The following is a 115,343-nucleotide window of genomic DNA, read 5'->3' as shown; positions in this document are numbered from 1 at the left end:
ACTTCCTTCCGTGATGGGGGTAACTCCCGTGATGTAATCATTTTGTTGCAGCGCGTTGACAATTGTCTGCATGGACGAGATGTTCGTGTTCATCTGCGCACACAATTTTTCGAGGGAGGTTAACCGCCCGTCGAGGTCTGCGATTTGTTTGCGTAGTTCACTGTCATCGAAATCGTCTTTGCATCCTGCCAAAGTAACGCATAGGACCGGAAGCCATATCAAGTGCCGGCATTTGAAAAAATGAGTAAATAAATTCCACATACAACCATGCTTTTGAAACCCTGATTCCCTGAAGGTAAATTATATAAAAAGAAATAGCGTGGGAACTCTCAGTTTATCCATCTTGAGGTATCGCCAAACACCCTTGCAGAAATAAACAGTCACCCCACGCTAAACCATATATAGTGTAGATAACTATATGGCAAGCATGAGCGTTTGTACCGTTCATCCTTCTGCATAAAAATTGGCGATTTTCAAGATAAGGATAAAACTAAACGCCTTTCATTAAATTGTCTTCGTCCCGATTTCTCTAAACGAATTACAAATATAAAGAATAATTAGCATTTTACAAACACTCACGGAGGTGACCGTATTACAAATTTATAATAAACGTTAGAATAAAAAGAAGGAAACCGTGTATTTTTAATTTTATGCTAATGTGAAATACGGTGATTCTCTTGCTTTTTCAGTTGTCACGAGCGTACGAATTCCCGTTCATCTGCCTGTCATGTATTGTATGATGCGATAGATGATCGAAACATGATCAGTAGGTGATCGATAGGTGTTTCCCGGAAGGGGAAAAATAAGGAAGGAGAAATGTTGAATTTTTCGGTGTGATAATGTGTGTATATTTCCCGAAAAAATATATCTTTAGCAAATTAAAAAATTTATTATGGAATGGTTGATCGTATTGATGCTGATTCTGATCGGGGCAATCCTGGTGGTATTGGAGATTTTGGTTTTACCGGGGATTAATGTCGCCGGAATTCTGGGATTTATCAGTATTATTGCCGGAGTATATTTCGGATACGCGTATTATGGCGGAGTGACGGGCCATCTGATTTTGGCGGGTACGGTTGTCTTCGGCTTCGGGATGACCTGGTATGTCCTTCGGACAAAAACCTGGAAAAGGCTGAGCCTGGATACCCGTCTGGAAGGGACGGTAGAGGGGATTGGGGATTCGGTTAAGGCCGGAGATTGCGGAGAGACGTTAGGACGCTTGGCACCTATGGGAAATGTAAAATTGGGGGATATGGTCGTGGAAGCCGAATCCAGATCGGGCTATATCGATGCCCATCGTCCGGTCGAGGTCGTTAAAGTATTGAGAAATAAAGTAATTGTACAATTAAAAACAGTTTGAAATGGAAAACAGCAGTGTTATTTTGTTGGTGGTCGCCATAGCCGGAGGATTGTTCCTGTTATGGATTATTTTGTATCTGATTCCTGTCGGTTTGTGGTTCCAGGCATTAGTATCGGATGTGAAAATATCTTTATTACAATTGGTGTTGATGCGTTGGAGAAAAGTGCCGCCTACGGTGATTGTCAGTGCAATGATCGAGGGGAAAAAGGCAGGTATCGAATTATACCGGGATTTGCTGGAGGCTCATTATCTGGCCGGAGGCCATGTGGCCCAGGTGGTGCATGCTTTGGTATCTGCTTCGAAAGCCAATATCGATCTGACTTTTCAGATTGCAACTGCTGTGGATCTGGCCGGTAGGGATGTATTCGAAGCAGTACAAATGAGTGTAAATCCGAAAGTGATCAATACACCTCCGGTTACGGCTGTCGCTAAAGACGGTATCCAGTTGATCGCTAAAGCGCGGGTGACTGTCCGGGCCAATATCAAGCGTTTGGTCGGTGGTGCCGGTGAAGAGACGGTGCTGGCCCGGGTAGGAGAAGGGATCGTGTCGTCGATCGGTTCGTCGGAATCCCATAAAGCGGTGATGGAAAATCCGGATTTTATCTCCAAAGTGGTGTTGGATAAAGGTTTGGATTCCGGTACGGCTTTTGAAATCCTTTCCATCGATATTGCCGATATCGATGTGGGTAAAAATATCGGGGCAGGTTTACAAATCGACCAGGCCGAAGCTGATCTGAAAATCGCTCAGGCGAAAGCGGAAGAGAGGAGGGCGATGGCTGTGGCCAGAGAACAGGAAATGAAAGCATTGGCCCAGGAGATGAAAGCGAAGGTGATCGAAGCCGAAGCCAATGTGCCTCTGGCGATGTCGGAAGCCTTCCGTTCCGGTAATTTAGGCGTGATGGATTATTATCGCATGAAAAATATAGAAGCCGATACACAAATGCGGGAATCGATCGCAAAACCGGCTGATGGTTCAAAAAAGAAACCGGATAAGATCGGATGATGAGAAAAACGTAAAATTTCGGTTGAGATCAATCGTTTGGTATAGAGTGACCATTGGAAAACAAAATTCCTTTGGTCACTTTGGGTATTGAAAAACACTACCGGGCAGATCGCGCAGATTATAGCGGGAAGCCATTGCTTCGCCGTAGGCACCGCAGGAATGGATAGCGATGAGATCTCCCCGGCGGGTTTCGTTTAAGACGACGTCTTTCCCGAAACAGTCGGCAGATTCGCATATCGGTCCTACCACGTCGTATTTCTCTTCGGGTCGGTCGGAGCTGATATTTTCTATCTTGTGAAAGGCCTGATAAAGGGCCGGGCGCAACAGATCGTTCATGCCTGCATCGAGGATTACGAATTTTCTGTTTTTCCCTTCTTTGACGTACAATACTTTAGAGATCAGATCTCCGCAGTGTGCGACGATCGAGCGTCCCAATTCGAAATGAATCTGCTGATGAGGTTCCGGTTCGAAAAATCGGGCGAAAGTGGCAAAGTAAGATTGGAAATCGGCAATGGGTTTTTCGTACGGTTCGTTGTAGTCGATCCCTAACCCTCCGCCGAAATTGATATGGGGCAGAAGGAGTCCGCGTTCTTTCATCTGCCGTTGGATCTCATTGGCCCGGATACATAATCCCCGGAAAACGGTCATGTCGGTGATTTGAGAACCGATGTGAAAATGCAGACCGATGAGTTCGATCTGTTCTAATTTCGCTACTTCCGTGATGACATGTTCCAGATCGTACAAATAAATACCGAATTTGTTTTCTTCGATACCTGTAGTGATATAGTGATGGGTATGGGCATCGACATTGGGATTGATGCGAAGGGCGATCCGGGCTTTTTTGCCCAGCCGGGCCGCGATCCCGTCGATCACCTGTATTTCCGGCAGGGACTCACAGTTGAAACAAAAGATATCGTGCTGTAAGGCAAGTTCTATCTCCGCATCGCTTTTGCCGACACCGGCATATACAATAGTATCGGCCGCGAAGCCGCATTCCAGTGCCTGCCGGATTTCATTTCCGCTGACACAGTCCGCTCCCAGTCCCTGCTGGCTGATCAGTCGCAGTAACACCGGATTGGCGTTAGCTTTGACGGCATAATGAACCCGGTAACCGTAAGGGGCTGATTCGGACTTTGCCGCTTGTACTGTTTTTTTCAATAGCTCTAAATTATAATAATAGAAGGGCGTCGGTGTTTGAACCGGTATCTGAGATAACTGCATAATAAAGTGTGTTGTTGCTGAGTGAACTATTTTCAATGCTGAAGATCTTCCAGTTTATGACTGAGGTCTGTCATGGCTTTTTTCTTGTCTTCTTCTTTTACCAGGACCGAGATATTGTGTGCGCTGCCACCGTAAGAGATCATCCGGAGCGGAACTTCTTCGAGGGCTTTCAGAACCTGGGCTCCCAGTCCGGATTTACCGGCTGAAAAATCGCCGACGATACATACGATCGCCATATTGCGGTCGACCTCGATCGTACCGTATTTTTCCAGATCCTTGAGGATTTCTTCCAGATGTTCCGTACAGTCGATAGTCAGAGAGACTGCCACTTCAGAAGTTGCGATCATATCGATCGGGGTCTTCCAGGCTTCGAATACTTCGAATACTTTCCGGAGGAAACCATAGGCCAGCAGCATATTGGTCGATTTGATCTTAATCGCGGTAATCCCGCTTTTGGCAGCGACAGCTTTCACATTTTTGGCCGGACTGTCTTCGGTGATCAGTGTACCTTCGTCGTCGGGGCATAAGGTGTTTTTCAGGCGTACCGGGATATTTTCTTTTTTCGCCGGTTGTACGCTGGACGGGTGAAGGATCTTCGCCCCGAAATAAGCCAATTCGGCAGCTTCGTCGAATGACAGATGCCGGATAGCCTTCGTCCCTTCGACGATACGGGGATCATTGTTATGAAAACCGTCGATGTCCGTCCAGATCTGGATCTCTTCAGCCTTGATGGCTGCCCCTACCAGTGCGGCGGAATAGTCGCTGCCTCCTCTTTTCAGGTTGTCGATTTCGCCGTAAGCATTCCGGCAGATAAAGCCTTGGGTAATGATCAGGGGGTGGGTGTCCGGTTTGGCCAGTTCGCGTTTCAGGTTTTGCCGGATATAAAAATAATCCGGTTCGCAGTCTTTATCGATACGCATATATTCCAGGGCTGACAAAAGCGTGTTGCTCACTCCGCATTCTTCCAGGTAATAATGCATCAACGTGGTAGACATGATTTCCCCCTGTGCCAATACAGCCTTTTCCTGAAGAGGATAGAAATCCTTGTTGATAAAAGAACGCAGATAGGTGAAAATGGTTTGAATGAAGGTTTTACCTTTCTGAATATAAGCTTCTGTTTCGAATAATTCTGTGATAACGATATAGTAGTTTACTTCCAGATTCTGAATGATATGGAGAGCAGCCTGTTTTTCATTCCGGTATAAACAGTTAGAAATTTCAACCAAGGTGTTGGTGGTTCCGGACATCGCCGATAATACCACGATCTGAGATTCTCCGTTATTGATCAGTTCGGCCACTGCACGAATTCTGTCTGCACTTCCGACGGAGGTCCCTCCGAATTTTAAAACTTTCATATTTGTAAACTTTATAAACTCCAGTGTTTTCTTATTTCCGGCTGCAAAGGTGCTATATTCAAATTGATAAAACAATACTTTGTTAAGAATTAAACAACGTGATTAATTTTTGTAGAAGCTGGCTGCCACCCAATTCTTGTCTTCCCGGTAGATCGTGAAAGTCAGACCTGATTGTGCCGCTCTTTCCTGGATGAGAGGAAGGTCTTGCAGATAGAATCCGCTCATGATCAGGAGGCCCTGGGGATGAAGTTTGGCGACGTAATGGGGCATGTCTTCGAGGAGGATATTTCGGTTGATATTAGCCAGGATCACATCGAAAGGTTCTTCTGTTTCCAGCAACCGGGCATCTCCGATTTTGATGGTGATGTTGTTCAGACCGTTGGCCCGGATATTTTCCATTGCATTGTTAAAAGCCCATTCGTCGATGTCTATGCCAGTGATTTCCCGGGCTCCGGTTTTGGCAGCCATGATAGACAGGATGCCTGTTCCGCATCCCATATCGAGTACCCGTTTGCCTTCGATCCGGTCCTTGTTGTCCAGGATGGTGCGCAGCATGAGGGCAGTGGTGGAATGGTGTCCGGTGCCGAAACTCATTTTGGGTTCGATCAGGATCTCATATTCGATACCGGGGATCGGATCGTGGAATCCGGCTCTGACTAAGATCCGGTCGTCTACCGTGATGGGAGTGAAATTTTCTTCCCATACCTTGTTCCAGTCCTGGTCTTCGATTTCCTGCACCGAGGTTTCGATGTGATAGTTCCGGGTGAAAAAATCGAATACTTCCAGCCGGGTGATGGCTTGTGCATCATAATCTTTGGCAGGAATGTAGGCCGTGAATCCCTGGTCGGTATAGGAGAAACCATCGTAACCGATCGTACCCAGTTCGGAAATTAAAGCATCTGCAACCGCTTCTTCGTAAGGGTTGATGTCGAAAGTAACTTCAATATAATTCATGATTTGTTTTTTTTATTCGATAGTCATTCTGATTCTCCATTCTTTGGGGTAATAGTTATTGAGTCGGTTTCCCAGGTGTTTACACCACCCGAGCCCCTGTTCGCGATAGGTAACCAATAACCATTCTGCGGTCTTGGGCGGCACCGGGATATCTTCTTTTTTCAGGAAGGTCAGGGCGGTCATCCGATCGGTATCCAGTAGAGTACAGTTTGCTTTATTCAGTCCCTGCCAGAGGGCGAGCGAAGGCAGAAGTTTACTCTTCCGGTTGATGATTTCTGCTATTTCACAACCCTGGTAGAGGATACGCAGATTGGACTCCAGCAGTTGTATAAAGTCACTGTGCTGTTCGGGGATGACTCCTACGATATTGTCTTTGGCATAGGGCCGGTAATATTCGGGTGTTCGGATATAAGCCCGGATGTCGCCGGGGAGGAGGAGGTTTTGGGTTTTTGTATTTTTCTTCCTTTTCCCGGCCCTGAATTCTTCTCCTTCGTTTTTTTGTACCACTCCGGTAAAAAATCCTTCTCCCGGAATCCGGTGAGGATAGAAATGATAACAGTGGGCGTTTGAGTTTCCCGGGACGATTCCTGGAAAAAGAGGTGTGATTTCAATGGAACGGGCTCCGTATTTTCTGATCAATAGTTCCAGGATGGCTTCGTTTTCTCCGGGATTGTAAGTACAAGTACTGTACACCAGGAAACCACCGGGTTTGAGGCAAGGCCAGATGTCTGCCAGAATCCGTTGCTGGCGTTCACTGCAAAGTTGCAGGTTGTTTTCGCTCCATTCCTGAATGGCATTGGGGTCTTTTCTGAACATCCCTTCTCCCGAACAGGGAGCATCTACGACGATGATATCGAAAGCACCTTTCAGATTGTGAAAATCTGCCGGATCGTTGTTGGTGACGACTACATGGGAAGCTCCCCATTTGATCATATTTTCTTTTAAAATACCGGCCCGGGAACGGATAACTTCGTTGGATACCAAGAGGCTGTCGGAGGAAAGCCGGGAAGCGATCAGGGTAGATTTGCCACCTGGTGCGGCACACAGATCCAATACTCTTACCGGATGAGCCGGCAGGATCTGTCCGAATATATGATGTAAAAACATCGAAGAAGCTTCCTGTACATAGTAGGTCCCGCTATGTAAACAAGGGTCCAGGGTGAAAACGGGGCGGCTCTTCAAATAATAAGCCGATTCGCACCAGGTTACAGGTAAACCGATTTGCTCGTCGGAGAATAACCGGGAAATAGGGACGGGTTTACCCGGGTTCAGCCGGATACTGACAGGAGGCTCTGTTTGCAGGGCTGTAAAGAAAGCTTCTGCCTCTTCCGGTAGAAGTTTTCTCATGCGTTCTTCGAACAGAGCGGGTAAAGTGTTCATGTTTTTACGTATATTTGCAGATAGTTGTATCCTATAGGATGTGGTTCGGCAAAATCAATCAAACCCGTTTGTTTGTTTTTGCACTCACCTTTCACTATAGCGGTGTACAAAGATAATTGATTTTAGGTAAGTTATGATTGAAGTTAAAGAAGATTATAGTCTGAAAGCATATAATACGTTTGATATCGATGTCAAATGTAAATATTTTGTCGAAAGTGACGAGGAAGAAGTGCTTCGGGCTTTTGTGGCCGATTATGAATGGGAGCCGTCGGAGGTGTTGATTTTGGGAGGAGGAAGTAATTTCCTTTTCACGGAGGATTTTGCCGGTACTGTTTTTTATCCGGCCATGCGGGGAAAAGAGAAGATAAAGGAAAATGAGGAAGAGGTGTGGGTGAGGATAGGTGCTGGAGTAGAATGGGACGATTTTGTGGCCTGGACAGTGGAACAGGGATGGGGGGGAGTAGAAAATCTTTCTTTTATTCCGGGGCATGTCGGAGCAGCTCCTGTGCAGAATGTCGGGGCCTATGGCATGGAAGCCGGCGAGCGGATCGACCGGGTGGAAGCGATAGCCCTGGATAAGGCTACCCGGGTGGAAATTGCAGGGAAAGATTGCCGTTTCGCTTATCGGGATAGTATTTTTAAACGAGAGTGGAAAAATCAATATATCATTACCCGGGTGGTATTCCGGTTGTCTAAAAAGCCGGAGTTTCGCCTGGATTACGGAGCCTTGCGGAGCGAGCTTGAAAAGATGGGGGGAGAAGTGAATTTGACGAATATCCGGCAGGCGGTGATCCGGATTCGCCGTTCTAAATTGCCGGATGTGGCGGAGATTCCCAATGCAGGGAGTTTTTTTAAAAATCCTATGGTCAGACGGGAGCAGGCCGATCGGCTTTTGGCGGAATATCCCGGAATGCCTGTCTATGAGGTCGATGATGCTTGTTGTAAGTTGGCTGCCGGCTGGCTGATCGAACAATGTGGCTGGAAAGGACGTACCTTGGGGAAGGCCGGGGTACATGACAAACAGGCTTTAGTATTGGTGAATCAGGGGGGAGCCAGTGGTATCGAGATTACCCGTCTGGCGAATGAAGTCCGGAAAAGTGTATTCATGAAATTCGGAATCTGGATAGAACCCGAAGTCTATGTGATTTGATGAATACCGGAAACAGGAAATGAATGAAGTGAAAAACAAAAAGCTATGGTGACAAAGTATGAAGAGAAAGTAAAAATCTACAACCACTATACCAATTATAAAGGCAGGTTGTTTGTGAAAACTTTGTGTGATTTGTTCAACGATGCGGCCGAGGTACAGACCGAACTATATAAGGTGGATGTGGATACCTTGAATGCACAAGGGTTTACCTGGATGTTGCATCGTCTGCATATCCTGCTCCATAAGATGCCTTTAAAGGAAGAAATCGTGACTATCGAGACCTGGCCTTCGGGGATCGACCGGCTGTTTGCCCTGCGTGACTACCGGATGTTCCGGGAAGACGGGGAAGAATTGGTACGTGCCACTTCTGAGTGGATGTATATCGATATGAAACGGAGAAGACCTTTGCGTTTGCCGGAAAATGTCATTGCCATGAGTACGGAGCATAACATTCCTAAATTGGTACTGTCTCCTTTGCTGGATGAGAAGGAATTCGGTGGCGAGAGACAAGGAATGCGCCATTTTACAGCGACCTTCGATAATATCGATTTTAACGGCCACGTGACTCAGGCGTCGTATGTCCGCTGGATTACCAATTCGCTGCCTTTCGAGTTTTTAAAAAAGCATGTGTTGACAGAAATTGAAGTAATCTATGCCCATGAGATTATGCCGGATAGTCAGATTCATTCCGCTTATCGCATGGAAGAACGGGGTGAAAATGAAGTGATCGTTTGGCATGAGGTGAAAGACGAAGCCGATCACTTGACACATTGCCAGGCTAAAACGGTGTGGATGAAGCAGGGATAGAGTTGATGAGTTGAAGAGTTACTGAGTTGAAGAGTTACTGAGTTACTGAGTTACTGAGTTATAGAGTTACTGGGTTGAAGAGTTATGGAGTTAGTAAGTTATAGGGTAGTTGGGGTTTAATGGTAAGTTGTTGATTTATAATGTAAACTCGGTAGGTGGCGATGTTTTTATTTTGATTTCCCTTTCTCGTTTTGTTTTCATCTCGTCATTTCATCCCTCTCCTCATTACCTCAATACCTTAACAACTCTATAACTTAGTAACTCTATAACTCAGCAACTCAGTAACTCTTCAACTCAGTAACTCTTCAACTCAGTAACTCTTCAACTCTTAAAAAGGCAGATCGTCGGCTTCGGGCATTGGGGGGATATCCTCTACGCGATATTCCGGTACGGGAATATTTGCCGGATTCTGGGGTTCTACTTTTTCAATCCGCCAGCCTTCGAGATTGGTAAAATAAGATACTTGTCCTTTATTTTCCCATTTTCTGCCCCGGATATTGAAATATACTTTAATGTTTTCGTTTAAATCGATATTTTCGAGCAGGTCACACCGATCCTGTATCAACTGTACTTTTACGAAGTCATTCCATTGTGAGTTTTTTTCGTTCTCTACCTCGATGACAAATTCCCTTTTTTGGAACCGGTCACTGATATGTTGGGTTTCTTCTTTGAAAATCAGTTTCCCGACTATTTCGTAATTCATGTATGTGGAGTTTTTTTCTTTGATTTAGCTAATTAAAAAGTGAAACCCGGGGATATAACCTCGGGTTCACGTTGCAGTTCCCTGTAGGGAGATTATTTTTGATCAGCTTCTTTAGCGTCCGGATTGACGATATCCAGCAGTTCGACTTCGAAAATCAGGGTTTCATTCGGTCCGATAGAGCCGTTTCCTCTTGGGCCATAAGCCTGATCCGACGGGATAAAGATTTCCCATTTCGATCCGACAGGCATTTGCTGTAAAGCAGTCGTCCATCCCGGGATTACCCGATTCAAAGGAAATTCTACCGGTTCACCTCTTTTGATAGAAGAATCGAATTCGGTTCCGTCGATCAAGGTACCTCTGTAATGTACTTTAACCATATCGGTTGCAGCAGGTTTTGCACCTTCTCCTTTTTTGATGATCTTGTATTGGATACCGTTAGCTAAAGTATCTACGCCGGATTTCTTTGCATTTTCTTCCAGGAATTTCTTTCCTTTTTCTGCATTCTCCGTTGCTTTTTTCATAGCCACTTCCTGCATGAATCCGTTCAGGAACATTTGGATTTCGCGTGGGTCTTTTCCCACTTCTTTTTTAGCTATAGCTGAATTTAAACCAGCGATCAAAGCTTCGCGGTTAACGTCGGAGAAACCCATTTGTTGTAGGCCTGAGCCGTACATGTAACCGATATAAAAACTGGCTGAGTCGGCCGTTGTTTTCAAAGAAGCAGAGGTTTGTGTCATGGAACCGCTGTTGTTACAGCTGATAGCCATAGCGCCTACTGCCAGAGTAAGTAGTAAATTTTTAGCTTTCATGTTTTGAATTTTATTGAATTAAATTTTGATGTTTTAGATAATAGCCAACAGTTCGACATCGAAGATCAGGGTTTCGTTCGGTCCGATCGACTGTCCTGCGCCGTGTGCGCCATAAGCCAGTTCGGAAGGAATATAAAGCTGCCATTTCGATCCAACAGGCATCAATTGCAGGGCTTCTACCCATCCGGCGATCACTCCGCTTACCGGGAATTCTGCCGGCTCGTTTCTGCGGATAGATGAATCGAAAACGGTACCATTGATCAGACGACCTTCATAATGACACTTTACCGTATCCGAAGCTTTGGGTTTCGGGCCATTGCCAGCGGTCAGGATTTTATATTGTAATCCGCTCGGAAGTGCAACTACGCCTTCTTTTTTCTTATTTTCTGCCAGGAACTTTTCGCCTTCAGCTTTTGCCTCTTTCCCTTTTGCTTGCTGGAGTTTGTCAAAATAATCCTGTAAGATATTATTGGCTTCATCCGGCATGATTTCCGGCATTTTGCCACTGAATACGACATTCAGACCGTCGATAAATGCTTCTGCATTGATCGTGGTCACTCCGGAAGAAATCAAATTGCTGGCAATGCTAAGTCCTAAGCTGTAGCTGACTTTGTCAAGTTCGTCTGTGTATTTCATTCTTTATCTATTAATTATTAATCGCGCAAAGATACACTAAAATGGTAAAAAGTAAAAAGTTAAAACTAAAAAGTGTTTGAATAAACACTTGTCTGTTTTACGTAAACTTTTCCTCTTCAGTTTCCCTTTCCCACTCAATTCTTTTATTCCTCCCCTCTTTTCCCCCTCCTCTTTCTTTTTTCGCCTATCGCTTATAGCCTATCGCCTTTTACTTTTTACCTTTTTATCTGTCCATCGCTCAAGCAGATCTTCGAATCTGACATGTCTGCCAGTTCCGTGTCGTGAGTGACGATAACAAAAGTTTGTCCTAATTCGTCGCGTAAGGAGAAAAATAACTTGTGCAGTTCGTTTTTAGTATGGGTATCCAGATTGCCCGAAGGTTCATCGGCCAGGACCACTTTGGGTGAATTGATCAGGGCTCTGGCAACGGATACCCGTTGTTGTTCTCCTCCCGAGAGTTCTGACGGTTTATGAGAGATACGGTCTTGCAATCCCATTAATTCCAACAACCCGAGTGCTTTTTTTTCAGCCTCTTTCCGGGTGGTTCCTTTGATCCAAGCCGGCATACATACGTTCTCCAAAGCAGTGAATTCCGGTAGTAGATGGTGGAACTGAAAAACAAAACCGATATTATTATTTCGGAAATTTGCTAATTTATTGGCTGAATAGTGAGCGACGTTGTCCTGTTCATACCACACCTCTCCTTCATCCGGATAGTCTAAGGTGCCTATAATATGTAGCAAGGTGCTTTTTCCGGCTCCGCTAGCTCCGACGATTGTCACAATTTGTTTTTCGGGAATGACCAGATCGATGCCTTTTAAAACCTGTAGTGTACCGTAACTTTTTTTGATATTTTTGACCTCAATCATTCAATTTCTTTTAATTTTCGCTGTAAAGATAGGGAATAAAGTCAAAATAATATTTAATTTCGTGTGGAAAACGTCCCATTAAATTAGTCGAAAGTTTATAAAGTCCATAAAGTTTATAAAGTCCACGAACCCACGGGGAATTGACAATTGACAGATAACAATTGACAATGAGAAAATCCACTGGAAAATTCTATTATATTATCTAAAAAACAGTGCTTTATCTTTCATTCCTTTTCCCATTTATCTTTACTTATTCCTTTTTCGATGGAAGCGAAGCTTCCAAATATTTGTCAATTGTCAATTGTCATCTGTCAATTATTCTTTTGGCGGATTTTCCGCCAAAAGAATGGGACGTTTTATGATACGTTTAGTTTATTTATTAGCAGTCAGTTATCTGTTGTTTTGTGGTTTTAGTGGTAAGCAGGAGGGGGGAGCTTTGGATTCGGCTTTGTATGTCTTGAAAGACAAGGCTTATGAGCATATTTCCAGGGGCGAATATCAGGAGACGGAAAGGGTTTGTCAGGAGATTTTACAAAATACCGTTTGGGGAGGACAAGCCTGGTTGCGTACGTATGCGCTGATTTATCAGGGACAAGCGCGGATCATGCTGGGCAAAACACAGGAGGGATTACAGGATTTGCTCGAGGCGAAACGATTGGCTGAGACACAACATAATGATTCGGCACTTTGTTCGGTGTATAACGGACTTGGGTTGTACGAACAAAATGTCAATTGTGACTATTACCGGTCTTTGAATTATTACCGGGAAGGTTGTGATATCGCCGAGCGTTGCGGACACCAATTGTTGTATAGTTTGTTGGTTGCTAATATAGCAGAAGTACTGACTTTAAGAAATGAAGAGACCGGATTGGAATATGCAGAGAAATGTTATCTGCTGGGCCGGCAGAATAATGAGCCTTATCTGATCTATTGCGGGGCGATTTCTATGGCCCGGAATCTTTGTCTCAACCGGAAGATGGAAGAGGCCTGGAGATATACCCGTGAAGCGGATCGGTTGAGTAAACGTTATGACTTTGAAAATCGTTCGGATATTTATAATACTTACGGTGAGATAGCCTGGGAATCTGGAGATTATGTGAAGGCTGAACTGTATTATGAGCAGGCGATCCGGGAGCATGGCTTTTCACAGGCTGCTTATATCGTATCTACTTATGTCGGCTATGGACGGGCGCTGATCGCTCAGAAAAAATACAAGTCTGCCTTGGAAAAATTACTGACCGGGAAAGAGATCTCTGAAAAAAATATCACTTCATTATTCCGGCGTGAGGTCTACCTGTTGCTTTCGGCCTGTTATGATCGGTTAGGTGAGTCAAAAGAAGCATTGGAATATTATAAAAAGTATACGACTGAATCTTTTCGTTTGTATAACGAAGACAAAGAAAGGACAGAGAAGGAGCTGATGGTGAGGTATGAGACAGAGAAACGAAATAAGGAATTGGCTCAAAAGAGTATGTTGTTACAAAAGGAACAGAATCGGGTGATGGCTTTGGTCGGGATCACTTTTGTCGTCTTGATCATCGTTTTACTGCTCTATATCAATTATCGGAAGAAAAATCGATTATACAAACAGATTGTTCGGGAAAGTGTGGATTGGCTGGCAAAGGAAAGACAGTTTTCCAGGCAGATTGCAGAACAGGAGAAACAATTGCAGGAATTGACCGGTAAGGGCGGGTCTGCTGAAGGGGTACGTTATTCCGGTTCTTCGCTGAATAAAGATAGCCAGCAGGAGTTATTCGGCCGCTTGGAGCGTTTAATGCAAAACGACCAGGTGTATAAAAATAGTTTATTCACCCGGGAAAAAATGGCCGAATTACTGGGTACTAACCGTACCTATCTTTCGCAGACCATCAATGAACAAACCGGATTGACTTTTACGCATTATATGAATAAATATCGGATCGAAGAAGCCCGGAGAATATTGGCAGATCTACAAGACGATACTCCGATAAAAGCGATTGCTGCCGATTTGGGATTTAGTTCGGTGACTACTTTTTACACTCTTTTTAAAGCTGTCGTTCAGATGTCACCGGACCAATATCGAAAACATGCCCGCTCGCTGAGAGAAAAATAAGTCTTAAAGAAATGCAAAAATTGTCCATGTAAATTCGTACGATTTTTGCATTTTAACATTTATTTTTTACAAAAAAAGCAATTGCTGATTTTGGAATCACTTTGATAATAAGGTGTTCGTTGGATTTATTTTTCTTTGTTCTACTAAATCATTTTTAAGAATTTATTATGAAGACAATGTTAAGGACTATGAAAAATGGATTTTATCTCCTGGGCGGGCTATTCCTTTTAGCCGGAGCCTGTGCTGCGCCTGATTCGTATCGGCTGGTTGGAAATTTGAGCGGGTTGGAGGATGGCACCAAAATGCTTTTGGTGCCGGCGGCAACACATAAACAAGAGAAGCCTATCGGTGAAGCTGTGGTGGAAGATGGAAAATTTGTTTTTGAGGGGCAGTTGTCCGAGCCGCGGTTATTGAATCTGCAGGCAGAGGGGAAACAGTTATATTATGCTTTCATGCTGGAAAACGGTGAGGTTACTATAACAGGTGAAGCCGTCACTACAACCAATGGAGATCGGGAAATGGTGACACTGAATAAGGCGGTTGTTGCGGGTAGTAAGGCAGATCGGGAATTCCGGGAGAAAATAGCTTTCCGGCAGGAGTTGAATAAAGCTTATACTCGATTGCACCAAAAATATGAGGATATAAGGCGGCAGTTGGGAGAAGCCCGCCGTACCGGAAATGCTGTGAAGATAGATTCACTGAATCAAACTGAAGAGATGAAGGCTTATGCCAGAGACGAGAAGGCTTTCTTTACTCAGGTAGAAGAGCAGACTATGGCTTCGATTAAAGCGAATAAAGATAGCTATTGGGGACCTCTGTTGATGCTGTACTGCTTTAATTATTTTACCGAGGATCCTGCTCAGGTCGAACTTTACAATAGTTTTCCGGAAGAAGTACAAAATGGCTACTACGGGCAGTTATTGAAGAAAGAGTTGCTCCCGGAGAATCTGGTCGGCAAACGTTTACCGGCTTTTTCTGCTCCTGACCGGAATGGAAATGTACACTCCGACAGTGATTTGCGTAAGGGTAAAAAATGTGTTTTGATCGATTTTTGGGCATCCTGGTGTGGCCCTTGCCGGCGGGAGATTCCGAATTTGAAGAAAATTTATGATGTATATGCTGACAAGGGCCTGGAAATCATTAGTATATCTATCGATAAGGAGGATAAAGCCTGGCAGAAAGCTTTGGATGAGGAGCAGTTGCCCTGGCCTAATTTAATCGATCGGCAGGAGTTGTTCGGAGAGCAGTTTTACGGGCGTACGATCCCGGCTATTTTTCTGGTTACCGAAGACGGAATCGTAAAGTATGATAAACTGCGGGGGCAAGCGTTGTCCGATAAAATTGCCGAAATATTGAACTAACCGATGCTTACTATAAAACTTATGAAAATGAAAAAAAATGTCCAAAACAAAAGTTACCGGAGAGGGTGGCGTTTGTTGGCTGTGGTCAGTATGCTTTTGTGCTTACCTTTATTACAGCTGAAGGCCCAGGAAATGCGAACGATTACCGGGCTTGTTGTCGATCAGAAGGGAGAAATACTGCCCGGAGCTACAGTGAAGGCGGTACAAGCTCCGGGAGTGAAAACCCTGATCGCTACTTCGACCGATCTCGATGGAAAGTTTAAGTTGAATATTCCGTCGGAGGTTACTCAGATTGAAGTTACTTTTGTCGGGTATAAAAACCAACAGGTAGCCCTGAAGGGGAAGACCGATTTTAAGATTGTGCTGACAGAAGATACCCAGGAGATGGAAGAAGTGGTGGTAACCGGTATGTTCACCCGTAAAGCGAATAGTTATACCGGTTCGGTCACTACCATCAAAGGGGATGAGTTGAAAACGGTTGGGAATGGCAATGTCTTATCCAGTTTGAAAAATATAGATCCTTCTTTTCTGATGGTTGAAAATCTGGAGGTAGGTTCGAATCCCAATGCGACACCTGATTTTCAGATGCGTGGACAGACCGGATTTACCGAGGTAGCCAGTGAATATCAGGAAAATCCGAATCAACCGTTGTTTATTTTGGATGGATTCGAGACGACACTGACGAAAATTATGGACCTCGATATGAACCAGGTACAGAGTGTTACTTTGCTGAAGGACGCTACTGCTAAGGCGATTTATGGGTCGAAAGCGGCTAATGGTGTGGTGGTGGTAGAAACCATCCGCCCGGAAAAAGGGAAAATGAAGATTACCTATACCGGAAGTCTGGATATCGAAGCCCCGGATTTATCCAGTTATGACTTGTGTAATGCCGAAGAAAAACTGCGGGCGGAATATCTGGCCGGATTCTACACTTCTTCGACAGGATCTGCCACAGAACAGATGAATCTGGACAAAAGATATACGACTGTAGCCAGTGCTATTGCAGCCGGTGTCGATACGTACTGGCTGGATAAACCTTTACGGGTGGGTGTCGGCCAAAAACATTCTCTTTATCTGGAAGGAGGGGACGACTATATGCTGTATGGGATCGATCTGAGTTATAACAATGTGGCCGGAGTGATGAAAGGGTCGAACCGGAATACCCTGAGCGGAGGGATTACATTTTCGTATAAATATAAAGATTTATTGTTCCGGAATAAGTTTACGATCGACGATAATACATCGAATGATTCACCTTATGGTTCGTTCAGCGATTATGCTTACCTGAATCCTTATAACCGTTTGCATGACGAGGATGGAGAAATGGAAGATTCCTGGACGGGTTTGGTGACCGAATATAATTATCTGAAAAATGGCCTGATCAATACCCGGTTTGAAGACAGATACACGACGTTTACCGAAAATTTTTATGCCGAATACCAGGCGTTGCAAAATCTGCGTCTGACTGCCCGGTTCGGTTTGACGAAAAAGAACTCCGGTTCGGAAGATTATTATCCTGCCGGACATACCAATTTTGTCAGTTATACAGGGGATAATTTGTATAAGCGGGGTAGCTATTCCACCTATTCCCGTAAAGATAATAACCTGAGTCTGGATTTGGGGGCGGCTTATTCGATCTCAAAATTGAGGCATACGCTTTTTTTGAATGCCCAATACAGTATGAGCCGGGCGAAATATGACTATTATACGGTTGCTGTGCAGGGATTGGCCAATGATAATATGGATCATATTTCGATGGGGGTAGAATACAAGAATACCAAACCGACCGGTAGCGAAGGGATTACCCGGGACATGGGGTTCACCGGTTCTTTAAACTATTCTTTCGACGATCGTTATTTGTTGGATGTCAATTACCGGTTGAACGGTTCTTCCGATTTCGGGACCAATAACCGTTGGGGACATTTTTATTCCTTCGGTTTGGGTTGGAATCTGCATAAAGAGAGTTTCTTCAGTGATATAGAATGGATCGAGCGGATAAAATTCAGGGCCTCGACAGGTTATACCGGGTCGCAGGGTTTTAATTCTTATGATGCTATTGCAACCTTGAATTATTACCAAAGTGCTTATCAGGGCGAATTGGGGTCTTATTTGATGGGATTGGCTAATCCTGATCTGGCCTGGCAAAAGAAATACGACAATAATATCGGTGCGGATCTGAGTTTTTTGCAGGGAGCGGTGAATGTGCGTTTCGATTATTATGTTTCGACGACCAAAGGGACGATCACTTCGGTGACGACTCCGCCTTCTATGGGATTCTCTTCTTACATGGCTAATTTGGGTGAAGTGGAAAACAAAGGTTGGGAAGTGTACCTGAACGGCCGGATTTGGAGAGATACGCCAAGCCGGAGTTATGTGAATTTTTATGCGTCGGCGGCTGCCAATAAAAATATCCTCAAGAAAATATCTAATTCATTGAAAGCATTGAACGATAGCACGGATGAAGAGTACGACTCGTCTTCTGCTACCTCGGTACCTGTCCGTTACGAAGAAGGCCAGTCGATGAGTACGATCTGGGTAGTGAAATCTTTGGGTATCGATCCTCAGACCGGGAAAGAGGTGTTTGTGAAGAAAGACGGTTCGCTGACTTACGATTGGAGTAGTTCCGATTTTATTGCCGGCGGAGATACCCGTCCGAAGGTGTCCGGTAATTTCGGAATCAATATGGAGTATCATGGGTTCGGATTGAATGCGGGTTTTACCTGGCGTCTGGGTGGACAAATGTACAATACGACCTTATTGGACAAAGTGGAGAATGCTAATGTACATTATAATGTCGATCGGCGGGTTTTCACCGGACGTTGGAGCGAACCGGGACAATTGGCCCGGTTCAAGTCGATTACGGACGACTCCGATACTAAACCTACGAGTCGGTTTGTAGAAGATTATAATTTGCTGACATTCTCTTCTTTGAATGTTTATTATGATTTCCGGGAGTGTCGTTTCATGGAAAAAAGTTTTCTGCAACGCATGAAAGCCACATTTTATATGAATGATATCGCTACTATTTCGTCGGTGAAAACGGAACGCGGAACTTCTTATCCGTTTGCCCGTTCGTTCTCTTTCTCATTACAGGTAACTTTTTAAACAGGACAGCTATGAATAAATTAAGATACAATGTGAGCTTTTGGCTCGGTGCCTTGCTTCTTTTCGTGATGGGAGGATGTTCGGATTATTTCGATGTACGTCCGAAATCGCAAGTGCTCGCCGACGAACTTTTTTCTACGGAAAATGGTTTCAGTGACCAATTGATCGGCGTGTATAAAAGATTGGCTTTGACCTCTTTGTATGGACAGGAAATGACCTTCGGGTTAGCCGAAGCCTTGACACAAAATTATGATCTGACAACAGGAAGTGAGTATTATGAGGCAGGTCTTTACAATTATGAGAATACGGCGGTGAAGAATAAGATTACTACGGTATGGTCTCAGATGTATACGGCGATTGCCAATCTGAACATTATGCTGGAATATATCGATAAAGATCCATCGATGTTCAGTGGGGATAATTATCGCATATACAAAGGGGAAGCTTTGGGATTGCGTGCTTTTCTGCATCTGGATTTGTTGCGGATGTTCGCTCCTTCGTATGCCTCGAATGCACAAGCTCCAGCCATCCCTTATGTAACGACTTATTCTACAGCGGTGACTCCGCAGTCGACTGTCGATAAAGTGCTGGACTATGTCATCGCGGATGCCCGGGAAGCACTCAGTCTGCTGGAAACCGATCCGTTGTTTCTGGCGGATAGTCTGGAGGCTTATACTTATCGGAACGATCGTTCCTATCGGTTTAATTATTATGCCGTTGCAGCAACTTTAGCCAGGGCTTATCAATGGAAGGGAGGGGCCGATAATCTGGCACAGGCGTTGATCTATGCCCGGAAAGTAATCGAGGAGAAAAAATTTTCCTGGGTACATTACACTTCTATCACTTCGTCGAATGCTTATGAAAGGGATTTGTTGTTCGCTTCCGAACTACTGTTCCGTTTGAATGTTCTCGATATGGACGATATTATCGAGCCTTATTTTAAAGAACAGACCGATAAGACGAAAAAATTATCTCCTTCCGAGGAAATGTGGGACGATATTTACGAAGTTTCGACTAAAGCGTATGGGCAGGATTGGCGGCATACTTATCATTGGACTTACAGTGGCAGTACTCCTTACCTGTCTAAATTCTGGCAATATGAGAACGGTACATATAAAAATTTTATGCCTGTTTTGCGTTGGTCCGAAATGTATTATATTGCTGCCGAAGCTTCACTGAATACCGATTCCCGGCAGGCTGTCCGTTATCTCAATACCGTTCGGAATAACCGGTATCTTGATTTCGACCCGTTGGATGAAAACTTGGCGGTGACGCAGATTCAAAATGAGATCTATAAAGAATACCGGAAGGAATTGGTGGGGGAAGGACAATTGTTTTACTACTATAAGCGCTTGAATTTTGCTTCTATTCCCGGTTCGGCGGTCAGTGGTAGCGATGATATCTATGTTTTGCCGATGCCGGAAAATGAGGTTGAATTCGGTAACCGGCAATGATTGTAAAACTGATAAATAGGATTGTTATGATAAAATATATATTACTGGGAATTTTGGGATTACTCTTGTTGAATTCCTGCGAAAATGATGATTTTGTTTGGGGGGAAGAAGATTTTGCCCGGATCGTCGGCCCGGAGATCTGGACCAGAAATACGGATTCTATGACTTTTACATTTTCGGTTTATCCGGAAGAGATAAAAGAATTTGCTGTAGCGACTTGTGTCGTGATACAAGGAAAAGTGGCAGATTATGACCGGACGGTGAAATTGGCTGTCGATCTATCGAAAACTACCGCACAGGCATCCGATTATTCACTGCCCCAGGAAGTGATATTGAAAGCGGGGCAGGATTCGGTGGGTTTCGATATCCTGCTTTTCCGGACGGAAGCGATGCAAACCAAAGAGGTGCGTCTTCAGGTGAAGATAGATGGCTCCGGTGATCTGCAACCGGGAGTCGATGCGTGGTCTGCTTTGACTATCGTCTGGAACGATAAAATTACCAAACCGGGTAATTGGGAGGATTTGACCGAATTTTTCGGTGACTATAGCGAAACCAAATATCGGTTTATTATTTCGACTTTGGGTGTCAGTCAGTTCACCTATGGAGAAGCGGAGGGGATGACTTGGGGAGAAATGTGGAACTATCGTTTACAGATGGTCGCTGCGTTGGAAGAATATAACGCCACTCATTCCGAGAATATGAAGGATGAAAATGGGGCAGTCGTTTCTTTTTAAAATATAAAAATAGCATATCATGAGAAGAATGAAATATAAAATCGGGGCTTTTTGCCTTTTGGTGATAGGACTTTGGGGCTGTCTGGAGGATAAAGGCGTGTATGATTACGACTTTGATGTGGCACCTGAAATAAAGATAGATATGGTTGGAACGGATAAAACCGAACTATTCCGGACCTGGGAAATCGGGGATACCATTCATTTTACGCCCCGGGTTACCTATAGTAAACCTGAAAATCTGATATACCGCTGGTTTGTTATGGATTCCGATTATAAACCGGAAACGGTGGGTAATACGACGGTGTATCCCCCGGCCGATACTATTTCCCGTACGCTCGATCTGAATTATGTGGTGAGTCTCGAGGCTGGAAAAGCTTATCAGGTGTGGATGATGGCCAAAGATACGGTATACAATACGATGGGATTTTTTCTGGCAAGATCGTATCTGACTCTTCCTCAGGCGGGTTCTAAGAGCGGAATTTATTGTTTGCAAGAAAAAGAAGGCCGGGTGGATGTCGATGTTTTCGGCTCGAAGAGGACTTTGATTTTCAGTGGATCACAGGCTGAAGAATATTGGCACGAACAAAATTATTGGAGTGGTTTACATCCGGAACATCCTTTGGACGGTGAGGCTAAGATGATTTTTTATTCTACAACAGGAAATTGGTATTATATCCTGACCGGCCAGGAGGCTCTGCGTTGTTCACCTGCGAATATGGTGATTATGGACACCTGGAACGATATGTTTTATTCCGCTCCTGAATACGGTCCTGAGGCGATGATGTGTGTGAATAATTGTGATTTCCTGATCAATAACGGAAAGTTGCATTGTTTGTATATCCAGAGTGCCGGTGACCGGAAGTTTCCGGTGGCGATGAGCGGCACGTATGATCTGGCTCCTTACCTGGCTTCGGCTACGGTTGCGAGGTGGGGGGCTGTGACCGGGGCTATCGGGGCTTATCAGGTTGTTTTCGACAAAGAACAGAACGGTTTCCGGCCTTTCTTCAACCGGGCCTCGTCATTGAGCCGTTTTAGTGAAGCGGATGCTGAAGCGGCATTCGATGTGAACCATATGAACGGAGAGTTGGTATATTCGGCCACCGTAAACGGAGGAGAGACGATGGCGGTGATGAAACGTGACGGTGGATATTGGATGGATGTGGCTTGTTTCTACAATGTCGTGGATAATGGAAAGCTGGCTCGTTATTCCCGTTCCTTGGCCGGATGTGAAAATTTAGACCGGGCTACTTGTTTTACTTCGACTAATGCAGGTTCTGTTTTGTTTTATTCGGTCGGTAATACTTTGTATTCTTATAGTTATACTACCGGGCAAACGGAATCTGTAAAAGTGTGGAACTCGGATGACGACGACGAAGTCATTACTTGTCTGTATATGATCGGAACGGGGGGATTCCCGACAGCCGGACGTGTTTTGTGGGCTGCCGTATGGAATGAAAAAACTCAGGAAGGAAAGATCGTAGAATTTGAAGTGAGTCCTACTACCGGAAAGATTGAAGACATGTACGGACCGATGTTCGGAGGGCCGGCCAATAGTCCGAGTATCTTCCCCGGTTTCGGTAAAGTGATCTCGATGACACAAACGATTTAGGCTGGGAAACAGACGTTGGGGGAAAGGTGTGTTAGTAAACGTTACAGAGGGAGCATGAGACAGGTTATCCTCCGTAACGTTTACCCCCTCTGTAACTTATGTTTGTAAAACTGAATTTTTCAAAAAAAGTTTGACTATATGAAATTTAATATTACTTTTGCAGCGTCAAAAACCGGCACGCGGGCGTGGTGGAATTGGTAGACACGCTAGACTTAGGATCTAGTGTCGCAAGACTTGGGGGTTCGAGTCCCTTCGCCCGTACAAAAGTAGGGAAGCCACCTTATGCGAGGTGGCTTTTTTCTGATTGAGAAGAGAGTTAGTCATATATAATAACAATTGCTATAATTCAAGAATGGCATGAATATAACGAAAAACCAGATCGACGATCTGAATGCAACCATTAAGATCGAACTAGGTAAAGAAGATTACGCCGGCCGCGTAGAGAAAGCATTGAAAGATTATCAGAAGAAAGTAGTAGTAAACGGCTTCCGTCCAGGAAAAACTCCGATGGGAATTGTGAAAAAAATGTACGGAAAATCTTTATTGGTAGATGAAATCAATAAAGTTTTGGGAGAATCGTTGAATAACTACATCAAGGAGAATAACCTTCAGATTCTGGGTGAACCGCTTCCGAACGAGACTGAACAGAAGGAACTGAACCTGGAGGATGAAAATTTCGAATTCCTGTATGATATCGCTTTGTCTCCTGAGGTGAATGCCAAAATGAGCAAACGTGAAAAAATACCTTTCTATACCATCAAAGTTGACGATGAAATGATCGACAAACAGATCGAAAGCATCTGTAAAAACAACGGTAACATGATCGCTGTAGATGAGATCGAAGGTACCGAATACCTGAAAGGGGAATTGATCGAATTGGACGCTGACGGAAATGTGAAAGAAGGAGGTATCAAAAACGAAGATGCTTCGATGTCGGTATTCCACATGAAAGATGAAGAAGCTGTAAATGCTTTCAAGGGTAAAAAAGCAGGTGAGGAAGTGAAGTTCAATGCAGTGAAAGCATACCCGAACAAGACCGATTTTGCTGCTATGTTGGGTGTAACGAAAGAAGAAGCCGAACATGCCGGTGAAAACTATTGTTTTATCGTCAAAGAAATCAAACGTTATATCGATGCAGAAGTAAACGAAGAATTGTTTACTAAATTGTATGGGGAAGGAGTGGTCAAAGATGCAGCGGATTTCCGTAATCGCGTGAAGGCAGATATCGAAAATCAGCTGAAAGGACATTCTGAATACCGCTTTACCATCGATGCCAAAGAAAAACTGATAAAGAAAAATGAAGATGTCGTTCTGCCCGAAACTTTCCTGAAAAGATGGATTGTGGCTGTCAATGAAAAGATGACTCCTGAAGAAGTGGAGAAAGATTTCGAAGGCTACCGGGATGAATTTAAATGGCAGCTGGTGAAATCGGCTATCGTGAAAGATTATGATGTGAAGGTGGAAGCCGAGGATATGAAACGGGAAGGACGCCAGATCGCTGCTGCCCAGCTGCAACAATACGGGTTATACGGATTGACTGACGAACAGCTGGACGGATTTGCAGCTAAATTGCTGGAAGATGAAAAACAGCGTCAGCATCTGTATGAAAGAGCTTTAGATAACAAAGTCTTCGACGTGATCCGGGAAAACGTGAAGCTCGAAGAACAAGAGATTTCTATGGCTGATTTCGAAAAATTATTCCAGAAATAAGATTTTAGGAAATAATATGGGAAAAGCCTTGCTATGCAGGGCTTTTTTCTTTAAACACCCGGAGGGGAACGGGATATGAAGGAGGTTTGCGCGTGAGCATGTATCAGACTCATATATTGAAAAATGGATTGAAGGTCATTCATCAGCAGGTGGACGGTAAAGCTGCCTGGTGTGGATTGATTATCGGTGTCGGTAGCCGGGACGAGCGCCCGGAAGAAGAGGGGATCGCTCATTTTATCGAGCATGTGATTTTTAAAGGGACGGAGAAAAGAAAAGCCTTTCATATCCTGAGCCGTATAGAAGATGTGGGAGGAGAACTGAATGCTTATACGACGAAAGAAGATACTTGTATTTATGCTTCCTTCCTGGCCAGGGATTATGAACGGGCTTTGGAATTGTTCGCTGATATCGTGTTTCATTCGGTATTTCCCGAAAAAGAGATAGAGAAAGAAAAAGAGGTGGTGATCGATGAGATCAATTCTTACAAAGATAGTCCGGGCGAATTGATTTTCGACGATTTCGAGGAACTGATTTATCCGGATTATCCGATCGGTAGAAATATCCTGGGAAGCGAGAAGGCGGTAAAAGGCCTCCGGCGGGACGATATTATCGATTTCGTCAAACGGAATTACCGGCCGGGAAGAATGGTGATCAGTTCGGTCGGGGATATTCCTTTCGATAAACTGGTCCGCCTGATTGAAAGATATTTCGGAGATATTCCCGGGGATCCGGCTGTATTGGTTCGTGAACGTCCCGGGATATACTTGCCCCGGCAGAAAGTGATCGATATGGATACTTATCAGAATCATTGTATTATAGGAAACGTCGCTTACGATTATACCGAAGATAAACGTCTGGCTTTTTCTCTTTTGGTCAATATCCTGGGGGGGACGGGGATGAATTCCCGTTTGAACCTGAATATCCGGGAGAAATACGGACTGGCTTATAACATCGAAGCTTCCTATACTCCCTATTCGGATACGGGGATTTTCACGATATACTTCGGCTGTGATGCCGGCGATCTGGACAAGTGTCTGCGACTTTGCCGGAAAGAGATGGCGGCTTTGGGGGAGGAACTTTTGGGATATAACCAATTGCGTAAAGCCAAAAATCAGATGATCGGGCAGATCACCCTGGCGTCGGAAAATTATGAAAATATGATGCTGTCCAGTGGCAAGAGCTTTCTTATTTATGATAAAGTGGATGAACTGGAGGCGGTCTGTGAAGAGGTTGGAGGTATTACCCCTGAGTTGCTCCGGCAGGTGGCCCGGGAGATTTTTGCTCAGGATAAACAATCGGTTTTGATCTATAAATAAAGAAAGTATGTTGGACTTGGATGCTGAACTGGAAGAATATATCGGATTGCACTCCGAACCGGAACCGGAAATATTGCAACAGTTGTCGAGGGCTACTCATCAGAAGATTTTAAGGCCCCGGATGTTGTCGGGGAATCTGCAGGGGCAATTCCTGAAGATGCTGTGCCGGATGAACCGGGTCCAACGGGTGTTGGAAATCGGGACATTTACCGGTTATGCAGCCATCTCGATGGCAATGGGCATGGGAGAGAAAGGCGTGCTCCATACCATCGACATCAATGACGAGATAGAAGATTTTACGCGTAATTATATCGAACGTAGCGGACTGGCCGGACAGATCGTTTTTCATATCGGAGATGCCTGTGAGATAATACCCGGGCTGGATGAATGCTTCGATCTGGTATTCATCGATGCCGATAAAAGGCAATATGCAGCGTATTACCGGTTAATATTCGATAAGGTCCGGCCAGGAGGAATCATTGTGGCTGACGATGTGCTGTGGGACGGTAAGGTCACGGAAAAAGATACCCGCGATGCGCAAACACGCGGAATACTGGAATTTAATGAGTTGGTGCAGGCCGATACCCGGGTAGAAAATCTGTTGTTGCCTGTGCGGCATGGATTGATGCTGATCCGGAAGAAAGATTAGGAATCGGAGATAGAAATTGAGTGAATTAATTTTATCTTTGTAAGGATATAAACAGAGCATAATTATGAGACAATATTTGGATTTGCTGGACCGGATTTTGAGTGAAGGAGCAGAGAAAACAGACCGTACCGGAACAGGGACGATCAGTGTTTTCGGTCATCAGATGCGTTTTGATTTACAGGCTGGTTTTCCTTTGCTGACCACCAAAAAATTGCATCTCAAATCGATTATCTACGAATTGCTTTGGTTCCTGAAAGGAGACACCAACGTCAAATATTTACAGGATCATGGGGTGAAGATTTGGAACGAATGGGCGGATGCCGACGGGGATTTGGGACATATCTACGGTTATCAATGGCGTTCATGGCCCCGGCCCGACGGGACCCATCTGGATCAGATCGCACAGGTGGTCCACGATATAAAAAACAACCCCGACTCCCGGCGTTTGATTGTGAGTGCCTGGAATGCCGGAGACATTGAAAATATGGCTTTAGCTCCCTGCCATGCTTTATTCCAGTTTTATGTGGTCGGTGGCAAATTATCCTGCCAGCTCTACCAACGTAGTGCCGATACTTTTTTGGGAGTTCCCTTCAATATCGCTTCTTATGCCTTGCTGACCCTGATGATGGCCCAGGTTTGTGGTTTGCAGCCGGGTGAGTTCGTACATACCCTGGGGGATGCCCACATTTACCTGAATCATATCGAACAGGTCCGTCTGCAATTGTCCCGCGAGCCCCGCGCTTTACCGCAGATGCATATCAATCCGGCTGTGAAGGATATTTTCGGTTTCCGCTATGAAGATTTCGAATTGACCGGCTACGATCCCCATCCGCATATCAAAGGAGCGATTTCGGTATAAATCGTGGTTCAGTCTTTTTTCCTGAATCGGTTTTTATATTCCAAAACTTCTTTGAGTAGTTGAGGAGACATCGGATGATCGATCGGATTCAGCAGACTGTCCGTTACGACGATTCGGCCTGAATGTTTCTTTTCGTATATCGCTTCGGGGGTGACAAAGGCGTAATTTTCTTCGGTACCTGTCAGGTGAAAAAGCGGGCGCAGGCTGTCGGTGAGAAAATGGCCCATGCTGTAATCTCCGGGAGGATTCGAAACACCGAAGAGGGTATGCATCAAAGTCGGCACAATGTCGTAATGAGTGGTTGTATGGTGATAGTTCCGTGGAGCTTGTCCGGGTTCGTAATAAATGAAAGGCACGTGAATCTGTGCATCGGAATAATTACTGCCGTGACCCCAGTAATTTTTTTTATTCTCATTGAATTCCTGACTGTGGTCTCCGGTAATGACCAGGATCGAATTGTCTAAGAGTCCCTTGTGTTCGAGTTCTCCGACGATACTTCCAACCAGGGAATCTACATACCAACCGCAATTTCTGTAGAGGTTGAAAAATGGCGTGGCATCCATTTCATTATTCAGCGCCATATAATTGGCATACTCCCAGGAAGGTTCGAATTTATGACGGTGAGGAGCCGGAATGGAGATGGCATGCAACAAATCATAGAATAAAAAAGCAAAAAACGGTTTGTCGGGTTTTTGGTCCAGATATTGAAGAAAGTCGGCCGTCAGCCGGGTATCGCGGTCGAAAGGAGTTGCCCCTTGGGTTTCTGTCCGAAGGTGCGGAACTTCCCCGAAAATAATCCGGTCGAAAGGCGGATTTTGAAGAGTTGCACTCGGAAAGGTCTGAACGTCATACCCCTGTTCGAGCAGGGTTTGGATGAATAAAGGAGAGGTCCCCGATAGTTCGAAAGCTTTCCAATAGGTAGGAGAAATTCCGAAGAACAAGCCGAAAATACTTCCTCGTGTACCGCTGCTGGAACTCAGATGATGGGTGAAAACCGAACTACGGGTTGCGAAACCGGAGAGGTTCGGCATGGTCTCTGTATCGAATATCCGTGGATTCCAGGAATCCAGAAGGATAAAAATAATATTTTTCCGTGAAACGGTATCATTTGAAATCAACGGATGTAACGGATAGGTGATACCGGTATTGAGAGTGGTGTTGTCGTTCAGTTGCGGATGGGAAACCGGGTGATGGATAATTCCTAATTTTGCCATTAACTTGTTTGCAGTCAATGGATAAAATTGTGGCAGGCAGGTTGCGACATTTTGTATCGAAAATTGGTTTGAAGCAGCGGCATAGGCATGCACTAAATGTGCACTTAAAGTGCTGCATACAAAGAGAACGAGATATAAGATAATTTGCCGTCTTCTCAAACGCTGATAAAAGCGGTAGGCTATCCATATTATGCCGGAAAACAGGAATCCCACAGCCAGGATAGTCAATGCAAATCTGAGAATCAAAGACGTTTCGAAATTGAACACTTGTCCGGCATCTTGCCCGAAAACCATGTCCAGTACCAAACCGTTGATATGGAATTTGTATAGCTGAAAGACCAGGCCGTTCAGGTAGGCTATGATATTCAACAGGAAATAAAAGGTAATCAGTAGACCTTGGTTGAAACGGGGGAAAGGGCACGCCAGCGACATCAGGATATATAGCAGATAGGGAATTAAGGCAAACAGACCGGCATGTGCAAAAGCCGCAACGAGGTAGTAACCGTATCCGGCGAAATCGGTGGTCGAAGCGATATTGCTTTGCAACAGATAGAGAAAGAATTGTAAGAACAGGGTAAAAGATCCTGCAATATAGATTGCAAATCCCAGTTGGAGGCGGTTTTGTAAAGTGTTCATTTTATTTATCGATAACTTGCTGGAAAACATTTGTCAGATTCTGTACGTATTTTTCCATGGTATAATGGGTGATGATCCGCTGGTATCCGGCTTCTCCGAATACTTTCGTTTTTTCGGGATCCCGGGCCAGTGTTCCGATACTGGCTGCAATGGCTTCCGGTGAGTCGGGGCGGATGATCATACCGGTCTGTCCGTCGACCACCAATTCCCGGGCTCCGGGAATATCGGTTACGATACAAGCCACCTTACAAGCCATAGCTTCACGCAAGCTGCGGGGGGAAGCATCCCGGATAGAGGGACAGATGCAGACATCTTTACCCGGCAGAAAATGGACGGCATCCTTACGCAGACCGAGCATATGAATCCGGGCTGCTGCCGGCCCTTGTTGGGCCAGTTGGTAGTCGGCTTCATCGTAATCGCCCAAATGAATCAGATGTACCCGGGGATCCTCAATCAGATGCATACCTGCAATCAGTTGCCGGAGACCTTTGAAAGGACGGTGTTTGGTATTGGCCAGGCATACGACTTGAAAAGCATCGTCAGGAATGCCCTCGACCGACTGGGGGTGAGTGAAAGCATCCTTCATCCAGTTGACATCGTAAGGTTTGGGATTTACGGTCATCTTGGCCGGAGAAATAAATTTAGACAGCTGTTCTTTGATGTCCTGGGTGGCACACATCATGTGAGCTACCCTTGGATTTAGGGTGCCTAGATAATAAGTCAGATCACTCCTTCTGATTTTAGCCTGTGTACCCCGGTAACCGACGACTTTAACCTGAGTTCCAAGTGTTGCGAATAGGGCATTGGACAGATCGGAACTGTTAATGGCATAGATGACATGGATCTGATGGGTTTTAATAATTTTACGGATACACTGAATAGTCGGCCAATTAAATTTCTTACGGAAATAAGGCACTTCGATGCCTGTGATGTCTTTGGGAATAGCTTTATGCTCGTCTTCAGTGGTATAAGTGACATAAGTGTTGAAGCCTTTGGCCTGAATGGCTTTCAACATGCCATAATTAATAATATCAATTGTGTGGGATACACAAAGTAAATTCATCATTTTAACGGGTCGGTTACGGGATTTAGCCTGACAAAGTTGTGGAAAATTTTTATAATATGCAATCCGACTGATTTATAAAGTCTGTTTACAGCCTGAATATTCCGTTTTTTTTTCGGGATTGTCGTTTTATGTCCTATTTTTGTTGAATATTTAAGTATTTAAATTTGAAAAAATATGGAATTAGCGATTATAGTTGCTGCTGCTGAAAATCATGTGATCGGAAGGGATAATGGATTGATCTGGCATTTATCGGCAGATTTGAAGCGATTTAAAGCGCTGACGACCGGTCATGCGATATTGATGGGACGGAAGACTTTCGAATCGATGGGAAGAGCGCTGCCCAATCGAAGAAATGTGGTGATTTCCGGTAATCCCGGTTTTGTCGCCCCTGGTGCCGAGGTGGTGCCGGATATCCCGAAAGCTTTGGAACTGCTAAAAGGGGAAGAACGGGTATTTGTGATCGGAGGAGGCTCGATCTACCGCGAATTTTGGGATAAGGCTTCGCAGTTATATCTGACAGAAGTACATACCTCTCCCGAGGGAGATACTTTCATTCCTGCCATAGATCCGGATAAATGGGAATTGATCGGCCGTGAAGATCATTATGCCGATGAGAAAAATGAATTCGATTACTCATTTCTCGATTATCGTTTAAAGGCTGAATAGGGTTGAGTTATCCGAAAATCTTTTTTCGGATAGCCTTCGACCGTTCTTTCCGCTGATCTCTTCGTATGGAATAATGATTGTATTTCAACATCAGCCGGATACATGCTTCCTGATCGAAATTCCGGCATTGCGCATATTTTTTAGCCAGAAAAATATAGAGTTCGTCGCTGATGAACATGCGTCTGAAATTTTTACAACCTTCTTCGAGGTTCATCGGTTTAAAAGTCATCCGGTTGATATCCACCAGGGAAAAATGGTATTGTCCGTCTATTTGTGCGATAAGTACATTCCCCGGCGAATAGTCTTCATGGCAAACTCCTTTTTCGTGTAAAGCAGCTGTAAACTGTGCAAATGCAGTCATCAAAGCTTCATTGCCCTGTAACGGTCCCTGGTAGTATTCCCGGATTTCCCGTCGGTAAGGGCATTGCAGGCTGATATAATAACTATAATGTAGTAATCCTCCCTTAAATTCTTCGATATAAGCGATCGATTCAGGGGTTTCGAATCCCCGTTTGATGACTTCGAAAGCATTGTTGTAAGCCCGGCAAGCTTTGGATTTCCGGAAAAAAGTATAAGCGATCCGGTTAATGAAAATCGGAACCCGGTAACGTTTTACGTTTATTTCCAGACCATTCACCTTGAATTTCTTGATCGTGTTCCGTCTGTCCTGGACGATTTCTCCACCTGCGTTGAAATTTTGGGGGAGGGTTTCGATGAAGGTATAGAGAGATTTATATTGGGGATTGAGTATAATTTTCCTCATTTATTCCTTTTTATCTAATAATACGTAGATGACTTCAGGCAATAAAAACCTTCGTTTATTTGTCGGGCAAAGATAAAGAATCTTTTAGGATGTACAAATTTTATCATTCTAATACTAACCGGGATAGAATTCGCCGGCTTATCGCACCGGATGATTTTTCGCTACCAAAATAAACGAACATTTAAATTGGAGGCGATGAAAATATCCGTGGTTATTCAGACTTATAACTCAGAACAATTTTTGGAACGGGTACTGAATTCGGTGAAAGAATTCGATGAAATTGTGGTGTGTGATATGTATAGCACCGACCGTACGATTGAAATAGCCCGAAAGTTCGATTGTAAGATCGTTTATCATAAGAAAACCGATTTTTGTGAACCGGCCCGGAATTTTGCCATACACTCGGCTACTTATGATTGGGTGTTGGTGGTCGATTCGGATGAAATTGTTCCTGCGGACTTGAAGGATTATTTATATACTCTCCTTCGGGAACAGCGTGCTATCGGTGGAGTTTGGATCCCACGGAAGAATTATTTGATGGGAAAATTCATACATGGGGATTATCCGGATTATATCTTACGTTTTTTCCGTAAGCAAAATGCTTTTTGGCCTCCATATGTACATGCAGTTCCCCGGGTAGAAGGAAAGGTGATCCGGGTGCCCCGTAATAAAAAAGAGCTGGCTTTTATTCATTTAGTCAACAATCCGCTGGAATTGAAGTTGAATAAACTGAATATTTACACCAGCAAAGAGATCCCCAAACGTACCGGACAGAAATATACTTTTCTTAGTATTTTTTATGCTCCGGCATATCGTTTTTTCAAGTCTTATATTTTGAAGGGAGGTTTTCGGGATGGGAAGGCCGGTGTGATCAATGCCGGAATGGATGCCTTTTATAAATTTGTTACAATCGCTAAAATCTGGGAAAACCGGATAAAGAAACAGGATATATCGAAGGAGTTGTCGGAATAGGAAATTATATTGATTTTTATGCGTTTGCTCGGTGTTTTTCATTGTATCGATATTATAAATTACCATATGCTTCAGGCGATGAGGGGGAAGGGGATCGAAACCTATGCAACTTATACTTCTGATGAAGAACGAGAGGCCTTGCCTAAGGAATGTGTGGCTTTGAGAATACCTCATTTTAAAAGTAAATTTAAATATGCCTCTATCAAGGAGGTGCGTTCGATTATAAAGAAATATCGTATCGATGTAATCTATGCTTCGAGTAGCATCGATTTATCCATTGCATTGTTCGCTTCCTGGGGGACACCTGCCCGGGTGGTAGGGTATCGGGGCACGCAGGCTAAAATCAGAAGGAGCGACCCGACTTATTATCTGGGTATTCTCAATCCACGCATAGCCCATGTGATGTGTGCAACGGAAGATATAAAACAACAACTTGCCCGGTTTATTTCTCCGGATCGAATGACTGTGTCTCCGAAACCCTACGAGGTTATGTGGATGGAAGATGTATGGGCTCATCCTAAATCCGTAGCGGGAATACCGTCGACCGCTTTTCAAGTTATATGCCTGGCCAATACCAAGGGAAGATCTTTTAAAGGATTACGGATTTTGATCCGGGCTTTGGAGCTACTGACCGATACGGACATCCACTTGATCTATTTGGGGGAGTATGATAAAGCCGACTATAAATTGGCACAAAATGGCCCTGCTGCGAAACAAATACATATGTTAGGTCCTCATAAAGATGCTGTTTATTATTTACCGGGTAAAGATGTCTGCATCTGTCCTTCGACCCGTGATGCCTCTCCCCGTAGTTTACGTGAAGCGATGGCCTGTAAAGTGGCCTGCATCGTAACGGATATTCCGGGGGCCCGGGATTTGGTCGTCGACGGGCGGACAGGTATCATCGTACAGGCCGGATCTCCGCAAGCGATTGCCGAAGGGATCCGGGTTTTGGCTGCTGACCGTGCAAAAACCAAAATGATGGGAGAAGCCGGTTATCAGCGAATCAGGACAGATTATACCATGGAGGAGTATGTACGGAGACTGAAAGGAGTATTCGACGCAATAATGACAAAATGATATTCTAAACAAAACGGTAAGGTCTCTCACAGGAACGGGATGCTCCTCGATAAATGAACAGTTTTCAATAATGGAGTCTGCTTTAAAAGAATCTTTTTTTGAATGCCTTGAATTTCTTTTTACGATAATCTCTTTTTAAAGAGAGGTGGTTGTAATAATGGATCCAGGCCTTACATTGTTGGGGATCGAAATGTCTGCTTCGGGCATATTCCTGTGCGATGAAAGTATATATCTCTTCGTTTTCGAACATCCGCATCAGGTTTTTACATCCCTTTTTTAGGTCCATCTGCCTGAATTTCATTCGATTGATATCGATCAAAGCAAACTGAAAACAATCGCCTTCCCCGTTGACCAGGACATTCCCGGGAGAATAGTCCTGATGGCAAATACCGGCTTCATGTAAGGCTGCCGTGTAGCGGGCGAAAGCTCTGAGCAAGTCTTCATTACCCGTAAGGGGACCGAAATACAGTTCTCTCATCTCTTTATGAAAGGGACATTGAAGGCTGATATAGTAACTGTAATGAAGTAAACCACCCCGGAAGGTTTCGATACAAGCGATAGATTCCGGAGTATTAAACCCCCGTTTCCGGACTTCTAAAGAGTTGAAATAAGCTTTGACCGCTTTTGATTTTCTGAAAAAACGGTATGCGATCCGATTGATGAATATAGGAACTCTGTAACGTTTTACGTTTATTTCCAATTCCTTGTATTCGAATACTTTAATCGTATTTCTTTTGTCTTGAATGACTTTCCCTTCCGAGGCGAAACGGGTTGGAAGGTCTTGTACAAATTGTTGCAGGAATTTGTATTCCGGATTCAGGACAATTTTCATCGACGATAAGAATTTCAGTGTTTTTTGATTTTTCCGAATTTTTTGATACTGGTATATTTACGCCAAAGGTTCAGTTTTCGTTTGGCAGGTACCCCATGCCGGGAGATATAATCTTCGGCAGCGGTCAGCATCCGTTGTCCGACCTTCCCGTCGAGATAAGGATCGTAGTTGTCTATGATCCATTGGCGTTTAAGTGCGGCACTTTCGTCATGCAGGGCCTGTTCATAGGCTTCGGGGAGTTCGTCTGTCTGTTGTATATCGATCCAATAAATATCTTTGGCTACCGTCTGAAAGGTAATTACCGGTTTGTTCAGTAATAAAAATTCGTATACCGTCGATGAAGTATCACTGATCATGACATCGGCCATCAACTGATATTTGGTAATGTTATGATCGTCGATCCAGATGACATGCTGTTGAGAGGCTGCCCATTCCCGGTATTCATCAGTCCATTCCTGACGCGTCAGAGGATGGAATTTTAATAATAACAGGATATCCTTTTCCTGCACTAATCTATCGAGTCCCGCTTTCAAATGAGGAAGCGAGGTGAGAGAAGGCGAAAAAGTCGGTGCATAAAGTACTAATTTTTCACGTTGGTGTTGCTGTAACAGCCGGGATTTTTCTTCATCGAAAGTATGCAGATTCTGAAAAATCCAATCCTGGCGCGGCCAACCGGTTTCTACTATCTCGAAATCCTTGTATTTTTTTGCCAGAGCACTGAAACCTTCGGTGAAAAAAGGGCCTTGGGTAAAGTAGGTATCGAAATATCTTCGGATCACCCAATGGTCTTTCTTTTCGGCAGCATAACCATGGAAGATTTGTATTTTTACGCCCGGCAGATAATAAGGGACAATGTTGCAGGGAACGAAAATGGCTTCCGGCGAATAATCATAAATCTTTTGTATGCTGTCGGTCCACTTCACTCGGTCTTTTAAGGGAAAGTCAGGGATATTCCGGGAATGGACATACCATAAAATATCGTGTCCTCCGCTTTTCAGTGCTTCTTCCTGAATAGGAGTCAGAATATTGATGGCATATTTTTGTTCACAAAATAAAACAATACGCATAACAGATATTATAATAAATGTGCAGGAATTTTATCAATAGCTTGCTGAAAGTCAGCAACGGTATCCAGTTCCATAGAAAAAAACGAGGTCGTATCTACGATACCGAAAGTATGACCTTGGGCGATCAGACGTTCGAAGGCTGCTTCGTAAAAAATATTGACCTGATTTTCTTGCAGAATCATCCGGTCGAGTTCATCCACTAAAGCATGAGTATAACCGCCCGACATTTTTTCGATACCTATAGATTCCCCGATAGCTTTTCCGATGGAACAGGTTTTACTGATTTCGGCTACTTTACCTTGGGCATCAGGAATAACCTTGATTTCTTCTTCAGAAAGCGGGTGGTCGTTGAGAGCCAGACAAGTAGTGTCGGGACAATCCAATACGGCTTTTACCAATAACGGATCGAACAGGATGTCACTATCTAAAAGTAAGATACGTTCCCCCCGGATTTTATCTTTAGTCAACCAAAGGGAATAGATATTATTGGTTGAAGCATATTTTTCGTTGTAAATATACTCGACCTTTAAATCAGGGTAGTGTCCCTGAACGAATTCGATGATTTGTTCTTGCAGGTATCCGGTGACAATAACCACTTCCCGGATACCGTTAAAAATTAATCCCTCGATAGCTCTGCCCAGCAGACATTGTTTCCCGATTTCCAGCAAACATTTGGGTTTGTGATCTGTCAGGGGACGGAGGCGTGAAGCCATACCTGCCGCGAGTATAATAGCTTTCATTGTGCGACGACTTCTTTTATCGTAGCGATTACTTCGACATTCTGGCGATGTGTGCCCAAAGTAATACGCATGTGAGTATTGATATCCGGTTCGTTCATGAATTTGATCTGGTATCCTTTGGCTTTAAAGGCAGCCTGAAGAGTTGCTTTCAGTTCGATCGGATACTTCACCAGAATGAAATTCGCATTCGACTGGTATACTTTGAAGCCCTCGAGGGTATTCAGTTCATTCATGTACATTTGCCGGTCTTCGGCCATTTGATCGGCAACTTGCTGATAGTAGTCTGTCGATTTCAATACGGCAATTCCCAGTTCTTCCGATAAACGGTTATAACCCAAATATTTGGTACTATAGTTCAAAAAGCGGGTTAATGCAGTTCCCATGAAAGCGAAACCCAAACGTAATCCGGGAAGTCCGTAAAATTTAGATAGAGTCCGTACAATCAACAGATTCGGAAATTTTTCCAATAAAGGTTTTATATAACTGGTATCTTTGTTGGCGAAAGAAGCATAAGCTTCGTCGATAACGACCACTGTTTCCGGCGAAATAAAAGAAAGAATCTGATCGAGTTCTTCAGAAGTCAGGGAATTCCCTGTCGGATTATTGGGCGAAGCAATCAATATCATTTCCGGATTTTCTTTCCGGATAGCTTCTTTCATCGCTTCGAAATCGTATTTGAACGTATTTCCCTCTTCGTATAAAGGATAAAGTACACTTCGTCCCTCTACTTCATCGGCTATCGATTTATAATACCACCATGAAAATTTAGGGATCAATAATGTCTTTTGTTTTTCTTTACCTGATAAAAAGCAGTGTACCACTTGTTTCAGGATATCTTCTCCACCATAACCGAGAATGATTTGTTTTTCAGGAATATTATAGATCGAAGAGAGATAATCTGAGAATATACTTTTTTTACCTTCATCATATATACGGGTATAGAAACAAAGATTGTTCGGATCGAAATTCTTAAGTACTTCTCCTACTGCTGGACAAGGTCCATAGTTATATTCGTTCCGGTCAAGATAGGTGATTTTTTTTTCCATGTTGATATTTTTTTCTAAATCTGCAGGGATAATTTGAATCCCTGGAATATGCAAAAATATAAAATAAAAATATACAAAACCGATTCTGTAAAATTTTATGGCAATTATATACCTGTTAACACGAATAAAACGTAGGTTTATTTTTTTCTATCTATTCCGATTTCGGGTTTTATACCGTCAGACCGGGTCGCCTGGAACGGTCCGCTAAGGCTTTCCTTCTCTGACCGGCGGAACTCCTCACTGCGCAAAAAACTTTACGTTACGTTTCCGTCAGACACCACCGGTCGGGCGTTCGGAAAACCTAACCGGATCCTCGTTCCCGCTCCAATGGTCTTCCGGCATAAACCCCTGCATCTCACGGCAGAGCTAACCGGCAAAGAAAATACAACCGGAAATTTGCAGCAGCAGGAAGCCGGACCGTCCGGATTATTTCCAGTGAGAATAAGCTTTCTTAAATCAAGACCGGGTCGCCAATCCCGATCACCGAAGACGAATAAGTAACGACAGAATAATTCTACGTTTAATGTAAACAGATATAAGTGCCAAATCAAAATTATATTGTACTTTTGCACCATTCATCAAATTAAGGTCTGAATAAAATAATTCATATGAAGAATCTGGAAAGCAAGCTTTTTTTGCTTATTGCTTTTTTTATCGGGACTTGGGGGGCCTTGTTCCATGCTATGCAAACGGGTTTGATCGCTTTAGGATTAATTTATAACATCGTCAAATATAAAGATGATTTTGTAAGGAATATAAAAAAATACAAGTATTATGTAGCAATCCCGGTCATTTATATTTTATATTCAGCTGTTCATACCTTGATTATTGTGACTTCCGGAAAATATGCCGGGCTGAAACCGGGATTCGGAATTTTTGAAAAAGAATTTCTGGTATTTTTATTGGGAGTGCTGTATGTTATTTCGTTGAAAAGTTTTGTCAGTTTGCGGTTATTGAAGCAATTTTTACTTTGTTTTTGTATCAGTGTCCTGACTTTCAATTTGGTCATGCTTTTTCATCTTGGAGGGGAGAATTGGTTTACTGCTCCACAGACTGTCGTGCAAAATTTGTATGCCAGTCGTTTTGGGGGTACCAAGCACTTTTTAAATGGTGAAGTCTATCTGGATGCACAGGCTTTACAGATTTATGCGGCTGCTTTAATCGCTTATTTCTTCGGAATTATCCGTACGAAAATGGGCGAGAAAGTTATCGCTTTCACTGCTTTTGCTCTGTTCGTATGGTTGCTTAGCCTGACAGTCACAAAAAGTTCGATACTCTCTTTTCTATGTGGTTTCGTTATTTTCAATCTTTATTTCTTTAGAAAACTTTCCGTATGGCAGCGTTGGATGTTTATCGGGGTAATTCTGCTTGTTGGAATAAGCGGATATATTTTTCGTCCGGCGAGTTTCGATCAAAGGTGGATACAGTTGAAACAGGAGATTGAAGATGTGAATAATGGAAAATTAGATGGGGGATCTACTTTAGTACCCCGGATCGTTTTCTATCAGTCTTGTTTGAAAAATATCGATTCGTGGGGAATTTGGGGATTAGGGGTGTATACGAATGTGGTGTCGAAACAATGGTATCAGGCATCGGGAAACCGGGTTGTCGCTTCGCTGACTCATAGCCACAATTCTTATCTGCAATACTGGATGTTGATGGGTGTGGTCGGACTGGCTTTCATACTGAGTTGGTTTGTGTATCCTGTAAAAAGCATGATCTGTAGCAAAAAATATTCTTTTCTTGCCTTATCGCTCCTGGTCGCTTTTTTTATTGACAGTAATTTTGAAGTATTGCTGATCGTAAATGACGCACTTCCGGTTGTCATGTTCTTTTTAATGATGTTTTATGTCTTCCGGGATCAATTCTATGCTTTAGAACACGAAAGCGATTAAATCAATTCGGAAATGGTTTTCAGTATCAGGTCCGGGGTGATATTACGGATATAATCTTCTTCCCGGATCAGATTATTTTCTATTTTCAATATCCGTCCTAGCGGAACTTTAGGAAGGATTGTCGATGTCGGGCTGGTAGAAAGGCCCATCAGGGCGATAAAAGGAGTTTTTACGGCAGCCGCTATATGGAGAGCACTCGAATCGATGGTAATGATCAAATCGACATTGGCTATCGTATTGATAAAACCTTCGATAGTTGTGCGTGCTGTCAGATTGATCAGATGATCGATACGGGCTTCCTCGGCATATTGGGTGTGTTTGATGTTGTCGTTTTCGTCCCCGATAAGCAAGAGGTTGTAGCCTTGCCGATTCAACAGCCTGAGGAGCTGAACCGCATATTCATCCGGATATTTCCGGAATTCTTTGTTCTCGCCTCCCAAATATAAAGCGATGGTCTTATGCGAATTATCGAATTGGAAAGTCTTCTGACCGGTGTGCCGGAGCGATAATTCGGGTAAATACACGTATTTGTTCCCGATATACTCATTGAATAAAAAAGCATATCGGTTGATGTAATGTTTGTGATAATTGATCTCAGGACTGAAATCCAGCAGAAAACCTCTGCCTTCTCTATTGTAACCGATATTCTTTTTTACATTTCCTAATCTGAAAAGCAAAGCAGAAATAAAGGTATTTACAAAAATGACACCTAATTCACCGTTTTCTTTTCTTAATTCCCTGACAATTTTCCAATAGGTAGATAATTTTTTCTTCCGTTTGAGCGGGAAAGTAATATAATGAGTAATCCGGGGATCGTATTTAAATAATTCCCTGACAAAATCCGGTCCGACAATAGTAAATTCCGCTTCCGGATACTCCTGTTTTATCAACTCTAAACAAGGAGTCGTATTTATCGTGTCCCCTATGAAATTAGGGGTCCTGATAATTATTTTTTTCATTACTGGTTGTTGTTTTTATCCTTAGTTGTGTCGATAGACTATGCTTTTACATATACGATTCAAGTCATAAATTTGGTTTTGTTTTATTTGAAAAATTTAAAAAAATCCCGTTTTAAATATTTTAAGCATGATGCCGAAACTGTTCTTTAATAAATCGCCTTTATCAAACCCGACATTCAGCGCTGTATGGAAAGGAAGCTTGGTGTCCGGAGCAATGAGTTCCAAGCCCCAGCTGAATTGAGGTTTAGTGGTATATTCGCCGTTTTTGTTTATGAAATGGACCGAATGGGTCCCGTAATTCAGGGAGTAGCTCATCATGAGTTTGTAACGGATATCTCCCGGCAGATCCCCGCAAATTCCCAGATGATGGGCATAAAAACGATTATTGAGTACACCCCGGGTTATCCCGCTGGCTTCTTCCGGTTTGGGAGTGAAAAAGGGCGAACCGATCACTTGACCGTAGAATGTCCACCCCGACTGATAAATTCCGTTATTGAAATAATTATCGTTACCTCCGACGACCTCTCCGCTGACCGGATCATTGTGGAAGGGGCCACTCTGGCATTTGGTATAATAAAATTCGTAGACGAAACTTTTGAACCATTTGAAATTCTTTTTCCGGGTAAAATAAAGTCCGTAGAGTCCATCGGGACGGTTTCTGAATTTTTCACCCGATCCGTCTTCGAAAATATGATCGTAATAGAACTCAGCCCCCCAACGCTCGTTATTATATCTTATTTTCAAAAACTCATTACCGATGTGGTTCCCCAGTTTATTGATTTCATTTTCAGGAGCATCCCCTCCTCCGGCTTTAATAAGTACCACCCGGGCATAATCTTTGAAAGAGGTCGGGAGTTTACCGTCTTTTTCTGTCTCTCCTCCCCATTGGGCATAGTGGTCGAGTCCGGCTTCGATGCTGAGCTGGGGAATGATCGTAAATCTGATGTCCAGCATTTTGTGATGTAAGCGGGTACGGTTACCGGCATAACGATCGTCGATCATGAGGTATTCTCCGTACCGGGCTTTGAAAGACACCCATTTCCCTATCCAGGGAATTTTGATAAAATCCTGTGTATGGAGATTAATACCTGGCATACTCCGGGAATTGGTCGAATACAGCATGTCTCCGTTGGTAGAAGACAGACCGTCGTAAACAATTTCCGGTTTGATGATACCTAAATCCAGGATCAGGTTTTGCCAGCGTACACGACCGTAAAGCTGGTCGATGAAAATGCGGTGTTCTTTACGACCTAAAGCACCGGTACCTTCGAATCCGAATGAGTAGTCGAAAGCACGGGTATCGCTTTTACTGAAAGGAGTACCTACTCCGACAGTCCCCCACAAATAAGTGTCGTTTGTGATTTTTCCAAATGTGTTGGTATGCAGCCAGAAAGGAAGCCGGTCTGCTGTTACTCCACCACCGATTTCGGCCTGGTAATAGCCTTTCCGGTCCTGACCATAACCTTGTAATCCCCCGATAAACAGTAAAATAAGAGCTGTTAGACGTAGCATTTTCCTTCGTTTTTTAATAGTTGTTCTAGTATGATAATATCTTCTTTATAAGTGAATTTCATGTTACACGCTTCTCCTTTCACGATCTTGATCTCTTCCTGAGGGAGGTATTTCTTAACGACACTACAGTCATCGGTCGTTTTAAAATCCGGATCTTTCAATGCCAGGGCATAAGCTTCTTGTAAAGTTTGGTTGTGAAATCCTTGAGGAGTTTGTACCTGGTACAAAATATTCCGATCCGGAATGCGGGAGACATAGGCATGGGTGGGATCGACTTCGATGATTGTATCTGTGGCGGGAATAGCCACATTGACAGCTTTATAAGTTTGAAGTTCGGTGATGACCTCCTCGATTATTCTCCGGGTGACCAACGGACGTACAGCATCGTGAATCAGCAGATTACACGGGCGGCCGGCATAAAATTTCAACGCGGCTAAAACAGAATGATAACGTTCTTTACCACCGTCGAGAAGATGTTTTACCTTGGAAATACGGCAGTCTGAAAGGATATGTTCACACTCTTGTCGCCATTCGGGATGAATGACAACGGTAATTTCATCGATCGAAGGGGCTGAATTGAATTTTTCAAGGCTGTATTCCAAAATCGTTTTGTCGTTTATTTTTTTGAATTGTTTTGGAATACCCCCTCCGGCTCTTTGTCCTGAACCCCCGGCTAATATGACGGCAATATTTAGCATGATAAAGCACACTGGTAAATAATTGGAGACAAAGGTAATATTTTTTAGGAATATTCGCAGGAATAAAGCAGAAAGCAGTATTTTTGTTACATGATAATTCGAAATAGAAAGATGGTATTGTAATCTATTCTTTAAAGTGGCTGGAATGAGAAAATTTTTAGTAACAGGAGGAGCCGGTTTTATCGGTTCGAATCTGTGTGAATATCTTTTGAAGGCAGGGGAGGAAGTGACTTGTCTGGATAATTTTGCTACAGGTAAATTTGAAAATATAGAAGCTTTATTGAGGGAATATCCGGAGCGATTTAAATTGCAGGTGGGGGATATCCGCAAACCGGAAGATTGCCGCAAAGCAGTGGCTGAGGCGGAATATGTATTTCATGAGGCGGCTTTGGGTTCCGTACCGCGGTCGATCAATGACCCGCAGACCACCAATGAAGTGAATATTTCGGGTTTCCTGAATATGTTGGTCGCTGCCCGGGATGCCGGAGTCAGACGTTTTGTATATGCCGCCAGTTCTTCTACTTATGGCGATTCTCAGAATTTGCCCAAAGTGGAAGAGGTGATCGGGCGCCCTTTATCGCCTTATGCCATCACCAAATATGTGAACGAGCTTTATGCCGATGTGTTCGGACGGGTATATGGGATGGAATGTATCGGTTTACGTTACTTCAACGTATTCGGACGCCGGCAATCGCCGGACGGTGCTTATGCTGCCGTTATCCCGAAATTCGTGGAACAACTGATGCGGTATGAATCTCCGGTCATTAACGGAGACGGTGAATATTCCCGCGATTTTACCTATATCGACAATGTCTTACAGATGAACTGGCTGGCGATGAATACGGAGAATCCGAAGGCTGTAAATACGGTATACAATACCGCTTATGGGGAGAATACCACGTTGAATCAATTGGTCGGTTATCTCAAAGAGTTGTTGGGCTTTTACGACGCCCGGATTGCTGACGTGGATATTGTTTACGGCCCTGTCCGGAAAGGAGATATTCCGCATTCTCTGGCCTCTATCGATAAAGCCCGGCAGTTGTTGGGATACGATCCCCGGTTTAATATGAAACAGGGATTGAGGGAAGCGGTCAAATGGTATTGGGAGAATTTAAAAAGAAAGTGATGGAAGAGATTAAAATCGGAGTCGTCGGATTAGGGTATGTAGGACTTCCTTTAGCCCGTCTCTTTGCGACAAAATATGCTGTAGTCGGGTTCGATTTGAAAAAAGAACGTATCGAAGCCTTGAACCGAGGGATAGACAGGACACTGGAAGTGTCGGAAGAAGTGATGAAATCGGTATTGCGCCCCTCCGTTCCCAAACGGGGAGAGAAGGGGTTGTATTGTTCCTGTGACCCGGAAGATCTGAGAGATTGCAATTATTATATCATTACCGTGCCCACTCCTGTCGATAAACATAACCGGCCCGATCTCACTCCGTTGATCAGGGCTAGTGAGACAGTCGGTCAGGTGATTGTTCGCGGAGATATTGTCATTTATGAATCGACGGTTTATCCCGGGGCTACCGAAGAAGACTGTATCCCTGTGATAGAGCGGGTTTCAGGATTAAAATACAATGTAGATTTCTTTGCCGGTTATTCCCCCGAAAGAATCAATCCGGGAGATAAACAACATACGGTAGAAAAAATTAAAAAGGTAACTTCGGGTTCTACTCCCGGGGTGGCAGAGAAAGTGAACGCGCTCTATCATTCGGTTATCGTGGCGGGCACCCATCTGGCTCCTTCTATCAGAGTGGCCGAGGCAGCCAAGGTAATAGAAAATTCACAGCGGGATATCAATATCGCCTTTGTCAACGAATTGTCGAAAATCTTCAATTTAATGCATATCGATACACAAGCTGTGCTCGAAGCTGCCGCTACGAAGTGGAATTTTTTATCCTTCCGGCCCGGCTTGGTCGGAGGACATTGTATCGGTGTGGATCCCTATTATTTGGCCCAGAAAGCTCAGGAATACGGATACCATCCGGAAATTATCCTGGCAGGACGCAGACTGAACGACAGTATGGGCGAGTATGTGGCCAAACAAACGTTGAAGTGTATGATCCGGAAAGGACAATGTATCAAGGGATCTAAAGTTCTGGTGTTGGGGATTACTTTTAAAGAAAATTGTCCCGATGTCAGAAATACCAAAGTGGTCGATATTATCGCTGCTTTGAAAGAATTTGACTTGGAAGTCGATGTTTATGATCCCTGGGCATCTCCCGAGGAAGTACGGAAAGTCTACGGTTTAGAAATGAAGAATACCCTTCCCGCCGAAAAATACGAAGCGGTGGTATTGGCTGTTGCTCATCAGGAATTCCGGTCTTTGCGATTGAGGGAGTTGTGTAAAGAAAACGGTATTGTTTATGATGTGAAAAGTGTTGCCGGAGAGGCTGTAGAAGGACGGTTGTAACAGGAATTATTTATCGCTTGGCGGTTGCCGGAAGTTAAAAAATGAACTTAGGACAACCGCCTTTTTTATTTGTGTTTCTTCTTTAAGGGCGGGTAGACAGGACGAATTTCAATTCTCCGCCATTCATGATCTCTTCGTGAGTGATCCAGGTGCGGTCGAGTTTTTTCTCATTCAGATATACTTCCTGTACATAGATGTGCCCGTCCGACTCTTTGTTGGCTGTGATGACGAATTTTTTCTCCGGTCCTGTCGAGAGGGTTATTTTGTCGAACAGCGGAGCGCCCAACTGGTATTTTCCCTCGACCGGATTGACCGGGTAAAAGCCCATGGCCGAGAAGATATACCAGGCGGACATTTGCCCGCAATCTTCATTCCCGCAAAGGCCATCCGGGGTATTGTGATATAATCCGGTCAGAATTTTGTTGACATACAGCTGGGTTTTGTGTGGCTGCCCGACATAATTATATAAATAAGCGATGTGATGGGAAGGTTCGTTCCCATGGGCATATTGTCCGATAAAACCACTGATGTCGGGAGAGGCATTTTCGCCTTCCAGCCGGGCATCCAGGGTAAAGAGACTGTCGAGTTTGGTTATAAAAGCTTCGGCACCTCCGTGCAGGGCGATCAGCCCTTCGACATCGTGTTGCACCAACCAGGAATATTGCCAGGCGTTACCTTCGGTATATTCATCGTCCCGGTGGTTGGAATAGAGCGGGGAGAAGGGTGTTTTCCATTCTCCGGCAGAAGATTTGCCCCGCATAAAACCGGTACCGGGGTCGAAAAGATTGGTGTAATTGCGGGAGGCGTTTAAAAAGAAAAGATAGTCGTCTTCTTTTTGCAGGGCTTTGGCCATTTGAGCGATACACCAGTCATCGTAAGCATATTCGAGCGTTTTGGATACCGATTCGTTTTCGAGCTCATAAGGAATATAATGGTATTTCCGGTAAACACCCATACCGGCCCGGTCGGTGAGCGACGTTTTTTTCATCGCTTCGTAAGCCTTTTCGACATCAAAATTGCGGATGCCTTTCAGATAGGCTTCGGTGATAACAGGGATGGCATGGTTACCGATCATACAGAACGTTTCGTTGCCCGCTAGTTCCCAAACGGGTAGTAAGCCATAGGCATCATAGTGCTTGAGCATAGAATTGATCATATCCGATACCCGTTTCTTTTGGGTGATGGTGAATAAGGGATGTGCTGCCCGGTAAGTATCCCAAAGGGAAAATACCGAATATTGGTTGTGTTTATGAACACTGTGGATTTCTTTATCAGGGCCTTTATAATTACCGTTTACATCCGAGAAGAGATAAGGTGCTGTGTAAGCATGATACAAAGCGGTATAAAAATTTTCTAAGTCGGCTTCGTTCCGGCCTTCTGCTTTGATTTTTTGGAGCTGTCTTTTCCAGGCGTGGTTGGCATCCCTTTTCACTTTGTCAAAGCTCCAGTGGGAGAGTTCTTTTTCCAGATTGGCTATCGCTCCTTCGGTATTGGCAGACGAAATACTGATTTTGGCCAGGATTTTATTGGTCTTCTGGCCGAAATCGACATAGAGATAACATCCTTTGTCGGTTATTTTCTGCCCGTTTTCGAGAGGAGAGAATTTCTTGTATCCTGCTAATACTTCGCAATCCTGTGAAAATTCGATGATAAAGTACACCCGCTGGTCATTGGCCCAGCCTTGCGATTTCCGGTAACCTTCGAGGGTTCGGTTGTTGACTTTACGGATACTTGTTTCTGTCGTTCGGTCCCAGTTGCGGGCGGTGGTTAAATCGATAGTCAGAGCATGGGCCGAGTTGGCAGGGTATTGATAGTAATGGATACCGCATCGGTTGGTGACGGATAATTCTGTTTTTATACCGTTGTCGAATACAACACTGTAATAGCCGGGTTCGGCCTGCTCGTTGCGGTGGGAAAAACGGGCATATCCCGATTGGATATAAGCAGCAGGGCTGATCGATGTATCCGGTGTAGTGCTCACCGGAAGAAACCGGATATCTTGCAGATCACCGATACCTGTGCCGCTTAGATGAGTGTGAGAGAAAGAAGATATGATGCTGTCGGAATAATGATAACCTGAGGTCCAGTCCCAACCGTTACGGGGATTATCGGGGCTAAGCTGAATACCGCCGAAGGGCAGGATCGCTCCCGGAAAACAATGGCCGTGACCGTCGGTACCGATAAAAGGATTTACGTAGGCCGTTATTTTGAGTTCCTTTTCATTTTGACGACAACCGGTTATGCCCAGACATAAAAGAAGACTACAGACAAATAGAAGAGTTTTCATGGACAAAGTCGTAAATTTGAGTGTTGTTAATGATTTCAATGGATAAAGATAGAAAAAAATAAGAGACCGGGGAAACCGATCTCTTATTAATTACTAACTACTAACCTAAACATACAAACTTATGAAAAAAACGTGTCTTTTATTCTTCGTTTTGACATGACAAAGATAAGGCGGTTCCGAATAATTTACAGTTAATGGATCGTTAAATGTCCGGATAGATTTCTTTAAAACCGGGAAATTTCCCTAAAAAAGATAAAAATCAGACAGTTATTCCATTTTTAGATAAAATTCATGGGTCAAAGCGATGTATTCTTCGCTGTAATGATGGCGGGAAAGTTCTACGGTCAGATCTGTTTCGACCGGAGGAAGAGTTTGTCTTGTCAGTTGGATAAGAAGCCGCTTGGGGGCTTTTCCCGGATTGGGATGTACACGGGTGATTTTCCGGGGGAATAAATGGTATCGCCTGGCATAGGCGATTAACTGGCAAGCTTCTTCTACAGGGAGAATTACCTGGAACTTACCGTGAGGTGTAAGCAGGCGTTCGGCATGAACGATCAATTCGGTATGGGGAAGCGTGCCGGTATGCCGCGCTAAACTACGGCCGTTATCCGGTGCCGGTGTGGAGTGTACGAAAAAAGGAGGATTACAAAGGATACAGTCATAACCGATAGCAGGAAAGAAGGCTTGCAAGGCCTGGGGATATAACCGGATACGTTCGGCCCACGGACTGATTCGAATGTTATAGGCGGCTTCCCGGCAGGCCGCCGGTTCGATTTCCAGGGCATCGATCCGGGCTTGTGCGTTTCTTTGGGCTGCCATGAGTGCGATCAGGCCGGTCCCCGTACCGATATCCAAAATGGACGCCGCCTCTTCAAGCTCTGCCCACGCTCCTAATAATACACCGTCTGTTCCGACTTTCATCGGAGTATGTTCTTGATGGATGACGAATCGCTTGAATTGAAACATCGGTGGTCAGAAATGAAAAGAAGTTGAGATGGTCCGAAAGCCTTTCGGGGCACCCCGACTTCTTTATGTTTTAGGAGGAGGTTATGCTTCTTTTTTCTCTTCTTCTTTGGCTTCTTCATCCAGGTCCAGCATTCCCTTCTCGGTGAGCAGGTTGTACCACTGAATGATTTTTTTCATATCCGAGACATATACCCGTTCCTTATCATATTCCGGAACGATCTCTTCGAAATAAGCCAGAATTTTTTCAGTAGGTTCTTTGTGACTCAGTGCAGATTTTCCATTTTCTTTAGCAGAAATGCGTTTGAAAACTTCTTTCAAAGGCATATCTTCAGCCTCAGTATAAATAGAGATATCTTCCAGTGCAATAATTTTTGAATTTGAATAGGCGGGGAAACGCTTGCCATCGATAAGTGATTCGACGATAATGGCATTAGAAGAATTACTGATCAGTTTTTGTAAACCAGGCTTTCCTGAAATGGATAAAATTTCTTTTAACATAGTTCGTTATTTGAAGTTTCACAAAAATGAGTTGCAAAACTAGTGCATTTAATTGGAAATTGAAAATGTTCATCTTACAATCTGATACTAATTCATGCCTCTTTGTTTTTTGATCTTTTCGTAAGCGACGTTGATCCGGCTGAATTTTTCTTCCGCAGCTTTCCGGATATCTTCTCCGAGGTGCCCTACTTTATCGGGATGATTTTCCATTGCTATTTTGCGGTAAGCTTTTTTGATCTCTTCATTACTGGCACTGCTGTCGATGCCCAAAACCTGATAGGCGGATTCGATGTCATCGTAATACATGGATTTTACGGACATGAAAGTGACATGATCGATGCCCAGCCGGTTGGAAATATTTTCGAGCAGACCGATCTCGGCCGTACTGACGGTGCCGTCTGCTTTGGCAATACCGAACAGGAAATAGAGCAATTGTACTTTAGAAGCTTCAGGCATCTGAAAACGGATTTGCTGACATACATCGTCGACAGGGATATCTCGTGTACTCAGTTCTTTGATCATTTGCATGGCCTCACGTGTGGCTTCGATGCCGAAATTCCGGATGAGAAATGTTTTGACATAATCGAGTTCGGAACGCATGATCCGGCCGTCGGCTTTCATCACTGCGGTCGCCAACACGGTCAGACTGAAAGTAAAATCACCACGCCCGGTTTGGCCCGGAGGAATAGGTCCCCCGTCCGATGGGATCGCAATGGTCTGGATGTTGTCGAACATCGACCCGATAAACAATCCGAATAAAGCACCGAGAGGTCCCCCCAGTGCTAATCCTAAACCTGCACCAATCCATTTTCCATATTTTGCCATGACTATTTATTGTATTTTTAAATTCAACTTATTCAAAACATCCAGGACTTGCTGTACGACCATATGGTCCTCGTCGTTGTAAATGATGAAATCCGAATTTTTACATTTTTCTGTGTCGGCAGCTTGGTTTTGCATTCTTTCTTTTACCTTGTCTTCATTCGTCGCATCCCGAAGAATCACTCTTTTTAAACGGGTGGCTTCTGATGCTGTTACACAAATAATAAAATCAAAATGACGGGTGAGACCGGCTTCAAAAAGAATAGCCGATTCGAAGAAGACCAAAGGACTGTTCTGCTGTTCCCGCCAGTGTTGAAAATCACGGATTACCCGGGGATGAACGATCCGGTTCACCTGACTCAGGGCTTGTGGATTTTTGAAGATGATATCCGCTAATAATTTTTTGTCGAGCATTCCTCGGGGGGTATACAGATCCGCCCCGAACAGACCGGTAAGGTCGTTACGGATTTCTACAGAACGATTGATTAACCGGGAAGCTTCCGGGTCGGCGAGATAGACCGGATAACCCAGTTGTTTCAAGATACCGGCGATCGTACTCTTCCCTGAACCTATGCCACCTGTTAAACCGATAGAATGTATCATTATTTTTTTTCCAATATATATTCGACCTTTTGGGGGGTATAGGACAAGTTTTTGATGTAATCCGGTGCTTTTACAACCTTGACTTCCAGATAAGTGACATCTGCATTTTTCGGATAATCTACAGAAAAGATGAAATCGCTGGCTGTAATTTTATCGTATTTACTCAGTCCTATTTCATAACTGATATTGACATTATCCGGGAAGAGCCGGAGCGTCAAAGAATCGGGGACATGAAGGGGGGTGATCGGGATGATCTTCCTGGCCTCCGTAAATTGCTCTACTTGTATATCGACTTCCACAGCGGTTTCCTGAGGAGTGCAATAAGGTAAAGCGACTAATTCTGCTGTACGGGTTATATTTTTACTGATATTTTTCAGCTTGATAAGTTCGGTCGGGATACAGTGTAAAGTGTCCAGTATATTGACCGGTCCTTCTATCCAGGTACTGTCGGGAGCGACCGTTATCTGGTTGACGATATATTGTCTTTTCAGGGTGTAATCCACAATAGGCCGGATGGCTACCTTTTTCCGGCCCGATTGTGCGAATTGGAATACGATCTCTTCCGGAGCTACACTCTGTAATTGAATTTCCGTATTTAATTGACTGCTGATTTTGTCTTTGATGTCGTTGGTGTTCAGGATGAATTCCTGTATGCCTGCCTTGTCGGAGAGGGCATGATTACAATAACTGCCTACATTAAAAGTAATAGGCAGAAAAGAAGTGCGGATGCTATGTCCCAATAAAGCAAATCCTTTGGCTTTTACCGTGAGCTGGATTTGGGTGGGGAGTTCTGCAACGGGATATTTTCCCGCGGGGAAATTGGTGTACTTGACCGGATAGGTTATTTCTGTCAGATAATCTTTGCTCAAAGTGTTCAGAAACCATAAGATGGAAGCTATGACAACACAAATCAGGTAGGAGACGATATTCCGGTTGAGGTATTTCTCCTTAAACTGCTGGATTTGCTGAAGGTTGACTTTGGGCAAGTACATGGAATCGGTTTTTATGATAAAATAGTCACATCGATCCGTCGGTTTTCGGGGGATCGGCTTTCTTTTCAGAGACAGACCGGCGAAGAGGATTGGCAGGACTGAAGCCGCTGATCCGTAGTTCGGTCAGTGCATAGGTCTACCAATCGTTCCGGACGTCGGTCGGGTGATTTATTTTGCCGGAGTAGCGTCGGTCATGTCTTTTATAACTGCCGATTTGTCGATTTTCAGGCGGTTTTGGCCTTCCACTTCCATGATAATATAATAATCCCCGATTTCGAGTACTTTTCCATAAATACCTCCGGTCGTCACAATCTTATCTCCTTTTTTCAGTGAGTCACGGAAGTTTTTCAATTCTTTCTGTCTTTTCATCTGAGGACGAATCATAAAGAACCAGAATACGACGATGATCAGGATCAAGGGTAAGAAATTCATTAAACCGTTGCTTTGTTGTTGTAATACAATAAGTAATGTGTTCATAATTGTTGTTTATTAATTTAAAATGATTTGATTTTATTCTTTTACAGTCGCGGTAAAACTCAGGATAACCTGTTTTTCCGGAATGTTTGCAAATATACGGATTTCTTTGTATTGTTTACCGTATCTGCCTTCAGAGTTGAAGGCAATTTCTATTTTTCCTTCTTTCCCGGGGCGAACGGGAGCTTTGTCATAATCGGCTGTTGTACATCCACATCCCGTTTCCACATTTTTAATCAGCAGGTTTTGGGTCCCTGTGTTTTTGAAATAGAAGGTATGGGTTACCGTTTCACCTTGGGTGATGTTACCGAAGTCCCAGGTCTTCTTTATCCATTCCACCCGGGTGTCGGCTGGCGGAACGGAAGAATTTTGTTTTTCTTTACACGAAAAAAGAAATAGATAAAAAGTAAAAAGTAGAAAATAAGAAATTTGTTTCTTCATCTTCGATTAAAAAATCAGGTGTTTTACGGAGTAATTTTTTTCTTTGATATTATTCAGGACCTCTACGCCTATTTCCAGATGTTGTTTAACGAAATTCTGCGTGACGTGTTTGTCCGATTCGGCTGTTTTTATTCCGTCGGAGATCATGGGACGGTCGGAGACTAACAGTAAGGCACCTGTCGGGATACGATTGGCAAAACCGACAGTAAAGATCGTGGCCGTTTCCATATCGACCGCCATGGCCCGGGTACTTTTCAGGTATTCTTTAAAACGATCGTCGTATTCCCATACCCGTCGGTTCGTCGTGTAGACTACGCCGGTATAATATTCCCGCCCATGATTCGTGATGGCCTTCGAACAGGCTTTTTGAATGCTGAAAGCCGGTAGGGCAGGCACTTCGTGAGGCAGATAATCGTCGGAGGTTCCTTCGCCTTTTATCGCAGCGATGGGAAGAATATAATCACCCACGGAGTTCTTTTCCTTAATCCCGCCACATTTACCGATAAAAAGCACGGCTTCGGGCTCTATGGCCGAAAGTAAATCCAGTATGGTGGCGGCATTCGGACTGCCCATACCGAAATTGACCAGCGTAATCCCGTTACAGGAGACATTAGGCATGGTCTTGTCTGCTCCGACGATAGGTACCTGATATAATTCGGAGAATAGTTCCAGATAATATTCGAAGTTGGTGAGTAAAATATATTTTGAAAAATCTTTTAATTCTCTTCCCGTATACCGGGGTAACCAATTGTCTACAATGTCTTTCTTTGTTTTCATAACCTGATCTTTGATCTTTTTGTTATCTTTGGATAAGATTAGGATGCGGTTTGGTAGGGTCAAATTGAAAATAAATTTTCATTTGTCACTGTTCTCACCTTTCACTATCTTTGACCGATTTTGCAAAATGCAATCCCCGGCCTTTCAGAACATAAAAATAGAATATTATTGTCAAACGACAAAATGATATGGATAGAGAACTGGATAAACTCAGGAATATAAGGATTGAAGACTATACTTACAATTTGCCCGACGAACGGATAGCAAAATTCCCTTTGGCCGAACGAGAGGCTTCTAAATTGTTGATATATAGGGGTGGACGGATAGAAGAAAGTCGTTTTTCAGAGGTGCGTCACCTCCTTAGGGCTGGACAGATGCTTGTGTTCAACAATACGAAAGTCATTCATGCCCGTCTGTTTTTCCGCAAGGCGACAGGAGCTGTGATCGAAGTGTTTTGTCTCGAACCGTATCTGCCGGTCGATTATGCTCAGAATTTTGCAGCTCGTGATAGTTGTGAATGGAGTTGTATGGTGGGGAACCTGAAAAAATGGAAGGAAGGGAGCATTGCCTGTGACTTTACCTATGGCGAAGCGACCTATCGGTTAACCGCCGAAAAGGTGCGGCAACAAGAGGGGGAGTTGATTATCCGTTTTAGCTGGACGGGAGGTCTTTCGTTCAGTGAAGTGCTGGAAGGATGCGGCCGGATTCCGATCCCTCCTTATCTGAACCGGGAATCGGAAGCTTCCGATGAAGTCCGATACCAAACGGTGTATTCCAAAGAAGAAGGGTCTGTGGCAGCTCCGACTGCCGGATTACATTTTACCCGGGCGATTTTAAACGATCTGAAAGAGAAAGGTGTGCATGTCCGGGAATTGACCTTGCATGTCGGGGCAGGTACTTTCCGGCCGGTAAAAGCAGAGACGATCGGAGATCACGATATGCATACGGAACATTTGGTCATTTCCCGCGAATTGGTAGAACAATTGAAGGAGAAGACCGGTGATATCGTTGCAGTGGGAACAACCTCGGTACGTACGTTGGAAAGTTTATACTGGATGGGGGTGAAACGCCTGGCAGGACAGGAGGATTTTTTTACGCTAGGACAATGGGAAGCGTATACTTTACCTCAGGATTATTCTTTGAGGGAAGCCATGGAAGCCTTGTGCGGTTGGTTCGACACAGCTTGTCAGGAGTTGCTGAAAGCCCGTACGACGATTATTATTGTTCCCGGGTACCGCTATCGGGTGATCGATGCCATGTTCACTAATTTCCATCAGCCCCAAAGTACCCTGTTGTTATTGGTCGGTGCAGCTGTCGGAGAGGATTGGCACAAAATTTATGATTACGCGCTGGCTCATGATTTCCGGTTTTTGAGTTATGGAGATAGTAGTTTGTTGGAGGTGAAAAAGTCATAGGCTATAAACTAAAGGCGAAAATAAAGCGAGGAGAAAAATAGTGAAGGATATGTTAGAGCTTTCGTTACCGGGATTCGATTATAAGGTGAAAAAGCAAAACGGGACGGTGATGATATTCGATATCGTCCGGAAGAAGTATGTGGTCCTGACGCCTGAAGAATGGGTACGGCAACATGTGGTGCATTATCTGGTAGAAAAGAAAGGATATGCGATCTCCCGGGTTGCCGTCGAAAGAGAAATTGAACTGTATGGCCTGAAAAGGCGTTTCGATATCGTGGTTTTCGACCGGAGCGGTAATCCTTGGCTGCTGGTCGAATGTAAAGCGCCTGCTGTGGCACTTACCCAAAAAGTGTTCGACCAGGTGTTTCGCTATAATCTGACACTGGCAGCTCCCTATGTAGCCATTACCAATGGGGTTCGCCATTTTTGCGGTTATATGAATCAGGAAAACGACTTCTGTTTTCTGGACGATTTCCCGGAATTTTCCCAGGAGAGGGAACTATTGGCCTGATTCCTTATTTATACGTAAATCCCATCCAGGTATGCCTGTTATTGATAGAACAAGCTATCCGGGAAGGGATTTGTGCTGATGACGTGGTGAAGCTTTCCGTGATTCTGAATGTTATCTTTTTTTTATCACGATATTTTTCCCGCCCATGAGGTTCGTTTGGTTCTTTCTTCCACTTTTATAAGCGATTTGTGTCAACAGATTGGCTGGCCCTTCTTTTATGTTTTCCGGTATCCAGACAATAGAGTCCCGGTACGGTTTGAGCACGCCGATCAAATGATCATTATTCCAGTTTTCCCAATAGACTCTGATATCTAAGTCCTGGTTGATCACTCCCTTGATGGTTACAGGTTCATTCAGATAAACGGTATCCGAAACGGTCAACGAATAACTAATCTCTTCCGCATTCAGGTAATCTTTCTCGCAACTGTTCATAAACAGTAAAAGGCTTGCTAAAATCATACCGGTAATTACTGAGCATTTTTTCATCATTCTCCAAAATTTTCTGTTATTAAAGGCCTTATAATTTGTGGGGTTCCTGTGGTAGGAATAATAAAGGGCAAAGAAATAAATGAATCTCTTGTATAAACAACAACAGCCCCGCTATTACCTGTACCACGAGTACTAACTCTAGTTTGTACAAAACTTATATCTTTTTCATTAATGGAAATATATTTTTCTGGAATCCATAAATTTGAGGGAGATAAAAAATAGTTCATTGTCATAGTCTTTTTTTCTCCAACAGAACCTCCACCTCCTAAGCCCTCGAATCTTACATTGCGTGTGGAGTAATTTCCGTCTTCTTTCTTATAAACTCCTTTTGAGCAATAAAAACCAAGAACATCTACAGAATGGACTGTTTTGTACCTTTTATATCTTCCTAATACTCTTTTGTATGATGTAGATTCTAATTGTAATATTTGCTTTCCAACCCATTCTCCGTTAGTATTTCGAACAATTTCTCGAATATATAATACTGTAACATGTACACGTCGTTTATTACCTGTATATGTTGAAGAAGCTATGGGGTATCTTGGTTCTTGTTTTGTTCGTGTTTGGGGAGAGTTGTTAACAATATATTTTCTGCTTTCTATGTTCCTAAGTTGATTGTCTTTAGTAATAATTTCATCTGAAATCACTTGATGTTTATATTTATTGATGAAAAAATATCCCTCATTATTACAAATTAGTTGATATAATCGAGAGGGTACTTTGGCTTGAATTGTTTCATTTTCATCTAAATACACTAAATTTTCGTATTGTTTTAATTTCTTTTCAAAAGATACACTATCAGAAAAAATATCTTCCTCTGCATTTGAAATTGCATGATATAACGAATAAAAATTATTTGTTTTTTCCCATGCAAAAAATTCCTCATCAGACATTTTTTCTAACACATTTACTAATGTACTCATTGCTTCGGGAGATTTGAAATGTAGAATACCGTCTATAATTTCATAGGAATTCTGTTGGGAACAGCCTTTAGTTGAAGGAAGATCTTCTTTTTCTATTATTTTTTCTTCACAAGAAAAAAATAATAAAATTATACTAATACATTTTAATAGTTTATTCATAGTTTTAAAAATTAAAATTGATGGATTAAAATTATAGAATAAATTAAGGATTCAATTAATATACCTCTTGTTTCTAATTGTAATGTTGTTTTTTTATACACTGATTGTGAGTTTGTTATAAAAATAGTATTAAGAAAAATTGGTAAAAGGTGATAATTCGTTTATAAGGGGTGGAAACTGGAGACTTGTTATTCGGGAATCTAAACGGGGGCAGTCTGTTTTATAGGTAAATGATAGGAGTACTGCTTGCCGTATATTCCTGCTGTAGGGTTTCGGTGAGTGATTTCAGGATATTCGTCCTTTTGTTTCATTCGGGCGTATGTTTCCGGATTTTCTCCCGTATGTTTTTCCAAAAAGATACGGACGAATTTTAAAAAAGATATGTATGGATTTTAACGAAGATATGTATGGATTTTCCGGGGGAGAATGATCTTTCCCGGATCAGAGTCGGTTTGCAATTCAGTGATACATTTAGGGTAAACATATATTAACTGCCAAAATTCTATTAAATACAAATTCTAAATGGTGTAATCTGGTATGTAGGTGCCTTATCTTATTTTGTGGATTCTGTATTTGTAATTTGTGTTTTTGTAATTGTAAAACAGAAAAATGTGTGTCTGTAAATCAGTTTGTTGTGATTGGACAGGTTTGTAAATTTGGTAAAAAAATGAAATTGAATTGTAAGGTCGTATTTATCCTGCTTTTTCTTCTATGAATTGTCCAGTAAGGAGAGTATTATTGTTAAGATATCGGCCCGTTCGTCCATACCCAATTTTTTCCGGATAGCCGTTTTCCGTTTGTGGATTGAATAGACACTTTGCCGGATGACAAAAGCGATTTCATCGGTTTTGAAACCACCTCGGATCAGACAACACAATTGAATTTCTTTTTCGTTCAGGGAAGGAAACTTATCCTTCAATTTTTGCTGGAAATTGTTGTATAAATAATTTATGGTGAAATAGAGTTCATCCCAGTTTAAATCGGTCTGTCCGATGTCTCCCAGAATTTCATTATACATTTTTAAAAATGCCTGATGCTTGTCATGGGGATAGCTTGAAATAAAAGCTAATTTTTTGGATACTTCCAATTTATTCAGCAACAGTTCTTTAAATTTATCCTGACATCGGTTTTGTTCTTGGCATAAATGCTGTAGAGTTTCGATCATTTGGCAGGCGTTCAGGTATTTTTCCCGTCTTTTTTTCAATAAGATACCGATATAAGTGGCTAGTAGTATAAAAAGTAAAGCCAGAACGAGGTTACCGTTGACCAATAGCATGCGCTGGCGGACCAGCCTGCGGTTTTCGCGTTGCCATTTCTTTTGGTGGTGGCGGTTGACGATATTGTCGATACGTTCTTCGGTCTTGTTTAGTTGGTAATCTGTAATATAGGTTGTATATTTCTTATAATGATTTAATGCCGACTGATAGTCTTTCTTTAACTCGGCAATTTGGTATAGTTGTTTATAATATTGGGCTTGTAATTTTTCCGAATCGTCCGTTGACACGGATGCCTTTTTCAGATAATACCTGGCAGAATCCAGCTGCTGGCGATGTAGATAAATTTCACTTAAAAGGAGATAACCCTGTTTCTGAAACTCCGGATTCGGATCATATTTTAAGGCATTATGCGTGTAAAGAATTGCATTCGCTGTATTTTGTGTGTTCGAATAAGAAATACTGATCTGCAACATGAGGTAAGCCACATCTACCGAATCCTGTAAATTCAAAGCGTTTAGCTCGGCCTTTTTATAATATGTCCGGGCTGCTGCATATTGTCTGGTGTTGAGCAGACAGTCGCCCATTTCATAATTGCTGTATTTATTCTGGGGAGAGTGATATTCTATGGCTTTTTGGTAAGATTCGATACTCGCTTGTTGGTCACGGCGAAGTTTATATAGCTCTCCGAGGTGATAATGAATTTGAAATAAGAGCATACTGTCTTGTCGTGGTGCATTCTCTTTTGCTTCCGACAGGTTGATAGAGGCTTTTTCATAATAACCGTTCTTGCTGTCCATGATACCCGTAAATAAATGGGCCCACCCTGCTTTGGTTGAATCACCCTGTTGCTGAAAATATCGGGCTGTATTAGAAAGGGGAGGATATACCGAGATATCCTGATAGGCTTCGTAAGCAGCATGAACTTTTAATAAATATAGGTTGTGACGGGCATTCCGTTTTAATATTTTTGGGGAAATGGAATCCAGCAGCTTCAAAGCTTGTTGAGGGGAGGAATAAATCAATTGTGCAGCTTGATTCAGCATTCTTTCTGAAGGATATCGATTTCGGCAACTGCCCCAAAGGCTTGCAAAAATAAAGATGAACAGACAGCTTTTCATATTTGGTTCGAAAGGTTTGTATTCACTTTGCTAAGTTTACCTTTTTCAGTATGCTGATTGGCGAATCTGCAGTTCTGATAGATAGGTCAGTAGTTTCAGTTCCACCAATCAGCAGGGGGCCGATTTTTGAATAAGATGCTAATTACGAAAAGTCATAGATTCGACTTTTCGGGCAGTCTCGGTAATCGGGATAGCGCTCCTTTATTTGTTTGTATTGAAATAGTTGTCCAACAGTTCGAAAGCAACGGCAAAGGAGCTGACCTGATTACTCATGACCTGTTTTTCTGCTATTTTTAAATTTTCCTTTTGGCTTTGATAGAAATGGTTGCGTAATTGTTCGTCGATGGTTTCGTACATCCAGTATGTGGATTGTTCGGCACGGCGGACATCGAAATAACCGTTTTGTTGAGTTTCACTGCAATAGTGCAGGATATTTTCCCAAATAGCATCGATACCGGTGCGTTCATAAGCGGAACAAGTCATGACTTTGGGCATGACGCCGGATTCGTGGGGCGGAAAAAAGTGCAGGGCGGTCTGGAGCTGCGCTTTAGCTAGTTCTGCCCGTTGAATGTTGTTCCCGTCGGCTTTGTTGATAATGATGCTGTCGGCCATTTCCATGATTCCCCGTTTGATGCCCTGAAGCTCGTCTCCGGCTCCGGCAATTTGTACCAGCAGGAAAAAGTCGACCATCGAGTGTACGGCTGTTTCGCTTTGGCCTACACCGACCGTCTCGATGAGGATGATGTCGAAGCCGGCTGTTTCACAAAGGATCATGGCTTCGCGGGTTTTCCGGGCGACACCACCTAAGGAACCTGCTGACGGGGAAGGCCGAATGTAAGCATGAGGGTCACAGGCAAGCTCTTCCATACGGGTCTTGTCGCCCAGGATACTTCCTTTCGACCGTTCACTACTCGGGTCGATGGCCAATACAGCGATTTTATGTCCCTGGCCGGTGAGATATTTTCCGAAACTTTCGATGAAAGTACTCTTGCCGGCTCCCGGTACACCCGTGATACCGATCCGTACAGACCGTCCGGAGGAGGGCAGACAACGGTTGATCACTTCCTGGGCAACGGCCTGGTGCTCGGGTTTGGCACTTTCTACCAGCGTGATCGCCTGGCTTAGGATGTTGATGTTTCCTTTCAGAATACCTTCGACATAATCGTCGGTGGTCAGGGTTTGCCTCCGTATATTTTTCAGGCGCGCAGCAATATTGGGATTCATGGGATCGGGCTGCTCGATGCCTTTGTTCACCTTTAATCCTTCATATTCCGGAGCATTCTCCGGATGTTCTATACATTCTGACATAATTTCCCAGATTTGATTTGTTTCACGCAAAGATAGGATAAAAAGGTGGATTTTCATAAAAAACAGCCGGTAACCGAAAGTCTGGAAAGAAACGATTGATTTGCCGACTGCCTGCTGGGTTTTTGGAACTCCGCTATATAATAGGGGACAGGCAAGTTTTGTGTACTTTTTAATAAAAAAATAAGCGTGGAACTTGCACATACCCGGAATCAAGGGAACTGGTATTCCACAACAACCGGGTAAGACAAGCTCACGCTTAGAATATGTATATTTATATACGTACTCACTACGCGAGCGTTGTCAATATCCGCCTTAGTTGTTGTAAATGAATCACAATTGAAATTACCAGTTTCTTGATTCTAAGGCGCTTTTGAAAACGCTACATGAAATAAAAAAATGCCGATACCTCTTGTATCCGGCTTTACAAAGAAATATAATTTTTAGTTTATATCCAATTATTTTTAAATATTTTTTAATCGTTCGATCAATTCATCACCTAAAGCGGTTTTTGCCTTTATGTGTTCCTGGACGGTTTCCACGAAAGGATTATTTTCAAAAGCTCCCCGTACCTGTTCGAAATCGATCTTCTTTTGTTTTTGATTACCGTCGGCTCCGAAACCGGTTTGAGCTGTCATGGAAAATTCTTTTTTCGCATCTTCATAAAGCATTTTATCGAGATTGACCACAGCTTCTTTCCAGGTATTCACTATCCGGATCACATCCCCGGCTGTGATACTTTCAGGTGTGACCCGGTACCAGGGTTGCATGACTTCCCAAGCCCAGGTCCATTCGAGTTGATAATAGTCGGCATGAAGTTGGCGGAAAGTATCCGTGATCTGTCCGACAGATTCGATCTCTCCGTTTTCTATCCGGCGGATCAGGCGGATGATCCCTTGTTGGGGGACGATCAGACCGGAAAGGTCTACCCATTCGCCGCTACCTTCTGTCCGGGTAGGGGCCAGGCGCTGGCGGATCTCTTCGTTGTTGTGAAATGTCAGGTTTTCCAGCCTTTTAATGATCGAGTTCCCTAGAAATTTGTTGATAGCCATGGAATAATATTGGATACCTTTTTTCAGGGAATTACTTTTGATGTGTGCACTTTGGTATGAATATTCTTCCGAAGTTTCACCGGACACCTGTTGCAGGGTGCGGAGTACTTCTATACCGCTCAGCATTTTCTGAATGGTATAGGGACTGAGCAGGTTAAAATTAATATAATCGAGTTGATGGCTGTCTTTGCGTTTGTCACGTTTGGGCCATTTCTGAGCATCCCGGATCGTACCGACACTCCTTAGATTGACTGCCGGTACCAGATAAGTCTGGTTATTTTGTTCGATCAGATAGGAAAAAGGCAGGTCCGAAGTATCCGGATGGCTGACATGCCGCCCCATAATCAAAGAAAAAGCCCCGATTTTCGCCGGCCAGAGTATATAAGAATCACTGGTTGTTTTCGAACCGCGTTCGACGATACCTTGGTGGATGGGTCCCAATTTATAAAGATGATTGCTTTGGTTTGAACCACTACCGGCATTCAGAAAAGAGAACATACCGGCGATCAACAGACTGGATTTATGCATGGTCACCGTATAAGGACCGGCAAATACGGCACAAGCCTCTCCGTTTTCTCCCTGGCAATTGCTGAAGAATAGAGAATCATGAGCTGAGAACAGATGGCCTAAATGACAGGCTTGCCCGATGAAACACCGTACTAAAGCTGCTCCGTCGTTGATACAGGTGCCCGAAGAAAAAATGAAATCTTCAGCCATCACATTATGACCGATAAATACCGGTGCTTCTGCATTACTGTTGATGGAACCGTTTTTCAAACGGGATGTACCTTCGATGGTCGTGTAATCGCCTATGCAGACGTTACGGATCGTTCCGGTGTTGATGATTCGTACGTGATTACCGATTTTTCCTTCTGTCGAGGACACTTGCTCGGTATATCGTTCGATCAGTGCCTTGAGACGCTCGGTCAGGACAGGAAAATGGCGGTATAGGGCGATAATATAAGCCAGATGGGCCGATAATTCATTGAAAATAGGCACTTCCCGTCCTCCGGTTTCATTCAATACAGCCACTAAAGTTCCGTTTCCAAAGGACGAACGTCCTTCCGTTACGATCAGATTGGCATTCTGTATAAAACAATTTTCTCCGATCCGGTAGTTGGCGATATAATTGGGGATATTTTCGATCAGGACATTATTACCCACCCGACAGTTGTGTAAGGTGACATTGAACAAACCGGCATGTCTGGGGAGTCCTCCCTCTAAAATGAACTCGTAATCGAATATGCCTAGTTCGATATCTCCTGAAAAACGGACATTTTGTATATAATCGGTTTTAAATCCGGAAGCAACTTTTACACGTTGCCAATCTGTCGAACTGCAGCCTTGTGCTTGCAGCCGGGTGATTTCCTCCTGGGTCAGATTTCTCAATACCATACGATTTTGTTATTTTATCTGAATGCAAAGATATACTTTTTGCATCAATATTTATCCGGTGGATAGAAACGGTCGGGGAAATGAATGAACGCTTAAAAATAAATAGAAGTTTGTTTGGTTAAGTGGTTTGTAATCAGTGTAATGGGATATGAATAGCCTGAAGAAACGAATATTTTTTGCTTTTCAATAAGAAAAAAGTAATTATATTTGTTCGGTTTTACGGAAGTGATCCTAAGGAGACTTTCAGTGCTGATACCGTGGTTTTAAATATCCTGAGGTCTGAAATTGATTATTATTTTTAGCTTCGTCGGTAAAAGTTGTGCAACGTGAATGAATAAAGAAATCCTTTTTGAAGATATCAAGTGTGGGAATTTGAGTGCTTTTGAGGCATTATTTCGGCAGTATTATCCCTCTATGTGTGTGATTGCCGGAAAATTGGTCGCTAACAGGGAAGTGGCAGAGGATATTGTACAGGATGTTTTTATCCGTTTATGGGAAAAAAAGGCGGAATATGACAAAATACCGGATTTCAGGACTTTTCTTTACGTTGCAGTGCGTAATCTTTGTTATAATTACCTGAGAGATAAAAAGAAAACGATCGATTTTTCCCAGATCGAACTGCCTGATAAGCAACTTTCTTTTCAAGAACAACTGATACAGGAAGAAACATATCGCTTGATCTCTAATGCAATTGCGGAATTACCTGTACAAAGTGGAAAAATTATGCGGCTGGCTCTCGAGGGAAAGCAAAATAAAGAAATCTCGGAAATATTGGGAATCGCAGTTACTACTGTAAAAACCCTGAAATACAACGCACTGAAAATGTTGAAAAATTCCCTGAAAGGTTATTTCCCCGTGTTGTTGTATATTTTATTCCGGAAAAAATAAAAAAAATGATTCCCATTCATCCTTTTACAATCTTTGTGTGTTCTTAGGACAGAATCTTGAATGTACAATGAAATGGAGTATCAGGAAGAATACCGGATGGCAGATCTGATCAGAAGACAGTGGTTAGGTATTATCACCGCTGAAGAGCAGGCAGAACTGGAAGCTTGGAGCTTACAAGAGGAGCATGCCCGTCTTTATGCAAAAATCAGGAACCAGGCCGAGTTGCAAAAGAGAAATTTATATGTGGACGGATTGGATGTAGACGGAGTGTGGCATAAACTTCGGGAACAGATTGCTGACGTTCCTGTACGAAAACGCCGTTTCTTCACCCGTTACCGGGTGGTAGCTTGTCTGCTGTTATTGATCGGTGTCGGGACTTTACTGGTGTATAACCGGTATAGCCGTTTGCAGCCTTCAGACTTATTGGTCCAGTCCATTCATCCGGGATCTTCGAAAGCAGTTCTGATTACGAACGAAGGCAAACAGATTATTTTGCAGGATTCCCTGAACCAGGAAATTCAGGTGGATGAATCGGTGACTGTAAAGAATACCGGTCTGTTGGCGGAATATTGTCTGCAAGATTTACAGGCCGCAGAACAGGCCGAAATCAAGTACAATACGATCGTTGTACCCCGTGGTGGGGAATATGAAGTTCGGCTACCGGATGGGAGCTATGTGTGGATGAATGCTGATTCGGAAATTCGTTTTCCGGTCGTATTTACGGGGCAGACCCGGCAGGTCAGTTTAAAAGGAGAGGCTTATTTTAAAGTGGAAAAAGATAGCTTGCATCCTTTTATCGTGAATGTATACGATAAATTGAAAGTAGAGGTATTGGGGACAGAGTTCAATGTGCAGGCTTATTCGGGGGATGAGGTGGTAAAAACGACGCTGAATTGTGGAAAAGTCAGGGTTATGATGGGGAAGGAAGCTTTGGAACTGGCACCTGATCAACAGGCAGTCTGTGACTTACGGCATCGGAGATTTCACAAAATAGAGGTGAATGCAAACTATTTTTCGGCTTGGAAGGACGGTAAATTTATTTTTGAAGATGAACCTCTGGAAAATATTTTGAACAGTCTGGCCCGGTGGTATAATATTTCTGTTTTTTATCAAAACGAGGAACTCAAAAATTTTCATTTTACCGGAGATTTGGAGAGGTACGATGATTTTTCCGTCGCTTTGCGGATGTTGGAAAAAGCCACTAATATACGGTTTCTGGTGACCGGTCGCACTGTCGTAGTTCAAATAATATAACAATTACCTGATATAATGATGAATGGGGGTGAGAAAGCGGCTTACCCGGCTTTTTTCATGTCTTAACTTAACTAAAATAATCAGCTTATTTATGGGAGAAACAATCGTAGAAGCCCGGCACTTATCGCATCGTTATGCAACACAGTGGGCTATTCAAGACATTAATTTCGAAATCAGTCAGAGGGGGATTTTGGGGTTATTGGGTTCTAACGGAGCAGGTAAATCGACGACGATGAATATTATCTGTGGGGTTTTGAATCAGACCGAAGGGGAGGTTTTTATCAACGGTATCAATTTGAGGACCGATCCGGTAGAGGCCAAGAAGTATATCGGTTTTTTACCGCAACGGCCACCTTTATATCCGGAATTATCCGTTGATGAATACCTGACTTATTGTGCCCGTCTGCGGCTGATGGACGCCCGGGAAATCCGGCAGGCAGTAGATACGGCCGAAGCTAAATGCGGCATTACACATTTTAAAAAGCGGTTGATCGGAAATTTGTCCGGGGGTTATCAGCAACGGGTGGGAATTGCACAGGCAATCGTTCATAATCCGCGCTTTGTGGTACTGGACGAACCGACTAACGGGCTCGATCCGGTGCAGATCGTAGAGGTCAGACACCTGATTAAGGAGATCGCTGCTGAACGGGCAGTTATGCTTTCTACCCATATCTTGTCGGAAGTACAGGCCACCTGTGATAAGATCAAAATGATAGAACACGGTCATATGATTTTTTCGGGTACGATGGAAGAATTTAATAATTATGTAGAACCTTGTTCTTTTTTGGTGACTTTCGGTAATCCGCCGGCTCCGGAAGAATTGAAAAATATCGATGGCATTTCGGAAGTCGAACCGTTGACCCTCAGGGAGTATCGCGTATATTTCACAGCTCCGGCCGGTATTACACAACAGGTCATTGCCCGGAGTGTAGAGAAAGGATGGCAATTGGAAGAAATTTGCCTGGAGCGGGAATCGCTGGATACCATTTTTGCACGTTTATCTAAGAATAGTAAATGATATGAGGCTCAAAGATTTCAATATAGTTTACCAAATCGCCCGGACAGAATTGAGGGTTATTTTTTATTCTCCTGTAGCCTGGTTGATTTTGGTGGTATTTGCCGTACAATGTGGGTTTTCGTTTTGTGACGTGATCTGGCCGGCGATAAAGAGCCAATCTTTAGGATATGAGGTTCAGGCTCTGACGGGTAGTGTGTTTACGAGCGGAAAAGGTATTTTCCCGGTGATGCTGGAACACTTGTATTTTTATATTCCTTTGCTGACCATGGGACTGATGAGCCGGGAATTCAGCAGCGGCTCTATAAAGCTATTGTATTCTTCTCCGGTGACTAGTGCCCAGATTATCCTGGGAAAATACTTGTCGGTTATGATTTATTGTGCCGTTTTGCTGGGGGTGATTTTAGTATATGTCGGTCTGGGGGCTTTGACGATCGGGCATATGGACGGTACGCTGATTTTTTCGAATTTTTTGGGTATGTATCTGCTGATTTGTGCTTATGCTGTCATCGGGCTGTTTATGTCCTGCCTCACTTCCTATCAGGTAGTGGCTGCTATCGGAACTCTGGCTTTTTTATCTTTTTTGAATTTTATCGGCGGAGTGGGACAGGAGATACCTTTGGTCCGGGATATTACTTATTGGCTGGCTTTGAACGGTAGGGTAGGCCTTTTTGTCGCCGGCATGATCAATACGGAAAACTTAATTTACTTTTTGGTGGTGATCGCTGCTTTTCTCTTACTTTCGGTCTGGCGTTTACAGGCGGTAAGAGAAAAACAGCCGGGGAGGAAAAAAATACTGAAATTAACGGGATTGGCAGTAGGAGTCGTTGTGCTCAGTTATGTTTCGTCACGTCCTTTTCTTACCTGGTATTGGGATACGACCGCTACGCAGAGTAATACTATTTCTGTTCTTTCACAGGATTTACTCCGGCAATTGAAAGGAGAACTGAAGATCACTACATATGTGAATTTATTGGATGCCAATTATGAGAGTGGGCTGCCAGCGGCACATAAAAAGGATTTCGAACGTTTCCGCCCTTATGCCCGCTTTAAGCGGAATTTGAAACTGGATTATGTGTATTATTATGATTATGCCGGATATAAATATCTGGACGAATTGTATCCCGGGTTGTCGGACCGGGAAAGGGCTGAAAAAATCTGCCAGGCTAAGGGCTTGGATTTCGGTATGTTTCTGACGCCGGAAGAGATTCGCCGGAAGATCGATCTGAGCGGAGAATTGAATCATTTTGTCCGCCAGGTGGAATGGAACGGTGAACGGAAGACCTGGTTACGGGTGTATAAAGATATGTATGTATTCCCCAGTGAGCAGGAGATGACTGCTGCTCTGAAAAGGTTGTTGGTAAAACCGCCCAAATTGTGTTTTCTGACCGGATACGGCGAACGGAATAGTACGAATAAGAGAGAAATGGATTATAGTTTTTTTTCCTCTGAGCTGTCTTTGCGGAGTGCTTTGATCAATCAAGGGTTCGATGTGGAAGATTTCTCTCTTTCCGGAAAGGAGAGAATTCCGGATGAAGTGGATATTTTAGTAATAGCCGATGTAAGAAGTAAGATCCCGGAGGGAGATTTCCGGATGATCTGCGAATATATTGAACGCGGGGGAAATTTGTTTTTGCTGGGTGAACCGGGTACGCAGGAATTTATAAATCCGTTGGCAGAATTGATTGGGGTGAGATTCCGGAATGGGATGCTGTTACAGGCCAGGGAAGGATATTTACCTTCTTTGACAATTGCCGGAATGGATCCGGAGGGGGATGAAAAGTTCCCGGTTTTCCAGAAAATGCGGCAATATGGTTTTTGTTTTGCTTTACCTGGTTGTACAGGTCTGGAAATACAGAAAAAGGGCTTCGGGATAACACCTGTTGCCTGTGTGGGGGATTCCATCAGTTGGCAAGTGAACCGGTTGTATGCAGAAGATGCTTTGAAGGGTCTGAATCATCCGGGCCCGGCCGAAGGGAAAGTACTGCCTGTCATTGTCGCCCTGGACCGTAAGGTCGGGGATAAAGAACAGCGGATTTTAGTTGCCGGGGATGCCGATTGTATCAGTAATGCAGAGCTGACCCGGGCCCGGCAGGGAGTTAAGACTGCTAATTTCACTCTGGCTACCGAATCTTTCCGCTGGTTGGCCCGGGATGAATTTCCGGTATTGCTCCCCAGTATACCTCCCCGTGACAACGAATTGTATTTGGGACGGAAGGATATGCCCTGGCTGAAATTCGGAACCATGGGATTGCTGCCCGGTCTTTTGGCCCTGGCTTATGGAGTGGTTCACTACAGAAGAAAAAGAAATTAAGATTAAAAGAAAGTTCAAATGAAAACGATTTTTAGAATAGCACAGACAGAACTTCGTTTGTTTTTCTATTCACCGATAGCCTGGCTGATCCTGATCATTTTTGCTTTTCAGGCCGGAATGGCATTTTGTGATACTTTTAGCTATCAATTGCAGAATAAAGCTTTGGGACGGGGGCAGATTCCTTTCCAGACAGTGATTTTATTGTTGGGGGATAGCGGTTCGTTCTTCAAGGTGCTGAATAATCTGTATCTGTATATTCCTTTACTGACAATGGCATTGATGAGCCGGGAATATAGTTCCGGTTCTATCAAGTTATTATATTCTTCGCCGGTAACTAATTTTCAGATTATCGGGGGGAAATTTCTTGCTATGATGTTGTACGGTGGATTGATGCTGGTCATTTTGCTCCTGCAGGTGGTGTTTGCTTTTATTTTTGTGAAAAACCTCGATATTCCGCTGATATTGTCCGGGTTACTCGGTATTTATCTGGTTTTGTGTGCTTATTCGGCTATCGGTCTCTTTATGTCTACCCTGACTTCTTACCAGATCGTGGCAGCAGTCGGTACACTGGTGATACTTACCTGCTTGAATTTTGTAGGCGGACTTTGGCAGGATATTCCTGTCATACAGGAGATTACCTGGTGGCTGTCTTTGTCGGGACGGGCCAAAACGTTTACGGCAGGACTGATATGCAGTGAAGATGTCGTGTACTTTGGGGTGGTGATCGGATTATTTTTGACCTTGTCTGTTTTGAAATTGCAATCGACCAAGCAGCATTATTCCTGGTGGTGGCGGTGGGCACGTTACGGGGGAGTGGTTTGTATCGCTCTGGGAATCGGATACCTGACTTCGAAACCGATGTTCATGTGTTATTATGATACGACGGAAACCGAACACAATACCATCACCCGCGAAGGCCAACGGGTCATGAATCTGATCGACGATCAGCTGACTATTACCATGTATGTCAATTTATTGGATAAAAGTGCTCCGGCAGGGATGCCGGAGAATCAAATGTCGAACCTCCGGGAATTGAAACCTTTTCTACGTTTTAAACCCGATACCCGCTTGAAATATGTCTATTTTTATGATAGCACCGATCATAGCCGTTTCCGTGGGGCTACGGCTTCTTTACCTTTGAGGGAACAAATGCTGAAAATATGTGATGACGAGGACCTGGATCCGGAATTTTTTCTGTCTCCGGAAGAAATTCACCGGCAGATCGATCTGACCTCCGAAGGAAACCGGATGATTTATCTACTGGAACGGGCGAACGGCCGGAAATCTTTTCTGCGTTTTTACGACGGCATGGATATCCGCCCCAGGGAAACAGAGATTACGGTGGCCTTGAAACGGTTGGTGACCGATGCTTCCAGAATAGTTTTTCTGACCGGACACGGGGAGCGGAGCTTGTATTGGAATGATAAAGGTGGATTATATTCACTGATTCAAAGAAACGGCCGGAATGCTTTAGTGAATCAGGGGTTTGATGTAGATACCCTGAATTTGACCGGCCGGACGGTTATTCCCGAAGATATCGATATTCTGGTTATTGCGGCTCCTGAAAAAAGATTGTCCCCTCAGGAACAGGGATTACTGGATTCATATATAGCTAAAGGAGGTAATCTGATCATTACCGGTGAACCGGGTAAACAAGAATTGATGAACGGGTTGGTGAAAAATCTGGGAATCGGCTTTAAGGAAGGAATAATCCTGCAACATGAGGAGGCCGACTGGGAGGAAGATTTTATTGTCGGTGATATCGCTGAATCCGGAGCACAACAAACCGGAGTCGGTGCAGGGCTTTTAGCCCGGCAATACCAAGTCGCTTTTCCGGGTACTACGGCTTTGTCGTTCAATGCAGGCTACGGATTTCAGGGGGTACCTATCGTGGAATATGCCGGGGATACGCTTATGCTGGCTTTGAAACGGCAGCTGGGAGGAGAAGAACAACGTATTATCGTTTCCGGGGATGCCGATTGGTTCAGTACCGAAGGACTGGCTTTACGGAAAGACGATGTCCGACTGAATAATTTCGGGTTATTCATGGAGATGTTGCATTATATGACTTATCAGCAATTCCCGGTGGATAATAGCCGTCCATCTCCTACGGACGATACCCATTATCTCGATATTGCCGATATCGGATGGATAAAAGGTCTTTTTATCGGCCTGATTCCTTTACTCGTCTTGGGAGGGGCGATAGGATTCCGGCTGAAACGGAAAAGGCAATAATGTGAAAATTATCTTAAAAAAGTATCTTTTTTATTCATCCCTTTCTTGGATTGATGTGTTCTATATATCGAAAAACGGAAGATTATTGGGGATAATCTTCCGTAAGAACTCAGCAATTAACGGGGTGTCGTTACTATCATTAACTACTAAGCATGTAAAATTATGAAAAAAAAGCGAAATTTTTTACTGAAAAGTATTTTGCTGCAGTTAAATTTCTCTCTGGAAAAGGCGGGGATTTTACTGGTACTGGTGTTGGTGTTTTCCATCCAGGCAAAAGCTTATTCTCAGACGCGTATTACTGCAAAAAGGCAGGGGGTTACAATTGACGAGGTTTTAAAAGAGGTCCGGGAAAAGTCCGGTTACCGTTTTTTATACCGGGTAGAGGAAGTAAACAGATATGGCAAAAGAGATATAGATGTGAAAGATGCGGAAGTCGAAGATTTTCTAGGACAATTACTGCAAAATACGGATCTCACCTATGAAGTGGAGAATGAGGTCATTATTATCCGGCCGGAAAAACAACGGCAGGACTCCCGGGTGAATGTACAGGTGGTCAGAGGAAAGGTGACCGATGAAAATAACCTGGCTTTACCGGGAGCTACGGTTTTATTGAAGGGGACATCCTACGGAGTAGTCACTGATTCACACGGGAAATTTACGATGGAAGTCATGGAAAGGGATACGGTTACTTTACTGGTATCGTTTGTAGGGATGGAAACGAGGCTTGTAAACCTGAAAAAAGGGCAAACGGAAATATTGGTTTCGCTTAAACCGGATATCAAAGAGATGAAAGAAGTCGTGGTGACCGGGTACGGGAATGTCCGTAAAACAAGTTTTACCGGAAATTCGGTTACAGTGACCAAAGATGAATTGATGTCCGTTTCGAAATCGAATGTCATCAAGGCATTACAGACTTTCGATCCTTCATTCCGTATTCAAACCAATAACGATTGGGGGTCCGATCCGAATGCGCTGCCCGAAATGTATGTGCGGGGAAGGTCGGGTATCAGCGGTGTAAAGGAATTGGACCGTGATCCTTTGACGAAATCGGCTCTGAAGGATAATCCCAACTTACCGACCTTTATCATGGATGGTTTTCAGATCAGTGTGGAACAGTTATACGATATGGATCCTAACCGTATTGAAAGTATTACCATCCTGAAAGATGCTGCGGCTACGGCTTTGTATGGTTCCAGGGCTGCCAACGGTGTGGTGGTGATTACGACGGTGGCTCCTCAGATGGGTAAGCTGAATGTGTCCTATAATTTTACAGGGGATGTTACGGTACCCGATCTGTCGGATTATAACCTGATGAATGCACGCGAGAAACTCGAAACGGAAGTGGCGGCCGGAGTATTCGAAGATCTGGCTAAAGATAATCCTTTGGGAGCCGAACAGCAATATTACGCTAAATTGGCTTCCATTACCAGAGGGGTGGATACTTACTGGTTATCGAAACCGTTACAGACCTCTTTCAATCACAAACACAGCCTGAGCGTCGACGGCGGATCGGATAATTTCCGTTTCGGCATACAATTGAGCTACAATAATGAAGACGGGGTGATGAAAGAGTCTTTCCGGAACCGGGTGGGAGCCGGCGTATATCTGGATTACCGGATCGGTTCATTCCAGCTCAAAAATATGGTCACTTATACCAATACCCGTTCGCAGGAGTCTCCTTACGGGGCTTTTTCCGACTATACCGGTTGTCAGCCTTACGATCCTTATAAGGACGACGAGGGGAACTATCTGGAAAATCTGCCCAATTGGGACGGAAAGAATGAAAAACGCCCTAATCCTCTTTATGAGGCGACTTTATCCAATTTCGATAAATCCAAATATGAAGAAATTGTCAATAATCTGGGTATCAACTGGAATATAACTACCGGTTTGTTATGGAAAACTCAATTCAGCCTGACGCGTAAGATTACCGATACGAAACGTTTTCTGGATCCGTTGTCTTCGAAAAATACAACTCCCCAGACTGCAGAAAATCCTTCTTCCGGCGAATTGAATACCAGTAGGGGAAATGAGTTCTACTGGGATCTGAGTTCAACCCTGTCTTATAACCGTTCTGTCGAAAAACACCATATCAATTTGTTGTTGGGGGTGAATGCCCGCTCTGCCAAAACCGATAATATTTCGGCTTCTTACCGGGGATTCCCTTCCGGGGCTTTGAGTTCTCCGAATTATGCCGAAGAAATTGTTTCCAAACCGGTAAGTTCCGATAATTCCACCCGGCTGATCGGTTTTCTGGGGACCCTGAATTACAGTTATAACGATGTGTATTTGCTGGATGCTTCGGTACGTATGGACGGTTCTTCGGAATTCGGGGCGGATAAACGGTTTGCTCCCTTCTGGTCTGCGGGGACCGGTGTCAATATTCATAACTACGGTTTTATGAAAGGACAAACGGTTATTGACCAGTTGAAAATACGGGTTTCATACGGACAAACCGGGAAAGTGAATTTTCCGCCTTATGTAGCCCGAACGACTTATAAAATGTTTACGGACGGTTGGTATAAAACCGGTTTCGGTGGTACCCTCTATGCTTTGGGGAATACAAACCTAACCTGGGAAACGACGAATACCTGGGATGCCGGTGTTGAACTGAGTTTATGGAAACGCCTGCTTTATATCAAAGCTTCTTATTATCAGAAAAAAACGGTGGATCTCGTCAATTCGGTGACGATTCCGAGTTCGACAGGTTTTACCACTTATATGGATAATATCGGAGAGGTGGAAAATAAAGGATATGAACTGGAATTCCGGAGCGAAGTAGTCCGTCGAAAAGATCTGTTTGTAGCTGTTTTCGCTAACCTGGCCCACAATGAAAATAGAATCCTGAAAATATCGGAGAGTCTGAAGGCTTACAATGACCGGGTAAAAGACCATTTTGCCAACAGTAACCGGTTCGACGGTTCGAATACCCAGCCGTTTACTCAATATGTCGAAGGAGGATCCCAGACGTCGATTTGGGGAGTTCCCTCACTTGGAATCGATCCTGCTACCGGAGAGGAGATTTTTATCCGCCCGGACGGAAGCATTACCAATACCTGGAATACGAACGATCAGGTGGTCTTGGGGGATACAGAACCCAAAATACAAGGTACTTTCGGGTTGAATGCCACTTATAAAAATCTGAGTTTGTATATGACTTTTATGTATGAAGCCGGCGGCCAGATATACAACAGCACTTTACGTGACAAAGTAGAAGATGTGAATGTATACACCTCTAATGTCGATAAACGGGTGTTCTCCGAACGTTGGCAAGAACCGGGGGATAAGGCTCGTTACCGTAAGCTGACCAGCGGAGTGGGCGGCAGTATTATGCGTACCCGTCCGACTTCCCGTTTTGTCGAGGATAACAATGTATTGACCCTGAACTCTATTTCTCTGGGATATGATTTCGATGCCGGGCAGAAGTGGATGAAGACGATCGGCTTGAGTATGCTGCGTTTTGAGATCGGTGCGAACGATGTTTGCCGTTGGTCGTCGGTGAAGGTGGAAAGAGGATTGAATTATCCTTATGCCCGGAGTTTTAATTTTTCGCTGAAAGCTGCTTTCTAATTTTTAAATTTTGAATTATGAAAATATATCATTGGATAATAGCCTGTTGTTTACTGTTGCCATTGGGAGGTTGCAGTAATTGGCTGGATGTGATTCCGGAGGATTCTGTGGATGAAAAAGATTTGTTTTCCACCGGAGAGGGATACCGGAATGCGTTGAACGGTGTATACCGCCAGATGTCTCAGACTTCGATGTACGGGCAGCAGATGAGCTGGGGATTTATTGATGTTTTGGGACAGTTGTACAATACTCAAAAATTGTCGAATTATTCGGCATATGGAATCGCGGGAAAGAATTATGCTTACCGTGATGAAACAGTGAAGTCGGTGATTCAGGTTATCTGGTCGAATACCTATAATTCGATTGCAAACTGTAACAATATTGTCGGGCGGATTACCGGGGAGGATCCCTCTAAATTCAGAGGAGGTGAGGCAGAACAGCATATGATCCAGGGGGAGGCGCTGGCTTTACGGGCTTTCCTGCATTTTGATTTACTGCGGCTTTGGGCTCCGGCACCGGTGACCAATCCTTCGGGAAATTACATGCCTTATTTCGAGAATTATCCTTCTACCTACGAACCGGATAAAAGTGTACAGGAGATTTTGTCGCTGGTAGAACGGGATTTGCTCCAGGCCAAAAACTTAGTAGCTCCGTTCGATACACTACCCGACAAATCGATGTTGGTGGCTGAAAAACGGATTAAGAATAACTGGGTGAGCAGTTCGGTAACCGATTTGTTTTTCCTTTACCGGGGATTCCGTATGAATTATTACGCTGTTATAGCCCAGCTGGCCAGGGTTTATAATTATATGGGCGAATATGAAAAAGCCGCTCATTGTGCACAAGAAGTACTGGATGCCTATGCAGAAGAATATGCTGCAGTTTGTTTCCAGTTGTCAAAGAAGGAGGAGGTACAGAACAATGATCGGAAACGGTATAAAGAAGTGATTTTTGCCCTGTCGAACGAATTGAACCTGGATAATTATGAGCCTTATTATACGACGAGTTCCGACCGACTTGTACTGGCCGGATATCCCGGTATTTTCGATGATGAGGCAGATGTGAGGAAAGAGTATTTGACAGAGACTTCGGGAGCCGACCGGATCTGTAATAAATATATTTTACCGACCAACAATACCTTGGAATATACGCAAACCGAGGATTTGATTCCGCTGATCCGGGTGAGCGAGATGTATTTTATTCAAGCCGAATATCTTTACCGGAAAGGAGAGACTCAGGCCGCTATCGAACAACTGGATCAGGTACGTGTTGCCCGGGATTGTACTAAAGGACGGCTGACGGTTTCCAGCCTCGACGATTTTAAAAAGATACTGATCGATGAGGCCCGGCGTGAATTTATGCAGGAAGGGCAGTTGTATTATTATTTTAAACGTTTGAACATAAAACCCCTGGAATCTATGCCTGACGATGGTTTTGTATTTCCTCTGCCGGATAATGAAGTGATCAATTAATGTTAATCGTGAAAATTATGAACAGATACATATTTATCGGTTTGCTGTGCTTCGTGATCGGAGCCTGTACCCATCATACAACCGGATTTTACGAAGGGCCGCGGTATTTGTCTTTCGTCAATGAAAAAGGAGCCGATACTGCATTTATTTCTTTTGCCAATTATCCCGGAGCATCGACTCATGAAGTTGCTTTTGTTTTGAAGCTGACCGGAAATATACCGGAAGAGGATTTGACTTACCGCCTGGAAGTAGTGGATAGTCTGACGACTGCAGGAACGACTGACTACCAACTTCCCGAACACCTGGTTTTCCGGAAAGACCGGGTGACGGATACGCTGGTAGTGACTGTAATGAATTCGAATCCCTTGTTGACAGAACAGACTTTATCAGTTGGTTTGCGGATCGTTGCAAACGAGCATTTCCGGCCCGGTCTGGATGGGCAACAAAGAGCCAAACTGACCTTTACCGCTGTGAAGAGCAAGCCGGAATGGTGGAAGGGAGAATTGGAGTCCTTGATATTGGGAGAGTATTCATCCAAAAAAATGGAGGAGTTTATCTTGTGCACAGGGGTGAATACCCTGGAAGGGGTCGAACTTTCTGTTGCCAGAGCGTATACCTTACAATTTAAACGGTATTGCATAGAACATAATATTATGTGGGACGATAATGTGACTCCGATGGTTGATAAAATCCCTTGTTATTAATTTATAATTCCGATACCTATGAAAAATAAAATATATTTATTGTATTGGCTGCTGGCTTTTCTGTCTGTAGGGTGTTACGACGACAAAGGCAATAACGATTATCGTTTTGTAAATACGATCGAGGTGGAACCTTTCGGGCAGGATTCCTATCCCTGGGCAGCTCTGGGAGATACGGTCCGGTATAAACCGGTTCTGCATTTTGCAAGCGGGAACGGGGACGAACTCGATTTGGCATATGAGTGGACATTTGCCGGTAAAACGATCGGAGACGAACTTAACCTGGAATGGATTGTAGATACTGTAGCTACGGGACAGGTGATCCTGAGGGTAACCGACCGGGCAAACGGATTGGTATACAGCAATCAGAAATCGCTCCGGATAGATTCTCCCTATAAAAGTAAAGGCTGGATGATTTTGTCTGAGAAGAACGGTCAGTCTTCTCTGGGGTTTGTCCGGGAAATGATTACTGCTTACGAGATGGATGATTTAGGGATATATTGTGTTTTTGATAATCAGACTTTCCCGGATGTCTACGAAGAAACGAACGGGGAAGTATTGGGTAGTGGTCCGGTCCGGATAACCGAGCATTTTTCCCGGACTGCTCCGGGATCGTTGCTGATTTTACAACAGGGAGCTCCGGGCTGTATCGATATCGACGGGAATACTTTATTGCGCGATATTTATCTGTCGGAGACTTTTATGGACGGAGTATTCCCGGAACAGTTCGAACCGGTGAATGCAACCTGGATGCATTGGCTGGATGTCATTGAAAATAAAGATGGACGGTTGTATACCCGGTTGAAGTATTCCGATGCCTTGTTTAATTCGGGTTATTTTATTACCGAGCCTGTTCTGGTCGGTGAAGAAGAGGTGCGTGGACATTTGTTGGATTGTGATTGGCAGGCGGTAGGGTATACCGTGGTACACGACCGTGGAACGGCTGCAAATCCCCGTAACCGTCTGGCAGCTGTTTTTGATTTCCGTGATTTTTGGGGGGTGAACTACGCCGGATATGCAGCTGTTTTTCCGGAAGCCGACAAGGGATGGCCTGACGGTTTTGTTCCTCTGAACGATTTGGGGGATCATGAGTTGATCTATTTCAGAGGATGGGGGGATTGGAGTGGTGGATATTATTATATGATACTTAAAACTCCCGGAGGAAAATACTTACAACAGACCTTTACTTTAAAACGTTCGACAGCAGAATTGTACTATGAGGAGGGTAGCCTTGCTGTTCAGGAATTACCGTCCGGATTCGTGTATGAGGATTGTTTACCCTATGTTTTGTCGACGGATAAGTACCTGTTATTGATGAAAGGAAACGACATGTACTATTACAATTATGCTTCTCCGGGAGACGGTGTGTCGTTTTATTGGCATTTCGATGCTCCGGTAAAACATATGACTGCATCGGTTCAGGGACAACCTCAGCTGGGATGTGCTTTGGCGAACGGGCAGTTTGTTATTCTGAATGTGAAGCTCATGAAGAACAGACCGGAAGAGAAGCGCTTGTATTGGCAGACTCCTGCTGAGGTCGATTTGGGAAATCCGGTATCCTTGATTTATAAAACTTCCGGTCAGTTATAGTCCGGATCTGCATAAGACGGTTCACAGATGTCCTGGCATCTGTGAACCGTCTGTATATCGTTTGGGGAGGCTGATAAAGGGAGGAAACTGTGTTGTTTTGTGTAAATCAGATATAAAAAGCGAGTATGTTGAAAATACGATGATGCAAGAGCTGCCTGAGTTTTTTCAGAGAACGGTATTTCAGAACTTTCACCGTATTCTCGGAGATGGATAATTCCCGGGCGATTTCTTCATTTTTCAAGCCTTGAAGACTGAGTTGTATGATGGCCGCACTTTGTGGAGCTAAAGTATTTATCGCATTGAAAAGCAGACGGTTGCTTTCTTCCTCGACGAGAATGTTGAAAAAATTGTTTTCCTCTTCTTCGGGCAGGAGATGAAAGTGTTGACTTGAACGTTTGCGATTCCGGATCAGATTTAAAGACTGATTCCGGATCATAGTATATACGAAACTTCGTAAACAGGTGATGTCCTGATAGTGCCTTCTGTTTTCCCACAGGCGGATCAATACTTCCTGCACAATATCTTCCGCCTCTTGTACATCGTTGACATAACGGTTGGCTAAAGCACAAAAAAAGAGATAATTTTCTTTTGTGAATTTTTCCAGAGCTTTTTCATCTCCTTGTTTTATCCGTGTAAATAAAAAGTCATTCCCCATACCCCTCAGGTAATTCTGCGCCTAAATTAATCTTTTGGAGAGGAAACAGAAAAATAAATGAAAAAAAAATGTACAGGTGTAATCTTTTTCTTAAAAAATGGTGTCTTTCTGATAAAAGATGAAAATATGGATACGAGCAGATTGAATCATATTGCCGGATTGATTGCCAGAAAAAGATCGGGAGGGAAGCTGACCGGGACCGAACAACAGGAATTGGAGGAGTGGATACGAGCTTCCCGGATGAATAAAGAGAGTTACGATCGGATTATTTCGGGAAGGGGAGTGATACGTTTGATGGAATTGGAGAAACAGATCGATACCGACCGCTCTTTTAAGAAATTGACGGTCAGGTTGAAGTGGCGTTGCTGGAAGCGCCGTATACTGATGGCAGGTGTTGCTGCGATGGTCATGATCGGAATTATGTCGGCTTTTTGGTGGTGGGAACAGGAAGGGATAACTGTTCCGGAATCGGCCGGACAACCTGGAATAAAGCCGGGAGGAAACTGTGCTGTTTTAGTATTGGGTAATGGTTGTCGGGTGGATTTACAAAAGGATTGTGATACGTTACAGCTACCTGGAATTTCCTGGGACCACCGGAAGGGAACGATCGTATATGACGGTCGGGAAAATAAAACCGGCTGGCCGGAGAGGAATACCTTGATGGTTCCGTTACGGGGAGAATATCGCTTGGTTTTGGGCGATGGTACGAAGGTATGGTTGAATTCCGCTTCTAGCCTGAATTATCCGGTACAGTTTGCAGAAAAAGAACGGTGCGTAGAATTGGACGGGGAAGCTTACTTTGAAGTGACTCCTGATCCGGAGAGACCTTTTATCGTAAAATCCGGAGACGTACAGACCCGGGTATTGGGAACGGCTTTCAATTTTTCTGCATACCGGGGAGAAAATGCATCGACGATTACTTTATTGACGGGAAAAGTGGCTGTTTCGGCTCCGGGACATGCTGAGCGTGTGTTATTGCCCGGACAACAGTTGAAATATGATGCAGAAAACCGGAAGACTGTAATAAAAGAGGTCGATGCCGAAGACTTCGTCGTCTGGAAAGATGGTTTATTTTTGTTCAATGATTGTGGACTGGAGGAAATCATTCCCCGGTTGAGTCGGTGGTATGGGGTTACCTTTCATTATGACAGGGAGAAATTCGGCGATCTGAAATTTTATATCAAAACCCGTCGTTATGAAGATATCGGGACAATATTGAATCTCTTGAAATTAACTGAAAATGTGACTTATTCGATAGAAGGCAACGAGGTGACTCTTTATCGGACAGGGGAAAATAAATAACAAGGAGTGAGGCAACACTCCTTGTTGGATACTAATAAGCAACCCTTTAGCGGGTATTTATTAACTCTAATTACAAAATTATGAAAAAAAAGCAGATTTATTTTTCTTCCGGAGGAGGAAAATTGAGGAAAATGACGTTAATCATGAAAATGACGGTTATCTTTTTGTTGTGCGCTAATTTAGTGATGGCTACCGAATCTTTTGGACAGGAAAAGTATTCTTTTTCTTTGAATCGGGTGACATTGGAGGAAGCCTTGAATCAAATATTGCAGAATTCCGGATATTATATCGTTTATACGGTAAACGATATCCGTAAGATTGCCGATGTTTCTCTGAATATGGAACAAGTCACTATAGAGCAGGCTTTGGATCGGGTGTTGTCGCTGAATGGATTGAAGTACACGGTCAGTGAAAATGCAATCGTTATTGCTAAGGATGCTTCGGCGGTAAAAAATTTGCAGAGTGAACAGATGAAAGTGCAAGGTACGGTAAGGGATGAAAAGGGCTTGCCTTTGCCGGGGGCTTCTGTTTATTTGAAGGCAGAAAATACCTTGGGGGTAACTACCGATATCGGAGGACATTTTGAATTTAAAGTACCTGCCGGCTTGAAGGGGAAGGTGGTATTGGTGATTTCTTTCATCGGGATGGAGACAGTGGAGTTTCCTTTAGACGGGCGTGAACATTATGAGATATCGATGAAACCGGAAATAACTTCTTTGGATGACGTACTGATCACCGGCTATCAGACGATTTCCCGGGAACGTGCGACGGGAGCGTTCGATATCGTCGACAAGCGGCAGTTAGAAAAACCGGCTTCCGATTTATCATCCCGGCTGATCGGAACTACAGCAGGCGTTCAGGCCACTCTGACAGAAGATGGAAAAGCCAGTCTGGAAATCCGGGGACGCTCGAGCTTGAATGCCAACGCTCAACCGCTGATTGTCGTGGACGGTTTCCCTGTGGAAGGAGGATTCGAAACGATTAATCCGAATGACGTGGAAAGCGTTTCTATACTAAAAGATGCTGCAGCTGCTTCAATTTGGGGAGCCAGATCCGGTAACGGCGTGATTGTGGTCACTACCCGCAAAGCGGCCAAAGGAGATAAACTGAATGTCGCCTTTAATACTTTTTTGCGCTTCCGGCAGAAAATAGATTTGGATTATGCCAATCCTACAGCCGCTTCTGCAGATCAGATCCGCTACGAAGAAATGATTTTCGGAAAATATGGGGTTGCTTTGAATGAAGGGATTTTCTCAGAAGATGATGTGGCCGGAAAATGCTATACCTGGGCACAAATCGCTTTGAATGAAGCCCGGCTGGGAAATATTTCCGAAGACACGAAAAGGCTCCGTTTACAGGAATTGCAGGAGACGGATTATAAGGATGACGTTTATAAACATTTGTTGAGAAATCCTTTTTTGCAGCAATACAATTTATCCGTATCCGGAGGAGGAGAAAGAGTCGGTGTCATGACGTCGTTATTGTATGAAAAAGACAAAACCCATTATATTGGTACACAGGATGAAAAATATATGCTCAATATGCGGATGAACAGCGATATTTGCAAGTGGCTGAAATTAGATATTTCCGGAATGTTCCAATATGTGAAAAAGCAGAATAACGGAGCCGTCCTCCATGCATCCGATGAAAACGATATCGCGATAAGCGATCTTTCTCCTTATGAACACCTGACAAACCGGGACGGTTCTTATACACATATTGTCCGCGACTATTACCTGCCGGCCATGGAGCGGTTGGTCGGTAATGGCTTTCCTTATTCCGACTGGTTTTATAATCCTTTACAGGAAATCAGAAGCCGTGACCGTTCGACTAAGGACATCAAGGCCCGTTTCCAGGCTGCACTGACCCTGAAATTATGGGAAGGCTTGAATTTCTCCTCTTCGTTACAATATGAGATTTTTAATTCCAAAAGGCGGGATCTTTACAAAGAGGATTCCTGGGTAGTGAAAAATCCGGTGAATTATTATACCGAATACAACGATGCAACAGGAGTCGTCGGGAAATCGGCCTATCCGACAGGGCAGTTTCTGGACCAATATACTTCGGAAATGCAAGGGTATACTTTTAGGAATCAGGTAAATTTTAACCGGACTTTCAGGAGACATGATTTTAATGTTGTGTTAGGAACCGAATTACGGCATCGCCGGACAACTTCCTATACCTCTCCCCGGGTATACGGCTACAATGACGAGACGCTGACTTCCAAACTTTTCCCTAACGGAACCGGTAAGCTGGCGATAAAAGACCTCTTCGGGAATACGATTACAGTCGATGATTATGCAAGTACCTTTACATTTAACACCGATCGTTTCTTTTCTCTATATGGCAATGCCGCTTATACTTTCGATAATAAATACACGATCAGTGGGAGCGTCCGGACAGATGCGTCGAATTTTATTACGGACGATCCTAAATATCGTTATGCTCCTTTTTGGTCTGTGGGAGGAATGTGGAATCTGGGACAGGAAAGTTTTATGAGCGATTATTTGTTTATCGATTGGCTGCGTCTGCGTTTGACCTATGGGTACAATGGAAATGTAGACACTTCTACCTCGTTTAAACCTTTGGTGAGTATCGGTTCGGTTGAGAATGTTTATAAACATGAGATTACCGGTAGTATTGCGAGTTTTGGAAATCCCGAACTTCGCTGGGAAAAGGTCGGGAGTGTAGATATCGGAATCGATTATTCTTTCTGGGGAGGTAAACTGGCCGGAAAACTGGATTATTACCGGAAGTACAGTAAAGATCTGATCGCGACGATTTCTATTTCTTCGGCCAACGGGACAACCAGTCAAAAGTTGAATAATGCGGAAATGCTGAACAGTGGGATCGAACTGGAAGTAGGAAGCCAGCTCGATATTATAGGAAAAGATATCCAATGGTATGGTAATGTCAACTATGCTTATAATTTGAACCGGATAGAAAGATTATTTGTTACCGATAATAGTGCAAAGACTTATTTGAGGGGTGACTTTAAAGAGGGGGAAAATGCCAGTACGATATATGCCTGGCATTATGCCGGGGTAAATAAGGACGGTATCCCTTGTGTGGAGGAAGGGAGTAGCCCTGACGGTTTGAGGCCGATGAACACCGTTTACGACAATACTTCGGATGCAACCGGCTGGCTCAGGTCACAGGGCGTAAAGGTGGCTCCCCATATTATGGGGCTGACTACCGGTTTTAAGGTTTATAATTTCGATCTTTCTTTGATTGTTACCGGAAAATTCGGTCATAAATTCAAACGTTCTTCTTTCAATTATCCGACGATGGGAACGACCGGAACTTCGAAAATCTGGGTACATAAAGATGTAAGTAAATTATTGGACGGGGATAAGGCTATGCCTCCTTTGCTGACGGATACCGAAGACTCCAATCAAATGTATTACGATAGTTATTATACGGATGCGATGGATTATCTGTACCACAATGCCAATCATATTCGTTTTCAGGAATTGAATCTGACCTGGCATATCCCGGAAGTCTGGTTACAGAAAATAGGTTTCCGGACCGCTGCCGTTTATGGACAGATCAATAATCTGGGTTTGATTACAGCGAATAAATATAAAAATGATCCGGAATTTCCGGAGGGTACGGTCAAACCGGAGCGTTCTTTTATTGTTGGGGTAAAATTTAATTTTTAAAAAAAGGATATGGAAAGATATATAAAAATTGCAGGAGGAAAAATGAGAATGATTTTATGCCTTCTGGTATGGATGTTGGTCGGAGCTGCTTGTGACAGCTTTTTGGATATAGCTCCTTCGAAAAAGACAAATATCGAGCTGTCGAAAGTGGAACATCTGGATGCTTTGTTGGCTGCAATCAATACGACAACCGGCAATACCAGCCTGGTGTTAAGTCCGGATATTACGGAAATTTCAACGGATTTGTACGATAAAACCAATAACGGAGCTCCGTTTTATCAACATGGTATCGCTTATTATCTGTGGATGAATCAGGAGGTGGCCGATTTATCGGGTTCCGGAACCTGGAGTAGTGCTTATAAAAATATTTTTACGGCAAATACGGTATTGGAAAATTTGAGTCGGGTGACAGGAGATGAGGCCTTGAAGGCTGATTTGAAGGCTGAAGCTCATTTTATCCGTGCTTTTCAGAATTGGGAATTGCTGAATACTTATTGTCTTCCCTATAGCCCGGAAAATATGAAAGAACCGGGAATACCTCATAAGACATCCACCAGTTTCGAGCAGTCGTTGGTCCGGATGAATCTGGAGGAATCTTATCGTTTTGTCGAGGAAGATTTGAAAGAAGCACTCAAAATTACGGTCGATAATGTTAATCGGCGGTGGCGGGTAAGTATACCTGCCGTTCATAGTTTTCTGGCCCGCTTTTATCTTTTCTGCCATGATTACGATCAGGCATTGAAATATGCAGATTTGGCTCTTCAGGCAGATGCCCGTCTGGTGGATTATAATACGGAAATGTATTATGGTAATGAACAGAGCTCCAGTCAGGGACCACTGCAAGTACCTTATCTGTGGTGGGATTCCAGTTCCGATCCTTCTGTAAAATTAGAGTGGGCGGAGTTTTATTATCAGTATTTCCTTTCTGCTTCCTGTGCCTATTTCTGTCCTGGCCGGGAAATGCTGAAATTGTATGATACGGAAAATGATTTACGGTATAAATATTTGATGTGTGAGAATTTTTCATGGAGGCATAATATCAAATATACTTATCCCGGATATGTTTATTTCAGAACCAGTATACCTTATGGAACTACAGTACAGGAAATGATACTTACGAAAGCGGAATGCCTGGCTCGTCAGGGAAAGTTTCAGCAAGCCATGGAAACGGTGAATATATTGCGGGCTAAAAGGATTGCACCCGGACCGGAGGTTAAGTTGTCGGCAGCAACAAAGGAAGAAGCTATTGCGAAAATTCTGGAAGAGAGAGTACGGGAGCTGACCTGGGGACTGAGGTGGTTCGATATCCGGCGGTTGAATTACAACGAAACGACTTTGGATGATGTGAACCTGAAACGTATATTCTATTCACATGACGGTTTGATTATAAATAAAGAATCCCAGCCGATAGAGTATCGGTTGGAATTAAAAGATCGTCGGTTTGCCGAACCTATAAACAGTAATGAGATTTATCTGAGCCGAGGTCAAATTCAACAGAATACTTATTGAGGATTATTCTTTATCATTATTAAAAAAGGACTTCTCAGTATTGAGAAGTCCTTGATATTTAAGCTTGTAATAAATTCTTATTACTTACCTGCATGCATAATAGCAGCCTGTGCAGCAGCTACGCGGGCGATGGGCACGCGGAACGGTGAACAGCTGACATAGTTCATACCTACTGAGTCGCAGAAGATGACGGATGAAGGTTCTCCACCGTGTTCTCCACAGATACCTACTTTCAGGTCTGCATTAGTCTTACGACCCAGTTTCACACCCATTTCAACCAGACGGCCTACACCTTCCTGATCCAATACAGCGAACGGATCGGTTTTCAGGATACCTTTCCTGATGTATTCCGGTAAGAATTTACCGGCGTCGTCACGGGAGTAACCGAAGGTCATCTGAGTCAGGTCGTTGGTACCGAATGAGAAGAATTCGGCTACTTCGGCGATCTGATCTGCGGTGATAGCGGCACGCGGGATTTCGATCATCGTACCTACTTTGTAATCTACTTTAACGCCTTTTTCTTCGAATACCATAGCTGCAACACGGTTGATGATTTCAGCCTGCTGTTTCAGTTCTTTCACAGTACCTACCAAAGGAACCATAATTTCCGGACGAGGATCCAGACCACGCAGTTTCAGGTTACAAGCAGCTTCGATGATCGCACGGGCCTGCATTTCGGTGATTTCCGGATAGGTAACTCCCAAACGGCAGCCACGATGACCCAGCATCGGGTTGAATTCGTGCAGAGCATCTACTTTTTCTTTGATACGTTCTACCGGAATTCCCAGTTTCTGAGCCATATATTGTTGTGAAGCCGGTTCGTTCGGAGTAAATTCGTGTAAAGGTGGGTCGAGCAGACGGATGGTAACCCCCAGTCCGTTCATGGCTTCGAGGATACCTTCGAAGTCTCCCCGCTGCATCGGCAGGATCTTGTTCAGTGCATCGCGGCGTCCTTCTACCGTGTCGGACAGGATCATTTCACGCATAGCGTCGATACGGTGTCCTTCGAAGAACATATGTTCTGTACGGCAAAGTCCGACACCTTTGGCTCCGAAGTCACGGGCTTTACGGGCGTCTTTCGGGGTATCGGCATTAGTACGTACATACATACGGGTATATTTTTCAGCCAGATTCATGATGGCCGTGAAGTCTTCGTCTAATGTTGCATCTTCTGTTTCTACTTTTCCTAAGTAAACTTCACCGGTAGAACCGTTCAGGGAAATCCAGTCGCCTTCTTTGATGATTGTTCCGTTTACGGAGAAATTACGTTTTGCATAATCGACTACGATATCTCCTGCTCCGGATACACAACATTTACCCATACCACGGGCAACGACAGCTGCATGAGAAGTCATACCACCGCGTGCGGTCAGGATTCCTTCGGATACGTTCATACCCCGCAGGTCTTCGGGAGAAGTTTCCTGGCGTACCAAAACCACTTTTTCGCCTCTGTTTTTCCATTCTTCGGCTTCGTCGGCGAAGAATACGACACGCCCGCAGGCAGCACCCGGAGAAGCCGGCAGACCTTTGGTAATAACGTGAGCTTTTTTCAGAGCTTCTTTATTGAATACCGGATGGAGCAGCTCGTCCAATTTAGCCGGTTCCTGACGCAACAGAGCTGTTTTTTCATCGATCATACCTTGTTTCAGCATATCGACAGCCATTTTCACCATAGCGGCTCCGGTACGTTTTCCGTTACGGGTCTGCAACATCCACAGCTTACCGTCCTGGATGGTGAATTCCATATCCTGCATATCGTGGAAGTGGTCTTCCAGTTTTTCCTGTACAGCGTTCAGATCGGCATAAGCCTGAGGCATAGCTTCTTCCAACGAAGGATATTTAGAAGCACGTTCTTCTTCGGAAATACCCTGCAGTTTAGCCCAACGGCGTGAACCCTCGATGGTGATTTCCTGCGGTGTACGGATACCGGCTACAACGTCTTCCCCCTGTGCATTGATCAGGTATTCTCCGTTGAAGATGTCCTCTCCGGTTGCAGCGTCGCGGCTGAAAGCAACACCGGTAGCCGAATTGTTACCCATGTTACCGTAAACCATAGACTGTACGTTAACAGCAGTACCCCATTCTTCCGGGATCTGGTTCAACTGACGGTACAGAACGGCACGTTCGGTCATCCATGAATCGAATACGGCACAGATGGCTCCCCACAGCTGTTCCCACGGACAAGTCGGGAAATCTTTGCCGGTTTTGGTTTTGACTACTTTTTTGAAGTTTTCGACCAATACCTGCAAATCTTCAACGGTAAATTCAGTATCTTGTTTGATGTGTTTGGCTTCTTTCAGCTTGTCGATTTCAACTTCGAACGGATTGTGCTCGCCTTTTGCTGCTGCCACACCCATTACAACGTCGCCGTACATCTGGATAAAACGACGGTAAGAGTCCCACGCAAAACGGGCATTTCCTGATTTTTCTGCCAGTAATTTTACGGCATCGTCATTCAATCCCAGGTTCAGCACGGTGTCCATCATACCCGGCATAGAAACACGGGCACCGGAACGTACGGATACCATCAACGGGAAAGCCTCTCCTTTGGAACCGAATTTTGCATTCATGATTTTTTCCATGTGTGCAATACCGGCTTTAACGTCGTTTTCTATTAATTTTACAACAGCATCTTTACCTTTCTGGTTGTAAAGTGTACAAACTTCAGTGGTAATCGTGAAACCTGCAGGTACAGGCAGGCCGATCAGGTTCATCTCCGCCAGGTTGGCGCCTTTACCGCCGAGCAGATTTTTCATGTCTGCCTTGCCTTCTGCTTTTCCGTCTCCGAATGTGTAAACGTACTTCGTACTCATATTTCTGTTAGATTTGATTTATTTCCCTGAGAGGGAAGGTTTATTATTATGATATTGTTTTTATAAACTATTGATATACAACAAACTGAAAACCACGCGAGCTTGCGTATTCAGAGTTGCAAATATAGAATATTTTTTGTTATTATAAAAATCGGCTTCTATTTTTATAATGATCTATTACTCAAACGTTTTCAATTTTGAATTCTTGGCTCTTTATCATTCCCTCCGGATTGTCGTTTGCCGGTATACCGGTTCCCCGTTTTTCCCCAATCCTTCGACGGTGATGGTATAACTGCCGGCCATGTCGGCAGTGAAAAAAGAGAGGGAAGTCTGCCCGGATGAATCGATCGGGACGACCGGTTGCCAATAAATCGTGCTGCGGTAGTCGATCTCAGGAGCTTTGAGTATTTCCGGGTCGTTGTATTGGGGTATGTAGAATTCATCCGGTTCGGAGTAACCTAAAGGAATGAATTTGATCAATCCTGGAGTGGCTTTGGGGGTGAAATGGCCATGTTTGGTATTGATGACAATCACACCGCCGGCACCGCCTTGGGCCATGAAGAAAGTCAGCCGGGCTCCGTCACGGATGACTCCCAGATTGTCCACATCCTCCGGCATCACTGCGTTCAGCATGTCTTCGGTCTGTGGCAATCCGTCGATCATGAACAGAGGCGTACTTCCGTTGCGGGCCATCGTCACTTTGGTACCGGAGACAATAACACCCGGAAGACGGGATAATAGTTGATAGATACCGGAAGTGTTGAATTTACTCAATTCTTCCTGGCCCAGGATGTAATCCGTCATATCTGTGTATTGGCCTTCGTATTTGTGTTGTACGCTTTCCGGACGGTGACGTAATACGACCGCTTCGTCGAGAATATAGACTTTCACACCGTTCTGGTAGAAATAACTACCTTTGAACTGGTCCATAAATTCTTCTTTGCCCAGCGGTTTATTTTCCCGGGGGATTGTAAAATGGGTGACGGGATCTTTAAATAATCGGGGAGTGATAGTTATATCTACCATTTTTCCTCCTTTTTCTTTGTAGCCACGCATCAGAAAAATCGTACTATCGCGGAAATCCAGATCCCGGATGATGAATTCTCCGTTTTCGTTCGACTTCACTTCTCCCAATGTATTTTCACCGGGGATAAAGATTTGTACACTGGCATTCGCCATCGGCTTATTGCTATAATTGGTGATTTTTCCCCGGATTTCTTGTCCCTGTTCAAGCTTGAAAGTGGCTTTAGAAGGTGTGGCAGTCAGGAATTTCCCGATCTCATAACGGGTCCAGCCATGAGTGAGCATGAGGAGATCGATGTGTTCGGGAGTTTCACGACTATAACTTCCCGGGGCTTCGATGTGCCCTTTGAGGTCGGAGGTCAGGAGCAGATAACTGACGATATTGTCCGATAGGGTGTCACGGGGAACCATCGTATTGTCCGTAACAGAGAGAGAAAAACTGCCTTCGAGGGGGTGCTCGCCGATGTCTGTAAACTGTAGTGTCAGGTTTACTTTTTCCCGTCTGTCGTATTTTTCTTTATCGGTCCGGAGTTGTAATACAGGTTGCGGATCCGGCTTTATAAAATAAGAACGCTGGCTGTAAATGTGTGAGTCGGCATCGGTTAGTACGAACTGCACGGTACCACCGGGTAGGGAGTTCAGGGGTAAGGCCCCTGCGAAATCGTCTTTTGCCGGTAGCACGCCTAACAGACGTCCTCTGGAGTGCATAACGATATAAAGCGTTTTCCCTGCAGGAAAATGAATTCCTTTTTTGACAGCAAGGATCAGGTGGTTGTCCTGAGGATAAACCTGCAAGGCCAGATTTTCCGCTTGGGGAATCTGCAAGTCGACTCTTTTTTCCCGGTTTGTGGCGGTATGTACCAGGGCATAGTAGCGTTCGCCCGGTTGGGTGGTCAGTTCCAGGGTTCCCATTCCCCGGTGAAAGGTTGAAAAAGAAACGACTTCCTGTTCCTTACTATTGTAAATTTTTCCCTCGGCAGCTATCGAACGTCCGTTTGCATCCAGTGCCTTAAAGGCGACGGTTTGCGTGGTGCCCGCTAATAAATTACCGCCTTCCGGGAAGAATTGAAAGTCGAAGTCGTCGGAAAGATTCAATAAAGGGATTTCTCTTGAAAAAGCAAAAGGCAAGTCCGTCGGGAACGCTACCTGAATCCGGTCGATACTGTCGCTGACCGGATATTGTAAAGTGGCGGATCCTTGTTCATCGGTTTTCAAGGTAGTCTTGTTTACCGCTAGTTTATGACGGTAGGTCGTGATTTTCAGACGTTGATGAACATAAGGTTTGCCGGCATTATCGATTAGGGTGAGCGTCGTCCGGATTGCATTGTCCTGACGGCTGCTTGCCGTGTGAATGTTTACTTCATTCACTGTACTGACGATCTGTATATTTTTTTTGAAGAAAAAATCTTCTTCGTTATTTTGCATCCAGTTGGTAAAGACACGCAGGCAATACTCTCCCGGAGGGGTGGTGGATGGAATTGTCAAATTGCCATAAAAACAAGAATCGGTCTGTTTTATTTGGATACGTTTTAAAATCGAATCCTGACGGTTGATGAGTTCGAGATAGATAAATTTACTTAATTGGGTCGGGATATGATAGCTGGCATCTACGCAGTAGGCTCTGAACCAAATATTTTCGCCGGCAGAGTAGGTCGGTTTATCGGTATGTAGATAAATTTTTTCCTGGGGGGTGAAATTGAAATAGTTGTTGAAACATTGTTCGATGTATGAAGGAAAAGCATCTTCGGTTTGAGCTCCGACGGGACGGAAAAGAAAGATCAGCATGATCGTGAACATGCCCGTGCAGATTGTTTTCATCATTTATTGTTTGTGGTTACGGGAACAAAATTAAGAAATAAAATGATATTTTTGTTCTGCTAAAGAGAAAATGCATGAAGCCAACAGAGAGTCGGAAACGGTACAATGATTATCCCGCTTATTTCAAAGAATTATTTGGAGAACGGGTGCAAAAATTGTCTATCGACGGTGGATTTACTTGTCCGAACCGGGATGGGAAAAAAGGGACCGGTGGTTGTACGTTTTGTAATAATGAGAGTTTTAATCCGGGTTATTGCCGGGCTGTGTCGGGGATATCCCGACAGATCGGGGAGGGAAGGGCCTTTTTTGCCCGAAAGTATATCGGTCAGAAGTATCTGGCTTATTTTCAGGCTTATTCGAATACCTATGCTCCTTTGGAAGAGTTACGGCAAAAGTATGAGGAGGCGTTGACTTGTCCCGATGTAGTGGGATTGGTGATCGCTACCCGTCCGGATGCTGTGACCGATGACGTATTGGATTATATTGCCGGATTGTCCCGGCGTTGTTATGTTTGTGTAGAGTATGGAGTCGAATCTGCAAATGATGAAGTTTTGCGAACGGTCAACCGGGGACATACTTTTGCCGAAGCTGAGGAAGCGATACGGAAAACGGCTGAGAGAGGTATCCGGATAGGAGCTCATTTGATTTTCGGCTTACCCGGAGAGAGCCGGGAGTCTATGTTGGAGGGGGCGGTCCGTGTGTGCGATCTGCCGATTCAGGTATTGAAGCTACATCAGTTGCAGATTGTCCGGGGAACGGCGATGGCCGAACAATATCTTCGGCATCCGGAGGTTTTCAGGTTGTATAGCTATGAAGAATACCTCGATTTTGTAGTGGACGTGATCGGACATATCCGGCCGGATGTTTATCTGGAACGTTTTGTCAATCAATCACCCGAAGAATATCTGATCGCTCCGAAATGGGGGATAAAGAATTATGAGTTTGTGGCTAAACTGGAGAAGAGATTGCGTGAGAGAGGAGAGTGGCAGGGGAGGTGGTATAGGGGGAAAAGTAAAAGGTAAAAAGCTAAAGGTTGAAGGTTTGGGGAAAATGAAGGAGGGGAAAAGAAAAAAGATGAAAAAAATAAAATGAGATGATGATTGGACAGGAGAAAGTGTATGAGACATTGAAAGCTTTGGGTATTGAATTCGATTATCTGGAACATCCTGAGGCACCTACGATCGAGATTGCCCGCCAATATTGGAAAAATTTGGACAGTACACATTGTAAGAATTTGTTTTTCAGGAATCATAAGGGAAACCGGCATTACCTGGTTATTTTTCATTGTGATCGGAATCTGGCGATTCATGATCTGGAACAACTATTAAAACAAGGGAAATTAAGTTTTGCTTCGGAAAAACGGATGGAGAAATACCTGGGGTTGAAGCCGGGATCTGTCAGTCCTTTCGGATTAGTGAACGATACGGAACACCATGTCTATGTTTTCCTCGATGAAAATTTGAAACAAGCCCGGAAATTGTCGTTTCATCCGAATGATAACCGGGCTTCTCTGGCTATAAAGACGGAAGATTTTATCCGTTATATGGATCAGACAGGGAATGGGTATGAGTGGATCAGACTTTATTGATTGGCGCAGTGCGCCAATCCTACTTCATCCCTTCCACCTCCCCGATGGTCATCGGTTTATATTTGCCGAGCCGGCGTGCTCCGTCGGGAGTGATCAGGTAGTCTTCTTCGTTACGGATGCCGCTGAAACCTTTCCAGGCTTCCAGTTTGTCGTATTGGATAAATTCGCAGAACCGTTTTTCACTTCTCCAATAGTCGATGAGCTCAGGAATAAAATAGATGCCGGGTTCTATGGTAAAGACAAAACCGGGTTCCAGGGGGCGGGCCAGACGGAGCGATTTGAAACCGAACTGTGTACTTTTGGGTTGTCCGTTATATCCTACCCATACTTCGCCTAAATTCTCCATATCGTGAACATCGAGTCCCATCATGTGGCCGAGTCCGCAGGGAAAGAACAACGCATAAGCACCCGAACGGGCTGCTTCGTCGGGATCTCCTTTCATCAGGCCGATCGATTTCATCCCTTCTGCAATCGTACGGGCGGCAATCAGATGGACCTCTTTGAACGGAATACCCGGTCTTAGGGCGGCAACTGCGGCCTGATGGGCTTGTAAAGCGATTTGATAGATGGTTTTCTGCTGTTCTGTAAAATGTTTACTTACCGGAATGGTCGACGAGAGGTCGCCGGAATAGTGCATGCCGTTTTCCGCTCCTGCATCCAACAATAACAACTGCCCTTCGTGGAGGATATTACCGTGATAATGATTATGGAGGGTTTGCCCGTTAATGGTGGCAATCACCGGGAAAGACAATTGTCCGCCATTTTGTAAAGCGACTTCTGTCACTGCTGCTGCTATTTCACATTCTTTCATCCCCGGCCGGACAAGTTGCATCGCCCGGATGTGCATATCGGCGGAGATATTTACTGCTTCTTCTATCTCCCTGATCTCCTCGGCCGATTTGTAGTTTCGTTGGCCGACTACAGCCCGGATCAGTTCGGTAGAGGCTCCGGCAACTTGCGCTTCAGGGGCAATCCCCAGTAAACGGAGTAGGGTGACCTGATGTTCACCCCGGTAAGGAGGCAGATAATGGATACGACGTCCCTGCTGTACCGCTTTATTTAAATAATCGCTCAGCTGGGCGGTCGGAGCGGTTGCTGTGATGCCTACTGAAGCACTCTTTTCCCGTATCGTGGGTTGGGTGCCCATCCAGACGATATCGTCGATGGTCAGTTCATCCCCGAAAATAATTTCCCGGTCTTCATCGATATCGATCAGAGCCGAAAGACCGGCATAATCCGAACCGAAAAAATATAAAAAAGTCGAATCCTGACGGAAATGATACGTGTTGTCGGCATAATTCATACCGCTTTCATTGTTGCCGAGAAATAGTAAAATCCCTTTACCGATTTCTTTCTTCAGTCTGTTACGTCTCTGAATGTAAGTCTCTTTGTTGAACATAATCGTATGGTTTTATAAGTAGATATTGGGTTTGGTCAGTTGGTGTTGTTGATAAAATCTTTGGGTAATACGCCGAATTGATTTTGGAAACATTTGGCAAAGTAGGAGGGACTGTTAAAGCCGACCATATAACAGATCTCGTTGATCTTATATTCGTTTCCGGCCAGATATTCCGCTGCTTTACGCAGGCGTACCAACCGGATAAATTCATTCGGGGTCAAACCGGTTACTGCCTTTACTTTGGCATACAGAAGGGTACGGCTCATATTGACACTTCGGGTGAGTTGGTCGACGGAAAATTCTGTATTCGAGATATTCTCCTGGATGATCTCGTTCAAACGGTTAAACCATTTTTCGTCGGCCTGTGTTTCGGTCAGGGTATTGATCGGGGTGAAAGGTTTCTCTGAAAAAAGACAACGCAGTTTGTTCCGGTTTTCCAGCAGACTGACCATCTGTGCATACAGATAGCTCACAGATACCGGTTTCTCGATATAGACATCCGCTCCGTTTTCCAGGCCGGCGATTTTACTTGCTGTATCCGTGCGTGCTGTGAGCAGGATCACCGGGATATGACTTAGATTGATGTCGCTTTTTATTCGTTTGCATAATTCTATTCCATCCATTACCGGCATCATGACGTCGCTGATGACAATGTCCGGTTTCAGATTTTCCAGTGATTTCAATGCTTCTTCGCCATTTCCGGCCGTGTGGATATGATATCGTTGTCCGATGACACGGGTGAGATAAGAAATAAACTCTTCGTTATCTTCGACAATCAGTACGGTTCCGGCCTTTTTCCCATCTTTGTCGGTCTTCTCTGTTCCGGCAGGTTCGATCGGATCTTCAGCTTTTACTTCCTGGAGTTCTGCTGTTTTATCCGGAGAGGTCACAGAAATAGAAAGGTCGTTTTGTTCGTCCTGGGGAAGCGTGATCCGGAAACGGGTAAACCGGTTTTCTTCGCTTTCCACTTCTATCTTTCCCATCATTCGTTTCACCAACAGGCTGACGATGGCTAGCCCGATACCGAAACCTTTGTTCGGGAGTTGTGGTTTATTGGCCGATTGGTAAAAGAGGTTGAATATTTTTTCTTTCTCCGTAGGTTTGATTCCCGTACCGTTGTCTTCGACTGAGATCGTTACCGTATGTGCTTCAGGATTTTCAGTGAGGGAGACCAGAATACGGTCTTTGGTAAATTTCATGGCATTGGTCAGCAGGTTACTCAACACTTTGGTCAGTGCTTCCCGGTCGGTGCAAATCCGGATCGGTTGTGGAGTATCGTGGGTGAGCTGTATCCCCTTTTGCTGAGCTGCAGGCGTAAAACGCTGTACAGTTTTTTCCACCAGATCATCGATGTCGAACCAGGTGTTTTGGGAGGAAAAAGCTTCTTGTTCGGCTTTCGTAAAATCCAGAATCTGATTCACCAGGTCCAGTAACCGTTCGCTGTTGCGTTTGACAACTTCCAGGTCGTCCCTGATTTCCTCCGGGATGTTTTTTTGACGCATGATCTCCTCTACGGGGGCCAGGATCAGCGTTACCGGAGTACGGATTTCATGGGTAATATGAGTGAAAAATCCGATTTTAGCATCGAACAGTTTGCGTTCGTTCTCGTGATGCAAGGTTGCGATCTTGTTGCGGTGGCGTCGGTTGGTCCGTTGTAATAAAAGTGCATACCCCAAAGCGATCGCTAAAACGATCAGGATACTGTAAACGACTAACATACCGTTCGATAACCACCAGGGGGGAAGAATCGTAATCCGGATTTCTGCTTTTTCGGGATTCCATACCTCGTCGTTATTACAGGCCATCACCTGGAAGGTATAATTCCCCGGGGATAGGTTGGTGTAGGTGGCTATGTTGTTTTGATTGTCCGTGTTGTTCCAGGTTTTATCGAAACCTTTCAACATGTATTTGTATTTATTTTTACTCGGGGCACAATAGCTGGTCGTTACAAATTCGATAGAGAAAACGGCCTCGTTGTGAGGGAGAATGACCGAGCGCTGCCGGTCGATCTGAGCTTGAAGGACCGAATGTCCGCCGATTGTTACATCCTGATTGAAAAGCCGGAAGGCCGTAAAAACAATATGGGGAATTACTTCATTCTTGCGGATACTTTGCGGATGGAAGACATTGAACCCATTGCTGCCGCCGATATAGATCTGACCGCCGGAAGTTTGCAGGCCGGCCTGGTTGGTAAACGGAAGGCAGATGAGCCCGTCTTCCTGATTGTAATAGCTGATGGTTTCATCCAAAGTATTGAACCGGAGTAAACCGGCATTGGTCGTGATCCACAATTCATTATAACTGGAGATGATCGTCTGTATGGTGGTATGGGTACGAAATAACGGATCGGGATGACGGGTAAAACTATGGTCGGCCGGATTGTAGGTATAAAGTCCGTATCCGCCCGTACCGATCCTTAACTTGCCCTGATCGCTGCACAGGCACACGATAGATTGTGGTAAACCGGTCTGATCGTTGGAATGAAATTTGAGGGTACTGGTTTTCAGGTCATAGCTGATCAATCCTTTGCCTTGCGAAGCAAACCAGATCGTGTGGTTGGCGTCTTCGGTGATGTCGGTGATGTAGCTGTTGTATCCCAGATCGGCGATAGTAACGAACGAATTGCTGAAGATATCGTAATATAGGATGCCGGTTTGGGTACCGAACCAGAGCCTGCCCGAGCTGTCTTTATATATAGCGTATACACTGCCCGGATTCAAGCCCTTGATATTTTTATCCGAATAGTTGGTCACTTTACCGGTAGCTGAATTTAACCGGTACACACCGTGAGCATAAGTCCCGACCCACAATTCATGGCGGTCGCAATATAAAGCGTGCACGCTGAGGTCCGGATTTTTGGCGTCTAAACATACCGGAGTGAAAGATTGGTCGTGTGGGTTGTAGTTCCAAAGCCCTTTATTATCTGTTCCGATCCATATCGTCCCGTCGGTATTTTCACAAAAAGAATTGATGACTTTCCCCGGGGCACTTGTTTTGCCCGGTGTATAGCAGAACGTATTGAACCAATTGGTTCCTGGCGTAAGATAATTGATACCTCCGGCATTCGTTCCAACCCAGATGCCTCCTTCCCGGTCTTTCAGAATCGAATAGACAATCCCGTCATTTAATCCTTGCGGAAAAAGAACATTGTATCCGATCGTAGAAAAAGTGTTCTCCGCCAGATTATATTGTGTCAGTCCGCTATTGGAACCGATGAGCAATATACCCGGTTGTATTTCGGTAATAAAATGGATATAGGTTATCGGTTCGTCAGCAGGAGGGAGGCAGGCCGTACAGTTGCGGGTTGTTTTATCGTATTTGAAAAGTCCGTTATCACACAACCAGATATTTCCGAAAGAATCTTCACATAAGGCGTAAATGTAACGGGCTGTATATCCTCTTTGTTTGTCTGTGGCATCGATCCGGAAAAAAGAGTCGGTGAAGGGATCGTATTTACATACTCCCTGATCATGAGTGGCTATCCATATATCTCCGGTGTGGTCGATCAGAATCTTGGTGGTCAGATTGGAAATAAGACTCTTTTCGTCGTTGATGTCGTGACTGTAATGTTTGATCTTGCCGTCCGAAGGATTGTAGCGGAAAACACCGCTTCCATAAACCGATATCCAGATTTTTCCCAATTGGTCTTCCTTGATCGAGTAGATGATTTTTTGAGAAAGCCGGTCCGGGATATCCGGTAGATGAAAGGTCGAAAATTTTTCTTCGGATACCCGGTAGCGGAAAACACCGTTCTCAGTACCGATCCAAAGATTACCTTTCGAATCCTCGAATAAAGAATGAATGACATTATTGCCTAAAGAAGCCGTGTCGCCGGGAATATGCCGGAAAGTTTTGAAATGGCGCGAATCGAAGCGATTCAGACCGTCTGAAGTGCCACACCAGATATATCCTGTCCGGTCCTGCAACAAACATTGTACAGCATTACTCGATAAGCCGTTTTCAACCGTATAATGGCGAAATTGGGAAGGAATGCCGAAGGTCGGGGAGAGTGAAGCGAGCGATAGAAAGAATAAGATAAAGACAAACGTTTTCATAATCATTTGGTTAATAGTGATGTAGCACATGCCCCTCTGGCGGTTTCCTTTTTTTTGCTTCAAATTTAAAAAAATTATCATTTGAAGTGTATTTTCGATACTTATATTTTTGTTTTATAAAAAAATGTTTTTATCTTTGAGATGTTTATTCGATGATTATGCTAAATGAAATTCGCATATTGCAGAACCGTTCCTACAAAGGACTTTTTGAATGCTGGTTATATTAGCGGATTCTTTTCTTTGTCCTGAATCCGAAGGACAATTTTTCTCTGTGTTTTTTTTATCTTGAGAGTGAGATAAATTTTATTATTCTAAATTTATTTCGTCATGCGTGGAAATATATTCGATATCAAGCGTTATGCGATTCATGACGGGCCGGGAATACGAACGACTGTTTTCTTGAAAGGGTGTCGTTTGCATTGTCGTTGGTGTCATAACCCGGAAAGTCAGGCTGTGGGAACTGTGTCGATGAAACAAGTCCGGAAATTAGGAGACCGTGAATTCGAAGAAATCCGGAAGGTGGGCTATGGGATTTCGGTCGATGAATTAGTCGAAGAGATAGCTAAAGATGCGGTGTTTTTCGAAGAATCGGGAGGAGGCGTTACTTTTTCAGGAGGAGAACCTTTGTTGCAACCGGTTTTTCTGTTGGAATGTCTCAAAGCTTGTAAGGCCCGTCGTATCCATACCTGTATCGATACGGCCGGAGTGGCTTCCGGAGCATATTTAGAAGAAATATGCCGGTATACGGATTTGTTTCTTTACGACGTAAAAACTGCCGATCCTCAAAAGTTCGAAGCGTACATCGGTAAAGGATTCCGGGAGGCGTGTGAACATCTGAGAAAAATTGCCGGACAGGGTGCCGGAGTGATTGTCCGGATACCTGTTATTCCCGGTTTTAACGACGATAAGAAGAGTGTGCAGGAGACGATTCGTTTTTTACAGACGATGCCTGTTTTGAAAGAGGTGAATCTGCTCCCTTTCCACCGTACGGGGGCAGATAAATACAAACGGCTCGGTATGGATTGGGAAATGGGAGATCTTCCGGGCCTGAAAGAGGAAGACCTGAAAGATATCCGGGAAATGTTCAGGGAACAAGGCTTTCGGATATAACCTGTTAAAAAACTATAAATCAAAACCATACTTATTATGAAAATGACCGAACGAATCAGAAAACTGCGTGAGCAGAGTCTGAATGCTGAGAATCGGATCTCGGCGGAAAGAGCTTTACTGATTACTGAATTTTATCAATCGGGGATGGCCGATGCCGAACCGGTACCGGTTCAACGGGCTTTAGCGTTTAAATATATCCTGGAACATAAGTATATTTGTGTGAATGAGGGTGAATTGATTGTCGGCGAGCGGGGACCGGCCCCGAAGGCTACTCCGACTTATCCCGAAATCTGTATCCACTCGTTACAAGATCTCGAGATATTGAACGATCGCCCGAAAGTATCCTTTAAATCCGATGAAACTACCCGGGCTGCTTACCGGGATATCATTATTCCCTACTGGAAAGGGAAAAGTAATCGCGACCGGATATTTCAGAATTTGCCACAGGAGTGGAAAGAGGCTTATACTGCCGGTGTATTTACGGAATTTCAGGAACAAAGGGCACCGGGACATACGGCTTTAGGGATAAAGATGTTTCGTACCGGGTTGTTGGATTTGAAAGAAGAAATAGCCGAAAGTCTGGCTAAGACCGACCTGGTAAACGATCCGGAAGGCGTGGATAAACGCGACGAGCTGAGGGCGATGGATATCGTTTGTGATGCAATGATCCGCTATGCCGAACGGTATGCCGAACGCCTGGAAGAGCTGGCGGCTGAAGAAAAAGACCCGGTGAGAAAGAAAGAGCTGGAGAAAATGGCTGCGATTTGTCGTCGGGTACCGGCTCATGCTCCGACAACCGTTCATGAGGCATTACAACATTATTGGTTTATCCATTTGGGTGTGGTTACCGAATTGAATCCCTGGGACTCTTTCAATCCCGGACGTTTGGATCAGAGCCTGTATCCGCTGTATAAAAAACAGCTGGAAGAGGGGACGGTCACTCAGGAAGAAGTATACGAAATGTTGCAGTCTTTCTGGGTGAAATTCAACAACCATCCTTCTCCGCCCAAAGTGGGGGTTACGGCTGAAGAAAGTAATACTTATACCGATTTTTGTCTGATCAATGTCGGAGGGGTGAAGGAAGACGGTAGCGATGGGGTGAACGAGATGTCGTATATCCTGCTGGATGTAATCCGGGAGATGCGTTTACTGCAACCCAGTTCGATGATTCAGGTCAGTAAGAAAAATCCGGACCGTTTTATCCGGGCTGCTGTCGAAATCATCAAAACCGGCTTCGGTCAACCGTCGGTGTTCAATACGGATGCTTTGGTACAGGAAATGTTGCGGGCGGGAAAAGATGTCCGCGATGCCCGGAACGGCGGGTGCTCGGGATGTGTGGAAACCGGGGCTTTCGGTACCGAAGCTTATATCCTTACCGGCTATTTTAATCTGCCGAAAATTCTGGAATTGACCCTGAACGACGGATTCGATAAGCGGACCGGCAAACAGATCGGTCTGAAAACCGGGACAGCTACAGATTATCGGACCTATGAGGAATTGTTTACAGCCTATAAAGCACAGGTACAACATTTTATGCGGATCAAACTGACCGGTAACAATATCATCGAACGCATATTTATGAAATATATGCCGGTACCTTTCTTGTCTGTACTGATCGAAGATTGTATCCGGAACGGAAAAGATTATATGTGTGGTGGCGCCCGTTACAACAGTAGCTATGTGCAAGGGGTGGGCCTGGGTAGCATTACGGATATGCTGACCGCTTTACGCTATCATGTGTATGATAAAAAGACCATCGCGATGGAGACTATGGAGAAAGCTTTGGCGAACGATTTCAAAGGGTTCGAAGAGTTACAGTATCAGTTGGTGTATCATACTCCGAAATACGGTAACGATGATGATTATGCCGACGAGCAGGAGGTACAGGTGTTCGACATGTACTATGATGTTTTGTCGGGACATAAATCTCCCCGGGGGGCGGACTATCGGGTAAATATGTTGCCTACTACCTGTCATGTTTATTTCGGTAAAGTGACCGGAGCTACTCCGGATGGACGGAATGCCTGGAAAGTGCTGTCGGAAGGCATCTCTCCGGTCCAGGGGGCCGATACGAACGGACCGACGGCAGTCATCCGTTCTGCCGCCAAAATCGATCATATCAAAACCGGCGGGACGTTACTGAATCAGAAATTTACTCCTTCGCTTCTTTCAACCGAAGAAGGATGTAATAATCTGGTACATCTGATCCGGGCTTATTTCCGGATGGACGGGCATCATATCCAGTTTAATGTGGTCGATGCCGATACGCTCCGGGAAGCTCAGAAACATCCCGAAGACTACAGGGATCTGATTGTCCGGGTTGCCGGATATAGTGATTATTTCAACGACCTGGGCGAAGATTTGCAGAACGAGATCATTTGTCGTACGGAACAAACGACATTTTAATACATTTTTAACGACTGGTGCTTTTTGAAGTAGTTTCTACAGCAAAAAGCATAAGTCGTATCTGAAAGTGTGAATAGTTATTAAAATTATAGAGATTTATTTAATGTATGACATCTGTTAACTTAAAAAACGTTCGTTTAATTTAGTCGAAAGTTTATAAAGTTTATAAAGTCCTTGGTCTCTGCGGGTGCTTGGTCTATTGACAAGGAATAATTGACAATCGACAAGGGTAAATCACAGTCTTAAGTTTATTCTATCGAATTATAAATCAATGGATATACATTTAATTTTCCTTTCTGCTTTTCTTTATTAATCTGTTTTTTCATGGAAGCGAAGCTTCCGGTAATTCTCCATGATCAATTGTCATCTGTCGATTATTCTTGTTGCAGATTCCCGCAAAAAGAATCGAACGTTTTTTTATGAAAGAATACGATTTAGATCACGAGAAAACTTTTATTTCTGCATTTCAAGCCGGAGAGGAGAAGGTTTTCCGGTATGTTTTTGAAAAATTTTATTCTTCGTTGTGTGTGTATTGTCTGCGTTTGATTCGGGAGGAATGGGTTGCAGCCGACCTGGTGCAGGAAGCTTTTGTAAAATTGTGGGAAAACAGACAGAATTTTAGCTCGCTTTTGACGATACGTTCCTATCTATATACAATCGTTCGTAATTCCGGCATCAATTATTTGCGGTATATGAAAATGAAGGCGGAAAAATTGGAAGAAAGAGGAGAGGAGACTGAAACTTCTGCTGTAGAATTGATCATCCGTCAGGAAGTAGAACGGCAATTACTGGAAATGATACAGGAATTGACTCCGGAATGCCGACGGGTAGTAAATTTGTTGTCTGAAGGAAAATCTTATAAAGAAGTAGGCGAACTGCTGCACATTTCTGCAAATACAGTAAAAAATCATCGGGTCAGGGCTGTAAAAATTCTGAGAGAGAGAGTTCAGAGGCTATGGGGCCTTTTTATTTAAAAAAATTAATTTTCATTAGTCCATTTTTTATTTTCGATTGTTTAAGTAATACAAGTGCGTTTTAAAAGAGAATTATGAATTCATTTGAACAATTGTATATTGCTGATCTGATCGTGAAAGCGATTGCCGGTTCTTTGAGCGGGGAGGAAGTTGTGGAACTTCGTCTTTGGAGGGAAAGTAGTGAGGAGAATGAACGTTTGTATCAGGAACTGCTTACAATGGGGGGAATGGAATTGCAACAAAAGGAGGTTGCTCTATTTGTGCCGGAGACTGCCTGGAAAATGTTGTCGGAAAAAGTATCGGGAAAACGGAAACACCGGGCCGGATCGAATATATTGAAGTATGCAGCGGTGGCTTGTGCTGTATTGGGAATTGCTTTTTCGGTTTTCTATATATCCGGGAATAAAACACCGGAAACGGTAGAAGCCGTTGCTGTTGCACAGGTTCCGGCTATAGCACATGGTTCTTCTAAGGCAGTATTGATATTGGAGGATGGTTCTTCTGTAAAACTGGATCGGCAGAGCACTTTTCAAACTGCGGACGCAACAGTCCGGAATACAGAACATACGGGTGTTATTTCTTATAAAAAGACGGAAAAAACGGAAAAGAAAGAAGTGAAAATGAATCGGCTGATCGTACCCCGGGGAGGGGAGTATAGGGTCGAACTTGCCGACGGAACGCTGGTGTATCTGAATGCCGAATCGGAACTGCAATATCCGGTTACCTTTATCGGTGAAAGCAGGGAAGTGACCTTGAGGGGAGAAGCTTATTTTAAAGTGACCAAGAACAATGAAAAGCCTTTTATTGTAAAATCCGACGGCTTGTCGGTACAGGTGTGGGGAACGGAATTCAATCTGAACACTTTGAATCAGGAAGGTTATTATGCGGCAACTTTGGTGGAAGGGAGTGTGGAAGTGAAAGTTCCGGGCCGGCATTCGGTTTTTCTCGAACCTTCTCAGCAGGCACGGGTCGATTGTACGACTTCGGATATCACTTGTCTGAAAGTAAATACTTTACCTTATACGGCCTGGAAAGATGGGAAATTTGTGTTCAACCATGAGGATATGCAGCACATCACCATGAGACTGGAGAAATGGTACGATGTAGAATTCACATATTCCGAAGAAACTTTGAAAAACCTGAAGGTATTCGGGGTTATCAGCCGGTATGAGGATATTACAAAGGTACTGAAGCTATTGAGCGCTACAAGACTCGTCAGTTTCCGGTATGTGAATCATAAAATAATGGTGGTACCTTATCAAAGTTCCTGAAAAAAGGCAGGAAATCTGGACCATTTCCTGCCTGTTCAAGATAATAAATCCAATGTCCGTGCGGGACATGAATTGTTTAATTACTTAAAACTCTCAAATGTATGAAAAAAATGCGAACTAAACCGCTTTTCGGGCGGGGTAAATTGCAGAAAATGTTGCTGGTAACGCGTATCGGTTTGCTATGTATACTGGCGTTTAACATTACCGCGGCTGCAAATGTATTTTCACAGGCTTTTAATTTGAAAATGAAGAATGTTACTTTGGAAGAAGTGCTACTGGAAATTCAGAAAAAAAGTTCTTTCGATATCATCTGCAACAGCGAACAAATCAGTAATATTAAGAATCTTTCTGTGAAGGTAGAGAATGCGAATGTGGAAGAGATTTTGAAACAATGCCTGAAAGGGACCGTCCTGTCTTATGAAATTGTAGATAATACGGTGGTGATCTACGAACAAAAGCGGCTTGAAGCAGCTCCTCAGCAGACAAAGATTGTGATCAAAGGTTTGATACTGGAAGCGGACGGACGTCCGTTACCCGGGGCTGCCGTTTATTTAAAAGGCAATAAGGTTATCGGGACCGTTTCGGATGTAGACGGGAATTTCCAGTTGAGCGTATCTCCGGATTTGATCGGAAAAGAAACTCTGGTCGTATCGTTTGTGGGATTGAAAACGAAGGAAATGCCTTTGAAAAAAGAACCTTATCGCATCACCATGGAGGCGGAGGCCACCCAATTGAACGATGTGGTGGTAACAGGTTATCAGACTCTTTCCAAGGAGCGTGCTACCGGTTCGTTTGCCGTTTTAACGAATAAAGACTTCGAACATAAATTGCAGCCTGGTATTATTTCACGTATAGAAGGTATGGCTGCCGGTCTGACGAATTACAAAGGAGATCTGAGAATTCGTGGTAAGGCTACGATTTCCGGAGTTTCCACTCCTTTATATGTGGTCGACGGAGTGCCCTATGAAGGTTCCCTGGATGCGATCAATCCGTCTGAAATTGCCAATATTACTATTCTGAAAGATGCGACGGCCGCTTCCATCTACGGATCACGTTCGGCAAACGGGGTGATTGTGATTATGACCAAGAAAGGTGCCGGAAAGAGTACGATCGAATACAACGGTTCTGTTGTTATCACTCCTTTACGGGATGACAGGGATTATCTGAATCTCATGAATAGTGAGGAACTGGTAGATTGGCAGGTTGAAATGTTCAATACTTATCATTCTCCTTACAGTAGCTCTGACAAAAGATATTATCAGAATGAAGTGCTCAATTTGTTGTACGAGAATGAAGCCGGGAATATCAGCGATGATGAAATGAACCGGCAGTTGAATATTTACCGGAACCGGAACAATTACAATGAACTGAAAGATAATTTTCTCCGGACTGCGATCACTCATCAACATAATCTGGCTTTACGCGGAAGTTCGGATAGATATCAATATTCCGCCAGCGTCAATTATATGCAGAATATTTTGCAAACGAAGGGGCAGGATAATGACCGGGTAGGTTTTAACCTGAGAAGCTCCTATAACTTTTTTGAATGGCTGAGGGCTGATCTGGGAGTTGTCGGTAGTTATACAAAGGCGGATTATGACAATGGTTTTACCCCTTCGACTTATCTGACCGGCGGACGTGCTTCCTATCAGACTTTATTCGATGAAGACGGCAATCCATTGAACTGGTATCAGACAAAATCCCAGTCGGAGATAGACCGCCTGGTCGGCTTGGGGCTCAACGACGAGTCTTTTTATCCATTGGAAGAAATGCACCGGAAAAGTTATTTCAGCAAGAGCAACTATTCCAATGTGAATGTGGCCCTGAATGTAAAGATTATCGAAGGGCTGGATGTGGATTTGCGGTATCAGCTGGAAAAAAACAATTCGCTGGTACAGAATTATTATGACCCCCAATCCTATATGCTCCGTAATCAGATCAACAATTCATCCATCGTGAATGCCGATGGAAGTATTAAACATCTGATACCGGAAGGGGGTTATATCGACGAGACCAGAAGCGATAAAAATTCCTATACTTTGCGTGCTCAGATCAATTTCAACCGCACGTTCGATGAAAAACACGAGGTCAGTGCGATCGCCGGTGGTGAACGCCGTGCTGTACACAGTACCAGTACCTATGTAGAGAAATACGGTTATGACAAGGTCAGCCTGGCACATAAATACCTGGATGAAGCAACACTGAACCAGACCCAACAGGGTACGGAGGCAATCAATAATTCTTATACCCACGTTCCGAACGGTTATCCCGATACTTTCGGCGATAAAGAGGACCGTTACGTTTCGTTTTATGGAAATGCTTCCTATACTTATGACCGCCGGTATGCCATTACGGGGAGTATCCGTATGGACCAGTCCAATTTGTTCGGTACGAATCCCAAGTATCAGTACAAACCTTTGTGGTCGGTCGGTGTCAGCTGGCATATGGCACAGGAGAAATTTATGGGAAACATGGACTGGCTGGATCAGCTTTCCATCCGTTTTACCAAAGGAATCAACGGTAACATTGCAAAACAAAGCGGACCTTATATGATCGTATATTCTGCCGGAATCAATTCTTGGACCGGTGAATATTCCAGTTCTGTATCCAGTCCTCCAAACTCCGGCTTACGCTGGGAAAGAACCAACCAGACCAATCTGGGTATCGACTTCAGCTTCTTTAACAACCGTTTGGGAGGATCGTTCGACTATTATGCGAAAAATACTTCGGATTTGCTGGGGTCGATCGCTACAGACCCGACTTCCGGTTGGGGGTCTCTGACGATGAACTATGCCGAGATGTACAACCACGGTTATGAGATTGTATTGAACAGTGTGAATATACAGACAAGAGACTTCCGCTGGGCAACGAATATTAATTTCAGTTACAATAAAAACCGGATCACAAAACTGGAAAACAGTTCTAACTCCGTTTCCAGTTATATCAGCGGTACGAATACGAGAGAAGGGATGGCAATGGGAACTTTATTCAGTGTACGTTGGGCCGGATTGGACGAGAGTGGAAATCCTCAGGCTTATAAAAAGGACGGAACGATCGTGAAATCGCTCGCAGACCTGACGGTCGAGGATCTGGTACGCTCCGGAACAAGTATACCTCCCTATTCTGCATCTATGTCGAATATGCTGACTTATAAAGGTTTCGATCTTTCTTTTATGTTTCTGTATTACGGCGGACATGTGATGAGGGATGTCATGCCTAAATACTTCACGTCGACAACCGGAACTACGAATGTGGACAGGAGTATCCGGAATTACTGGAAATCTCCGGAAGATTCCGACGATCCCGATAAAGCTCCGGCCTTTATGAGAAATGCCAGTACCAACTATACCTATTTGTGGTATGCTGCCGATAAACACATCAAAAAAGCGAATTACATAAAGCTGAAGGAGGTAACCCTGTCCTATAATTTGCCGGAACGTTGGCTAAAAAAAGCTTTTATTTCAGGAATGAGTATCAATGCACAGATTCAGAATATCTGGTGGTGGGGTTCTCAGAAAAGACGTTTGAATCCGGAATCCTGGAACGGGACTTCTCTGACATCTATTTCGAGAAGCGCGCTCGACCCGACCATATATACGCTAGGTTTATCTTTAAAATTCTAAAAGGAGATGATTATGAAAAAAATATTTTTATGGATTGTTTGGGGCATGTTCCTTTGTCAGGGGTGTGACCGTTTTCTGGACATACAGCCGAAAGGATATACCATTCCTTCGAAATACGACGACTACCGTCAGTTGATGAATTACGCACAGATGGCTAAAGCGCTGGATCATTATCCGGTGTATATTACCGATGATGCTCAGCTGGGAAGCGGAGATGAAGAGAATAATTTTACCTCTATGGATGATGAAATTAAAAATCTCTATGCTTTCGAACACGGGGCTGTTTTCAATGACGGAGTTTCTGATCCGATCTGGAACTATGCTTACAACCGTATCTATGTGTGTAATACGGTAATCAATAATATCATGAGTGTGACGGATGCTTCGGAATCCGATAAGCTGAACTTAAAATCGGAAGCGATGGTTGCCCGGGCTTTCGAGTATCTTTGTATGATCGGGGTTTATGCTCCGGCCTATGACGCTGCAACGGCTTCGACCGATTACGGCTTGCCTCTGATCTCCAGCGAAGATGTGGCTGACCTGAATTATTCCCGTAGCACTGTAGAACAAGTGTATACGGCGATCAAGCAAGAACTGGACGATGCCCTGCCTGCTTTGTTGGATAAAACTCCGAACACATTCCGTCCGGCGAAGAATGTAGCCTATGGTTTTCTGGCCCGTATGTATCTGATGCGCGGAGAATATGATAAAGCTTTGGAAAATGCAAAGAAAGCATTGGAAGTCAGTGAAGAATTGGTAGACCTGACAGAATATACCGCCAAACCGAATGCTTATATCGGAAGGATTGTACGGAAAGACGATCCCAGCAGTCCTTATCCTGAAGGAATGGATAATCCGGAAAATATTTACGTACGTTATCCGCCCTCCGTCTTCGGGTTACAAATGGCTGTATATGCCAGTCAGGAGTTACTGGATATTTATGACAAGGACCTGGCTCCGGGAGCTGTGGATAAACGCCGGGAACTGTGGTTTGTAGACGATGAATACAGCGGTGTGGAATTCCGTGGGTATACAATTTTTATGCCTTATATCCGGGCGAATCTGGCTTTGAACAATATGGAGGTGATTCTGACGGCTGCCGAGTGTTATGCACGCGAAGGAGGTACGGAAAACCTGGCGGAAGCTGCGCGTCTGTATAATCTGTTACGGGATCATCGCATAGAAAACAATGTACATGTGACTTTTGCCAATGCGGACGAGGCTCTGGTGAAAGTACTGGAAGAACGCCGCCGGGAATTCGCTTTCCTCGGAATCTACCGCTTTGTAGATCTGAAACGTTTGAACAAAGAAAGTCGTTTCCAAAAAACGATCACCCATTCGGCGGATGGACAAACCTGGACTTTACCGCCCAACGACAACCGCTATATTATTCCGATACCGCCGGTAGTCAAGGGGTTCCGGCCTGATCTTCCGGATTATGAAAGATAAATACGAATATTTAATATGGTCGATATGAAATTTTTATTTCCGATTTTATTTGTCATGGCGGTCGTGTCGGTTCAGGCACAAAATTCTGTCCGTCTGAAGGGGAAATTGGTCGGTATGGGAACCGATCTGGTGAAACTGTCTTACGATGGGGCTACCAGTGTGATAGGGGATGAGGGGAGCTTTATGATCCGTACGGATCGGGAAGGCCATTTCGATACGATTTTACCGCTTTCCAAACCGGCTTTTTACCGGATCAGCCGCAACACCCTTTATCTGAGTCCGGGAGACGATATGGAGGTATATATCACGACTGACAACCGGGAGGCTGTCTTTAAGGGAAAGGGAGCGGAGATGAATACCTATATGAAGGGACGTCTGTTTCCTAAGGGAGGTTCTTTTTTGGGAGAATTAAGAAACCGGAAAGGAAGCTTTGAGGAAATCAAAGTTGCCGTCGATTCTTTGGCTCAATTGAGGATGGCTGAACTGGAGCGGGTAAAAGAGGCTACTCCTGCGTTCAAAGAGTTGGAGAAAGCCCGTATTGTCGCCGACATGGCAAATAGTTATACTGCTTATCCCTCTTACTGTGCTTTACAGCCGGTGAGAAGCCGGGAAGAGCGTGAGAAATTTATGCAGCAGATTATTCCCGACTTGCTGAAAGTCGTTCCCCGGGTAAATAGAGAGGAATATCTGGATGTGGCTGTTGTCAGAGATGTGATCGGCACTGCCATGGAAACTCCCGGTCTAAAAGAAAAATTGCAATTTCCCGAACGTACTCAAGAACTTTTTACCGCTGCACAGTACGCTTATAAGCTGGATAGTGAAATAAATACGGAACTTGTCGGGGAAGTACGGGAATATGCCGGAAAGTTGAAAAATACGGATATCCGGGAAGTATTGGAAGTAAAACTTAATTCTGCCGGGGCATTACTGAAAGGAAGTCCGGCTGTGGATCTGGAATTGCTTGCTCCGGATGGGAAAACGGCTCGTCTGAGTGATTATAAAGGCAAGGTGATTTATGTGGATTTATGGGCAACCTGGTGCGGACCTTGTATTCAGGAATCCCCGAAATTCCATGAGCTGGCGAAAAAATACCGGAACGATAATATCGTTTTCCTGGCTGTTTCTACCGATACAGAGAAAAAGTCCTGGCTTTCATTTATCGAAGGCAAAGAAGCCGGGATACCGGAATACAATTGTACAGATACAAAAAATCTGAATGAAGGGTGGCAGATCAAATATATTCCCCGTTTTTTATTGATAGACGAAAATTTCAAGATCATAGATGCTTATGCTCCGCGTCCTTCTCAGCCGGAAGCGGTGGAATTACTTGATAAAATATTGAAAAAATAAGTCGATCAGGATTGTAAAAACAGCCATTGTTGAAAACCCGACAATGGCTGTTTTATTTTGATTTGTTTTTACTTCGGGAAAATAGTAACTTTGCAAAATTAATTAAAATTCTGGAATGATAGTTTGTTGGAAGTAAAACAATTAAAAATATAAAAGATGAGCTTTACGGAATTAAGTGAACAAGAGATTATCCGAAGAAATTCATTGAATGAATTGGCTAAACTGGGGATAGAAGCCTATCCGGCACCGGAGTTTCAAGTGAATGCCCATGCGGCAGAAATAAAAGAGCGGTTCGACGAAACAGCAGAGCCCCGGAATGTGGTGATTGCCGGACGGATGATGAGCCGGAGAATTATGGGTAAAGCTTCATTTTTCGAATTACAGGATGCTACCGGCCGGATCCAGGTGTATGTCAGCCGGGACGATATTTCTACAGATGAAGCATCGACCGCTTACAATACGGTTTTCAAGAAATTGATGGATATCGGTGACATTGTCGGAGTGAAGGGATTTGTGTTCCGCACACAGACAGGTGAGATTTCCGTACACGCCAAAGAATTGACCATGTTGTCGAAATCGTTGCGGCCGCTGCCGATTGTGAAAGAGAAGGAAGGCAAGGTGTTCGATGCCTTTACCGATCCCGAACAGCGTTACCGCCAGCGTTATCTCGACCTGATCGTGAATCCTCAGGTCAAGGAAGTCTTTGTGAAACGTACCAGGATGATCAACGCTATCCGGAATTTCTTCAATTCCAAAGGGTATCTGGAGGTGGAAACCCCTGTGTTGCAAGCCATTCCCGGAGGAGCGTCTGCACGTCCGTTTATCACTCATCATAATGCATTGGATATCCCTTTGTATTTGCGTATTGCCAACGAATTATACCTGAAACGGCTGATTGTCGGCGGTTTTGAAGGGGTGTACGAATTTTCCCGGAATTTCCGGAATGAGGGAATGGACCGGACACATAATCCGGAATTTACCTGTATGGAAATTTATGTGGCTTATAAAGATTATCTGTGGATGATGAACTTCACGGAAGAGATGATCGAAACGGCTGCGCTGGCGATCAACGGGACTACGAAAGCGGTGATAGGCGAAAATGAAATCGACTTTAAACGTCCTTTCCGGCGGGTACGTATGGCCGATGCCATTAAAGAATATACCGGGTACGACATCGAGAAAATGTCGGAAGAAGAGTTGTACGAGGCTTGTGTAAAAATGGAGATCCCCGTGGATAAGACCATGGGTAAGGGTAAACTGATCGATGAGATCTTCGGTGAAAAGTGTGAAGGACATTATATCCAGCCCACTTTTATTTACGATTATCCCAAAGAGATGTCGCCGTTGACGAAGAAACATCGCGAAAATCCGGAACTGACCGAACGTTTCGAGCTGTTTGTAAACGGTAAGGAAGTGGCTAATGCCTATTCCGAGCTGAACGACCCGATCGATCAGCTGGAACGTTTTCAGGATCAGCTGAAATTGCAGGAAAGAGGAGATGACGAAGCCATGTATATCGACTATGATTTTGTACGCGCACTGGAATACGGCATGCCGCCGACTTCCGGTATGGGTATCGGTATCGACCGGCTTTGTATGTTCCTGACCAATAGCGCGTCGATTCAGGATGTGTTGTTCTTTCCCCAGATGAAGCCCGAAAAGAAAGTTACCGTAGACGGCGATGAGAAATACGAGGCGCTGGGGATTCCGAAAGAATGGATCGCAGTGGTGAAGAAAGCCGGATATCAGACGGTGGAAGCTTTGAAAGCAGTCGGGAATACGAATAAATTGCATCAGGAGCTTTGCGGAATCAACAAAAAAGAAAAGTTGGGATTGTCAGGGTTGACTCCCGAAGAAGTGAAAAAATGGTTGGCTTAAACTAAATTTTATCGGCATGGAAATTCCTGAAAATCCACGGATTGCGATCGTCGGCGGCGGAAGCTGGGCTACGGCTATTGCTAAGATTCTGCTGGAAACGAATGAGCATATCAATTGGTTTATGCGTAATATCGAGACCATCAACGCTTTTAAAGAGTTGAACCATAATCCTCGCTATCTTTGTTCGGTCGATTTCGATCTGTCGCGGATTTCTTTTACGGATAATCTGGACAAACTGATTGCCCGTTCGGATATCATCATTTTTGCTATACCGAGTGCTTTTCTTAAAAATGTGGTGGCAAAAGCCACCCGTCCGTTGAAAGACAAGATTGTGGTGTCGGCGATTAAAGGAATGATCCCGGATGATAATCTGATTATCGGTGAGTTTTTCCACCAGCAGTATGAAGTACCTTTGGAGCAGATCGTGGTGATTTCAGGGCCTTGTCATGCAGAAGAGATTGCTTTGGAACGCCTGTCTTACCTGACCTTTGCCTGTGACGATACCCGGGTGGCCCGGTTGGTGTCACAATTGTTCAACTGCCATTATGTGAAGACGACGATTTCGGACGATATCTATGGTACGGAGTATGCGGCTGTTATGAAGAATATTATCGCTATTGCAGCGGGAATATGTCATGGATTGCGATATGGAGATAATTTTCAGGCCGTTTTGGTATCCAATGCCATTCAGGAGATGGAGCGTTTTGTGGCTGCCGTTCATCCGATAGAAAGGGATATCAAGAGCTCGGCCTATCTGGGGGATTTGCTGGTAACCGCTTATTCACAGTTTAGCCGGAACCGGACTTTCGGGACGATGATCGGTAAAGGATATTCGGTGAAATCGGCACAAATGGAAATGCTGATGATTGCCGAAGGGTATTTCGGCGTGAAAGGAATTAAAGAAATCAACGACCAGTATAATGTGCATATGCCGATAACGAATGCCGTTTATAATATTCTGTACGAACGGATTAGCCCGGCATTGGAGATCCGGTTGCTGACCGAGCAGTTGAGGTAAAAAGTAAAATGCTAAAAGCTAAATGCTAAAAGCTATAGGCTAAATGCTAAAAGCTATAGGCTGAGAGAGAGAAGGGGGAAGAGGAAAAAAGAGAAAATAGGATATGGTGAAAGAAAGGATAATCGGTTGTATCAGGAAAGTCTGGCCGGTGGCATTGAAAACCTCTTGCTGGTTTTTGAAGATTATGCTTCCGGTTTCTTTCGTGGTGATGTTGCTTACCTACTTTCAGGTGTTGCCGGCTGTTTCTGCTGTGGTAGCTCCTTTGTTCACCAGGATCGGTTTGCCCGGTGATGCGGCTTTGGTCTTTGTGACCGGTATTTTTACCAATATCTATACGGTGATCGCTTTGCTGTCGAATATGGATTTCACGGTGAGAGAAGGGATTTTGTTGGCTATGATGTGCCTGATTTCCCATAATTATCCGGTGGAAACTTTGGTACAGAAGAAAACCGGTTCTGCGGGTTGGAAGATGGTCTTACTCCGTTTTACCTGTAGTTTTATCGCTGCTGCCGTTTTAAATCTGATCTTGCCGGAGTTTGCAGGGCGGATGATAGCGCAGCCTTCTGTCGACTTGGGATTCCGCGATACTTTGTTCAATTGGCTGCAAACCAGTCTGTGGTTGTCCCTGAAAGTCGTGGCCCTGATTACCGGATTGATGATCCTGCAACGTCTGTTGGAAGAATTCGGGATATTGAAATGGATCTCTTCGCTTTTAGGTCCGGGTATGCAATTGTTGGGTTTACCCCGACAGGTGGCTTTTTTATGGGTGGTGGGCAATACGCTGGGGTTGGCTTACGGTTCCGCCGTATTGATGGATTATGCCCGGCAAGGTAAACTAACCGGGACCGAAGCGGATTTGTTGAATTATCATCTGGCGATATCGCATTCGCAGTTGGAAGATCCTTTGTTGTTTGCCGTATTGGGGTTACCTGTCGTATGGCTGATCGTCCCGCGAATATTATTGGCTTTTATTGTCGTTTGGCTCAAGCGATTGGCCGATTTTATCTTTCCGGCTCAAGCAATGGCCTTAAGTCAAAAAATTTAATTTTTTTGTTATGTATACTTTAATTGAAGTAACTACCCGACAACATGAAACGGACTTTCTGGAATTACCGGTAAGACTATATAAAGGAAATCCCTGGTGGATACGTCCTTTGGATAATGATATCCGGAATGTATTCGATCCTGCGAAAAATCCTTGTTTCCAAAATGGCGAATGTATCCGCTGGATTTTGAAGGACGAGGCAGGGCAATGTGTAGGGAGAGTAGCTGCTTTTATCAATCGGAAAACCTGTCATCTGGACAAATATAGTGTCGGGCAAATGGGATTTTTTGAATGTATCGACGACCGGCAGGCCGCTTTTTGTTTGTTCGATAAATGCAGGGAGTGGCTCGAAGGAAAAGGTATGGAGGCCATGGAAGGGCCGGTAAATTTCGGGGAACGGATTGAGTGGTGGGGGTTGTTGGTCGATGGATTCGATCAGTCGCCTGTTTATGCGATGCCTTATACCCAGCCTTATTATGTTTCTTTTTTTGAAAACTACGGTTTCCGGGATTTTTTCAAACAGTTTACATTCCGCACCCGTCTTGTTATGGACAGCCTTTCTAAAATTGTCGTTTGGAAAGCCGACCGGATATTGAAAAATCCCGATTATACGGTCCAGACCTATGGGGATATCGGGAAGCAGAAAGCCATAGAAGCCTTATTGGAGGTCTATAATAAAGCCTGGAATCTGGAAGTACACGGAGTAGACGGGATTACCCGGGAGCAGGTAGAAGCGATTTATAAAAGTTTACAACCGATTATCGATAAGGATTTGATTTATTTTGCTTTTTATAAAGAGCAACCGATCGGTTTTTTCCTGATGTTCCCGGAAATCAATCAGGTAGTGAGACATTTAAATGGAAAAATGAATTTGTGGGGTGGTTTGAAACTGATGTATTACCGTCATTTCCGGAAAATCGATGTGGCTTTGGGACAGTTGTTCGGAGTGGTACCCGAGTTTCAGGGGAAAGGAGTGGAAGCGGCCATGATCAAACGCTTTACTGAGCGCATTATCGAAGCGAACAGGGAATATAAATATCTGGAATTGAATTGGGTGGGCGATTTTAATCCTCCAATGATACATCTGATGGATTACATCGGAGCGAAAGCCTGGCGCACCCATATCACTTACCGGAAATTGTTCCGGGAGGATATCGAATTTGTCCGTTCTGTAGATAAAATGAATTGAAAAACTAGAGGAAGATGAGTATGAGGTAAATAAGACGGATTATTTCGTTTGCTTCATAAAAGCCTGATACTCATCTTCGCTGACTTCTACTTCTAAAAAAATTTTTCTTTTTCTTACTATTTTCTGCTCATCTTTGGCTTTATGAAGCCGGATCGTCTCATTGTTTTTTTCTAAGGCTTCCGAATAATATTTGAACAGATCGATATTCAAAGCCATTGAAATATCATACAGCAAATCTGTATCGAATACTTTCCTTTTGAATATGTGATAAACAATTGAACGGTCGCGGCGGATCTTTTGTGCAAACTGGGAAATGGACCAGCCGGTTTTCTCCAATTCCCTTTTTATAATATTTCCAATTTCAATATCCATATAACAAAAGTAAAATATCCCGGGTACAGATATAAAAAGAATCTGTATAAAAAATACAACAGAAATGTTGTAAAAGGTTTTGAATTTTAAAATACGACCTCTATATTTGTGGTGTTAAAATATAATAAGCGTGAATTATATTATAAATGTGGTATTTCATTTAATCAAACTGTAGAATTATGAACAAATCTAAGTTAATCTCAGTTGCTGTATTGTGTGCATTAGCATTAGGTGCATGCGTCGACGACAAGGAATCGGCATCGGTAACTGCGCTTCGTGAAGCGAAAACATCTTACCTGAAGGCTCAGGCAGACTATCAATCTGCCCAGGCCGAAGTGGCTAAAATTAATGCAGAGGTAGCCAAAGCCAAGGCCGAAGCTGAGGCCGAAGTGGCAAAACTGAAAGCTCAGGCCGAAGTGGCTAAAACGGAAGCCGAGGCTGCTTTGTTGAAACAACAGGCCGAAGAAGCCGCTAAACGTCTGGAGATCCGGTTGGCTGAACTGGAAGCTAAGGCAAAAGCAAATGCTGCCTTGTATGAAAAACAGTATCAGGAATATCTGAATGAGCTGGAACAAGCCAAACGTGATGCCGAAAAGGACCGGAACAACGATCTGAAAATGGCTGCGAACGAAATGAAAGTTGTGGTGGATTCTATCC

The 115,343-nt window shown here is 44.0% G+C and carries 86 protein-coding genes, 1 tRNA gene and 1 pseudogene (1 of these 88 running past the window's edge); 49 read left to right on the top strand and 39 right to left on the bottom strand.

Annotated features, from left to right (window positions below):
- Positions 1 to 261 carry part of the coding region annotated (locus WS34_RS02455; RefSeq protein WP_046402937.1) for a PL29 family lyase N-terminal domain-containing protein on the bottom strand (this coding region is incomplete at its 3' end). Its footprint begins 205 nt before the window's first position, so 261 of the 466 annotated nt are shown.
- 631 nt (positions 262 to 892) lie between these two features.
- On the opposite strand from WS34_RS02455, the gene WS34_RS02450 reads away from it, so the two are divergent.
- Together WS34_RS02450 and floA are read left to right on the top strand one after the other, a co-directional pair.
- Positions 893 to 1,360 (top strand): NfeD family protein, encoded by a 468-nt coding sequence (locus tag WS34_RS02450; protein ID WP_013613656.1) that lies wholly within the window; start codon positions 893 to 895, stop codon positions 1,358 to 1,360.
- Between the two features lies 1 nt (position 1,361).
- Complete coding sequence (floA, locus tag WS34_RS02445) at positions 1,362 to 2,363, top strand: flotillin-like protein FloA (RefSeq protein WP_013613657.1); 1,002 nt, start codon at positions 1,362 to 1,364, stop codon at positions 2,361 to 2,363.
- Positions 2,364 to 2,438: 75 nt separating this feature from the next.
- Here floA and lysA read toward each other — a convergent pair whose 3' ends face one another.
- The 4 genes from lysA to WS34_RS02425 all read right to left on the bottom strand — a co-directional run bounded on the left by lysA (position 2,439) and on the right by WS34_RS02425 (position 7,273).
- Entirely contained in the window at positions 2,439 to 3,584 is a 1,146-nt protein-coding gene (gene lysA, locus WS34_RS02440) for a diaminopimelate decarboxylase (RefSeq protein ID WP_046402935.1), read from the bottom strand.
- 32 nt (positions 3,585 to 3,616) lie between these two features.
- A complete protein-coding gene (locus WS34_RS02435) occupies positions 3,617 to 4,939 on the bottom strand; it encodes an aspartate kinase (protein WP_046402934.1) in 1,323 nt (440 codons plus the stop codon).
- A gap of 102 nt (positions 4,940 to 5,041) precedes the next feature.
- Complete coding sequence (prmA, locus tag WS34_RS02430) at positions 5,042 to 5,893, bottom strand: 50S ribosomal protein L11 methyltransferase (RefSeq protein ID WP_046402932.1); 852 nt, start codon at positions 5,891 to 5,893, stop codon at positions 5,042 to 5,044.
- Positions 5,894 to 5,905: 12 nt separating this feature from the next.
- Positions 5,906 to 7,273 (bottom strand): methyltransferase RsmF C-terminal domain-like protein, encoded by a 1,368-nt coding sequence (locus WS34_RS02425; RefSeq protein ID WP_046402930.1) that lies wholly within the window; start codon positions 7,271 to 7,273, stop codon positions 5,906 to 5,908.
- Positions 7,274 to 7,406: 133 nt separating this feature from the next.
- Here WS34_RS02425 and murB point away from each other — a divergent pair, with 133 nt between their 5' ends.
- Complete coding sequence (murB, locus tag WS34_RS02420) at positions 7,407 to 8,423, top strand: UDP-N-acetylmuramate dehydrogenase (protein ID WP_046402929.1); 1,017 nt, start codon at positions 7,407 to 7,409, stop codon at positions 8,421 to 8,423.
- A 45-nt stretch (positions 8,424 to 8,468) separates the two neighbouring features.
- On the top strand, positions 8,469 to 9,230 hold the full coding sequence (locus tag WS34_RS02415; RefSeq protein ID WP_046402927.1) for an acyl-[acyl-carrier-protein] thioesterase: 762 nt from the start codon (positions 8,469 to 8,471) through the stop codon (positions 9,228 to 9,230).
- A 328-nt stretch (positions 9,231 to 9,558) separates the two neighbouring features.
- Here WS34_RS02415 and WS34_RS02410 read toward each other — a convergent pair whose 3' ends face one another.
- The 4 genes from WS34_RS02410 to WS34_RS02395 form a co-directional block, all read right to left on the bottom strand.
- On the bottom strand, positions 9,559 to 9,933 hold the full coding sequence (locus WS34_RS02410; protein WP_046402925.1) for a DUF3127 domain-containing protein: 375 nt from the start codon (positions 9,931 to 9,933) through the stop codon (positions 9,559 to 9,561).
- A 92-nt stretch (positions 9,934 to 10,025) separates the two neighbouring features.
- The gene (gene bamJ / locus WS34_RS02405) at positions 10,026 to 10,742 is read right to left on the bottom strand and encodes a BamJ family beta-barrel-assembly machinery protein (protein WP_046402922.1); all 717 of its coding nucleotides are present in this window, start codon (positions 10,740 to 10,742) and stop codon (positions 10,026 to 10,028) included.
- Between the two features lie 33 nt (positions 10,743 to 10,775).
- On the bottom strand, positions 10,776 to 11,378 hold the full coding sequence (gene bamJ, locus WS34_RS02400) for a BamJ family beta-barrel-assembly machinery protein (protein WP_046402920.1): 603 nt from the start codon (positions 11,376 to 11,378) through the stop codon (positions 10,776 to 10,778).
- 215 nt (positions 11,379 to 11,593) lie between these two features.
- Entirely contained in the window at positions 11,594 to 12,247 is a 654-nt protein-coding gene (locus WS34_RS02395) for an ABC transporter ATP-binding protein (protein WP_046402918.1), read from the bottom strand.
- 358 nt (positions 12,248 to 12,605) lie between these two features.
- Here WS34_RS02395 and WS34_RS02390 point away from each other — a divergent pair, with 358 nt between their 5' ends.
- The 11 genes from WS34_RS02390 (at position 12,606) to WS34_RS02340 (ending at position 27,136) form a co-directional block, all read left to right on the top strand.
- A complete protein-coding gene (locus WS34_RS02390) occupies positions 12,606 to 14,339 on the top strand; it encodes a helix-turn-helix domain-containing protein (protein WP_286693604.1) in 1,734 nt (577 codons plus the stop codon).
- Positions 14,340 to 14,506: 167 nt separating this feature from the next.
- The gene (locus WS34_RS02385) at positions 14,507 to 15,700 is read left to right on the top strand and encodes a TlpA disulfide reductase family protein (RefSeq protein WP_286693603.1); all 1,194 of its coding nucleotides are present in this window, start codon (positions 14,507 to 14,509) and stop codon (positions 15,698 to 15,700) included.
- 27 nt (positions 15,701 to 15,727) lie between these two features.
- Entirely contained in the window at positions 15,728 to 18,805 is a 3,078-nt protein-coding gene (locus WS34_RS02380) for a SusC/RagA family TonB-linked outer membrane protein (protein ID WP_046402960.1), read from the top strand.
- A gap of 11 nt (positions 18,806 to 18,816) precedes the next feature.
- On the top strand, positions 18,817 to 20,259 hold the full coding sequence (locus WS34_RS02375; RefSeq protein WP_046402912.1) for a RagB/SusD family nutrient uptake outer membrane protein: 1,443 nt from the start codon (positions 18,817 to 18,819) through the stop codon (positions 20,257 to 20,259).
- Between the two features lie 26 nt (positions 20,260 to 20,285).
- Positions 20,286 to 20,993, top strand: a complete 708-nt coding sequence (locus tag WS34_RS02370) for a DUF4843 domain-containing protein (protein ID WP_286693602.1) — start codon at positions 20,286 to 20,288, stop codon at positions 20,991 to 20,993.
- Positions 20,994 to 21,012: 19 nt separating this feature from the next.
- Positions 21,013 to 22,602 carry a PKD-like family lipoprotein gene (locus tag WS34_RS02365; protein ID WP_286693601.1) on the top strand — a complete coding sequence of 530 codons (1,590 nt, stop codon included), beginning with the start codon at positions 21,013 to 21,015 and terminating at the stop codon, positions 22,600 to 22,602.
- 179 nt (positions 22,603 to 22,781) lie between these two features.
- Positions 22,782 to 22,863, top strand: a tRNA-Leu gene (locus WS34_RS02360).
- 96 nt (positions 22,864 to 22,959) lie between these two features.
- Positions 22,960 to 24,312 carry a trigger factor gene (gene tig, locus WS34_RS02355; protein WP_013613674.1) on the top strand — a complete coding sequence of 451 codons (1,353 nt, stop codon included), beginning with the start codon at positions 22,960 to 22,962 and terminating at the stop codon, positions 24,310 to 24,312.
- A gap of 98 nt (positions 24,313 to 24,410) precedes the next feature.
- Positions 24,411 to 25,628: a M16 family metallopeptidase gene (locus tag WS34_RS02350; protein WP_022161266.1), complete on the top strand. Its 1,218-nt coding sequence runs from the start codon at positions 24,411 to 24,413 to the stop codon at positions 25,626 to 25,628.
- A gap of 7 nt (positions 25,629 to 25,635) precedes the next feature.
- Positions 25,636 to 26,277 carry an O-methyltransferase gene (locus WS34_RS02345; RefSeq protein ID WP_046402905.1) on the top strand — a complete coding sequence of 214 codons (642 nt, stop codon included), beginning with the start codon at positions 25,636 to 25,638 and terminating at the stop codon, positions 26,275 to 26,277.
- 64 nt (positions 26,278 to 26,341) lie between these two features.
- A complete protein-coding gene (locus WS34_RS02340) occupies positions 26,342 to 27,136 on the top strand; it encodes a thymidylate synthase (protein ID WP_046402903.1) in 795 nt (264 codons plus the stop codon).
- A gap of 8 nt (positions 27,137 to 27,144) precedes the next feature.
- On the opposite strand, the gene WS34_RS02335 is transcribed toward WS34_RS02340, so the two are convergent.
- Complete coding sequence (locus tag WS34_RS02335) at positions 27,145 to 28,986, bottom strand: DUF3413 domain-containing protein (protein ID WP_046402901.1); 1,842 nt, start codon at positions 28,984 to 28,986, stop codon at positions 27,145 to 27,147.
- Position 28,987: 1 nt separating this feature from the next.
- On the bottom strand, positions 28,988 to 30,001 hold the full coding sequence (locus WS34_RS02330; protein ID WP_286693600.1) for a glycosyltransferase: 1,014 nt from the start codon (positions 29,999 to 30,001) through the stop codon (positions 28,988 to 28,990).
- A gap of 225 nt (positions 30,002 to 30,226) precedes the next feature.
- Here WS34_RS02330 and WS34_RS02325 point away from each other — a divergent pair, with 225 nt between their 5' ends.
- Positions 30,227 to 30,718 (top strand): dihydrofolate reductase, encoded by a 492-nt coding sequence (locus WS34_RS02325; RefSeq protein WP_013613680.1) that lies wholly within the window; start codon positions 30,227 to 30,229, stop codon positions 30,716 to 30,718.
- Between the two features lie 7 nt (positions 30,719 to 30,725).
- Here the strand turns inward: WS34_RS02325 and WS34_RS02320 are convergent, their stop codons facing one another.
- The gene (locus WS34_RS02320) at positions 30,726 to 31,481 is read right to left on the bottom strand and encodes a lipopolysaccharide kinase InaA family protein (RefSeq protein ID WP_013613681.1); all 756 of its coding nucleotides are present in this window, start codon (positions 31,479 to 31,481) and stop codon (positions 30,726 to 30,728) included.
- Positions 31,482 to 31,676: 195 nt separating this feature from the next.
- Here WS34_RS02320 and WS34_RS02315 point away from each other — a divergent pair, with 195 nt between their 5' ends.
- Together WS34_RS02315 and WS34_RS02310 are read left to right on the top strand one after the other, a co-directional pair.
- Positions 31,677 to 32,453 (top strand): glycosyltransferase family 2 protein, encoded by a 777-nt coding sequence (locus WS34_RS02315; protein WP_046402897.1) that lies wholly within the window; start codon positions 31,677 to 31,679, stop codon positions 32,451 to 32,453.
- 18 nt (positions 32,454 to 32,471) lie between these two features.
- Positions 32,472 to 33,533 carry a glycosyltransferase gene (locus WS34_RS02310; RefSeq protein ID WP_041557054.1) on the top strand — a complete coding sequence of 354 codons (1,062 nt, stop codon included), beginning with the start codon at positions 32,472 to 32,474 and terminating at the stop codon, positions 33,531 to 33,533.
- A gap of 82 nt (positions 33,534 to 33,615) precedes the next feature.
- Here the strand turns inward: WS34_RS02310 and WS34_RS02305 are convergent, their stop codons facing one another.
- The 4 genes from WS34_RS02305 to WS34_RS02290 are packed head-to-tail and all read right to left on the bottom strand — an operon-like array spanning position 33,616 to position 37,218.
- Entirely contained in the window at positions 33,616 to 34,365 is a 750-nt protein-coding gene (locus WS34_RS02305) for a lipopolysaccharide kinase InaA family protein (RefSeq protein WP_022161275.1), read from the bottom strand.
- A 14-nt stretch (positions 34,366 to 34,379) separates the two neighbouring features.
- Positions 34,380 to 35,432, bottom strand: coding sequence for a CDP-glycerol glycerophosphotransferase family protein (locus WS34_RS02300; protein ID WP_046402895.1), 1,053 nt, complete (start codon positions 35,430 to 35,432; stop codon positions 34,380 to 34,382).
- Between the two features lie 8 nt (positions 35,433 to 35,440).
- Entirely contained in the window at positions 35,441 to 36,172 is a 732-nt protein-coding gene (locus WS34_RS02295; protein ID WP_046402893.1) for a phosphocholine cytidylyltransferase family protein, read from the bottom strand.
- Complete coding sequence (locus tag WS34_RS02290) at positions 36,169 to 37,218, bottom strand: pyridoxal phosphate-dependent aminotransferase (RefSeq protein WP_046402890.1); 1,050 nt, start codon at positions 37,216 to 37,218, stop codon at positions 36,169 to 36,171. The genes WS34_RS02295 and WS34_RS02290 overlap by 4 nt, the downstream gene beginning before the upstream one ends.
- Before the next feature lie 608 nt (positions 37,219 to 37,826).
- On the opposite strand from WS34_RS02290, the gene WS34_RS02285 reads away from it, so the two are divergent.
- Complete coding sequence (locus WS34_RS02285) at positions 37,827 to 39,113, top strand: O-antigen ligase family protein (RefSeq protein WP_022160598.1); 1,287 nt, start codon at positions 37,827 to 37,829, stop codon at positions 39,111 to 39,113.
- Here the strand turns inward: WS34_RS02285 and WS34_RS02280 are convergent.
- From WS34_RS02280 to ispD, 3 genes are all read right to left on the bottom strand, one after another.
- The gene (locus WS34_RS02280) at positions 39,110 to 40,072 is read right to left on the bottom strand and encodes a glycosyltransferase family 9 protein (RefSeq protein ID WP_022160597.1); all 963 of its coding nucleotides are present in this window, start codon (positions 40,070 to 40,072) and stop codon (positions 39,110 to 39,112) included. The genes WS34_RS02285 and WS34_RS02280 overlap by 4 nt on opposite strands.
- Before the next feature lie 96 nt (positions 40,073 to 40,168).
- Positions 40,169 to 41,584 carry a capsule assembly Wzi family protein gene (locus WS34_RS02275; protein ID WP_022160596.1) on the bottom strand — a complete coding sequence of 472 codons (1,416 nt, stop codon included), beginning with the start codon at positions 41,582 to 41,584 and terminating at the stop codon, positions 40,169 to 40,171.
- A complete protein-coding gene (gene ispD, locus WS34_RS02270) occupies positions 41,572 to 42,282 on the bottom strand; it encodes a 2-C-methyl-D-erythritol 4-phosphate cytidylyltransferase (protein ID WP_022160595.1) in 711 nt (236 codons plus the stop codon). Before ispD ends, WS34_RS02275 begins: the two co-directional genes overlap by 13 nt.
- A 145-nt stretch (positions 42,283 to 42,427) precedes the next feature.
- On the opposite strand from ispD, the gene WS34_RS02265 reads away from it, so the two are divergent.
- Both WS34_RS02265 and WS34_RS02260 read left to right on the top strand, forming a co-directional pair.
- On the top strand, positions 42,428 to 43,408 hold the full coding sequence (locus tag WS34_RS02265; RefSeq protein WP_013613692.1) for an SDR family oxidoreductase: 981 nt from the start codon (positions 42,428 to 42,430) through the stop codon (positions 43,406 to 43,408).
- On the top strand, positions 43,408 to 44,694 hold the full coding sequence (locus tag WS34_RS02260) for a nucleotide sugar dehydrogenase (RefSeq protein ID WP_022160594.1): 1,287 nt from the start codon (positions 43,408 to 43,410) through the stop codon (positions 44,692 to 44,694). Before WS34_RS02265 ends, WS34_RS02260 begins: the two co-directional genes overlap by 1 nt.
- Before the next feature lie 82 nt (positions 44,695 to 44,776).
- On the opposite strand, the gene WS34_RS02255 is transcribed toward WS34_RS02260, so the two are convergent.
- From WS34_RS02255 to WS34_RS02215, 9 genes are all read right to left on the bottom strand, one after another.
- Positions 44,777 to 46,981 carry a GH92 family glycosyl hydrolase gene (locus tag WS34_RS02255; RefSeq protein ID WP_046402887.1) on the bottom strand — a complete coding sequence of 735 codons (2,205 nt, stop codon included), beginning with the start codon at positions 46,979 to 46,981 and terminating at the stop codon, positions 44,777 to 44,779.
- A gap of 267 nt (positions 46,982 to 47,248) precedes the next feature.
- A complete protein-coding gene (locus tag WS34_RS02250) occupies positions 47,249 to 47,947 on the bottom strand; it encodes a tRNA1(Val) (adenine(37)-N6)-methyltransferase (RefSeq protein ID WP_046402885.1) in 699 nt (232 codons plus the stop codon).
- A gap of 81 nt (positions 47,948 to 48,028) precedes the next feature.
- Positions 48,029 to 48,445 carry a DUF5606 family protein gene (locus tag WS34_RS02245; protein WP_013613696.1) on the bottom strand — a complete coding sequence of 139 codons (417 nt, stop codon included), beginning with the start codon at positions 48,443 to 48,445 and terminating at the stop codon, positions 48,029 to 48,031.
- Positions 48,446 to 48,532: 87 nt separating this feature from the next.
- Complete coding sequence (locus WS34_RS02240; protein WP_013613697.1) at positions 48,533 to 49,270, bottom strand: TerB family tellurite resistance protein; 738 nt, start codon at positions 49,268 to 49,270, stop codon at positions 48,533 to 48,535.
- 6 nt (positions 49,271 to 49,276) lie between these two features.
- On the bottom strand, positions 49,277 to 49,870 hold the full coding sequence (gene coaE, locus WS34_RS02235) for a dephospho-CoA kinase (RefSeq protein WP_013613698.1): 594 nt from the start codon (positions 49,868 to 49,870) through the stop codon (positions 49,277 to 49,279).
- Positions 49,870 to 50,862, bottom strand: a complete 993-nt coding sequence (locus tag WS34_RS02230; protein ID WP_013613699.1) for a YbbR-like domain-containing protein — start codon at positions 50,860 to 50,862, stop codon at positions 49,870 to 49,872. The genes coaE and WS34_RS02230 overlap by 1 nt, the downstream gene beginning before the upstream one ends.
- A gap of 168 nt (positions 50,863 to 51,030) precedes the next feature.
- Positions 51,031 to 51,339, bottom strand: a complete 309-nt coding sequence (gene yajC, locus WS34_RS02225; protein WP_013613700.1) for a preprotein translocase subunit YajC — start codon at positions 51,337 to 51,339, stop codon at positions 51,031 to 51,033.
- A 33-nt stretch (positions 51,340 to 51,372) separates the two neighbouring features.
- Positions 51,373 to 51,777: a DUF1573 domain-containing protein gene (locus WS34_RS02220; RefSeq protein ID WP_046402881.1), complete on the bottom strand. Its 405-nt coding sequence runs from the start codon at positions 51,775 to 51,777 to the stop codon at positions 51,373 to 51,375.
- A gap of 6 nt (positions 51,778 to 51,783) precedes the next feature.
- Complete coding sequence (locus tag WS34_RS02215; RefSeq protein ID WP_013613702.1) at positions 51,784 to 52,554, bottom strand: AMP nucleosidase; 771 nt, start codon at positions 52,552 to 52,554, stop codon at positions 51,784 to 51,786.
- Between the two features lie 188 nt (positions 52,555 to 52,742).
- Between WS34_RS02215 and WS34_RS02210 the strand changes: the two genes are divergently transcribed.
- Complete coding sequence (locus tag WS34_RS02210) at positions 52,743 to 53,969, top strand: S-adenosylmethionine:tRNA ribosyltransferase-isomerase (protein ID WP_046402879.1); 1,227 nt, start codon at positions 52,743 to 52,745, stop codon at positions 53,967 to 53,969.
- Between the two features lie 49 nt (positions 53,970 to 54,018).
- Positions 54,019 to 54,480: a type I restriction enzyme HsdR N-terminal domain-containing protein gene (locus tag WS34_RS02205; protein WP_013613704.1), complete on the top strand. Its 462-nt coding sequence runs from the start codon at positions 54,019 to 54,021 to the stop codon at positions 54,478 to 54,480.
- A 111-nt stretch (positions 54,481 to 54,591) separates the two neighbouring features.
- On the opposite strand, the gene WS34_RS02200 is transcribed toward WS34_RS02205, so the two are convergent.
- From WS34_RS02200 to WS34_RS02180, 5 genes are all read right to left on the bottom strand, one after another.
- Positions 54,592 to 54,969: a hypothetical protein gene (locus WS34_RS02200; protein ID WP_041557056.1), complete on the bottom strand. Its 378-nt coding sequence runs from the start codon at positions 54,967 to 54,969 to the stop codon at positions 54,592 to 54,594.
- A complete protein-coding gene (locus tag WS34_RS02195) occupies positions 54,966 to 56,051 on the bottom strand; it encodes a hypothetical protein (RefSeq protein WP_046402876.1) in 1,086 nt (361 codons plus the stop codon). The genes WS34_RS02200 and WS34_RS02195 overlap by 4 nt, the downstream gene beginning before the upstream one ends.
- Before the next feature lie 709 nt (positions 56,052 to 56,760).
- A complete protein-coding gene (locus WS34_RS02190; RefSeq protein ID WP_046402875.1) occupies positions 56,761 to 58,311 on the bottom strand; it encodes a tetratricopeptide repeat protein in 1,551 nt (516 codons plus the stop codon).
- 276 nt (positions 58,312 to 58,587) lie between these two features.
- Positions 58,588 to 59,682, bottom strand: a complete 1,095-nt coding sequence (gene meaB, locus WS34_RS02185; protein ID WP_046402953.1) for a methylmalonyl Co-A mutase-associated GTPase MeaB — start codon at positions 59,680 to 59,682, stop codon at positions 58,588 to 58,590.
- Positions 59,683 to 60,155: 473 nt separating this feature from the next.
- Positions 60,156 to 62,138, bottom strand: coding sequence for a DUF4954 family protein (locus WS34_RS02180; RefSeq protein ID WP_022159310.1), 1,983 nt, complete (start codon positions 62,136 to 62,138; stop codon positions 60,156 to 60,158).
- 330 nt (positions 62,139 to 62,468) lie between these two features.
- On the opposite strand from WS34_RS02180, the gene WS34_RS02175 reads away from it, so the two are divergent.
- From WS34_RS02175 to WS34_RS02135, 9 genes are all read left to right on the top strand, one after another.
- Positions 62,469 to 63,026, top strand: a complete 558-nt coding sequence (locus tag WS34_RS02175) for an RNA polymerase sigma factor (RefSeq protein WP_022159309.1) — start codon at positions 62,469 to 62,471, stop codon at positions 63,024 to 63,026.
- A 72-nt stretch (positions 63,027 to 63,098) separates the two neighbouring features.
- Positions 63,099 to 64,280 carry a FecR family protein gene (locus tag WS34_RS02170; protein ID WP_049782952.1) on the top strand — a complete coding sequence of 394 codons (1,182 nt, stop codon included), beginning with the start codon at positions 63,099 to 63,101 and terminating at the stop codon, positions 64,278 to 64,280.
- Between the two features lie 91 nt (positions 64,281 to 64,371).
- Positions 64,372 to 65,298 (top strand): ABC transporter ATP-binding protein, encoded by a 927-nt coding sequence (locus WS34_RS02165; protein WP_013613718.1) that lies wholly within the window; start codon positions 64,372 to 64,374, stop codon positions 65,296 to 65,298.
- A 1-nt stretch (position 65,299) separates the two neighbouring features.
- Entirely contained in the window at positions 65,300 to 67,609 is a 2,310-nt protein-coding gene (locus tag WS34_RS02160) for a Gldg family protein (protein WP_046402874.1), read from the top strand.
- An 18-nt stretch (positions 67,610 to 67,627) separates the two neighbouring features.
- Positions 67,628 to 69,844 (top strand): Gldg family protein, encoded by a 2,217-nt coding sequence (locus WS34_RS02155; RefSeq protein ID WP_046402871.1) that lies wholly within the window; start codon positions 67,628 to 67,630, stop codon positions 69,842 to 69,844.
- A 162-nt stretch (positions 69,845 to 70,006) separates the two neighbouring features.
- Positions 70,007 to 73,414: a SusC/RagA family TonB-linked outer membrane protein gene (locus WS34_RS02150; protein WP_046402869.1), complete on the top strand. Its 3,408-nt coding sequence runs from the start codon at positions 70,007 to 70,009 to the stop codon at positions 73,412 to 73,414.
- A 17-nt stretch (positions 73,415 to 73,431) separates the two neighbouring features.
- A complete protein-coding gene (locus WS34_RS02145) occupies positions 73,432 to 74,886 on the top strand; it encodes a RagB/SusD family nutrient uptake outer membrane protein (protein WP_046402866.1) in 1,455 nt (484 codons plus the stop codon).
- A 17-nt stretch (positions 74,887 to 74,903) separates the two neighbouring features.
- Positions 74,904 to 75,590, top strand: coding sequence for a DUF4843 domain-containing protein (locus tag WS34_RS02140; protein ID WP_022159301.1), 687 nt, complete (start codon positions 74,904 to 74,906; stop codon positions 75,588 to 75,590).
- An 18-nt stretch (positions 75,591 to 75,608) separates the two neighbouring features.
- On the top strand, positions 75,609 to 77,177 hold the full coding sequence (locus WS34_RS02135) for a PKD-like family lipoprotein (RefSeq protein WP_046402862.1): 1,569 nt from the start codon (positions 75,609 to 75,611) through the stop codon (positions 77,175 to 77,177).
- Between the two features lie 106 nt (positions 77,178 to 77,283).
- Here the strand turns inward: WS34_RS02135 and WS34_RS02130 are convergent, their stop codons facing one another.
- Positions 77,284 to 77,832: an RNA polymerase sigma factor gene (locus WS34_RS02130; protein WP_013613725.1), complete on the bottom strand. Its 549-nt coding sequence runs from the start codon at positions 77,830 to 77,832 to the stop codon at positions 77,284 to 77,286.
- Positions 77,833 to 77,958: 126 nt separating this feature from the next.
- Between WS34_RS02130 and WS34_RS02125 the strand changes: the two genes are divergently transcribed.
- The 3 genes from WS34_RS02125 (at position 77,959) to WS34_RS02115 (ending at position 84,305) form a co-directional block, all read left to right on the top strand.
- A complete protein-coding gene (locus WS34_RS02125) occupies positions 77,959 to 79,134 on the top strand; it encodes a FecR family protein (protein ID WP_286693599.1) in 1,176 nt (391 codons plus the stop codon).
- A gap of 80 nt (positions 79,135 to 79,214) precedes the next feature.
- Positions 79,215 to 82,796 carry a SusC/RagA family TonB-linked outer membrane protein gene (locus WS34_RS02120; protein ID WP_046402859.1) on the top strand — a complete coding sequence of 1,194 codons (3,582 nt, stop codon included), beginning with the start codon at positions 79,215 to 79,217 and terminating at the stop codon, positions 82,794 to 82,796.
- A gap of 9 nt (positions 82,797 to 82,805) precedes the next feature.
- Positions 82,806 to 84,305, top strand: a complete 1,500-nt coding sequence (locus WS34_RS02115; RefSeq protein WP_286693598.1) for a RagB/SusD family nutrient uptake outer membrane protein — start codon at positions 82,806 to 82,808, stop codon at positions 84,303 to 84,305.
- Positions 84,306 to 84,385: 80 nt separating this feature from the next.
- Here the strand turns inward: WS34_RS02115 and ppdK are convergent, their stop codons facing one another.
- Both ppdK and WS34_RS02105 read right to left on the bottom strand, forming a co-directional pair.
- Positions 84,386 to 87,118: a pyruvate, phosphate dikinase gene (gene ppdK / locus WS34_RS02110; protein ID WP_022159297.1), complete on the bottom strand. Its 2,733-nt coding sequence runs from the start codon at positions 87,116 to 87,118 to the stop codon at positions 84,386 to 84,388.
- A gap of 216 nt (positions 87,119 to 87,334) precedes the next feature.
- Positions 87,335 to 89,962, bottom strand: coding sequence for a hypothetical protein (locus WS34_RS02105; protein WP_286693597.1), 2,628 nt, complete (start codon positions 89,960 to 89,962; stop codon positions 87,335 to 87,337).
- A gap of 71 nt (positions 89,963 to 90,033) precedes the next feature.
- On the opposite strand from WS34_RS02105, the gene mnmL reads away from it, so the two are divergent.
- Together mnmL and WS34_RS02095 are read left to right on the top strand one after the other, a co-directional pair.
- The gene (mnmL, locus tag WS34_RS02100; protein WP_046402853.1) at positions 90,034 to 90,981 is read left to right on the top strand and encodes a tRNA modification radical SAM protein MnmL/YtqA; all 948 of its coding nucleotides are present in this window, start codon (positions 90,034 to 90,036) and stop codon (positions 90,979 to 90,981) included.
- Positions 90,982 to 91,052: 71 nt separating this feature from the next.
- Positions 91,053 to 91,547, top strand: coding sequence for a prolyl-tRNA synthetase associated domain-containing protein (locus WS34_RS02095; protein ID WP_013613761.1), 495 nt, complete (start codon positions 91,053 to 91,055; stop codon positions 91,545 to 91,547).
- Between the two features lie 19 nt (positions 91,548 to 91,566).
- Here the strand turns inward: WS34_RS02095 and WS34_RS02090 are convergent, their stop codons facing one another.
- Together WS34_RS02090 and WS34_RS02085 are read right to left on the bottom strand one after the other, a co-directional pair.
- Positions 91,567 to 92,946 (bottom strand): aminopeptidase P family protein, encoded by a 1,380-nt coding sequence (locus WS34_RS02090; protein ID WP_046402852.1) that lies wholly within the window; start codon positions 92,944 to 92,946, stop codon positions 91,567 to 91,569.
- A 35-nt stretch (positions 92,947 to 92,981) separates the two neighbouring features.
- Positions 92,982 to 97,001 carry a hybrid sensor histidine kinase/response regulator transcription factor gene (locus WS34_RS02085; RefSeq protein WP_046402946.1) on the bottom strand — a complete coding sequence of 1,340 codons (4,020 nt, stop codon included), beginning with the start codon at positions 96,999 to 97,001 and terminating at the stop codon, positions 92,982 to 92,984.
- A 327-nt stretch (positions 97,002 to 97,328) separates the two neighbouring features.
- On the opposite strand from WS34_RS02085, the gene WS34_RS02080 reads away from it, so the two are divergent.
- The 11 genes from WS34_RS02080 (at position 97,329) to WS34_RS02030 (ending at position 114,314) form a co-directional block, all read left to right on the top strand.
- Positions 97,329 to 98,111 (top strand): glycyl-radical enzyme activating protein, encoded by a 783-nt coding sequence (locus WS34_RS02080; RefSeq protein ID WP_013613764.1) that lies wholly within the window; start codon positions 97,329 to 97,331, stop codon positions 98,109 to 98,111.
- 36 nt (positions 98,112 to 98,147) lie between these two features.
- Positions 98,148 to 100,517: a trans-4-hydroxy-L-proline dehydratase gene (gene hypD, locus WS34_RS02075; RefSeq protein ID WP_046402848.1), complete on the top strand. Its 2,370-nt coding sequence runs from the start codon at positions 98,148 to 98,150 to the stop codon at positions 100,515 to 100,517.
- Between the two features lie 419 nt (positions 100,518 to 100,936).
- Positions 100,937 to 101,491 (top strand): RNA polymerase sigma factor, encoded by a 555-nt coding sequence (locus WS34_RS02070; protein ID WP_046403731.1) that lies wholly within the window; start codon positions 100,937 to 100,939, stop codon positions 101,489 to 101,491.
- A 74-nt stretch (positions 101,492 to 101,565) separates the two neighbouring features.
- Positions 101,566 to 102,762, top strand: coding sequence for a FecR family protein (locus WS34_RS02065; RefSeq protein ID WP_046402842.1), 1,197 nt, complete (start codon positions 101,566 to 101,568; stop codon positions 102,760 to 102,762).
- A gap of 101 nt (positions 102,763 to 102,863) precedes the next feature.
- Positions 102,864 to 106,385, top strand: coding sequence for a SusC/RagA family TonB-linked outer membrane protein (locus WS34_RS02060; protein WP_286693596.1), 3,522 nt, complete (start codon positions 102,864 to 102,866; stop codon positions 106,383 to 106,385).
- Between the two features lie 12 nt (positions 106,386 to 106,397).
- Complete coding sequence (locus tag WS34_RS02055) at positions 106,398 to 107,834, top strand: RagB/SusD family nutrient uptake outer membrane protein (RefSeq protein ID WP_046402943.1); 1,437 nt, start codon at positions 106,398 to 106,400, stop codon at positions 107,832 to 107,834.
- A 24-nt stretch (positions 107,835 to 107,858) separates the two neighbouring features.
- Positions 107,859 to 109,184, top strand: a complete 1,326-nt coding sequence (locus WS34_RS02050) for a TlpA family protein disulfide reductase (RefSeq protein ID WP_046402941.1) — start codon at positions 107,859 to 107,861, stop codon at positions 109,182 to 109,184.
- A gap of 156 nt (positions 109,185 to 109,340) precedes the next feature.
- Positions 109,341 to 111,062, top strand: coding sequence for a lysine--tRNA ligase (gene lysS / locus WS34_RS02045; RefSeq protein ID WP_013611909.1), 1,722 nt, complete (start codon positions 109,341 to 109,343; stop codon positions 111,060 to 111,062).
- Positions 111,063 to 111,078: 16 nt separating this feature from the next.
- Entirely contained in the window at positions 111,079 to 112,080 is a 1,002-nt protein-coding gene (locus tag WS34_RS02040) for an NAD(P)H-dependent glycerol-3-phosphate dehydrogenase (RefSeq protein ID WP_013611908.1), read from the top strand.
- 103 nt (positions 112,081 to 112,183) lie between these two features.
- Positions 112,184 to 113,125 (top strand): nucleoside recognition domain-containing protein, encoded by a 942-nt coding sequence (locus WS34_RS02035; protein WP_046402840.1) that lies wholly within the window; start codon positions 112,184 to 112,186, stop codon positions 113,123 to 113,125.
- A gap of 10 nt (positions 113,126 to 113,135) precedes the next feature.
- Positions 113,136 to 114,314, top strand: a complete 1,179-nt coding sequence (locus WS34_RS02030) for a hypothetical protein (RefSeq protein ID WP_013611906.1) — start codon at positions 113,136 to 113,138, stop codon at positions 114,312 to 114,314.
- A 39-nt stretch (positions 114,315 to 114,353) separates the two neighbouring features.
- On the opposite strand, the gene WS34_RS15355 is transcribed toward WS34_RS02030, so the two are convergent.
- Positions 114,354 to 114,686 (bottom strand): hypothetical protein, encoded by a 333-nt coding sequence (locus WS34_RS15355; protein WP_286693595.1) that lies wholly within the window; start codon positions 114,684 to 114,686, stop codon positions 114,354 to 114,356.
- A gap of 179 nt (positions 114,687 to 114,865) precedes the next feature.
- Between WS34_RS15355 and WS34_RS02020 the strand changes: the two are divergent.
- Positions 114,866 to 115,343: pseudogene (locus WS34_RS02020) on the top strand (hypothetical protein); the annotation flags it as partial.

The organism is Odoribacter sp. N15.MGS-14 (genome assembly GCF_000980245.1).
GTDB lineage: Bacteria > Bacteroidota > Bacteroidia > Bacteroidales > Marinifilaceae > Odoribacter > Odoribacter splanchnicus.
Note: the sequence above shows the minus strand (reverse complement) of the source record. Positions and strands in the feature narration are given on the sequence as shown.

What these genes read in the sequence shown, in the direction of transcription:
- WS34_RS02450 (WP_013613656.1), top strand. Translation starts at nt 893, where the DNA reads ATGGAATGGTTGATCGTATTGATGCTGATTCTGATCGGGGCAATCCTG.
- floA (WP_013613657.1), top strand. Translation starts at nt 1,362, where the DNA reads ATGGAAAACAGCAGTGTTATTTTGTTGGTGGTCGCCATAGCCGGAGGA.
- lysA (WP_046402935.1), bottom strand. Translation starts at nt 3,584, where the DNA reads ATGCAGTTATCTCAGATACCGGTTCAAACACCGACGCCCTTCTATTAT.
- WS34_RS02435 (WP_046402934.1), bottom strand. Translation starts at nt 4,939, where the DNA reads ATGAAAGTTTTAAAATTCGGAGGGACCTCCGTCGGAAGTGCAGACAGA.
- prmA (WP_046402932.1), bottom strand. Translation starts at nt 5,893, where the DNA reads ATGAATTATATTGAAGTTACTTTCGACATCAACCCTTACGAAGAAGCG.
- WS34_RS02425 (WP_046402930.1), bottom strand. Translation starts at nt 7,273, where the DNA reads ATGAACACTTTACCCGCTCTGTTCGAAGAACGCATGAGAAAACTTCTA.
- murB (WP_046402929.1), top strand. Translation starts at nt 7,407, where the DNA reads ATGATTGAAGTTAAAGAAGATTATAGTCTGAAAGCATATAATACGTTT.
- WS34_RS02415 (WP_046402927.1), top strand. Translation starts at nt 8,469, where the DNA reads ATGGTGACAAAGTATGAAGAGAAAGTAAAAATCTACAACCACTATACC.
- WS34_RS02410 (WP_046402925.1), bottom strand. Translation starts at nt 9,933, where the DNA reads ATGAATTACGAAATAGTCGGGAAACTGATTTTCAAAGAAGAAACCCAA.
- bamJ (WP_046402922.1), bottom strand. Translation starts at nt 10,742, where the DNA reads ATGAAAGCTAAAAATTTACTACTTACTCTGGCAGTAGGCGCTATGGCT.
- bamJ (WP_046402920.1), bottom strand. Translation starts at nt 11,378, where the DNA reads ATGAAATACACAGACGAACTTGACAAAGTCAGCTACAGCTTAGGACTT.
- WS34_RS02395 (WP_046402918.1), bottom strand. Translation starts at nt 12,247, where the DNA reads ATGATTGAGGTCAAAAATATCAAAAAAAGTTACGGTACACTACAGGTT.
- WS34_RS02390 (WP_286693604.1), top strand. Translation starts at nt 12,606, where the DNA reads ATGATACGTTTAGTTTATTTATTAGCAGTCAGTTATCTGTTGTTTTGT.
- WS34_RS02385 (WP_286693603.1), top strand. Translation starts at nt 14,507, where the DNA reads ATGAAGACAATGTTAAGGACTATGAAAAATGGATTTTATCTCCTGGGC.
- WS34_RS02380 (WP_046402960.1), top strand. Translation starts at nt 15,728, where the DNA reads ATGAAAAAAAATGTCCAAAACAAAAGTTACCGGAGAGGGTGGCGTTTG.
- WS34_RS02375 (WP_046402912.1), top strand. Translation starts at nt 18,817, where the DNA reads ATGAATAAATTAAGATACAATGTGAGCTTTTGGCTCGGTGCCTTGCTT.
- WS34_RS02370 (WP_286693602.1), top strand. Translation starts at nt 20,286, where the DNA reads ATGATAAAATATATATTACTGGGAATTTTGGGATTACTCTTGTTGAAT.
- WS34_RS02365 (WP_286693601.1), top strand. Translation starts at nt 21,013, where the DNA reads ATGAGAAGAATGAAATATAAAATCGGGGCTTTTTGCCTTTTGGTGATA.
- tig (WP_013613674.1), top strand. Translation starts at nt 22,960, where the DNA reads ATGAATATAACGAAAAACCAGATCGACGATCTGAATGCAACCATTAAG.
- WS34_RS02350 (WP_022161266.1), top strand. Translation starts at nt 24,411, where the DNA reads ATGTATCAGACTCATATATTGAAAAATGGATTGAAGGTCATTCATCAG.
- WS34_RS02345 (WP_046402905.1), top strand. Translation starts at nt 25,636, where the DNA reads ATGTTGGACTTGGATGCTGAACTGGAAGAATATATCGGATTGCACTCC.
- WS34_RS02340 (WP_046402903.1), top strand. Translation starts at nt 26,342, where the DNA reads ATGAGACAATATTTGGATTTGCTGGACCGGATTTTGAGTGAAGGAGCA.
- WS34_RS02335 (WP_046402901.1), bottom strand. Translation starts at nt 28,986, where the DNA reads ATGAACACTTTACAAAACCGCCTCCAACTGGGATTTGCAATCTATATT.
- WS34_RS02330 (WP_286693600.1), bottom strand. Translation starts at nt 30,001, where the DNA reads ATGTTGAAAGCCATTCAGGCCAAAGGCTTCAACACTTATGTCACTTAT.
- WS34_RS02325 (WP_013613680.1), top strand. Translation starts at nt 30,227, where the DNA reads ATGGAATTAGCGATTATAGTTGCTGCTGCTGAAAATCATGTGATCGGA.
- WS34_RS02320 (WP_013613681.1), bottom strand. Translation starts at nt 31,481, where the DNA reads ATGAGGAAAATTATACTCAATCCCCAATATAAATCTCTCTATACCTTC.
- WS34_RS02315 (WP_046402897.1), top strand. Translation starts at nt 31,677, where the DNA reads ATGAAAATATCCGTGGTTATTCAGACTTATAACTCAGAACAATTTTTG.
- WS34_RS02310 (WP_041557054.1), top strand. Translation starts at nt 32,472, where the DNA reads ATGCGTTTGCTCGGTGTTTTTCATTGTATCGATATTATAAATTACCAT.
- WS34_RS02305 (WP_022161275.1), bottom strand. Translation starts at nt 34,365, where the DNA reads ATGAAAATTGTCCTGAATCCGGAATACAAATTCCTGCAACAATTTGTA.
- WS34_RS02300 (WP_046402895.1), bottom strand. Translation starts at nt 35,432, where the DNA reads ATGCGTATTGTTTTATTTTGTGAACAAAAATATGCCATCAATATTCTG.
- WS34_RS02295 (WP_046402893.1), bottom strand. Translation starts at nt 36,172, where the DNA reads ATGAAAGCTATTATACTCGCGGCAGGTATGGCTTCACGCCTCCGTCCC.
- WS34_RS02290 (WP_046402890.1), bottom strand. Translation starts at nt 37,218, where the DNA reads ATGGAAAAAAAAATCACCTATCTTGACCGGAACGAATATAACTATGGA.
- WS34_RS02285 (WP_022160598.1), top strand. Translation starts at nt 37,827, where the DNA reads ATGAAGAATCTGGAAAGCAAGCTTTTTTTGCTTATTGCTTTTTTTATC.
- WS34_RS02280 (WP_022160597.1), bottom strand. Translation starts at nt 40,072, where the DNA reads ATGAAAAAAATAATTATCAGGACCCCTAATTTCATAGGGGACACGATA.
- WS34_RS02275 (WP_022160596.1), bottom strand. Translation starts at nt 41,584, where the DNA reads ATGCTACGTCTAACAGCTCTTATTTTACTGTTTATCGGGGGATTACAA.
- ispD (WP_022160595.1), bottom strand. Translation starts at nt 42,282, where the DNA reads ATGCTAAATATTGCCGTCATATTAGCCGGGGGTTCAGGACAAAGAGCC.
- WS34_RS02265 (WP_013613692.1), top strand. Translation starts at nt 42,428, where the DNA reads ATGAGAAAATTTTTAGTAACAGGAGGAGCCGGTTTTATCGGTTCGAAT.
- WS34_RS02260 (WP_022160594.1), top strand. Translation starts at nt 43,408, where the DNA reads ATGGAAGAGATTAAAATCGGAGTCGTCGGATTAGGGTATGTAGGACTT.
- WS34_RS02255 (WP_046402887.1), bottom strand. Translation starts at nt 46,981, where the DNA reads ATGAAAACTCTTCTATTTGTCTGTAGTCTTCTTTTATGTCTGGGCATA.
- WS34_RS02250 (WP_046402885.1), bottom strand. Translation starts at nt 47,947, where the DNA reads ATGTTTCAATTCAAGCGATTCGTCATCCATCAAGAACATACTCCGATG.
- WS34_RS02245 (WP_013613696.1), bottom strand. Translation starts at nt 48,445, where the DNA reads ATGTTAAAAGAAATTTTATCCATTTCAGGAAAGCCTGGTTTACAAAAA.
- WS34_RS02240 (WP_013613697.1), bottom strand. Translation starts at nt 49,270, where the DNA reads ATGGCAAAATATGGAAAATGGATTGGTGCAGGTTTAGGATTAGCACTG.
- coaE (WP_013613698.1), bottom strand. Translation starts at nt 49,870, where the DNA reads ATGATACATTCTATCGGTTTAACAGGTGGCATAGGTTCAGGGAAGAGT.
- WS34_RS02230 (WP_013613699.1), bottom strand. Translation starts at nt 50,862, where the DNA reads ATGTACTTGCCCAAAGTCAACCTTCAGCAAATCCAGCAGTTTAAGGAG.
- yajC (WP_013613700.1), bottom strand. Translation starts at nt 51,339, where the DNA reads ATGAACACATTACTTATTGTATTACAACAACAAAGCAACGGTTTAATG.
- WS34_RS02220 (WP_046402881.1), bottom strand. Translation starts at nt 51,777, where the DNA reads ATGAAGAAACAAATTTCTTATTTTCTACTTTTTACTTTTTATCTATTT.
- WS34_RS02215 (WP_013613702.1), bottom strand. Translation starts at nt 52,554, where the DNA reads ATGAAAACAAAGAAAGACATTGTAGACAATTGGTTACCCCGGTATACG.
- WS34_RS02210 (WP_046402879.1), top strand. Translation starts at nt 52,743, where the DNA reads ATGGATAGAGAACTGGATAAACTCAGGAATATAAGGATTGAAGACTAT.
- WS34_RS02205 (WP_013613704.1), top strand. Translation starts at nt 54,019, where the DNA reads ATGTTAGAGCTTTCGTTACCGGGATTCGATTATAAGGTGAAAAAGCAA.
- WS34_RS02200 (WP_041557056.1), bottom strand. Translation starts at nt 54,969, where the DNA reads ATGATGAAAAAATGCTCAGTAATTACCGGTATGATTTTAGCAAGCCTT.
- WS34_RS02195 (WP_046402876.1), bottom strand. Translation starts at nt 56,051, where the DNA reads ATGAATAAACTATTAAAATGTATTAGTATAATTTTATTATTTTTTTCT.
- WS34_RS02190 (WP_046402875.1), bottom strand. Translation starts at nt 58,311, where the DNA reads ATGCTGAATCAAGCTGCACAATTGATTTATTCCTCCCCTCAACAAGCT.
- WS34_RS02180 (WP_022159310.1), bottom strand. Translation starts at nt 62,138, where the DNA reads ATGGTATTGAGAAATCTGACCCAGGAGGAAATCACCCGGCTGCAAGCA.
- WS34_RS02175 (WP_022159309.1), top strand. Translation starts at nt 62,469, where the DNA reads ATGAATAAAGAAATCCTTTTTGAAGATATCAAGTGTGGGAATTTGAGT.
- WS34_RS02170 (WP_049782952.1), top strand. Translation starts at nt 63,099, where the DNA reads ATGGAGTATCAGGAAGAATACCGGATGGCAGATCTGATCAGAAGACAG.
- WS34_RS02165 (WP_013613718.1), top strand. Translation starts at nt 64,372, where the DNA reads ATGGGAGAAACAATCGTAGAAGCCCGGCACTTATCGCATCGTTATGCA.
- WS34_RS02160 (WP_046402874.1), top strand. Translation starts at nt 65,300, where the DNA reads ATGAGGCTCAAAGATTTCAATATAGTTTACCAAATCGCCCGGACAGAA.
- WS34_RS02155 (WP_046402871.1), top strand. Translation starts at nt 67,628, where the DNA reads ATGAAAACGATTTTTAGAATAGCACAGACAGAACTTCGTTTGTTTTTC.
- WS34_RS02150 (WP_046402869.1), top strand. Translation starts at nt 70,007, where the DNA reads ATGAAAAAAAAGCGAAATTTTTTACTGAAAAGTATTTTGCTGCAGTTA.
- WS34_RS02145 (WP_046402866.1), top strand. Translation starts at nt 73,432, where the DNA reads ATGAAAATATATCATTGGATAATAGCCTGTTGTTTACTGTTGCCATTG.
- WS34_RS02140 (WP_022159301.1), top strand. Translation starts at nt 74,904, where the DNA reads ATGAACAGATACATATTTATCGGTTTGCTGTGCTTCGTGATCGGAGCC.
- WS34_RS02135 (WP_046402862.1), top strand. Translation starts at nt 75,609, where the DNA reads ATGAAAAATAAAATATATTTATTGTATTGGCTGCTGGCTTTTCTGTCT.
- WS34_RS02130 (WP_013613725.1), bottom strand. Translation starts at nt 77,832, where the DNA reads ATGGGGAATGACTTTTTATTTACACGGATAAAACAAGGAGATGAAAAA.
- WS34_RS02125 (WP_286693599.1), top strand. Translation starts at nt 77,959, where the DNA reads ATGGATACGAGCAGATTGAATCATATTGCCGGATTGATTGCCAGAAAA.
- WS34_RS02120 (WP_046402859.1), top strand. Translation starts at nt 79,215, where the DNA reads ATGAAAAAAAAGCAGATTTATTTTTCTTCCGGAGGAGGAAAATTGAGG.
- WS34_RS02115 (WP_286693598.1), top strand. Translation starts at nt 82,806, where the DNA reads ATGGAAAGATATATAAAAATTGCAGGAGGAAAAATGAGAATGATTTTA.
- ppdK (WP_022159297.1), bottom strand. Translation starts at nt 87,118, where the DNA reads ATGAGTACGAAGTACGTTTACACATTCGGAGACGGAAAAGCAGAAGGC.
- WS34_RS02105 (WP_286693597.1), bottom strand. Translation starts at nt 89,962, where the DNA reads ATGATGAAAACAATCTGCACGGGCATGTTCACGATCATGCTGATCTTT.
- mnmL (WP_046402853.1), top strand. Translation starts at nt 90,034, where the DNA reads ATGAAGCCAACAGAGAGTCGGAAACGGTACAATGATTATCCCGCTTAT.
- WS34_RS02095 (WP_013613761.1), top strand. Translation starts at nt 91,053, where the DNA reads ATGATGATTGGACAGGAGAAAGTGTATGAGACATTGAAAGCTTTGGGT.
- WS34_RS02090 (WP_046402852.1), bottom strand. Translation starts at nt 92,946, where the DNA reads ATGTTCAACAAAGAGACTTACATTCAGAGACGTAACAGACTGAAGAAA.
- WS34_RS02085 (WP_046402946.1), bottom strand. Translation starts at nt 97,001, where the DNA reads ATGAAAACGTTTGTCTTTATCTTATTCTTTCTATCGCTCGCTTCACTC.
- WS34_RS02080 (WP_013613764.1), top strand. Translation starts at nt 97,329, where the DNA reads ATGCGTGGAAATATATTCGATATCAAGCGTTATGCGATTCATGACGGG.
- hypD (WP_046402848.1), top strand. Translation starts at nt 98,148, where the DNA reads ATGAAAATGACCGAACGAATCAGAAAACTGCGTGAGCAGAGTCTGAAT.
- WS34_RS02070 (WP_046403731.1), top strand. Translation starts at nt 100,937, where the DNA reads ATGAAAGAATACGATTTAGATCACGAGAAAACTTTTATTTCTGCATTT.
- WS34_RS02065 (WP_046402842.1), top strand. Translation starts at nt 101,566, where the DNA reads ATGAATTCATTTGAACAATTGTATATTGCTGATCTGATCGTGAAAGCG.
- WS34_RS02060 (WP_286693596.1), top strand. Translation starts at nt 102,864, where the DNA reads ATGAAAAAAATGCGAACTAAACCGCTTTTCGGGCGGGGTAAATTGCAG.
- WS34_RS02055 (WP_046402943.1), top strand. Translation starts at nt 106,398, where the DNA reads ATGAAAAAAATATTTTTATGGATTGTTTGGGGCATGTTCCTTTGTCAG.
- WS34_RS02050 (WP_046402941.1), top strand. Translation starts at nt 107,859, where the DNA reads ATGAAATTTTTATTTCCGATTTTATTTGTCATGGCGGTCGTGTCGGTT.
- lysS (WP_013611909.1), top strand. Translation starts at nt 109,341, where the DNA reads ATGAGCTTTACGGAATTAAGTGAACAAGAGATTATCCGAAGAAATTCA.
- WS34_RS02040 (WP_013611908.1), top strand. Translation starts at nt 111,079, where the DNA reads ATGGAAATTCCTGAAAATCCACGGATTGCGATCGTCGGCGGCGGAAGC.
- WS34_RS02035 (WP_046402840.1), top strand. Translation starts at nt 112,184, where the DNA reads ATGGTGAAAGAAAGGATAATCGGTTGTATCAGGAAAGTCTGGCCGGTG.
- WS34_RS02030 (WP_013611906.1), top strand. Translation starts at nt 113,136, where the DNA reads ATGTATACTTTAATTGAAGTAACTACCCGACAACATGAAACGGACTTT.
- WS34_RS15355 (WP_286693595.1), bottom strand. Translation starts at nt 114,686, where the DNA reads ATGGATATTGAAATTGGAAATATTATAAAAAGGGAATTGGAGAAAACC.